Here is a 115,343-nt window from a genome sequence, read left to right on the forward strand (position 1 = left end):
AGAGAAGTAATTTTACTAATGATGAGATTGATTATAATGCTGCTATTAATTTTAAATATTCATTCAATTTTAGCGATTCTTTTACAAACGACATTAAAGCAGGATATTTTGGTACTTATAAAAAAGCAACCAATCAACAGGTATCAGTTAAATTAGAAACCTTTGGTCAAACAACAGACCGCGCCAGTATTTATGGTTCACTAACAGATTTTTTAGACGGTTCTAATTATTACTATGGCGGTTTTGGCTGGTTTGGTGGTTTAAAATATGGAAAACAATATGTTGGAGATGTAAAAGTACATTCGCCATTTTTAATGCTGGACAATAAAATGGGCCGATATGTAAGATTCGTGTGGGGCGCAAGGGCAGAAAGTTATGTTTATACACAAATTGAAAGCCAGTCTATTGCTGCCGGCGATTTTGATCAGGAACAAAAAGATGATAAAGTATGGCAATTTTTACCTTCGGCCAGCTTAATTATTAGCCCAACTAATAAAATGAATGTAAGACTTGGTTATAACAAATCTGTTATGCGTCCTCAATTTGCAGAACGTTTGAATATCCCATATTTTGACCCAATTCGATCTTATTTTATTTATAATTATTCTGGGGGAATTGTTTCGAGTGTAGCCGATAATTATGATTTAAAATTAGAATGGTTCCCTTCAGGCGGCGAGATTTTGTCTTTTGGTGTATACCATAAAGATATAGATAATCCTATTGAAAGTGTTGGAGCTTTAAACACGTCCGGTGAGAGAAATGTTTATAATATCAATTCTTATAATGCTAATCTTTGGGGCTTTGAATTAGAATTTTATAAAAGTCTTTCTTTTTTAGGCGAAGGAGAAATCCTGAAAAATCTATTTGTTTACGGAAACGCGACTGTCAATTCTACAAAGGTAAAATCATATCAAAGACTAGACGGATCAGGTGTTCTTTATGAGGCAAACAGACCCTTATACGGGCAGTCGCCTTATAGCTATAATTTTGGTTTAGACTATGTGGGTGATCGTTTTGGGTTTAGCCTTAGACACAATGCTGTTGGTGATCAATATATACTTGTAGGATTTGATTACGGCGCCGAGGAAATTCGTAAACCTTATGGTATAACAGATGCTCAGGTGAGCTACAAATTTTTTAAAGAAAAGAATCTGGAATTAAAATGCAGCGCAAAAAATTTGTTTGACACAGGTATAGAAACCTATAACAACGTTAACAGTTATAGTACCAGACAGGACGTACCTGTTGGATCTAACCCAAGATCAGCCTTTGGTTTGGGAGCAGGAGCTACCAATAAATACGATCAGGATATTGATCAGGAATTATTTAAAGCAAAAAACGGAAGGACTATAAGTATATCACTTAATTATTCCTTTTAATATATCTGTAATAAAAGCATTCAGAAAAAGAAGAATTAAAACCTAAGGAAAGATATTGCTGCTCTCTCTGAAGGTATTGTGTAATGACAGCAATTTTAGCAATAATTAAATACTATGATTATGAAAAAAATTTTTATGTTCGCAATGGCATCCCTGTTTATGAGTTCTTGCCAAAATGAAGATGCTTCATCTGCAGATTCTTCTTTTTCTATGAAAGCTTCTAAAGCCGATTATCTTGTGTCACTTCCAACAGAAAGCTTTTGTGGCGATATTACAACAAATACAACCTGGACAAACGACAAAGTTTGGGAAATTTGCGGTGTTGTTCGTGTAAAAAATGGCGCTACACTAACGATTCAACCCGGTACTTATATTATAGCTGCACCTATATTAACTCTTGGTGACGCTCAGGGAATACTTGTCATTACAAAAACAGGTAAGATCGACGCGCAGGGAACTTTAACTGCACCAATTATTTTTACAAGCCGTTATTTATTAGACGGAAATGTTAATACTACCGGTTCTCCCGGAGATTTTGGTGGTGTAGTAATTTTAGGAGATGCTCAGGTAAACAATGGTCTTACTACAAACATTGCCGAAGGATTAGGAGATCAGCTTAATGTTGCTGATTTTTATTATGGCGGTACAAATAATGTTCATAACGCTGGTATATTAAATTATGTACGCATTGAATTTGCCGGACGCATCTTAGATGTTAATAATGAAGTCAATTCGCTAAGCTTAGCGGGAGTAGGGAGCGGAACAGTGATAGACCATGTTCAGGCATCTTACGGTTTAGACGATTCATTTGAGTTTTTTGGCGGTACAGTCAATGCAGGCCACTTAGTTTCTTTTGCACCTAAGGATGACAACTTCGATTTTGATTTAGGATATACAGGAACAATTACAAAAGCGATTGCAGTTGCAGATGGTGGTTCACAGCATAGTGATAGTAATGGATTTCCTGATTCTGATGGTATTGAAGTAGACAATGGTTTAATGGCAACTTCAATTATAACGCGTCCTGTTCTTTCACAATTATCTATAATTGGTGTAAGCTCTTCTACAGCTGCTGATGTATACGAAAGTGGTATTCATGTACGCAGATTTGGACAAATAAGATTAATTGATGCAACTGTTACAGGATACAATACAGGAATTAAATGGGATGTTCCTTCGGTGCCAACTAGTTCATCATGGTCAAGAATATCAATTCATGGATTTGATAATGTAGTATTACCGGCAGGAACAACTTTATCAGGATTAGGTAATTCAACTTCAACAGTAGATCCGGCAACTGCTTGGGGTCTTACACAGCCTTTCTTTAATAATGGAGCATTGAATTTTACAGGTGCAACCGGTGCATTTAGAACAGAAGCTCTTTGGACTAACGTCTGGACAAAGTTTACCAATTTTTAATCGCAATATTATGCTAATGGTACAAATATTAAGAAACCGTTAACAACAAAATTAGGGGATGATATTTTGATTTTTCAAACGCTAATGTATTTAGTTGTAAGTATTAGATTTCTTTTTTGTTTAGTGCATGAAACAAAAATGCAAGAAAAGTACTTTAAGATGTTCTTTTAAAATTTAAGAGTAAAATTTAAAAGAATGGAAAGCCAGCCTTTCACTGCGTTAAAAAAAAACCTATGAGTGAAAGATGGAATATAGGTGTAAACCCCGGTGGTAAAGCGGGATCGTTTATTGAAAAGGACTTTACCAAAAACGAGAAAGACCTAAGGAAAGATATTTTGCTGCTCTCTCCAAAGGCCTAGTTTAATGCAGCAAATATAGCAATAATAAAATTATTATGAAAAAAATTTTTCTATGTGCAATGATAGCTCTGGCTGTGAGCTCTTGCCAAAATGATGATTCTTCTGCTGATTCTTCTTTTTCAATGAAAGCTTCAGGTGCTGATTACACTACTTATCCTACAATAACACAACCTGTTAGTGGTGATATTACAACAAACACTACCTGGACTAGCGACAAAGTTTGGGAAATTGAAGGAGTTGTACGTGTAAAAAACGGAGCTACATTAACAATTGAAGCGGGTACATTTATTAAAGCTAAACCTTTAGAGCCAGGAGTTGCTACAGGAGTTCTTGTAATTACTAAAACTGGTAAAATTGATGCACAAGGTACAGTTAATGCACCTGTTATTTTTACAAGTTACAATTTATTAGATGGCAACGCTGCTACAGCTGCTACTCCTGGAGACTTTGGAGGTGTTGTTATGTTAGGTACTGCTCCGGTAAATAACGGATTAGACGATAACATTATCGAAGGATTGGGAGATCAGCCTAATCTTTCTGATTTTTATTATGGAGGTAATGTAAGTGATCACAATGGTGGAGCTTTAAATTATGTTCGTATCGAATTTGCAGGACGTATTATTACTACTTTGGTTGACGTAGAAATCAACGGATTAACTTTGGGTGGAGTTGGTTCTGGTACTACAATTGATCACGTACAAGTATCTTACGGTAGAGATGATTCATTCGAATTTTTTGGAGGAACAGTAAATGCTTCGCATTTAGTTTCTTTTGCTCCGGATGATGATAACTTCGATTTTGATCTTGGATATACTGGTACAGTTACAAAAGCTATCGCAATTGCAGATAGTAATTCTACTCACAGTTTAAGCGGTGGTCTTCCGGATTCTAACGGTATTGAGTTAGATAACAATGCTACTGGTACAGCTAGTGCAACTGGAGTTATTACACGTCCTGTTCTTGATCAATTATCAATTATTGGTGTTAGTTCTTCTACAGTAGCTAATTTATACGAAAATGCTATCCACGTACGTAGATTAGGACAAATAAGATTAGTTGATGCTACTGTTACAGGATATAATACAGGAATCAGATGGGAATCTCCTTCTTTGCCAGCTAATTCTTCATACTCTAGAATATCAGTTCACGGATTTGTAAATGTAGCTTTACCTGTAGGAACAGTTATATCAGGTCTTGGTACAAGTACTTCAACTGCAAATCCTGCAACTGCTTGGGGTCTTACTCAACCTTTCTTTAATAATGGTCCATTGGATTTCGCTGGTATTACCGGTGCATTCAAAAACGAAGCAACTTGGACTAATTCTTGGACAAAGTTTAGTAATTTTTAATTTATACAGAGGTTAGTTTAGTTATTAAAACTTTACATGGGCAGATTTTGTATCTGCCCATGTTTTAAAAAAATAAAATTTTAAAAAATAAAAAAATGAAAAAAAATCTACTTTTATTACTATTTATAATGGTTACTACACTATCATCTGCTCAATTTACAATATGGGAAGATGATTTTGACGATGCTGATGTTTCAGACTGGACTTTATTAGACAGAGATGGAAATGGCAGTAATTGGTATGCACGTAAAAATATTCAGGTTGACGAAAATTTTGCTATTGTAGATGGAACTATTAGTGTTTTAGGAACATATAATATAGATTTTGCAACATTGGGACAATTACCGGCTCCTGAGAATAATTTAGCCATAGCTCCTGTTATAGATGCTTCTTTTTATTCAGGAAAAATATCTCTAATCATAAATGCACAAACAAGCGTTTACGATAGCAGCCAAAATTTATTTGTTTACGGTTCTACTTCGCCAGATCCTGCAACATTTACACTTTTAAGCACAGTTGTTTTGGTAAGAACAGCAGATGAAGGAGAAATGTTTAAAAATTATACAGTAGATATTTCACAATATAAAGGAGAAACTGCAGTATACCTAGCTTTTGGAACTAAAACAAATTCAGGATTTATTGGTTATGAAATTGATAAAATCTCGGTTACTGCCGAATCACTTTTAGGAGTTGATGATGTAGAACAACAATTGAAAGCGTGCAGATTAAACCAAAATCCGGTTCAGGAAAGTTTACAATTGCAATTAGCAGAAGAATTACAAAATGAAGAAACAGCATTAAAAATCTATAATGCAGCCGGAAGTTTGGTTAAAGAATCTCCATACAAACAAGAAGATTTATCTGTTACTGATTTACCACAAGGAATCTATTTTCTGGTAGTTTCTAATAATGAACTTTCGAAAAAAATAAAATTTATCAAAAAATAATTTCGTTAACTCTTTCAGAATTTTCGATAACAAACTCTTACAATAAATAAAATTGAATATGAAGAATATATTGACAAGGATACTAATTTTCTCTGTAATATTGGTTTCTTTCGAATCCTGTACCAATGATAACCTGACTCCGCTTTATGGTACAGAAACCAACCAGCCCGGAAAAGTTGTTATAACTGGCTATAGCGCGTTAAACGATTCCATTCAAATAAACATAAATGGAAAACTCCTTACAATAGGAAAAGAGAAAAAATCAGCCTTTACAAAAAAAATTGAAACAGAATATCAATTTGTTTATTACGGAGACAAAAACGAAACTTTTGAAGTTACCAATAAAGTAACCAAACAAATAGTACATACCTACAATTTTACGGCACAAAAACCAATCGATACACTTTCATTTTTTGCAAAAGAAAACATCTGGATCGAACATGTTTCGGCATTAAAACCGGGCGTATTAACTAAAACAGGCAATTGTGGGTATAAATTTATATTTCCTACCCAAAACCTATATTCAAAAAGCGGATACGAAGGTACGATTGACGGAATCCTGCGCAAAATTAACGGACAAACAATTGGCGTAGTCGAGAATATCAACAAAGATAAATTCAGTTCATTTATTGAATTTCCGTTTAGCTCACCGCCAACTGTTTTAATGGAATTGGTAAAACACGGTACAACAGAATCTTATATTCCGGGGCAAAAAGTGGTCGTTATATTGACAATGACAAATAACAAATCAAAACTAATTGTGCTCGATGAAAAACAAGATACAAACGGAGTTTTTTCAGGCGTAGACGGAACCCTGAATTTAGTTGATTATTTTGTTTTTAAATAATGAGATAGTGTTTAAGAGATATATTCATATTATAGATTTTAAAATGAAAAATAAAGCGTTCAGCTATCTTTTTTATGGTGTTATTCTTTTAATAGAAGTTATCATTCTTTCTTCCTGCTCTACAGATGATCTGGAGCAGGATTACACAGAAGGAACAAATGAATACACAAATGAATGGATGTATCAGCAAATGAAAAAATACTATTTGTGGAATGATGCTATGCCAAATCAGGGAGATTTATCCGTAAATCCCAAAGAATATTTTGCACGATTAGTAAAAAGCGATGATCGGTTTTCGTATGCAATACATCCTAATTTACCGGAAACGGCGCCGATAAATTTGCGTCAAAAATTCGGGTTTGATGTTTCATTTATGCAATATGAAAGCAAAGTTTACGGCGTAATTTTGTATGCATTATACGATTCTCCGGCAAAAAACAACGGTTTAACAAGAGGGCAATTAATAACAAGTGTTGACGGTGTCGAATTAACGGTAAGTAATTACGACAACATTTACAAAAACATGGTGACTGCAACGCAATTAAACTTAAAACTAATTTCGTATTCAGCACAATCAGGATTTTTTAATGCAAAGCAAGTTTCTTTGATGCAGGGATTTTCGTTTTCGCAGCTGCTTTTAAGTCAGGTAATTACAAACGGAAATACTAAAATTGGTTATGTCGAAATTCCGCATTTTGATGTTGGAATGGCAAAATTATTTATGCAGACATTTCAGGAATTAAAAAATAAGGAAATAACAGAAATCATTTTGGATTTGCGTTATAATGGAGGCGGAGATATAGCCTCGGCGACAGCATTAAGTATTATTTTGGCACCAAACATTAAATCAGGCGATTTGTTTATTGAATTTGAAGGAAATAAAAATGGTGGTATTGTAAAACAGTCCTTTCAGCAGGCATTAGAAAGCAATGAAAAAAGTATAACTTTTGACGCTCTTAGAAATGCGCATCCAAATATTCAAAAAGTATATATTTTATGCGGAAAACATACTGCATCTGCCTCAGAAATAATAATAAACAATCTAAGCCCTTTTATGGATGTCGTAACAATAGGCGAAAAAACAATAGGTAAAGATGTAGCAGGATTTCCTATAGAAGATGACAGAATTTCCGGCACACAAGGCTGGGTTTTATATCCATCCATCTATAAATTATTCAATTCAAGACACGAAGGAAGTTATTCGGCAGGAATAAATCCCTCAGTTAATGCAGATGAACTGCAAAATCCTGAAGTTTTTGCTTTAGGAAACCGTTCTGAAATTTTATTAAATACGGCGATAAACAACATATCAGGAAATACAGGTAAAATGAAAATGATAGAATCAAAAGCATTATCACTTTCTAAAATTTATACCGATGCCGATGCATTGCTGGTTAATCCGTAAATAAAAATTTCTATTCAATATCAGAGAATATACTATGCAAGGAATAAGTTCTACAGAGCATCGAATTTTATTGGCCGCATTTCGCAAATTCGAATACATGTCTAAAATTGCCGGCGACCAGATAGAAGAAACAGAAGACGCAAAAACAAGAAAAGCAATGGAAGAACTTGACTTGCTTTATGATAAATTTCAACTATTATTTGGAGAATTAGAAAGATGTACCAAAGATTATGAACTCAAAAAAAAATCTACACGAAGCATAATCAACAGAAGCACCCGAAAATTAATGCAGGTATTGCAAAATGTAGATGATACGATAAATTAGCGCTGTCACATAGCGAAACAAAGATTGTCAGACTGAGCGGAGTCGAAGTCCTAAACCCGACAGGTTTTAAAAACCTGTCGGGTTTTTCGTATGATTTATTTCCAATGTTAAGTTTTTGCCCAAACTAAAAGCTTAACATTGGCGCGTGATTTTTAGCAGTATATTTGTTAATGATTTATTAACATTAAATTAAAGTAACAATAACTTTAATGCAAAAACACTTGAAATCCTAAAATAAATACGTGCCGCATGAAAGAAAATGACATTACAAATGCCCAGGACCAAACTGAAAACAGCAATGTAACTGCTGTAGAAGAAAACCCAACAAACAACACTGCTGAAACAACTGCCAGCGAAACAGATTCGACTAAAAGAGAAACTGAAACAAAAGTTACCAATACAAGAAAGAAACCTGCTGCAAAAGTTGTAAAAACACCAACAGTTTCAACATCAGATAATGTAGAACAAACTGAAGAAGTAGTTTCACCGGAAGTTTCAACAGAAACCGAAGAAACTGTTTCTGAAGACGAAGATAAATCTAATACTAAAAAGAAGAATAAAAAGATGAAAGAAAAAGAGAAAGAAAAAGAGAAAAAGAAAAAACAAGTAGCTAAGAAAAAAGAAAAAGCGAAAGAAGATAAAAAGAAAGATAAAGCGAAAAAAGCAAAGCAAAAAGCGAATGCTAAAAAGAAAGCAAAAGCGAAAAAAGCAAAAGATAAAGCAAAAGCAAAGAAAATTGCTAAAAAGAAAGCTAAAAGAGCAAAGTCTAAATCGAAAAAGAAAAAATAAAAAAAATGCCCTGAAATTTCAGGGCATTTTTTTTATAATTATTTCAGAGCTGTATTTTTTAATTTCACCTGTTTAATAAGATGCAGCGAATCCCGAATAAGTGACTTAATTTCCAGCGAAGGAATTCTGGCTATTTCGGCAGCGTTTTTTGTTAATCCTTCAATTTTCATTTTAGCGAATAATAAGTCATTTTCAAAAGATCTTAAAATTGAATTTTCTAAAATTGAATTTTTCCTGTAGTAATAAATGGCATTATGAAGATCTTCAATTTGTCCCGTAAAATCTAAAATTGCTTTTTTAGAAACTGCCCGACTGTAATAATTTGAAAAGTCCAGAGGATTTGCTTCAATTGCTTTGTCAAAATCTTCGATAGCATTATAATGATAATCGAGTTTTTGCAAACAGTTTCCTTTTAATTTATAAGCTTCGTAATACAAACCAGAAGTAATGGCATTGTCAAAGTGAATGATTGCCTCTTGAAATTGGTTGGCAAAATAAAGTTCCTTTCCTTTTTCAAAATGCACAGATTCTGTGCTGGTATTGGATTTTGAAAATTTCCCTTTAATTTTTTCGATCGTTAAATTGGTGAACCATTTCATATTTTTTCGGTTTTTGGTTGGTCAAAGTTGTAAAAGCCAGGAAACGATTTATAAAATTTGGGGGGATTTAAAGATAACTAAAATTTGGAATATTTTGATTTATTGTTGAAATAAAATTTCGGTTTCAAGAAAAAAATATAATTACAATTGGTTTTTAATCAATGTTTTACTGTGCTAATTACCCGTGTTTACTGAAATAAAAACAACAGATTTAAGTAATTTTCGGTATCATTAATTCGCCATTTTCAGGCAGTATATTTAAGCTGGCATTAATTAATTCAGTTGCTGTATAACCAAATTGTTTCTTGAAAGCATAAGAAAAATGCGAAAGATTTTCGAAGCCAACTTCATAACAAACATCGATTGTTTTTTTCTTGTTTTTTGTAAGTTGATAATGCGCTAATTCCAGCCTTTTTGTCGTAAGCCATTTTTGCGGCGTAGTATTAAAGTACTTTCTAAAATCCCGGTTAAATGTCGATAAACTGCGTCCGGTTAGATATCCAAGACGGTCTAACGGCATATTAAACATAAAATTACGTTCCATAAAATTCACTAAATCAATTTTTCCCGGTTCTTCAAAATTGGCAAGAACATCATCTATTTCCTTGTCAATCCTTCTCAGGATTGTTATTGCTTCGGTAATTTTGAGTGACGCAATATCTTCAGGAAGTTCCTTCATATCAAAATACGGAATTAACGAAGCAAGACAGCTTTCTAATAATGGATGATTATTGTAGTAATTTATTTTTGGAGACAGTAAAGTTTTAGGTTTAACATCGAGTTTTGCATAAAAATCTTTTAATCGTGCTGTCGATAAATGCATGACAACGGTTTTATGCGGCAAACCATCTTTTGGGTAATTAATAATGGTTGCCAGTTGATTTCTCGGAATAAGAAAAATATCACCTTTTTTAAAAATATAAATACCGTCTGCCTGTACAATTTTAGTTTCTCCCGAAATAAACCAAACCAGCATATGCTGATCAAACATTATATCTGACTTAAAAAAGTGATCTTCATAAGAAGAAAGCTTGATATCCGGCGTTATATATTTCGCCTCAAATTCCATAGTTTGTCATAATTTAAAGGTTATAAAATTGCAAGAGGCTGAATACAGATCAAATTTAGTAAAAAACCTGTTGAGTATAATTTTTAACACATAGAAACATAGGTTTTGTACGCTTAAAAAGGCGTTTCACTTGTTTAAACAAACATAGCTATGTATTGAAAAATATGTTTCCATGTGTTAAGATATGTTTTTAGTCAATTTTAAATGCAATTCCTGTCATTTTTTCACTCAGAAGCCACAAACGTTTTGCGTTATTTTCGTCTAACGAATATTCTTTTACACCAGCTGTTATTGAAGATTCTGGAGCTATTACAGCAACTTCGGCATCTTCGCAATAAACACCGCCTAAATCATTAAGCAAAGCACTTGTTGCACACCAGACAGTTGTTGCAGCGCCTTGCGGAATTGTTTTTAAACTTGCCGCAATTTCCGGCAAAATATTGCCTTCAGCATCACAAAGACCCATTTTTTGAAACAATTCTAAAGATGCTTCTCTGGCAAGTTCAGTTCCGTTAATTGAGCCCGGATGCAGCGAATAAGATCGCACGCCAAATGCTTTACCGCGATTATCCAGCTCAAGAGCAAATAAATTACAAGCAGTTTTAGATTGACCGTAAGCCTGTAAAGTTTCATATTCTCTATAAAGAAAATTAGGATCGTCAAAATCAAAACGAGCAAATTGATGTCCTTGTGATGAGACATTGATAACGCGTGCAGAATTCGCTTTTTTTAATGCAGTCCATAATCTCGCGGTAAGCTGAAATTGTGCCAGATAATTTGTTGCCAATTGCGATTCGATACCGCGATTATCCCTGCGAAACGGAACCCACATAATACCGGCATTATTAATAAGCAAATGCAAAGGTCTGTTAGACGAAAGAAATTTTTCTGCAAAAGCATCTATAGAATCAGGATTTATTAAATCCATTTCAGCCAACTCAATATTTGGTATGCCTTGTAAATTCTTTTTTGCTTTTTCGATGTCTCTGGCAGGAACTATAACCGTTGCTCCGGCGTTGGCGAGAATTTTGGCAGTTTCTAAACCAATACCGGTGTTACCGCCCGTTACAATGGCAATTTTTCCCGTAAGGTCAATTCCGTTAATGACATTATTTGCTGTTGATTTTGCATTAAATCCTGAACCAACCGGATTTTGTAATGCTCCCTGATAATTATTCTGTTTCATGTTCTTATAATTTTTTAAGTGATTATTATAAGACAAAATTATCAGGAAAGTAAAGTAGAGCGTTTGTTCAAAATGTCAATTTAGTTTGTTTAAAATGTCATTTTGTCCTACAAGGTTTTCAAAACCTTGTAGGTATGAATTCTATACTTTTAAATTCTACGTGAAAATATAAACCTACAAGGTTTTGAAAACCTTGCAGGAATAGACGTCAATATATTTAAATCCATTCTCCCGAAGTATTATGATCATTTGGTAAATAGGTTAAATACTGCACCATTCTCGGATTTTCTCCTTTATTTGGTGTTGCACAATGCGGTAAAGTATTGTTCCAGATTATAAAATCGCCGGCATCGCCAATTATAGGTTCTGGTTTTAATGTTGTGATGGCTTTCTCTCTTGGGTTTTCATTTGGCAGAAGGTTGTCTAACCAATCATTTATTTTATTATGAAATCCCGGAACGCAATGAAATGCGCCATCATTTGCACCACAATCAGTAAGATAGAGTAGTCCCTGCAATCCAAATTTTATAGGTTGTTTTAAACTCGTATCCCAATGAATCGGACTTCCTAAAAAAGTAAATTCTTCAGTCTCAGGCGGATTAAAACTCACTTTGTCGATGGTTTTATATATGTTTGTTGAATTGTAAAGCTGTTCGTATGCTTTTTTTATTCTAGGCGAAAATCTGTTTTTATTTAATGTTTCGTGATCTGAAAAATTCAGCATTAAACCTTTTTGATTTTCATGTCGTTTATACCAGGTTTCTTTATTATTAGAATCCATTTTTAGGAAATCCCAAATTGCCTGTTGCGTATCTTCGCAATCTTTTTTCGAAATGGCATTTTTTACAATAATATAACCATTCTCATTCCAAAATTCAAGATCTTCTTGTGATAATACGTTAGCTATAAAAGCTTCAGATTCGGTATTTTCGTTTTTTTGTTTGTTTGTAATCCAAAATTTAAAAGACTCGAAATCCGGTTTTTCAAAGTATAAAAACTGCAGTGTTTCCTCCATACTAATACCCAACTTGTATAAAGTTTTTATTTCTTCATCCCAGTTTTTCGTATCATTTTTCGTCGAAAGATCAGCGGGATACAAAGCGCGTTTCCATAGTTTTTCAAGAATAGTTAAATGCATATTTTGGTAAAATTCTATTATCTTAAATTTCTTTTATGGCATTATCCAATTGATCAAAGTGCGATTGCATGATAAAATCTCCTATAATTATGCCATTAGCCAGCAATAAATGACCATCAGGAAGCTTATTCGTTGGGGCATTAGTCACAATAGCATGAATACCACCCTGATAATATCCCATAGAAGCACTGTTTATAGTTACAGGATTTCCTTCTTTATTAACAAGTTCCTGTCCTTTTCCCAGTTTTCCGGCTCTGGCATATTTACCGTTTATAAGTAATAAAGGCTGATCGAGACTGCATATCAAATCGATGCGGGAGTCATCAAAATTCCTCAGGTCAAAATAAACCATTAAAGATCTTTGTCCCTCAACACCGGCACTATAAGAAACAGTTTGATTTGATGCCGTTAATTTGATTTTTCCCGATTCTAATTTTGAAGAAAACGCAAGGACAGTATCACCATTTTCTATACGCTCAATAGGTTTAGTACCATCCGGAGTTGTAATTTTAGTACGATAAGCAACATCTTTACTTTTTAAATCTTCTGAGTGATCTGAATTTGTTTCCATAGTACTTTTAGTTATTGATTGAAAGTTGACCAAAAATAACCTATTTGCTAGTCTCCTTTTAAGGTATAAATACCTGTTTTAGCAGAACACTGCTGATTAACTGGTCTTACTATTTCTTAAAGTATATGTAACAAGGTTCTCTACATTTCCGTGTGTATTATTGTATTTTTCATCTTCGAGTTCGAAATTCAGCTTTTTAAGAATGGCAACAGAATTTACATTATCTGCAGACGGAAATGCGGTAATTATTTTTGCTTTCATTTCTTCAAACACATATTCGATAACCTTTTTTAAAGCTTCGCTCATAATGCCTTTGCCTTGAAATTCAGACAGCATTTCATATCCAATTTCGACAATTTCATTTTCAGGATCAAAATTCCACAAACAAACAGATCCAAGCAAATCATTGTTTTCCTTAAATCGGATAATCCAGTAAAGACCTTCATTTTTGTCCACCAAACTTTGTATATTAAGAATAAATTCCTGTGCTTTTTCTAAAGTCGATGTATTATCTCTGCCAACAAATCTGTTGACCACTTCATCAGAACGTAGTTTATGAATTAACTCATAATCAGTATTTTCAATAGCTCGCAATACTAATCTTTGGGTTGTTAATTTTGGAAAGTTTTTAAAATCTAATACCATTTTGTATTTTTTTAGATAACGAAAGTTAAAAAATAAATAGCATACATTTGTTATACTTCATAATTCATAAAGGTAAAAACACATAAAATGTACGATATAATTTTCAAACATCTTGAAGAAAAAGTTCTATTAACCCAAGCAGAAAAGGAACTTATAAAGACTTTTTTTAAGCCTAAAAAGCTAAAGAAAAAGCAATTCGTAGTTGTTGAAGGTCATGTTTGCAGCTATCTGACGTTTGTTTCAAAAGGACTTTTAAAGTCTTATCATAGTGATGATAAAGGCAATGAACACATCAATCAGTTTTCGCCAGAAGGCTGGTGGACATCGGATATGAGCAGTTTTTTTAGCGGAGGAATTTCTTTTTATAGTATCGATGCAATGGAAGATTCAGAAGTTTTGCTTATTTCCAAAGAAGATTTTGAAAACTTAACGATACAAGTTCCTGTCATGGATCGGTATTTTCGTTTGCTTTTTCAAAATAGCTTAATTACAAAAGAAAGAAGATTAATAAGTTCGCATACTCATACGGCAGAAGAAAAATACAGGCATCTTTTAGAAAACAATCCTGATTTAATAAAACGAATACCGCAAAATTTATTGGCTTCTTATCTCGGACTTTCGCCTGAAACGCTGAGCAGATTAAAGAAAAATGTCATAATTAAGCCGAAATAATTGATCTAAATCAAGCAGATTTCTTGTTTCAGGTCATCGTTACGAAGTGTGTTTTCTAAGTAATTTTGAAAAAAATATAATACTTATGAATTCTCAACAATTACCAATACAACAAACTGCCGGAAATATTGCATTAGTAGTAGGAGCAACTGGAATTGCAGGAAGTAATCTTGCGATAAAACTGCTGGAAAACGGATGGACTGTTTTTGGACTTTCCCGAAATCCGAAAAATGATATTGAAGGTTTACAGCCAATTGCCGCTGATTTACTTAATTCTGAATCATTAGTTTCCGCTTTAAGCGAAATTGCGCCAACGCATGTTTTTTTTACAACATGGATGCGAAATGATACCGAAGAAGAAAATATCAGGGTGAACAGCGCCATGATTCGAAATTTATTAGACGCATTATCGCCTAAAAAATCAATAAAACATGTTTCATTGGTTACGGGTTTAAAACATTATTTAGGACCTTTTGATGCGTATGCGAATTCAGGAACTTTGCCTGAAACACCATTAAGAGAGGAACAGCCGCGATTAAACCTGCCTAATTTTTATTACGCTCAGGAAGATGAAGTTTATAAGGCCGCTGCAAGAGATGGTTTTACATGGAATATACACAGACCGCATACTCTAATTGGTAAAACTATTGGAAATGCCATGAATATGGGCACAACATTAGCCGTTTATGCAAGCATTTGCAAACACGAAGGAACTCCGTTTATTTGGCCGGGTTCTGATGCACAATGGAACGGAATATCTGATGTTACAGATGCTAAAATTCTCGCAGATCAGATTATTTGGTCTGCAATTAATCCTGAAGCTCACAATCAGGCTTTTAATATCACAAATGGAGATGTTTTTAGATGGAAATGGCTTTGGCCGAAAATAGCCGAATGGTTTCAAATTGAATATGAAGGTTATAATGGAACTATAAAACCACTTGAAATCGTATTGAATCAAAAACAGGCTGTTTGGAAAGAAATTAAAGAACAACATCAATTAATTGAAGGCGATTTGTCTCAGTTGGCATCTGCATGGCATACAGATCTTGATTTAGGACGTCCGTTAGAAGTGATGACAGATATGTCAGGAAGTAGAAAACTTGGTTTTGCAGGGTATAAAGACACCAAAGATTCGTTTTTTGAGTTGTTTGCTCAGTTAAGAAATGATCAGATTATACCTTGAAATGTAAATTAGATAATTGGGGTAATTAGAAGATTAGATAATTAGAAAATGAGATAATGAGATAATTTTATATTTGAATTAATATTAAGGGACGGTTTTTACAGCTGTCCTTTTGTTTTTGTAATAATAAATTTGATGTATATGGTTGATAGGTTTGATGTTAACGTTTTATTATTATTTTATATGTTTTTTCTTTCAAAAAAAAGCGGTAACTTGCGCACAATTAAATGCATATATAATAATGACTATTTCAAATTTTTATTTTACGAATAATCACTTGATGCGCCTTATGGGCACGTTGTTATATTTGCATGACGATACTTTCTTAAAAAGTTCGAAAGAGTTTATTAATTAAGCCCTGTCAAAACTCTGGACAGGGATTCCTTCAACCGGGCTGCTCATTTATTTAATCTTCAATTTTCATTGGGATTAGGATATCATTGAATTCAAACTACACAACAGCTATTAGAAATTTAATGATGAGTTATTATCTTACCTATGAATATGGGAGCAAACAAGAAAGTTATGTCACAATCACAAAATATTATTTTAACAACAGGAATATACGATTTAATTAAAGATCACGTAAGAAGAAAAAAAGTAACAATAGAAGAAGAAGTATTATTGCTTCATGAACTTAAAAAAGCCACACAGGTATTAAGAAGAGATTTACCGGAAGATATTGTTTCAGTAAACCGAAGAGTAACTTATAAAGATTGTGCAACCAATGAAGAAAAAACGGTTGTGTTTGTAGGTCCTGAGAAAAACAAAGTAAGTAAAAACAGAATTTCTATTCTTTCTGATGAAGGTATAGCAATGGTAGGATATAAAGAAGGAAACGTTGTAGAATGGCCTGCTAAAAAAGGAAATCTTAAACTGGAAATCTTAAAAGTAGAAGAAGTAGCGTAATGTACTTTTTAAATATAAAAAATCCCAAAAAGAAAAATTTTCTTGATGGGATTTTTTTATGATTTATAGTGACGAAAAATTATTTAAATTTTAATTATCACAAAAAGAGCCAATTTGCTTCAAATGTCTTTCAGTTTGGTATTTATTAAAGTTATCCCATTTTGGCGGAGAACTTGTTTTTTGTCCGCACATAGCATCTAAACAAATGTTGTTGTCTTTGTATTTTTCATGTAAAACAGCCAGGATTTTAAAGAAAAATTCTTCTAATAGTACGATTGCTTCAAATTCAGCTTTTAGCGTGTTGTAATTAGCAGCTGACGGATTTAATAATTGAAGTAAATTCAACACTTCAGCTTTTTCATCTTCATTGATTTCAGTTGCGTAACCCATTTTTAAAGTTTTAAAAACCAGATTATTCCACGCCTTACTATCATGCGCCCATTGCACATCAGGCAGATTTAAAGAATGCTCACAGATTAGAATTATAGAAAAAAGGACATCATTTAAGTATTCCGCCGGAAACTCATCAAAACTTCTGAATTCAAAACCACTTTGGTACATTTTTTCCTGATTAAAATCAAGACCAACTTCCGAAAGCATTTCATATTCCATTTCAGCTTCAATCTGATCGCGCCACCAAATGTTTTCTTCTTTTTCAAATTTTAGTAATTTTCTAAAATCGTCCACATTATAGGTTAAAATTTTGCCTTTTGGCATTGCTTTATTATATGTTCCTACGCCAATGTAACGCGACATTGCATTTCGCATAGAACCCAAAGTAAATTTTTTGTCCAGACTGTATTTATCGCTTATCACGCCCATAATATCCGGGCTTCCAAGAGTTGCTATGAAAAACGGCTCAAACCATTGCAATAAATAAATGGCATTGGCGTGTGTTTTTTCAAAATCATTGTAATCAACAATTCTGCTGTCTTCTGTTAACGACGGCAAAGTAATATGAAAATGATACGTTCCGTTATTAAACAAAACCAGATTTTCTTGGTTTGTCATGAACATATTAAGACCATTGTTATAATCCGGAAAATTCAATTTTCCGTTTAAAACAGAGGATTCATTGATTTTATCAAGAAACAATTTTTTGGTCGCTTTCAATTCCTTGCAGGAATCAGCAATTGTTCTGTTTTCAAAATACTTGGTTACGAATTCGATAGAATCACCATCAAAATGTACAGAACCCATCGTTTTATTTCTTTGGGTAATCATACTCTGAATATTATATGGCTGATCTTCAAGAAAAAGTTCCATGATCGATTTACCAAGATATTCAGGGTTTTCAGTTGGTTCAGCGATTACTTCACCATTTTCGGTATCAATTAATGGTTTTATCGGCGATAAAGTTTTGTGCTGATAGTTTATATCGAGTTTTTCCAGCGAATGACTATTCATCATTCGGCTTACTTTATAGTTTTCAGTCAAACCAAAAGCTTTCTTCAAAATAGGAGCAAGGCTTTCCGGTTTATAACATTTTCTATAATCGATACTATATTTCTCAAAACCAATTTTTTCTTGTATAAACTCACCAGAAACTATTAGGGATTCTTCAAATTGCATATAGGTTTCGTTTTCTAATCCAATTCCCCAATAATATTTTTTTGTCTGATTGTCTTTCATTTATACTAGCTTTCTTTTTTTATGGTTAAATTAAAGTTCTTAAAGTCATTATTTTTATTCGGAAATAGAATCTGTTCAAAATCAGAGGCAAAAAGGCTTTTTAACGGTTAAGCATATTGGTTTGCTTCCATTAAAAGTTTTATTTTACTTTTAAAATTGCAGGAATCTATTTTTAATCTCAGAAATTGTGTACTTGAATCAACTGAAAAACTGATAAAAAAGTAAAATTTTATAATGAGGTTATAAAATTATTAATTGCTTTTATATCAATAATTTAAGAAGATGAATAGTGGAGTTGCAACTTTTACTATTCTTGTTTTTTCCAAGTTGCAAAAGTAGTTTTTTATTATGTCATTTCCAAGTAGTTAAAATACTGAAAATCAATATTTTTTTGAAATGTTTTTAATTGTTTTATTTATTCATGGTAATAAAACACGTGTGACGAATATAACGCATCATTCCACCAATCTTTTCGTACTTCCGAAAAATAATTATAATTCAGTTTTCCTGCTTGAGATTGTAAAGGATATACTACTTTTTCGTTTTCACGATATGCTTTATTCGAATCATTTTCGGGAATAACAGGAACTATATGTCCGGAAAGTCCTTTTATTTTTCTTTTGGCACAAATTATTCCAATTCCGCCATTTGCATTCACTTTATTCTGAATTTCATCAACAGTAAACATTCTTTTCCAGCCAAAACTTGCTCCCCATTCTAAAAACCAATCGTGTATGGCGCTGGAGTAAATACGATCTACGGTTTGTTCAAAAACAGCTTCTATTTCCTGTCCTTGTAAAACTTTTTCTAGAAATTCGGGTTTCCACCAAACTGTTGGAAGATAAACTTTAGAGAAATAGCAGTAATCATAAGAGTACACATTGCAATACGTATCTTCGATGGTTTTTTGATATCGAATACTATTTTCAACATCCAGTTTGTCAATAATTCGGGCAATGCTTTCTTTTTTACTGGCCACATCTGTCAAATCTCTAAACGGAATAGCAGTGTCACCCAGAGGTTTTTCTTTCATTTCCATAGAGTCCAAACGCGATTCCGGATCCGGTAGTAAATCGGCTTTCTTTATTATATTGTTCGGTATCGGATTATCACCCAGAGGTAACGATGTTATTGATACGGTGTGATTTTCCATCTTGACTGCTTAAAATTATTTGGCTTAACGCGATAAGATTCGATATTCTTATGAATTAATTTACCAACTAAAAACGTAAATATATGGATTTATGGAAAAACGAGTACAAAGGAATCGGATTTTATGTTTAATTTTTTAGCTGTGAATTTTTTCAGGTCGCCATGACTATAATGTATTTTCTTTATTTTTGTTAAAGAGATTTCAAAACTATATTCTTAAATAACATCAATATGGAAACTGGAACTGATATTTTTTTAAAATCGGTTAGGAAAATTTGTCCTGATATAACAGATGATGAACTTTTGCAGTTTGCAGCCAGAGTTACCATTGAAAATTTAAATAGAAAGGACTTTTTTCTTCAATTTGGTAAAGTCCAAAAAGCAATTGGTTTTATAGCAAACGGATTAGTGCGGTCTTCTTTTGTAGATAAAGAAGGAAACGAAATCACAGTTGGTTTTTATACCGAAGGTGATTATGCCACGCATTATCCTGCTTTTATCACGCGACAACCCAGTAAATATAATATACAGTGCTTAGAACCAACGACTTTAGTTTGTATCTCATACGAAAACCTGCAATGGATTTATGAAAATTTACCGGGTTTTGAAAAATACGGACGTTTGGTTGCCGAAGAAATTTTAAAAAGGCAGCAGGCACGAATCGAAAGCTTCATATTTCAAACTGCCGAAGAACGTTATCTTGACTTCATAAAAGGACATGCAGCGCTGTTTAACAGAATATCTATTTCTCATCTTTGCAGTTTTCTTGGCATTGAGAGACAATCACTTACAAGAATTCGCCAAAAATTAGCCCATAAGTAATTTTTGACACTTTTGTGTCAGGAACACCTCTCTAATATTTAAAATCTTTGCAGTGTCAAATTAAATGAACTGCAATGAAAACGAATATCTTACTTATACTTGGGCATCCTTCTCAAAATTCTTTTTGTAATGCATTATTAGACGCTTACAGAAAAGGAGTTGAAACTACAGGTGCAAACTGTAAAACGATTTATATCTCTGAACTTGATTTTAATGTAAATCTTGCTGATGGATATAAAAACGGAGAAACATTACAACTCGAAGACGATTTAATCCATTCACAGGAACTTATCCAGTGGGCAGATCATGTTGTTTTGTCTTATCCAAACTGGTGGGGTTTTATGCCTGCCGTTACCAAAGGATTTATAGACAGAATTTTTCTGCCGGACTTCGCATTCAAACATCATTCAGGAAAAATCTTCCCCGAAAAACTTTTAAAAGGCAAAAGTTTAAGACTTCTTGTTACAATGGATACGCCAAAATGGTGGTTTTACATAATCTATCGCGCATCACAATATCAAATCCTTAAAGACATTGTTTTTGGTTACGTAGGATTTGACCCTATCAAATTTTCCACTTTTGGTTTTATAAGAAAATCAACTGAAAGCCAACGAAATAAGTGGTTAAAAAAAGTAGAACAATTAGGAAAACAACTTAAATAAAAATAATTCAAACCATTAAAAATCAACATCATGAGACATTTAGAAAACGAGTACAAAGTTGCTCAAATCAATCCCAAAAAAGGTTTCAGAATTCACTTATTAGTATATGTATTAACCATTCCGATCATTTGGACAATATGGTTTTTTACAGACAAAACATATTTATGGCCTTTATGGCAAACCGCAGCATGGGGAACAGGTTTACTGTTTCATTATTTAGGAGTTTTTGTATTTAGAAATAAAAAAAACAATTAAAAATAAGAAATCATGGAATCACAAAAAACATTTAGACGTATTGTGACAGGTCACGATACAGATGGAAAAGCAATTATTGTATCTGATGCTCCGCCAACATTATCTCAACTTATAGGCGGACCCGGAGGCCCAACGTTTTTTGAAGTTTGGCACACTTTAGAAACTCCGGCATTAATTCATTCTCAGCCAGATGAAACAGATGAAAAAAGTTTAGTGTTACCGCCGCCAAAAAACGGAACACGTATAAGAGTAATTGATTTTCCGCCTGAAGGTGAAGAAATCAGAAATCTTTCAGACGCAGATGCATCGGCTAAATTTAAGGATATGGGAGACGAAAGCGCCTCAACTTCTCATAAAGGAGCGCCGCATCCATTAATGCACAGAACTGAAACGCTTGATTACGGAATTGTACTTGAAGGCGAAATCACCATGATTCTTGATCGAGCAGAAACAGTAGTTAAAGCCGGAGACATAGTGATTCAGGCAGGAACTAATCATGCTTGGGCAAACAGATCAGGCAAAAATTGCCGAATCGCTTTTATTCTTATCGACGGACAATTTACAGGAGATTTTAAAAACATTTAAAAACAGAAACCATGCGAATCAACCCATTACAACCGGAAAAACTTAGCGGAGAATTACGATTTGTACACGATGAAATTGCAAACCTTATTGGCAATAGCCAGAGTCAGGTCAATATGCTCGATGCAAATGGCGCATTGCTCGGACCTTTTATTCCGATGTTGCATTATCCTCAATTTGGTGTGCCGGCTTTAAGCTTTTTAAGAACGCTGGATACTCAGGCAACACTTCCAAAAGCCTTGCGTGAAGTGGTTATTTTAACCGTTGGCGGATTTTATGGCGCTCGTTTCGAATTGTATGCTCATGAAATTATGGCCGAAACATTTGGAATTCCGCAAAATACGATCGCAATACTTGCTGCTGGCGGACATCCAAACGGATTAGATGAAAAGGAAATTATCGCCCACAATATCGCATATGCCTTGGTTAACGGCAAAATTATTCCGGATTCAACGTATAAACATGCCGTGAATCTTCTGGGTCAGGATGGTGTTGCAGAATTATACTTTTTAATTGGCGGTTATAGTCTTATTGCGTTGATTTTAAACGGATTTGATATTCCTGCACCGGATAATTTTCTTTTAAAAGAATAAAAAAAAGATTGTTGAGCATAAATATTTCAACACACTGTTGAGCATAATTGTTTAACACATAGAAACATAGATTTTGTAATTGCTCAAAGACGTTTCACTTGTTTAAACAAACATAGCTATGTTTCTATGTGTTGAATAAGCACAACGATTTAAAAATCAATAATAAAGACAAATAATTTAAGAAATACGGAAAAGCCGAACACCGTCAAAAAAAGTAGGCACAAAAATTTAAAACTTAATACAATGAAAAAAACAATTTCTAAAATACTCACAGGAGTATTTGTGTTTTCAACGTTTTCATTATTTGCATCATGTACGAATAATGAAGAAAACAACAACACTACATCACAAACTTATGTTCTTGTTCACGGTGCGTGGCAGGCGCCTTATGTTTGGAACGAGGTAAAAGCAGATTTAATTAAAAACGGAAATCGCGTGATTGTTATCGAACTTCCGGGACACGGAACGGATAAAACACCTCCGCAAAACCTGTCGATCAATGCGTATCGCGACAAAGTAATCAGCGAACTTTCAAAAGTAGATGGCAAAGTTATTTTGGTAGGTCACAGTATGGGCGGTATGGTTGTAACGGCTGTTGCAGAAAGCGTTCCGTCAAAAATTAGCAAACTGGTTTATATTGGTGCTTTCCTGCCAAAATCAGGACAATCAATTGGCGATCTGGCAATGACGGATCCTGATTCGATTTTAGGGCCTTCACTTATAGAATCTGCAGATCATTTAACGCTTGATGTAAAAGCGACTGATTTAACGAATCTTTTTATCAGTGACGGTAATACAAGCGCAAAGCAAAGTGTAGTTGATAATTATCGTACTGAACCGGCGATTCCTTTTGGTGATAAAGCGGTATTGACAAATGAAAATTTTGGAAGTGTAGAAAAAGTGTATATCAAAACAACAAAAGACAAAGTAATTTCTCCAAAACTTCAGGATCAAATGATAGCGGCTGCCGGAATAAAAACGGTGTTTCAGATAAATACAAGTCATTCTCCGTTTTTGGCACAACCAAAAACTGTATCAGATTTACTTCTAAAAATTGGTAAATAAACTGAAAATGAGTAATTTAGAAAAATAATAATAAATCACTAACTCTATAAAGTGGTCTAAATCACACTTTTTTAGTGATTTGCTTCCTTGCCCTGAGGATGCATTTGGTAATAATTTTGGTACATCTTAAAGCATTACAAACTTAAAAGTAATGTTTTTTCTGAAAAGCAATAAATCACTATTAAAATCAATACGTTATGACAGCAAAAACAAGCTCAGTTTCTCAAATAGCTATGCATTTTTTTACAGCGCTATTTGCATTGTGCAGCACATTTGCAGCAGCACAAAATTCAACTAAATCTTTAAATAAAACTTCTGTTCAAGAACTTAAAAATCAGAAAATGACAGCAGTAATTACACGTTATGAAGTAAAAAAGGAATTTCAGGAGAAATTTCAAAAAGCACTTAGTGGCTATGTTTTAGAATCTCTTTCGAAAGACAGCAATATTATGTCAGAAGCTTATTTCGAACAAGATAATCAGACGGTAATTTGGTTGTTTGAACGTTGGACAAATCAAAATGAGTTCAATAAATTCAAAACCAATTCAAAAGCTAAAGCCATAAATACATTAGAAAAAACGGCATTAGTTAAACCTGAAAAAGTAATCTACGTACAAGATTTAGAGCCGCTTTCAAAACAAGAATGGCGCAAAACCAGTAAAACAGAAGACAAACAGTTAACCATTATGCTTTTTGTAGATGCAAAACCGGGTACCGAAGAAAACTTTAAAAATGTCTATCACACGGCAATGCCTCAGTTTAGAAGCGAACCCGGCGTAGTAACTTATCAATTATCGCAATTAAACGATGATAGTACACAGTTTGTGACTTTCGAGAAATTTAGAAGCAACGATGCATTCCAGTATCATCTGAATTTTCCGCCTATTCAGCCCGTGATTGATTACCTGAATACGAGTATAAAAAAACAGCCGTTTCAGGATGGAATTCACAATCTGATAGAATTTGCACCGCTTACCCGCGAATAACAACATCAAATTTTAACCACAACTATTAATATTAAATCTTAAAAAAAATGAAAACAAGTAAACAAATTATCGCAGCAAGTATTCTAAGTGTATTTGCAATATTAAATGTAGAATCTCAGGTAAAAGTAAAAACGAAAGAAATGAAAACAAATTACAGTAACGAGTTAGAAGTTGTAAATCAATTATCTACTCAATCGGCAGTGGTAAATATGCCCGTAACAAAATTATTAAATGCACCAGGAAACGAAGCTTTAAAAGCGTTCTTTTTTACTCCGGTACAAGACAAAACAGTTCTAAAAGGAAAGAAAATTGCAGTTCTTGTAGCAGACGGTTTTGAAGAAATCGAATTAACAGGTCCGGTTTGGTATTTTAAAAAATTAGGAGCAGAAGTAGAAATCGTTGCGCCTAAATACAATCCGGCTCCGGAAAGATACGGGCTTGCATTTCCTGAAATGGCAAAAACGCACGTAATGGCAATTCAATACTTACAGCCGGTTGGATGGATAAAATTTGACAAAACAGCAGATCAGATAAAAGTGGGTGATTATGATGCCGTATTTATTCCCGGTGGAGCCTGGAATCCTGATAATCTTCGTTATGACAAAGATGTAATTAAATTCATTCAGGACTTTAATAAATCAGGAAAACTGATCGCAGCGATATGTCACGCTCCGGTGGTTTTGGCATCTGCAGATATCTTAAAAGGAAGAAAATTAACAGGATACTGGAACATCCAGTCAGATTTGAAAAATGCCGGAGGAACAGTAATTGAAGACACGGTTGTAACCGATGGAAACATTATTACAAGCAGACACCCAATTGATGTAGCCGATTTTTCAAGAGCCGTTGAAAGCTGGTTGATTAAAAAATAAGTAGTAATCCTTTACAGGAAAACAAAAATAGATTTTGATAGTGAAGAAGATTTTTCTTCACTATCAAATCATAAAAACACCTCAAACACATAGTTCTATGTTTGTTAATACAAGTGAAACGCTTTTTTTAATTAAAAAAAATCTATGTTTCTATGTGTTTAAAATAAGTACAACGATTAAAAAACAATACAATAATTACAAGTTAAAATAGATTATGAAAACAGATATTTTTAAGCCCGCACAAATTGGTTTTTTACAACTAAAAAATCGTATTTCTATGGCACCAATGACAAGAGCACGAAATGAAGACGGGATTCCAAACGAGAATAACGCACAATATTACAAACAGCGAGCAGGTGCAGGCTTAATTATTACAGAAGGAACAGCAATTTCTGCAACAGCAAAAGGAGTACTTTACATTCCCGGATTATATACGCCGGAACAAGTTGAAGGCTGGAAAAAAGTAACAGCTGCCGTACACAAAAAAGACAGCACAATATTTTCTCAATTATGGCACGTAGGAAGAGTTTCTCACACATCAAACCAGCCAAACGGAATTGCTCCGGTTGGTCCGTCAGATATTCAGGCAAACAATACTTCGGCTTGGGGATATAATGAAAACGGAGTTGAAGGTTTTGTTCCGGCATCAAAGCCTAAAGCATTATCTACAAGTGAAGTGAAAGATGTTATAAACGATTTTGTCAATGCAGCTAAAAATGCCATTGAAGCAGGTTTTGACGGCGTAGAAATTCATGGTGCAAATGGTTATTTGGTCGAACAATTTTTAAATCCTTTTGTAAACAATCGTACCGATCAATATGGCGGGAATATTGAAAACCGTTCCAGATTTTTACTGGAAATTGTTGATGCAGTAATTGAAGCTGTCGGTAACGAAAAAACAGGTATTCGATTAACGCCATACGGAGGTTTGGGAGATTTGCCTCATTATCACGAAATAGAAGCAACATATCGATATTTAGCCAAAGAATTAAAGAAAAGAAATATAGTCTATATCCATTTAATGGATCAGCTTTCAAAAGGAAGTCATGCTTTGCCTGATGGTTTTATAGAACGTTTTCGTTCGTGGTATGATGGTGTAATCATTCTTGCAGGCGGTATGGACAAAGAAAAATCAGAACAGCTTATCGATGCCGGAACAATTGATATTGCGGGATTTGGCGAGCCTTTTATTTCTAATCCGGATTTAGTGGAACGTTTGCAAAACAACTGGGATTTGACTCCGCCAAATCGTGATTTGCATTACGGATTAGGTACGCATGGTTATACAGATTGGAAAACTTATAAAGAGCCTGCAACAGTTTAAATTTTTACAAGCGGTCATCGAAATTTTTCTTTTACCGCTTGTTATTATTGAAATTAGCCTCATTTCAGAGCTGTAAATTTAATTTGGATATTGTTATTAATTAATTTTTTATACTTAATATTCTGTATTACTTTTGATTAGAATAGTGTTTTTTTATTTATTATTTCAAATAAATTATGAAAAAGTAGCTTTAAATTCAATCAATATAACCCAATATGGAATTGCCGAAGATACCTTTTTATCAAAAATACAATCTGATTTTTAAAGCAATTATTGCTGGCGCTATAATAGGTTTGTTTTACACTAAAATTAGCAATGCCGGAGCAGATTATGAACATTTAAGGCTTTTACCGGGTACAATTATTGGAGTTTCCATCAGTTTTATTGTGATTACTTTTGAGAAAATACTTATCAGACTAAACACTTATTCCTTTATAGTAAGTACAATCTTAAAAGCACTTATTTATAGTATTTGCATCTTATTATTTTTGCTTTTTTTTGTACTTGTATTTGCCGAAGTTTTAGGACATTTTAGTTATCAGGAAGCTTTAAGTAAGTATATCAGGATTCGTCTTTTTGAGGACTTTGTGTTTTCATTGGCTGCATCTATTTTTTTAATTCTATTTTTAGAAATAAGCAGTCTTTTAAGCAACAGATTTTTTTCCAATTATTTTACCGGACGCTATCATCGTCCTATGCAGGAAGAGCGAATTTTTATGTTTGTCGATGTAAAATCATCCACAACAATGGCAGAAGAATTGGGCGATATATTGTATAGTAAATTATTACAGGATTTATTCAACGATTTTACCGATGCAATTCTGGCTTCACGTGCCGAAGTCTATCAATATGCCGGAGATGAAATTATTCTGACCTGGAAAACGGCAACAGGTTTAAAAGAGCAGCGTTGTCTGTATTGTTTTTATCTTTTGAAGCAATGCATTAACAAAAGACAAGAATATTATTTGAAAACCTACAACAGAATTCCGAAATTTAAAGCCGGAATGCACATCGGAAACGCCGTTACAACCTGGGTAGGAAAAGTAAAAAAGGAAATTGTCTATCACGGCGATCTTCTCAATACAACATCAAGAATTCAATGTAAATGCAATGATTTTAACCATGATTTTGTAGTTTCAGAAGCGATGAAAGAAGTTTTGCCCGAAAATTTGCCTGTAACGTATAAACATCAGGGCGAAATACTTTTAAGAGGAAAAGCGTTGCCTATGAAACTTTATACCGTCGATTTTAATATCGATCCCGTTTATTAATTGGTCTGAAATTTTATTAGAAATTATTATTTAAAAAATTAAAAATATGAAAGCATTAGTTATTGGTGCAACTGGCGCAACGGGAGAACTTCTTGTTGATGAACTTTTAGCAGACAAAGAGTATGAATCTGTAGTGATTTTTGTGAGACGACCAACCGGAAAATCACATCCAAAACTAACAGAGCAAATTGTCGATTTCTCTAAAATAGACAATTACAAAGAGTTAATTGTTGGCGATGTTATTTTCTCTTGTTTAGGAACAACCCTTAAAACAGCAGGTTCGAAAGAAAATCAATGGAAGATCGATTTTGAGATTCCCGCAGGATTTGCCAAAGCAGCCAAAGAAAATGGAGTTTCGTCTTTTGTCCTGTTATCTTCTTATGGTGCTTCTGCAAAAAGCAATGTCTATTATTCTCAAATTAAAGGAAAACTCGAAGATCAAATCGCCGAACTTCATTTTGAGCAATATATTATTTTCAGGCCCGGTTTGCTTTTAAGACCTGATACAGATCGATTTGGTGAAAAAATTTCGGCAAAAATTCTAAATGTCGCCAATGCAATAGGTTTGTTTAAAAAATTCAAACCAATGCCAACATATATTTTGGCTCAGAAATTAGCAAAGTCGCCAAAAGTACTTCTGAAGGGAACTACGATTATTGAGCTTGATAAAATATTTAACTGATAATCATTTTTGTCATCGTTTGTTGCTCACAGTTTAATGAATGTAAAATACTGATTTACATTTAATTGTGTAATAAATAATTAAAATCTTGAAACGGATACGCTGTTAGTATAATTAAATTTGAGAAGTATTATATAAACTTTAAAAAATGTAATTATGAAAACGATATTAAACTCAAAATTGCTGGTAATTGTTATGTTACTGGTATTGTCATTTTCCTGTAAGACCAATTCGGCTACCGGAACTACAGTAAGAACAGATTCTGATGCAATAAAAGCAGGAGACAGCACATCACTAAATTCAGGAACGCGAGGTACAACAAGAGTAAATGAAGGTAATCAGGAAAGTGATCCGGATTCTAAAAGCGATGCTCCAACGCCTAAAAAATAGTTTTGTTTCAGCATTTTATAAATAATAAATCTGATGAAAACAGAGACTGAATAAAATCCCATTTCGCTATGAAATGGGATTTTTTTTTAATCTTTTAAATCCTTTAATCTGTGGCATTGTGCAATCATTTTTAAAGACATTTAGCCATTTTAAACCCAATAGATAAATGTAAATACATGCATTCGCATTTATTTTTATAAAGATAGTTATATATTTGCGCTAGATTTTGGTCTGTTTTTTTCTTAAAATATAAGAGAAAAACAGTTAAAAGGGAATCAGGTGTAAATCCTGAACAGACCCGCTACTGTAAGTTCTATACAAGTCTTTAAACGTTACTAATGCCATTGTCCCGCTGCGGATGAGAAGGCTGTTTAAAGATAGAACAAGTCAGGAGACCTGCCATAATCACATAGTTTAAGACTTTCGTGGAATAAAGTTGAACAACAATAAACGAACCTGCCTCATGGCGGGATTCTCTCTTATTGCTTTTTGATTACATCCCGAAGTTTATTTAATAAATAAGTGATGTATAATACAAAAAAAGCATTTTTCATTTTTATATTGTTTGTTCCGTTTTTGCTTCATTCTCAAGTATCTAATGATAGTTTACGGGTTTTAAAAGAAGTAATTTTAAAAGGAAAACCTTATCAGGAAGTAATTCCCGTACAAAGCCTTTCCGGAGAATTGCTGGAGAATCTCGCCAGCCATAATGTTGCCGATGCGCTTCGTTATTTTGCAGGAACTCAAATTAAAGATTATGGCGGTCTTGGCGGACTTAAAACGGTTGATGTACGTAATATGGGCACGCATCACGTGGGTGTTTTTTACGATGGCATACAATTGGGAAATGCACAAAACGGAGTTACCGATTTAGGCAAATATTCTCTGGACGATATGGAATCTCTTACCCTGTATAACGGACAGAAAAGTGAAATTTTTCAGTCGGCAAAAGATTTTGCGGCGGCTTCAACTATTTATTTAAGAACAAAACGACCTGTTTTTAAAGGTGATAAAAAAACAAATGTATTAGTTCGGTTTAAAACAATGTCAATCAATTATTTTGATCCTTCTTTTAGATGGGAACAAAAATTAAGCGACAAGGTTAGCATGAGCGTAAGTTCTGAATATATTAAATCGAACGGACAATATAAATTCAGATATAAAAGAAACAATTTAGACGGAACAATCGCTTACGATACCACAGCAACAAGACACAATAGCGATATTGAAGCACTGCGAGTAGAATCCGGACTTTACGGAAAAATAAATAACGGTTCCTGGGATGCCAAAGTGTATTATTATGACTCAGAAAGAGGAGCGCCGGGCGCCATTGTCGAAAATAAATTTTCGGACGGTTTTAGGCAATATGACAAGAATTTTTTCTCGCAAGGCACATTCATAAAAGACTTTACAGCTAAATATAAATTTCAGGCAAAAGCAAAATATGCTTACGATTATACGCATTATGTCGCCAGAGATACTACAAATGTACTTGGCGAAACCGTAACCGAAGGCGCACAATCAGACGATAGTTATTACCAGCAGGAATATTATGTATCGGCAGTAAATATGTACAGCATTTTGCCTTCATGGGATATTTCACTTGCTACAGATTTTCAATACAACAGATTAAATGCCACGAGAAAAGGCATACAAACGCTGTTTTCATATCCACAGCGTTATACCGCATTATTTTCGCTGGCAAGTTCGTACAGGCTTGGCGGATTTAAAGTTTTGGGCAGCGTTGTAGGTACGCACGTTCAGGAAGAAGTACGAAATAATGCAAAAGCGCCCGATAAAACAGAATTTACTCCGGCTTTATTTCTGGGTTATACACCGTTTAAAGCCTATGATTTTACACTAAGAGCATTTGCAAAACGTATTTTCAGAATGCCCACTTTTAATGATTTATATTATACAATGGTTGGTTCGAGTACTTTGAAACCCGAATATATGAACCAATATGATATTGGTTTTACCTATAATTTACCTTTTAAAGAAAGCTTTTTTGACAAATTCTCCATTCAGGTTGATGGTTATTATACCAATACCAAAGACAAAATAATTGCCGCTCCAACAGGAAATTTATTTCGCTGGATGATGACCAATATGGGGCAGGTAAAAGGGCAGGGAATAGAATCTGTTATTATTATGGGAATGCATATTGACAAATTAATCCTCGCTGCCAATCTAACCTACACCTATTCTGAAAGCAGGGATTATACAAAATTCGGCGGTCTGGAATTGTCTTCCTACGGCGATCAGATACCGTATACACCGTGGCACAGCGGATCAGGAATTTTAAATGCCAATTATCAAACCTGGAATTTTAACTACAGTTTCATTTACGTAGGAAAAAGATACAACGGCAACGTAAACAACATCAGGATAAACGAAGTACAGCCTTGGTACACGCATGATTTATCCGTACAAAAATCATTTGCCATACATCATTACGCCTTAAAAGGCACGATAGAACTCAACAATGTACTCAATCAGCAATACGAAGTGATATACAATTATCCGATGCCGGGGCGTACGTTAAAATTTATAATCAGTATTGCGCTATGAAAAAGAGAACAACAAAATTAATATTGGGTCTGTTTATAGCCGTTTCTTTTATTTCCTGCAGAGAAGAAGAAACCATTTTTCCGGCTACGGATAAAAGTGTTGCCGCGCCAAGAAGTGACGGCAATATAGAAGGTTTTTATCTTCTAAACGAGGGAAATATGGGAATGAACAGGGCAAGCATTGATGTTTTTAATTACAGAACAGGAAACTATACAACCGATATTTACTCAGAACGCAACCCAACAGTTGTAAAAGAATTAGGCGATGTTGGCAACGATATAAAAATATACGGCAACAAAGTGTATGCAGTAATAAACTGTTCAAACAAGGTTGAAGTTATAGACAAATGGACTGCAAAACGCATCAAAAAAATAGATATTCCAAATTGTCGCTATGTTGCTTTTTATAAAGATAAAGCCTATGTAAGTTCTTATTCAGGTCCCGTTGCCATTGATCCCAATGCAGAAATTGGCTTTGTTGCCGAAATCGATACCACAACATTAGAAATCAAACGAAAAGTAAAAGTGGGTTATCAGCCCGAACAAATGGTGGTGCATAACGGAAAATTGTATGTGGCGAATTCCGGCGGTTACAGAGTTCCTAATTACGACAGAACAGTATCTGTAATTGATCTTGAAACATTTACCGAAACAAAAAAAATAGACGTTGGCATTAATCTTTATAGCATGCAAATTGACAGTCGGGGCGATATTTATGTGAGTTCCAGAGGCGATTATTACACCACGCCATCCAATCTTTTTGTGATCGATACGCAGACCGATGAGAAAAAAATGCAGCTTGATATTCCCGTTTCAGATACTTGTCTGGTCGACGATTTGCTTTATTTCTACAGTGTTTCCTGGAGTTATTTAACCAATAGTAATCAGGTAACTTACGGAATATTAGATACAAAAACCAAAAAGATAATCAATAATAAAATCATTACAGACGGTACAGATAAACAAATCATGATTCCGTACGGACTTCAGGTAAATCCCGAAACGAAAGAGATTTATATCACCGATGCTCAAAATTATGTCGTAACAGGTTACATCTATTGTTTTACACCCGAAGGCAAATTAAAATGGAAAACTACAGCAGGAAATATCCCTGCGCATATCGCTTTTATAACCAAAAACTAGAATATGAAAATAAATTCTTTTAAAATTTTAAAACTCATCATGCTCTTCATTCTTTTCGGATTTATAGCTTGTCAAACGGATAGAGAAGACGAACAGGGAAATGAAAATTCGGCAGAAATACTTCAGGAAACCTACACAATTAACCGATTTAAGGTTCTGAATATCACTACAGATTTACCGGAAAATTCAAAATTTACCTGGAGCATTCATGATTCTGTGATTTCGCAAACTTCACAGTTGGATTTTATCAGCCCGTATTTAAAAAATTATCCGCTCACTTTAAAAGTAGAAACGAATGGCGTCGTAAAAACATACCAATCGATTATTAATGTCACGAAAGAGCCCGGAAATTACAGCAAATACATATCCAATGTATTTGATTTTCGTCCCGCAATTGGTCAGTTTACCAACGGAATTCCGGAATATGTAGCAGGAAATACAGAAACTAATCTCATCAGCGCAGCAAAAAAATCGCTTGTTGGTGCAAATAGCACGTTGATATCCTTAGGTGGTTTTGGCGGTTATGTGGTTTTTGGTTTTGATCATACGATTCCCAATATGGACGGACGTGATTTTAAAGTTATGGGAAATGCATTTTGGGGAACTGAAGCCAATGAAGCCCGCGCCGGATCTTGTGAACCCGGAATTATTTTGGTGGCTTACGACAAAAATAAAAACGGAAAACCCGATGAAGATGAATGGTACGAAATTGCCGGAAGTGAATATTTTAAAAATACAACGGTAAAAAATTACAGCATAACGTATTTCAAACCAGACTCTAATAAATCTCCCATTGCAGGAACAGATTTTTGGCAAATAGATGTAGAATATATCAAATGGCAGGATAATCTTGGAAATTCAGGATACAAAACAAAAAATGGCTTTCACGATCAGAGTTATTATCCCTTATGGATTGCTGATGCGTCATACACACTTAAAGGAACAAGACTTGAAGGAAATTTTTACGATCAAAGCGGTACCGGAAATTATTGGGTAGGCAAATCGCTTGATTTTGGTTATGCAGATAATGCGCCAAATAACGACGAAGCTTCGAATATTGATATCGCCTGGGCGGTAGATAAAAACGGAAATTACGTAAAACTTCCCGGAATAGATTTCGTTAAAATTTATACAGCAACCAATCAGGAAGCAGGCTGGCTGGGAGAAGTTTCTACAGAAGTAGCCGGAGCATACGACTTATACCTTAACTAATAAAAAACTATAGAATTTTAAATTAAATATAATTATGAAAAAAAATTACTTTTTAATATTGATGTTACTTTTTGCATTTTTTACGAATGCACAAGTAAAAGTACAAGGCATTTTTAGGGATGATATTTACCAAAAAACGGCTAAAAATCAGCAGCATAAAAAGGCAAATACCACAACTTTTGATGATATTGAGTATTGGGTTGGTACAGGTTCTAATCAGGCGGCGTTTGCTGTACAATGGAATGACGGCAAAACTTCTGATGCTTTAATCTGGGGTTTTAGATGGGATGGTGTAGCAACCGGCGAAGATATGATGAAAGCAATATTACAAGCAGATCATCGCCTTTTTTCGTTGCTTTATCAAAATGTGCCGGGTGGTTTAGGAACTGCAATTGGCGGATTAGGTTTTGATTTGGATGGTGCAAACACAAACGGACTTTATAAAGATGCAAACGTAACGTATCCGTATTATCCGGTAAATGGTATTGTTAATACAACTGCTTACGATTTTGACAATTACACAGCTATAGATACTGATGATCATTGGCAATCAGGCTGGTTAAATAACGGATATTGGTCGTATTGGGTAAAAGATCCTGCTAATGACGATTTTGGTTATTCGGGCTGGGGAGCAAGCAGCCGTGTTTTAGAAAACGGTTCCTGGGATGTTTGGAATTATAATCTGGCATTTGAAGAATCTCCAATTGTAGAAACATTTACGCCTGTAACGCCTTATGCAGCAGCAACAGTATTTACCAGCGGATTTTTTATGGTAAATGAAGAATGGTTTGGTCACACAAACGGATCTGTGAATTTTGTTAATAATGATGGTACTGTTAATTACAGAGTTTACAGTACTGCAAATAGTAGTCAGGCATTTGGGGCAACTACACAATACGGAACCATTTACGGAGATAAATTTTATTTTATTTCAAAACAGGCAAAAGACGGCGGAGACACCAATTATACTCCCGGTGGAAGATTGGTTGTTGCCAATGCACAAAACATGGAAAAAATTGCCGGATTTGATAATATCGGCGGCGGTGACGGACGTTCTTTTATAGGCGTTAATGAAAACACAGGTTATATTGGTGCTTCAAACGGAGTTTATCTATTTGATATTGCCAATATGAAAGTAGGAAATCTTATAACAGGAACTGGCGGCGGAAGCCAGTATTCCGGACAAATAGGGAATATGATTCGTACGTCTCAATATGTATTTGCCGTAAAACAAACTGCCGGAATTTTGGTAATTGATCCAAATACAAATACGTTGGTAAAAACTATTTCGGGTGCATTTCATTCCGTTGTTCAGGCAAAAGACGGAACTGTTTGGGGAATTCAGAATCAAAAGTTAATTAATATTGACGCCACAACATTTGCTCTTACAGAATATGCAATTCCTACTACCAAATATTTAGGTTCATGGGGCGCTTGGAATGCAGGAAGTTTTAGTGCAAGTAATCAGCAAAATGCTTTATACTGGATTAATTCAATAAATAGTTTTAATTCAGGAATTCAAATTATAAAATTTGATGTTACCACAAAAACATTCAATGAAAATTTTGCAGTAATTCCGGGACAAACAGGAACTTACAAACAAATTCCTTACGGAGCGGGATTACGTATTGATCCCATTTCAGATCAGTTAATTCTAAATACAACAGAAAGCGGATTTGGAGCGCATTATCAAAAAAACTGGATTCATACTTTTAATAATACAGGAACTTTAATCAACACTAAAACGTTAGATGATTATTACTGGTTTCCCGCCATCGCGGTTTTTCCGGATAATGCTTTACCGGTTGTAAATAGTACATTACCATCAGAAGTTTCAGTAAGCGGCGCAACAGCAATCAACTTAAAAAATGTTGTTTCAGATACAGATAATCTATCGTCGGCAATTGTAAAAACGGTAAAATCAAATAGCGATACAGCAGTCGTTTCAGCAATAATAAATACCAATGAAGAACTGATTTTAACGCCTCAAACTTCCGGCGAATCAACCGTTGTAGTAAGTTTTAATTCTAATGGTAAATCAGTCGAAAAAGCTATTACAGTAAAAGCAACTGTTAACCTCGGAATTGGCGATTTCAATAAACTGGAACTTGGAATTTACCCGAATCCGGTATCTGATATTCTGAATATTATAACAGAAGATGAAGTTGTAAATGTAACCGTTTATGATATTTCAGGAAAATCAATCCATACAAAAGTTAGCAATAACCAAGTTGACGTTAGTAATTTCGCAAAAGGAATGTACATCATTAATATCGTGACAGATAAAGCAAAATACACACAAAAATTTATTAAGAAATAAATAATAGATACATAATTTATAATTGAAAACAGGCTGCCCTTTCGGACAGCCTGTTTTGTTTTTCTCTAAATAGTTTTTGCGTATTTAAACCCGACAGGTTTTAAAAACCTGTCGGGTTTGGCGTGGTATGTAATGACAAACTTTGACTGTTTTTCCTATTTAAATCAAAAATAAATAACAAAAATAGATGTTAAAGTTGCATTTTTCAAACTGATTTTGATATATGAAATGGTCTTTTTGACTATATATTTGCGGTTATTATAAAAAATGGGGTTAAATTAGATAAATAACGAGGGGAGATGGTAGTTTTAGGAGATAAAGAATATTACAAAGGAATTGGCAGGATTAATTTTGAAGGAAAAGATTCAGATAATCCATTAGCGTTTCGATACTATAATCCGGAGCAGATTGTAGCAGGAAAAACAATGCAGGAGCATTTTAAATTTGCAGTGGCATATTGGCACAGCTTTGGGGGCAACGGAGCCGATCTTTTTGGTCCGGCAACCCAAAATTTTACCTGGAATGAATTTAAAGAGCCCATTCAGGCGGCGAAAAACAGGGCAGATGCTGCATTTGAATTTATAAGTAAAATGGGATTTGATTATTTCTGTTTTCATGATTATGATCTGGTTCAGGAAGGACAAAATTTTATACAGTCAGAGTTGCGATTGGCGACAATGACCGAATATATAAAAGAAAAAAAAGCTGCTTCGGGAATTAAGGTTTTGTGGGGAAGCGCCAATTGCTTTTCTAATCCGCGTTATATGAACGGAGCCGCAACAAATCCTGATTTTAAAGTATTGGCAAGAGCCGCGGCTCAGGTAAAATTAGCTTTAGATACCACAATTGCTTTAGATGGTGAAAATTATGTTTTTTGGGGAGCACGTGAGGGATATTTAAGTTTACTGAATACAGATATGAAGCGCGAGCTGGATCATATGGGACAATTTTTAGCCAAAGCCAGAGATTATGCCAGAGGACAAGGCTTTAAAGGAAACTTTTTAATTGAGCCAAAACCAATGGAACCGTCCAAACATCAATATGATTTTGATTGTGCTACAACGATTAGCTTTTTGCGTCAATATGGTTTAGAAAAAGATTTTAAAATAAATATCGAAGTAAATCACGCCACATTAGCACAGCACACTTTTGAGCATGAACTTGAAGTAGCCGCCATGTCCGGAATGTTGGGCAGTATTGATGCCAATAGGGGAGATCAGCTTAGTGGCTGGGATACAAGCCAGTTTCCAAACAACATTCAGGATGTTACAGAAGCGATGTTGGTTTTTCTAAAAGCCGGAGGTCTTCAGGGCGGCGGCGTAAATTTTGATGCTAAAATAAGGCGAAATTCTACCGATATCGAGGATCTTTTTCTGGCACATATTGGCGGAGCGGATATCTTTGCAAGAGCTTTATTGACTGCAGATAAAATTATAACATCTTCACCTTATGAAAGTCTGCGAGAACAACGTTACAGCTCTTTTGACAGTGGAAAAGGAAAAGAATTTGAAGAAGGAAAATTAAACTTTAAAGATCTCTATGATATTGCAAAAGAAAATGGCGAGATCGAATTACAAAGCGGAAAACAAGAACTTTTTGAGAATATTATAAACCGATATATATAATTTGAATGTTTCGAAACAACGATAAATCTTTTATCTTTGATTTGGCAAACACAGATTATGGAAAAGCTTAGAAAACATATTGAAGAAATAATACCTATTAATGATGAAGAGTTTGAGTCGATTAAACCCTTTTTCACGATAAGAAAGGTATTAAAAAATCAATATTTAGTTCAGCAAGGAGATGATGCAAAATATGAATACATCATTATGAGCGGTATTTTCAGGGTTTTTTATCTTGATGAAGACGGAAAAGAGCACATCGTACAATTCGCTACCGAAAATTGGTGGATGTCTGATTACATTTCTTATTTCAACCAAAAACCGGCAAATATGTATGTGGTTTGTATGGAAGCAGGAGAAGTTTTGTGCCTTACACTTGAAGGAAGGGAACAACTCTCGGTTGCGCTTCATAAAATGGAACACTTTTTTAGAATAAAACTGACCAAAGGTTTCATTGCACTTCAACAAAGGATTATTTCGTTACTTTCTAATAAACCGCAGCAGCGTTATAAAGAATTTGCAGCTCTTTATCCGGATCTAATGCAAAAAATTCCCAAGAAATATATTGCCGAATATCTGGGCGTTAGCCGCGAAACCCTAAGCAGGCTTTACTCTCACAATAAATAACAAACATTCTAATACTCAAAGTGTGATTTTCGTCACACTTTTTTTGTGACTTCGCTCCTCGTATTGAGGAGGCGTGCTGGTATAAATTTGTCCTGTAAATAATTGTTAACCAATACAATTTACAGTAAACAAAAAATCAACACTTAAAAATGAATCACCATGAAAAAGAGAATCTTAATTATTGTATCCAATGCCAATACAATTGGACCAAACAACAGAAGAACAGGAAATTTTCTTCCTGAAGTAGCGCACCCTTATGCTGAATTTGACAGAGCCAATTACCAAATAGACTTTGCCAGCTTAACCGGAGATACACCTTATTTAGACGCGCTTAATTTGGCAAATGATCCTGATAATCTTGCTTTTTTAATAGGTAAAGGTTGGGAAACTATGCAAAAAGCTGTTAAATTATCAAACGTTGATGTTAGTAATTATGATGCCATTTTTGTTCCCGGCGGATTAGCACCAATGGTTGATATGCCGGAAAATGAACTTTTGAAAAAAGTGATTAAAGAAACCTACGAACGAAATGCAGTTGTTGGAGCTGTTTGTCACGGTCCTGTATCATTATTAAATGTAAAATTAAGCAACGGATCTTATTTGGTAAATGGTAAAAACATCACATCATTTACAGACGAAGAAGAAAGAGGCTACGCTATTGCCGATGTGCCTTTCTTGCTCGAAACTGCACTAACAGAACAAGGCGCAAAATTTCACGCCGCAGCCGTATGGTCAGCGCACAGTATTGCAGATGGTAATTTGGTTACAGGTCAAAATCCTGCTTCCGCAAAAGGTGTAGCCGAGAAAATGATTGCTGTTTTAGAAGCTAAAAAGTAATTGTCATGGAAAATCAAAATCCAATACATGTTTTTGCAACATGGAAAGTAAAAGAAGGTCAGATTGAAAACGTTTTAAACTTGCTAAAAACAGTACATGATGAAAGCATAAAAGAAACGGGAAATCTGTTTTATAAAATTCACCAAAGTAATTCAGATGAAAATACGCTAATATTATTTGAAGGATATACCAATGAAGCGGCAATCGCAGATCATAGAAATTCGCCTCATTTTCAGGATATAGTTTTACAAAAAATTGTTCCTTTATTAGAAAACAGAGAAATTGTTTTAACGACACCTTTAGTGTATTTATAAGACCGGAAATAACCAAATATTGTGTTAATAATACATTGTAGTCATCGATAATTTGATTAAATTTAAAGAACTAAATCATAAAATAGTGCTGTAAAACAAGTAATACAGAACATGATTTTAAGCACATATTAAAAAACATTATGGAAAAGACTGCAAAAATAATATTCCCATACGATCAGAGTATAGTAAAAGAACTGCCGTTAATCAGCAAAAATGATATTGAGAAAATATTAAATACTGCCCAAAATTTATTTGACGATCAATCGAATTGGCTTCCGGCTTATAAAAGAATTGAGATACTCGAAAAAGCAGCTTCAATAATGAATGACAGGAGCGAAGAACTAATACATTTGGCTATAAGCGAAGGCGGAAAACCGTATAAAGATTCAAAAGCAGAAATATTCAGAGCAATAAAAGGAGTAAAGCTTGCTGCGGAACATATCGCACAAATAAAAGGCGAACAAATCCCGATGGGACTTACAGATGCTTCGTTAAACAGGATTGCGTTTACTTCAAAAGAACCTATTGGTGTTGTTGTCGCTGTTAGTGCTTTCAATCATCCGTTAAATTTGGCTGTGCATCAAATTGCTACAGCTATTGCGGCAGGTTGTCCGGTTGTATTTAAACCGTCGAGCAATACGCCATTATCCGGTCTTGCACTTGCAGATATTTTAAAAGAAGCAGGTTTGCCTTCGGGATGGCTTCAGGTTGTACTTTGTGATAATGAAACATCAGAATTACTGGTGACAGATTCAAGAATAAATTTTCTCACTTTTATTGGATCTGCAAAAGTAGGCTGGTATTTAAAAAGCAAATTACCTCCGGGAACAAGATGTGCCTTAGAACATGGCGGAGCTGCACCCGTAATTGTTGAAAGTGATGCTGATTTTAGCGAAATGATTCCTGATTTGGTAAAAGGAGGTTTTTATCACGCGGGTCAGGTTTGTGTTTCGGTTCAGAAAGTGTATGTAAACGAGGAAATTTGTGATCGTTTTGTTGAGGAGTTTTCTGAGGCAACAAAAAAACTAATTGTCGGAAACCCATTTGATGAAACAACAGATGTAGGTTCACTTATTACACCAAAAGAATTGATTCGTGTCGAAGAATGGGTTAATGAAGCGATTAAAAAAGGCGCTAAACTAATTACCGGTGGAAAAAGAATTTCAGAAACTTGTTTTGAACCCACCGTTTTGTTCAATCCATCAGAAGATTCTAAAGTATCAACCAATGAAATTTTTGGACCCGTAGTATGTATTTATTCTTATACAAATAGGGAAGAAGCCATAAAAAGAGCAAACGCCTTAGATGTTCATTTTCAGGCAGCTGTATTTACAAAAAATATAGATATTGCTTTGGAAACTGCAAAAAAATTAAATGCTACGGCTGTAATGATTAATGATCATACGGCGTTTAGAGTCGATTGGATGCCGTTTGGCGGAAGAGATTCTTCGGGAATAGGAATGGGTGGAATCTCATACACGATAAACGAAATGACAAGAGAAAAATTAACCGTTTTTAAAAGCAAGAATATATAATTATGCTGTTTTAGAAGAATTAAAAATCCCTATATAGTAATGTTTAGGGATTTTTTTTGGAATAAAGTGAGATGATAAATACAAAATTTATTCAGAATCTTTTTTCTTTAAATAACGCCCTCTTGGTTCATCGCCTTCACGAAGAACAATTTCAGAATGTAGAAACTGTGCGGCTTCTGCTGAATCTTTTACTTTTACAGCGCTGCGTTTTAGCATTTCTGACTCAAATTCGGTTAATACACGTTCTCTTAATCCGGCTTTTTTCCATTGCGATAAAGGTTTGCATCCTTTTGAAATTCCGCGAGCCAGCGTAAGCGCATCCAAAAGTGCCTGATTTGCACCTTGCCCTTTAAACGGACTCATTGGGTGAGCCGCATCGCCGATAAGCGTTATTTTCCCGCCTTTCTCCAACAAATCAGACTCGAGTAATTCGCGGTCATATACAGGATATCCTGAAATCTGAGTTTCTAAAGTCGCGGCTAATATCTGAGGAATTGGATCGTGCCACTGCGTTCTGCGGCAAGCTTCTTCTTTAAGTGCCTGAGGTCCTTTTGCACTCAACATTTTTGCCTCATTTTCAGGCATCGGAAAACTAAGCTGCCACATGACAGAATCTGATGTAAAAGGCATGATATAGATTCGTTCATTGCCATTTGCAGTTTGAAATACCGTCGCTGAATCTAATAAAGAACTACTAACATCTTCGAGAGCATTTAACGGGCAAATCCCTAATATTACAATACAATCGAGATAACGTAAAGGCGTAACATCTTCACCAATTAATAATTTACGTACAGAACTGCGAATTCCATCAGCGCCAACTACAAGATCTGCTTTAGCGTTTTTAATTTCGCCGTTAACTTCAAAACGTAAATCAATATCTTCATTATCAGATTGCTTAAAATCTACTAATTGATGTCCCCATTGTACAGTATCATGTCTGCCCAGTTGTTCCAGCAAAGCTAAACGCAAAGATTGTCGCGCGATATGAATGTTTGTGCGCCTGGGCGAAGTTTTCAAATCAGACTGCATCCATTTTCTGATTCCCCATTCGCCAATCACTTTTCCTTCGGTAGTATGAACGATATGTTTTGTTGAGATAACACCTTCTTCAAGTGAGAAAATCCCCAATCCTTCAATTGCTTTACTGGCTTGCTGCAAAGTAAGTCCGTAGCCTTGAGATCGGGCGTTAAAGTTATTGTCACGTTCATAAATTGTAAAAGGAATTCCGCGGTGTAAACAAGCCACAGCAAGAGCAACGCCACCTATTCCGGCACCAATAATAGCTACGTGCGGGTAATTTTCGGTATCGGCAATTGGAGGATTATCAGAAGAAAGCAATCCTGATCCTGAACATTTCAAACACGAATTTAAGTGCGCTTTAGGACGAACGGGAGGTGTTCCTTCGTTCTTTATTTGAAATTGATCAAGCGCGATTTGATAGTGAAGCCGTACTTTTTTGCTAAGCCGTTGACTTTTTTTGCCTTGTCCCTGACATTCCGGACAAATAGCCCAGCTTGTTCTTTCATTTTCCACTTTTTCCAATTGCTCTTTGTTTAACTCGTTTTGCCGTGTGCAAATTTAACGTAAAAGATGCCAAGTGCAAAATGGTAATAAATCTGCTATCTTTGATAGGGTAAAGTGAATACTAAAAATGCTTAAAAAAGACTGTAATAATACGTTTGAACCGCTTCTTAATTATTTAGAACTTTTTCAAAAAATACCTGCGGAAGATAAAAAAAGTATTGAACAAAGTTTAGAATACAGAACTGTAAAAGAAGGTGAGGTTTTACTTGAAGAAGGAAAAATTGCAAACGAAATATTTTTTGTTTGCAAAGGTGTATTAAAAATAGCGAGTATTACTGATAAAGGAAATGAAGTTGTTCATTTCTTTTTTGGTGAAGATCAGTTTTGTACTATTTTAAAAAGCTTTACAGAAAATATCCATTCAACAGATCGAATTCAGGCAGCTTGTCATGCAGAAGTAATTGTTTTACAAAGAAATAAACTAGATTCTTTGTATGTTGATTTACCTTATTTTAAAAAAATGTTGGATACTATATTTCAACAGGCTTTGCTTCATAAAGTAGAATTGCGCAATTTTTATCTTGGTGAAGATGCTACTTCACGTTATCAAAAATTTATTGTGCGACAATCCAATATCGCATCGAGAGTTTCACAAACTGATATTGCCTCTTATCTTGGCATCGCAAAACAATCTTTAAGCAGAATTAAAAAAATACGCTCTAATTTGCTTTTTAACAATTGTTAAATCCTTTCGGTATCTCGCTTTCTACTTTTGTTCGACGAAATAGTCAAAACATTAAAAGTAAAAAATGGAAAATCTAAAAGGCAAAAAAGTAGTAATTATTGGCGGAAGTTCAGGAATTGGTCTGGCTACGGCAAAATCTGTTGTTTCAAAAGGCGGCAATGTAATCATTGTTTCAAGTAATCAAAACCGAATAGATAAAGCTTTGGAAAAATTAGGAGCTGAAAATATTGGATATGCGGTTGATGTAACGAATGAAATACAGGTGAAAAACCTATTTGAAAAAATTGGTTCATTTGATCATTTGGTTTTTACAGCCGGAGAAAATCTTATTCTTTCAAATGTTGCGGATATTACTTTAGAAGATGCTAAAAATTATTTTAATATCCGTTATTGGGGCGCTTTTACAGCTGTAAAATATGCTGCGCCATTTATCAAATCTACAGGTTCTATTGTCTTAACGAGTGGTATTGCAAGTAACAGACCTAATAAAGGATGGGCATTAGGAGCAAGTATTTGTGCTGCTATGGAAGGTTTTACAAGAGCAATGGCAATGGAACTTGCGCCAATACGAGTAAATATTGTTTCTCCCGGAGTTGTAAAAACAGAACTTTGGGGCGGTATGTCACAAAGCGACAGAGAAGCAATGTATACCACCATTGGAAATGCATTACCGTTAAAACGTGTAGGTGAAGCAGAAGATATTGCTAAAACATTTGTGTATTTATTAGAACAGGAATATGGAACGGGGCAAACATTAATTATTGATGGCGGTACTTCTTTGGTGTAGTTTGCTGTATATTCAATTTGAAGTTTCTTAAAAATATAAAGGGATGAGTATTGGACTCATCCCTTTAAAAGTGGTTTTATTTAATAAATAATGATACTAATATCCAGGGTTTCGAAAAATGAAAAACATGTTATTAATACATTCTCCAATTATTTTTTCCTTCCTTGGTAACTGCATTTATTTGTATGGGTTACTTGCTGAAATTGTATCAATTAATGTTGAGCCACAGGGCAGTTTGTTGTAGTTGAAATATTGTATTTCTTTAAATTTATCTCTTTTCGTTTTACTTTTTAAACCTTTTTTTATAATTGTTACCCATAATCCAGGTGAATCTACATCTGGCGTTAATGAGCAATAGTGATCTAAACTATCTACAACAATATTATAGCCTGAAGGTTTATCTTTAAAATTAATTATTTGACTCCCTTTTATTGTGTCTTTCAACTCCAAAACATAATATTTTGTTTGATTATTTTTCATCATTACGGATTCAATTATATAATCATCCGATAAAACCCGGATCGTTTTATCTCTATAGTTTATTTCTATTTTTTCTCCATTAAACTGGAAACAGCTTCCAAAATGAAAACATATAATGATGAGAAAAACTATTTTTTTAATATCCATATTTTTTGGTAATTTCATCTTGTTCATCTGTTGCATCTTGTATAATTTTATTATAATAATTAATGTATCGATTGTAGAATTTTTGAACACCTGGCGTCATTTTTACTTTGGTTATTTCTTTCGAAATATTTGAGAGTCTTGAATTAGCATAAGAAATACGATCGTTCAAAATAACATCTCTTCTGAATCTTGCTCCTGTACTCTGTAAAAATTGAGCTTTTTGATTATTTGTCAATCCACCATTTTTAAAAATTTCCATGACCTCACCTTTTTTATAAGCAAGTAGTTTGTCTGCATAATCTATTGCATGATCATCACTTCCGTTTTTAAAAGCTTTTGCTTCTGTATCAATATTTTCATAACCTGTAATGCCTTGCATGGCATATTTAATATAAAATGAAGGTCCTTGATTTTCAAAATCTTCTCTATGGCTTTGCTCATGAGCGATTAATCCAAACCATTCATCATCATTTCGACTGCCTTTGCCATTATTATAGCCTCCGTCATGAGCTACCGCATATCCTTTAGTAGTTGCTGATATATTACTACCCATTAATCTATACCAGGCAACAACTCTTGGATCTGACCATAAAACCCAACTTGTTTCTTCTAAAGATGAGATTGAGTAGCCATATGCAGCATTTAATAATGAGACCATTCCTGAGGTCAATCTACCATTATCAATCATAAATTTAGGTTCCATTCCTTCTAATTCTTTAGAAACAACAACTAAGTTCCCACTAAATACATAAGGCGACCATTGAGGAAAATCGGGAGCCAAGGGATCGACAGACATAAACCTGCCAATAGCCGGGTCATAATTTCTCCACTTTAGATTGTCCCAATTCAATCCCAGTTCGTCTTGTCGTTCCTGACCTTGAAACTTATATTTTTGTGCAGTCGAATTTCCTTTGCCAAGTATTGTTCCATTATTATATCCTTTTTGTTTTAAACCAAATGGGTAATAACTATTTTCTTCAATAATTTCATTAATTGAAATACTTCCATTGTTATCTTTATCACCATAGCTCAATCTAACATTTTCCAAATGATCTCTATATTGGTAAATATAATCATAAGTTTCATTATTATTAGTGATATAACCTTCTGGCTGTGATAGAAACTTTAAGTTATTATTTTCATAAATAAAACCTCCTGCATAATCAGTAGTGATTCCGTTTACTATTTTCTGCTGTTTTACACCGGTGGCATCATATTTATAATCAATAACACCTGTGTTTAAAGTTATTTTTGAAGGTAAATTTAGGTGGTTGTATGTTATATCGGTTATGCCTTTATTGGTATCGCCAATCATATTTCCGTTATTATCGTATTTATAGTCGTTCTCAGTATCTGCAGTCTGGTTTACGGCATCATCTTTAAAGCCATATTGATCAATTGGAGCTGCATCTGCTACTTTCATGAGTTTATTTCCGGAATCATAAGTATAAGTTAAGTCATCCATAACACCAAAATGAGCTGCTACATTAATATTAGGTACTATAGGATCACCAACAACTTCTCCCATACGTTTGAGATAAGTGATATTTCCATTTTTATCATATTTCATGGTTTCACTAAACTTGCCTAAATTATCAGTGGCATCTACTAATCTATTCAGATTATCATAAGAATAATTATAATTTTTTAAGCTTGTATCTTCATTAGCAGTTTTCCAGAATACCTGACTGATATTTCCATTATATAATGCTTTTCCCGAAGAAGGATTGTTATAATTAATCTGAAAACCAAATAAATCTCCGGCACCCATTGTAATGCTTGCATTATTGGTATCTGAATCGTTTATAGCTTTTAGCCAGCCACGAATATTATAGGTAAAATCTATAGTCTGTAAACGCGATTGGCTAATTTTTCCACCAACGCCTTTAGTAATTAATTGTCCTAAATCATCATAAGAATTGGATACTATAATTTCAGGAGTCTGGGTGTTTATTTTTTGTTGTTGTGTAAGTTGTCTTCCTGTATTATCGTATGTAAAGGTATCAACTATTGTAAGAATTGCATTGGTCCCTTTTTGATGTGTACTGGTTGTTTCGAGAACTTTTCCTGTAAAATCAAACTGACTTTTTACGGTACTCTCTATATTGAGAAAATTATTTTTATTATAGTTGTAAATAGTTCTCGATTTATTGTCATAGTAAATGACATTTGTTATCCAGTTAGCAGTTTCTAAAACCCGAATTTTAAAGCAAGTATTTAAACCTTGTGCATTACTAATGGGCGTTACTCCATATGAGACCGCATTTGCTGCAATACCATTTTCTAAATTTATATTCAGATAATCATCATAATAATTGATCGTAAATAAATCAATTCCTGAATTAGGAAAAGCGACATTGGTATAATTTACACTTGTTCCTGAAATTGCTTGTGCTGTAGCTTGTCTGGTTTCGAACAGGGTAGTACCATTAGCCAAACTTTGCACATTGGCTCTGGTTATTTGGCTGTCATTAAAATATTCACCTGTATAAACAGGTCTGTTGAGTGCATCGTATTTGGTGAACAACCATTTTTTCTTGGCTCTTAAATTTGCATCTTGTGTTAAGACGGGCCTGTCAAGGATATCATAAACAATGTATTCCCAGTCTTTACCTGGTAATTTTTTCTCAACCAATCGATTTGCACCATCATATTTATATTGATAGCATAAATTGTCTAATACAGTATTTCCAGAGATAATTTTTGCACTGAAAGTGCTGCCTGCCTGTGCATGAAATCCATCAATTAGACGAATAGAATTGGTAGCTGTTAAATAAAGCGGGGCATTAGCTGAATTTATAACTGCTGTAGATATATCGTCAACAGGAATTTGAGTAATTACATTAGGGGCTTGTGGACTACAGTTTGTTGATAGTGGAAAAGAAAAAGTACCATTGAAACCAGTGGCAGTTCCACCAGTAATATAATTTAATTTAAGTTTACCGCCAATAATTACCACACTATAGTTTCCTGTACAAATAGTTCCCAAATACATATCAGGCAACATACAGGGAGTTGTAGGCAAATCTTGAGGAGTAGTGCTTAGCATTGATGGAGAAAAACCTCCACTAAAGGCTACTGTTAATGTATTGTTAGTAATATCTATATTAACGCCGCCGCCGCCGCTAGCGCCCGAAAAAACATTTTGATAAATATAAGTAGAAAAATTATTATACCCGGTTGTAATGATATTAGGATTAACCTGGCTTTGGGGAGGCAATACATAAGTTAAATTGCCAAAGTCGTCATATACATAATAAGTGTCGTGTTTTATACCGGTTTCATAAGTCCTTTTCAGAACTATCTGGTTTTGCTTATTTCTAAATTCTACTGTCGAACCGTTTATTTCATTCGGAGTTGCGGCTGTGTTTTCATCGTAGTTTATCGTTTTGTACAATTGGTTGGGTTCATAAAAAACAGTGCCATCATTGTTCCCTAAACTGGTGTTGTATATTTTTTTATCTGAATCCCAAGTTGTAATAACGGTGTATAATTTTACTTCTCCTGCGATATTAGATTGATAATCAAATTTTATTTCATGTCCTGAATTTAAGGCCCAATCGCTTAGGCTTCCCGGTGCTGCTTGTTTAAGTGGTCTGTTTAGAGGAGAGGCTTCAAATAATCTTTGGTTAAAGGGATTTTGACCAGCATATTGAGTGTAATTCTTAACATCTGTCAATGCCGTACTAATATAATTCAGCGACCCTGCGGAAGCAGAAACATACGGTAAATATTCTTTTTCCGAACGACCGAAGGCATCATATTCAATAGGTTTAACAATATCTTTTCCAGATCCTGACTGCAAATAGGCAATCTCTTGTAAAGGACGACCAAGACCATCAAAATAGGTTACATTTTGATTGGCTTGTGTAATTGTTGGTGCCGTAATTACAGTTTGGGAAGGAACTTTATAAATTGCACTTTTGATGTAATTCTCGGTTTGAGTCTGACATATGGCTACAATTGGAAATAAAACCAAAAACAGGTTTAATATTTTTCTCATATTCTTTTTTGTTATTGTTTATAGCAGTATTGATTTCGAGAAATCATTTGCATTTATTCTTGTAAATCTTACTGCCTAAATTAGATATCTTATGTATGTATTTTATAGTCTTTTCATAATAAAATAAAATTAAGCAGAAGAGAAAAGTCTTCAATGAAGCCTTATATAGATCGCATTTCTCTTAACCTCTTATTTATTTATATTAGTGACTATTCACATAAGCCTGTCCATTAGCATTAATATCATTTTGTGCCATTTGATTTGCAGCGGCTTGTGTATCTGCAGTATATGTACCTGCATGCACTGTGTAAGCAACTGGGCATGAGCAACTGGCTTTAATGAAATTTTGGCTCATTGTAACATTGCCAAAGGATTCTAAAGAGAAATTCCTACCATCAGATGTTGAATAAACTCCATATTTTGCAGTTACACTAATTGTATAAGTTCTACCTGCTGCAGGCAAAGTAATTACAGGAGAGGTTGTGCTTACCGAAGTTTGTCCACTATATTGATGATACGTTATATCATTCCAACTCACTACAAATTGATTTGAACCTTCAGGCGGAGTAAAACCAATAGTAATTGAAGTGCCTCCATTTTCTTGTATGTAGTTTAAGTACAATTTTGGAACACACACACCTTGGCCGCTTCCTAATGATTGGGCAAGGGCATTAGACTTGCTATCTGCTTCAGCTTGGGAAACTATAGAATAGTGCTCTGCTTCGGGAATTGTGATGGTAACAGGTATTCCAAAAGCATTAGACGCACATTGAGGATAAACGGATGCCACTGCTTTTTTGCTCAAAAAAATGTTGCAAGCACTTCGGGCTCCTGTCAGTCTATATTCATTTTTATTAAGAATGTTCTTGTCTCTATCCTTTGTTATAGAGAGTCTGTTCCATAAATCGTATTCATAGTATTTGATATTATTATTGGCACTGTTTTCTGAAATCATTCCAACAAAAGGTTTAAAGGTATAAGTTGACATCAATGATCCGGTAGGATACAGTCTTACTTCATCAATATTCAATCCGGCTACAGTTACGGTAGATGAGCCAGATACTGTCAGTTCATATTGACTATATGTTCCGGCTACAGCCTTAACCTGTGGTACTTGTCCATTTATTGTTATTGACGTACCTGTTTTACTCCATACAGAAACGATATAACTTTTTGCCGGATTTGTTGAAAAATTGACAGATCCATTTAATGAACGAAGGCCGGTTACGCCATCAGTTAAAATGGTGCCACTTCTTGTCCAGCCACCATCATCATCGGTTTCAAAGCTTGTGTAAGCAATATCTGCTGCGTCTGCGTTTTTAGCCTCAGCAACCGGATACGATTTTTCATAATTCCATAAATAAGCAACCGGTGCACCACCGTTTCTTTTTGCTTCTTTCAAATTCCCCTGATTATCGTATTTGTATGTCGTTTCATTCGTCAGCATTTGCTGTTTATATTCTTTTGTAGTAACAGGCTTAAATATTCCTGCATTAGTAACAGCAACAGAGCCTACTTGTTGAGAGATTGTTTCAAAAGCATTCATTAAAGTACTACCAGTATAATTCTCAACTTTTACCGGCTGGTCAATCTGATTTTGCAAGGTCATTTGCGAATATGTTGTTGCGGGTTGACCAGGAAAATTACCAGGTGTTAAAACAATATCCTGAGGATAAAAATATTTTTCTTGTAATAGCTGTCCTTTACTATTGTTTTTTGTTTTTGCTGACAGCTGATTATCTGCATTATAACTCATGTTGACGGTTTCTGTTATTTGTGCTGCACCTTCAAAACTGGTAGTTATCTGTGTTTTTAATAAATTTACCGACATTGGTACTTTATAAAAGTAGGCCGCACATGAAATATTGTCGCCACCGGGAATATATTGTCTTTCAACTAAACCTTCAACATAACCTTTATCAATTTTTTCATATCCGTACACAGTTTCTGCAATAGGAGATGCAGTGCCCGAAATGGTTTTGTAAATAACCTTTTTTATCAAAGCCCCGTTAGAATAATTGATAACATTGGGTATGTTAGATGTTGAAAAGTTTTTTTGAGAACGATTATATAAATAGTCAGGTCCTGTTATTTGATAAGAAGGCATTGACGGATTATATACCATACATGGAAGTTCGAATGTGCCACATCCGGGTTGTATGGCAAAGTGAAAACCAGAGTGTTGTTTTTCAACTTTATTTTCAAAAAAATCTTCTTCCTGAAGCTGCCCATTGACAAACTCTTTGACATTTGAATATCCAACAGGCGATCCTTGTGCGCTGCTGCCCAAACTGTAAGTACTATTTGAACTAACTCTTGTCACATATTTTTTTGAATTAACGAATCCTCCTTGCCCTCCCTGAGTATAAGTATACGAATAGTTTTCTTCATCGCTTCCATGAAATATCATTTGAAACATTAGTTTTCCGGTACTTATTCCATTATTGCTATAGTCATATCGAGTTTCTTTTACCTTGTCCGAATTACAATCATATGTAAAAATCTTTTTTATTCGTATCCCCCCGCCCTGAATATTTCCATAGTTTAAAGGGTAACTTGGATCAGCTGTATCATAACCTACAGGTGGACCAGTTAAATTTGATAGTCCCTGGACATTACTACTAGTAATTGAAGGCACATTTGAAAAATCGTTAGATTCATAAACAAATTTGGTAATCCCTCCGGTTGGATATGTAATTTGTGATAAGGCCCCAATAGCGGCATATTTTGCATCAACAGATCTGTCTGAAAATTTTGTTGCAATATCAGATGCATAACTTGGGTATAAATTAAACTCCTTTAGGTTAGGTACCAAAAATGGTACGTTGTTGGTTTTACCATTATAATATCCCCAATAATCCTGACTAAAAGCGTCTTTTTCCGGTAGGTTTGTTGTAACACCATCAACTTCAGAATTATAAGAAAAAGTATGTGTTTCAAATTGTCCCTGACTAAATTCACTAAATCGATACAGCCTTAGGCGTTTATTATATAAATCTCCACTGTTGGTACCGGCATCAAAATAATCCTGCCATAACATCAAGGTCTTAAAAATTGCACCATTATAACCAATAGCAATTTGTGATAATCTGCCGGCCTGCTGTGTTTGTGGGTCACAACGAATATCGGTTCGATCATTTATTTTGGTAAAATTTATAAGAAGACTTCCCAGTTTAATAGAACTGATAAGTTTTTGTGTAGTAATAAATTTTGTAATAATAAAAGGAGGTGTATTGGTGAAATATCCCAAAGATTCATTCTGAATATCAGCAGCAGGCTTTTTAACGGCCATAGTAATCGTCTGATTTCTGCTAAACGATACAACATCTTCGCTGGCATAACCAAACTCTATGATTTTCCCATTTGTCAGAACAATTTTTGAAAGATACCATGTAGTAGTATACTGGCGCTTTTTTGATGCGGGGTAATAAAAATAACTCTGATCAAATAGCTTTTTTCCAATAACTTCAGGCCCGTCTGTAGTCATGCTTTGTTGTAAATCCTTAACAGCATACTCATAAAAAACGCCATCTGGTGTAATGATACTGAATGTATTATCAGATGTGTTAAGAGTAACTTTTAATTTACTTTCACTACTTAATAGCTTAAGTGAATATATTTCACCACCCACGGTTGGTCGATCAATAATAAATTTACCTGAATAACTACCTGCTTGAAAATTAAAAATATCAGGCTCTCCATCCGGACCTATCTGACTCCCGAAATCATTCGGTTGTCCAATACCGTAATATGAATCATCTGTCTTGACGTACATTTCGGTTGTTCCATTTACAGCTTTCATAGGCACATATACACCATTGATTACCTGAGTATTAGCGGATAGTGCGCTGACAGCATTAGGATCTTTAAAAGGTTTAGCAGTTCTAAAGAAGCCTTTAACCTCAAAATCGTCCCGCCCTCTGATTACACGGGATATTTGTCCACCATAATTTAAAGACCAGCCTAGTCCTGTCCAGGAAGCTTCTTCTTCAATTTTGATTCCTCCGGCATGATAAGTAAGATTTATAGGCAGATTAAAGTTATTGCTGCTAATAGTATAAACAGGAATAGAAATACCTGGAATACCTGTGTATTTACTTACAGGTTGATCTCCATATTTCAAAAAAGCAGCCGTATTTGGACTATATGATACCAAATTAGGTCGAAAATCAAGAGTCTGATCCTGCGAAAAACCTTGAAAGGAAATAAATAGGAAGAAAAGAAATACACACGTTTTATAATAATTTGTAAATAAATCAATTAAAAAAAATAATTTTTGAGTAGAAGTTTTGTGCATATTTATTAGAAAAGTATTAAATTTTGTGATTTTTTGTAAGAAATCACAAGATTACAGAATAATTTTTTAAGTTTTACTTTGTTAAAGAATTAACTATTAACAATTTGTTTTTATACTGTTAATAAATATTTAACAGTTTAATTACGAAATATAAAAAAGTAAAAACATACTGTAATACAAGCAACAAATTAAATAAACCAATGTTAAGAATCTGGAAGCTCTACTTATAAATTTTAGATTTGAAAGAAGTTTTTTTTGCAATCGAAATCTAAATTAAAAAGGCATAAAAAAAGTTCCATTTCGTAATGAAATGAAACTTTTTTTATGTTTGGCATGAAATTTTTTAAACTAAATTTCAGACACTTTCTCTTTTGTATATTTTTCTTTAAAAATCCATTTGATAAGTAAAATTGAAGCAGAAATTCACGGTTATATTTTTTGTTTAGTATTTTCAAAAAATGAATTTTCTAATTTTTTAATTACCGCTTCGATAAAAGCGAAAAAAGTTGTCCTTGTTTTTTCGTGAGGCAGTAATTCCGGATTTTGCAAATAATTGCTTAGCGTAATAGTGTAATCGTATGCTTCTAAAAATTCAGTACGGTTTTCTTCTAATATAAAAGCGACTTTGCTATTTTTTGAAATGACATTCTCGTACAATTCCTTAAAAGATTTGAATTGTCCGGTGACAGAAAAAATAATGACCAGATTATTTTTACTCAATAAATCGTTTATCGATGTTTCATGAGCAACTGCCCATATCGGGATTTCTAGTAGATTTCTAAGCTTATATTCAAAATACTGACCCGCAATAAACGAAGGACCGTAACCAAATAAAATAATTTTTTCAAATTTCTGAATATAGGCGGTGAATTCATCAATAATTTCAGAATTAAAATTCTCTAAGAATTTATTCAGGCGCTCGCTTTCATTTGTGATTACAGTAGCTGTTTTTCCGCTTATAAAAGCTAAATATTCCTTATAGTTTTTAAATCCCAGCTTATGTACAAATTTTGAAATTTTAGAAGGCGAACAATCACAAATTGAGGCAGCATCCGTAATAGATAATGTATTGTTTCTTTTTATTTCCTGAATTAGAATGGAATAAATATTTTTCTCCAGAGAGTTGAGCAGCTCTTTATTGACGCTATACATTTGTTCTGATTGTTTTTTAGTAAAAGTATTACATTTCTTTTAAAATCGCCATTTTTTCTCTTTTTTATCCATCCATTTAAAAACTATTTATATAAAAGTGTGTCTAAAATCTATTTTATTTTCCATTTAAAACAAAACAGATTTATCTTATACATACCTTTTTTATTCTATTTTAAACTCCATTTTCTGTGAAATCGCCCCATTTTATAGTGTTTTTTTAGTTTTTATATTTTAGAATCGTTTCATTGTGTGATTTATTTTCCATTATTTTTCTTAAAAATAAAATTTATGGAAAATAATTATTCAATTTGAAATATAATTCTTACGTTTGCTATATCGTAATAGTTGTATTACAAAAACGGAATAAGTACAACATAAAATGAAGATGAATTTTAATCAGGAAAACTTAAAAAAGATGAAAGAAAATAAAACGATTTTAAATGATTTAGAAAAGATGCTCAAACAAGATCAAATAAACATCAATTATGATGATTTATATGAAGCATCAGCAGACCGATATAAAAAATATGCTAAAGCAAAGAAAGTTTTGGATGTTCCGGCTCCTCTTGCAATTGTTTATCCTGAATCTGCAGAGCAGGTTTCTGAAATTCTAAGATATTGTAACGCAAACAGTATTAACGTTATTCCAAGAAGTGGAAGAACTGCGACAGAAGGTGGTTTGGAAAACTGGAAAGAGCAGACTTTGATTGTTGATGGAAAAAATCTAAAGAAGATTATAAAAATAGATCCTTATAATCTGCAGGTTACCGCTCAATCGGGTGTTGTTTTACAAGAGCTTGAAGATGAAGTTAGAAAGCATGGTTTAACAATGGGGCATTCTCCTCAATCTAAACCTGTTGCACAAATGGGAGGTTTGGTTTCTACCCGTAGTATTGGACAATTCTCCACTTTATACGGAGGAATAGAAGATATGGTTGTAGGACTGGAATGTGTTTTTCCTGACGGGCATATTTCTCGTATTAAAAATGTACCAAGAAGAGCAGGAGGACCAGATATAAGACATATTGTTATTGGTAACGAAGGCACTTTATGTTATATCACAGAAGTTACAGTAAAATTATTTAGATATTTCCCTGAAAACAATCGCTTTTTTGGATACTTACTTAAAGATGTCGATACAGGAATTCAGGTTTTAAGAGAAGTAATGGCAAACGGATACCGACCTTCTGTAGCCAGAGTATATTCAGAAGAAGATGCGGCGCAGCATTTTAGCCATTTTCATAAAGGGCAGTGTATTTTAATTTTCATGGCAGAAGGAAACCAAAATATGGTAAAAGCAACTGCTGCCGGAATAGAAGAAGCTGTAGAAAAGTATAAAGAAGGGATCAATGAAAAAGTAGATTCTAAATTAATCGAAGGCTGGTTTAATCATCTTAACTGGACACAGCAAAGAATTGAAGATGAAATTAAAGACATGGTGACCAAAAATTCTCATGATGGTTTTACAACCGAAATATCTGCCGATTGGGAAAACGTTACCAAGATTTACTACAATGTAATCGAGAGAATTCGAAAAGAATTTCCAAGAAGTAAAGATATTACGATGCTTGGCGGGCACTCTTCTCATAGTTATATCAACGGAACCAATATGTATTTTGTATACAACTACAATATCAATTGCGAGCCACAAGATGAAATGCGTCTTTATCACCATCCAATACAAACTATAATTGTTGAAGAAACCTTAAAACTTGGCGGTTCTATGTGTCATCATCACGGTATTGGCAAGTATAGAAATGAATGGACAAAAGAAGAACATGGAAGCGCATATTACATGCTTGAGAAATTAAAAGAAGCTTTTGATCCTAACGGAATCATGAATTTCGGAACCATTTTCCCTCAGGTTGAAGGTGAAAAATATCAAAAATAATTCATTTTAAAAACTAAGCGTATGAAAAGGTATATTCAATTTATCCTCATAGTGCTGGCTGCCGGGGCAATTTATCCACTGATTTATTTAAGGACAAATTATCAGGAAACCATTTTATCTGTTTTCAAAATTGGTTTGGATGATCTTAATATTATTTATACCGTACTGGGTTTTATATTCATATTAGGATATTTCCCAAGTGGTATATTAAGTGATAAATTTTCTGCAAAATACCTGTTGGTTTTTTCCTTGTTAGGTACAGCAGTCGGAGGATTTTGGTTTGCTCAAATTCCTGAATATTCTTCAATTATAGGTATATTCTGTTTGTGGGGCGTGTTTTCGGTATTTACTTTCTGGGGAGCACACATGAAGCTGGTCAAGCTATTGTCTACTCCGCAAGAAGAGGGGCGTTTCTTTGGGTTTCTTGATGGAGGCAGAGGCGTTATCGAAGCTATTTTAGCAAGTGTGGCTTTGTTTATTTTCTCTCATGTTTTAGAAAAAGGAGAAACGCTCACAAATAAAACCGAGGCATTACAATATGTAATTTACATGTATTCGTCTGTATTACTTGTTGTTGGAATTCTTATTGCCTTGTTTGTAGAAAAAGAAGTAGCTAAATCAGATAAAAATGAATTAGCAGCAATAAATAGTGGTCACGAAGAAGAAAAAGGTTTTGATTTTAAAGATGTCAATTCCGTTATCAAAAACAAGTTTGTGTATTTGATGGGAGCTATTATCTTTTGTTCTTATGCAGTAACCTGGGTAGTGTATTATTATGGAGGTTTTATGGAAAAAAATCTTAAAATCACTCCCGTTACAGTAAATACCATTATGGTAATTGTGCTATGGATGAGACCTATAGGCGGAATTTTAGGAGGATATCTGGCAGATAAATTTGGTAAGAGCATCACATTGGTTTTCTCTTTATTGGGAGCCGTTCTTACATTGTTTGCAGTTGCATTTCTTCCGGCAGCAACAACAAATTTTAATGTTTACTATATTTTAATAATACTTGGCGGAACGTTTGTTTATGCGATTCGTGGTACGTATTGGTCATTATTGGGAGACAGTAGAATAGACAATAAAATAATGGGTACAGCGGTAGGATTTATTTCCCTTTTGGGATACTTGCCAGACATTTTTATCCCGTATTTCAGTACAGTGGTTTTTAACAAATTTGGTCCCGAAGGAGGATACAATGCTTATTTTATAATAAGTGCAATTCTGGGAATAGCAGCAATTTGTTTCGTTACTATTTTTAAACATCAGACTCAGAAAAAATAAATTAAAACAACCGTTGGATGTAATTGGTAAAATATTATTTAACACATAGAAACATAGTTTATGGATATGAGTAAAGGCGTTTTACTTGCATTAACAAACATAGCTATGTGGGAAACCTATGTTTCTAAGTGTTGAAATTAATTGCGCCCACAACGGACAATAACAATATAAAAAGATATAAAAATGGAAATTAAAAATTTTAACATGGGATATTTTTCTCTTAAAGGGAAAAACGCCATTGTAACAGGTGGAAATACAGGATTAGGACAAGCTTTTTCTTTGGCTTTAGCAAAAGCAGGCGCTAATGTTTTTATGCCAAGTATTATGCCGGATGACGCTGATTTCAATAAATTGATAGAAAACGAAGGCGGAAAAGCGGTGTATATGCAAGCTGATATTACCAAAGACGGAATTCCAAAAAAAATCGTAGAAGAATGTGTAGCAAAATTAGGATCAGTAGATATTCTGGTGAACTGCGCGGGAATTTGCTTAATTGCTGATGTCCTGAATTTTGGAAGAAAAGAATGGGATCCGATGGTAAGCATCAATTTAACAGCTGCTTTTGAAATGTCGGCAGAAGTTACCAAGTTTTTCATTCCTCAAAAAAGCGGAAAAATTATTAATATTTGTTCTCTGTTTTCATTCCTTGGCGGACAATGGTCTCCGGCTTATGCAGCTACAAAACACGGATTGGCTGGCTTAACAAAAGCATATTGTGATGAATTAGCACAATACAACGTGCAGGTTAACGGAATTGCTCCCGGTTATTTTAAAACAAAAGTGGCTCAGGCATCAATAGAAAATCCGGAACGTAATAAATGGATTGTCGATCATACGCCGGAAGGTCGTTGGGGAGATGTTGCCGATTTAATGGGAACAACCGTATTCTTGGCAAGTCAGGCTTCTCATTTCGTAAACGGACATATTCTGGCTGTTGATGGCGGATTCTTAACAAGATAAAAGGAATTGTTATGAAAGAACAATATTTTATTTCAATCGATAACGGGTCTCAAAGCACCAAAGTATATATTATCAACTCAAAAGGTGAGATAATACATTCTGAAATTGAGCCTCTTAAACCTATGTTATTCAGGAAAACCGGATATGTAGAGCATCCTGATGATGATTTGTGGGATAGTATAAAAGTTGCCCTCATTCGGTTAATGAAAAACTTTAAAGGCGATGTAAACCTGATAAAAGGCGTTGGTCTTTGTACGATTCGTTGTTGTAGAGTATTCATGAAAAAAGACGGAAATCTGGCTGCCCCGGTTATGAGCTGGATGGATGTGAGAGCTTATGAAACTTTTGAAGATTCAGAAGAAATAGCTTATACATGTCCTACAACAGGATATATTACGCATCGTCTTACCGGAGAATTAAAAGATACGGCTGCAAATGCTTTTCAATGGCAATTTCCTGTAGATATGGAAACCTGGAATTGGTCTGAGGATAAAGCTGTTTTGGATAGTTTCAAAATTCCAAATGAGAAATTACTAAAACTGCAAATGCCCGGAACTGTTTTAGGAACAGTAACCAAAGCTGCTGCTGAACAAACCGGTTTGCCGGAAGGATTACCTGTAGTCGCTACAGCAAATGATAAAGCAGTAGAAGCTTTAGGAGCAGGATTAATAGATTCATCAAGAGGATTATTTTCTTTAGGAACCTATATCACCTCTATGGTTGTAGGTACTGAAAACAGACCGGCTCATGATAATTATTTCACCAACTTATCCTGTATTCCTAATCGTTATTTATTCGAAAGTGGTGGAGTAAGACGAGGAATGTGGTTAATTTCATGGTTTAGAGATCTTATTGGCGAAGAATTAAACAGCAAAGCAAAAGCAAAAGGAGTTTCACCGGAACAAATTTTAGAAGAAGAAGCTTTGAAAGTTCCCGTAGGATCTGATGGTTTGATGATCGTTCCGGATTGGCTTGCACCAGCTTATCAATCTTATAGAAAAGGTGTCATGATTGGCTTTAATGGTCAACAAGGACGTGGGCATATTTATCGCGCTATTTTAGAAGGAATCGCATTGACATTGAATAATCATTATCAGCTAATGAATAAAACACTGGGTCATAATCCTGAAAAAATAATTATATCAGGAGGCGGGGCAAATAGTGATTTATTCATGCAAATTTTTGCAGACATAAGCGGAACTCCTGTTGTTCGAAATGAAATGAGCGGTTCAGCTGCTTTGGGCGCTGCTATTTGTGCGGCTGTGGCAACAGGATGTTATCCTGATTTTGAAACCGCAGTCAAAAAGATGGTAAAAGAAAAAGATGAGTTTCTCCCAAATTTAGAAACGCATAAAAAGTATAAACGAATCAATGATAAAGTGTATCATAAGTTACCGCTACTTTTAGAAAATGCATTAAAAGAAATGCAGAGTTTAGAAGCAGAATAAAGCTTCGATTTTCTTTCCAATATTTAAAAATAGCTTTCTATTGTCAGATTAGAAAGCTATTCTTTTCCTCAGGCATAAATCAATTTTGTCAACAAAATAAGGCATAGTGTACCATTGTACATTTCATGCTCCCATATTGTATGCCCTTAATTGACGCTTGAATTAATCTGGATTTTATAATTTAATTAATATAAAAATTATGTACTATGCTAATAGGTTATTTTTAATTTTTGTTACACTTTTTATAAGTGATTTTGTTTATTCTCAAGCAGCAGATATTGATGTCAAGGCGGATACTTTGGTTATAGATTCTGAAAAACCACAGTTTACAATAAACGGAGCTTTTAGAGTGCATTATAAAGATGAATTTTATAATGAAACAAGAAAAAAAGAAGGCGGTGAGTTTGGATTTGACTTGTTTGGTCTTGTCGTAAATGCATCGTACAAAAAGTTCAAAGTAATGGCTGATATGCGATTTATGCCGGCTTCATCCGGAGGTACAATGCCAAAGGAAGGCTGGATAGGTTATGATTTTGATAATGGAGATGATATTCAGGTAGGTTTAATACAAGATCCTTTTGGGAACTTAGACTACAATTCATACAGCTGGTTTCTGGGGATTGGCTATGCACTGGGATTCGAAGGAAAATACAGTATGGGAACAAAATATCATCATAAAGGAAAAACCTGGGATTGGCAGGCTGCTTTTATGAAAAATGCTATGGAAAGTTTTACAAACGATCCTGCATTAAGGCAAAATCAATGGTCTGCAAGTGTTGTGGGAGATAATAAAGAGATCAATCAAGTCTCTGGACAGCTGGTGTATAAGCTGAAAACAACTCATTTTTCGCATAAAATTGGAGCTTCCGGACAATTTGGACAATTGTATAATTTTGAAGAAAACAAAATGGGAAGCCGAAATGCATTCGCACTGCATTACCACATGGATTATAAAAACTTAGGAATAAAAGCAGAAGTTTATAAATATCAATTTAATCCTAAAGGCAAGAATTCAGAATATGTAGATATGGCATCTTTTGGTTATACGTATCAAGTAGTTTCAAAAGCAGATGTTTATGCCTTATCAGCAAAATACAGTATTCCGTTTAAAGGTAAATCATTAAATGAAATCGCATTTTACAGTGAATATGGATATTTAGGAAAAAAATATAACCTAAATGCAACTCATATGCTTACAAATGGGGTATTGATCAGAATATTAGACGGAATATATACTTATGTAGAATATGTTGCGGGATATAATCATCCGTTTTTAGGCGGAAGTCAGGCAAGTTTATATAATGAATTTGATAATAAATGGCATGCCCGTTTACAATGTAATATTGGATATTATTTTTAACTAGAATTTCATATTTAAAAAGCATAAAAGAAAGCCCGTTTCGTAAGAAATGGGCTTTTTGGTTAACAGACTTCTGACATACAATTTGCAAACTATTTATGCAGGATTTGAAGAAATTGCATAATTTAGTACAGATAAAGAGAATTCTATTGACATAAAAATGGGTCTTTATGTTGATCTTTATGAAAGTACCGGCAAAATGAAAAAAACTAAAAATAGTGATGATTTAATTAATAAAGATTTACCGTTGCGTGATATAGGGAATCCTTTACAAAATTCTGAAAAGAATTTACTCGAAAATGAAACCACAATTCTATTAGAATTAGGAAAAGATATTACCAAAGTAAGAGAGAAAAAAGACCTGATTTTTCTTTTATCCAAAAGATTAAAAAGCCTTTACTATTTTACTCATACTGTGGTTACCATAATAGATCACAAAGACAAAACGTATAAGGGTTTTTTGCTCGACAAGGCTGCCGATGACATTTTAGAAAAGAATGCTTATGCTAAACTGCAAAAAACACATTTTACCCTTAATGAACCTTTTATAAAAGTAGTTCTTGCCTCAGAAAATCCAATATCTTTTTTGCTAGAAGATGTTAAGGATAAACCTGAGAGTCCTTCCTTTTTGCAGGTTAGTTATGAAGGAGGCATTCGCGATATATTAATGGCAACTTTATGGACAGAAGATAAACCACTTGGTTTTATTCATGTTTATTCTGATAAAACAGACAGCTTTACAAAAGAGTTTCGCAATATCATAAAAGGAATTGCACCACAGCTTTCTACAGCTGTTTCTAACATTATCAAAAATGAAGAGTTAGAGAAAAAAGAAAAGGAAAAATCATTTCTTCTTGATTTCAGCAATGATATTTCAGAAGTGAGAAACAAAGAAGATCTTGCTATTGCGGTTCGTACCGCATTAAAACAAATAAATCCGCTGCAGGGATATGTCATACGTAAATTAAATGATGACGGAACAACGCTGAGTTCGTATATTTATGATGAAAGCATTACTACAAAAGATAATCCTGTTTTGCAGGAACTATTAGCATCAAAATTTCCTATAAACGACGGTTTGCAAAACAGAGTTTTAGAAAGTTATATACCGCTGCTTTTTAATGTAGATATTGAAATAGACCGAGGCATCCAGGCGCCTTATCTTTTCTTTTGGAAAAATTTGGGTTATAAAAGAATGGTGGGTATTGCACTTCGCAATGGCGATATTGTGTTAGGAATGTTATGGCTGGCCATTGAAGAAATTAATATTTCGCTGTTACAGGGTATTTGCTCGCAAATTTCTACAGCAATGTCAAATATTATTGCCAATGAACAATTAGAAAGCAAAAATAAGGAACAAGCCGTTTTGCTGCAATTTAGCAATGAAATAGCCGGAATTAGAACGAAAAACGATTTAGAAAAGGCAATAATTAATGTGCTTCGCGATTTGCTGAATACAAAACTGGCAATGCTCAACATTTTTGATGATGACGCAATAGGTTTGAGTTCGTATATGTTTGACAAAACTTTGTTTGAAAAAGCCGAAATAGATTTTGATAAAATGGCGGCAATAAAACTCGATATTCATGAGCCATATACCGCTCAGGTAATTAAAAGCGGCAGTACTGTTGTTTTTAATGTCGAAGAAGAATTGAGACTTACAAATTCAGGTTTTGCACAACTTTGGAAAAAGGTTGGTTTTGAAAATGCTTACGGAGCGTTATTAAAAGTAGGAACTTCAAATGTTGGTACCATGTGGCTTTTGGCCGATCAGTTAAATCCTTCCATATTAAAAGGAATATGCTCGCAGATTTCAGTTGCTATTGCCAACATACAAGTCAATGAAAAACTGCTTTTGTACAGACAGCAGCTTGAGCACGAAAATGTGTATTTGAAAGAACAAATCAAAAATATTTACAATTTTAGCGAAATTATAGGAAGCGGAGAGCAAATGCAAAAAGTATATCACTTAATGTCATTGGTTGCTGAATCTAATTCGACGGTTTTAATTCTTGGAGAAACAGGAACGGGTAAAGAATTGATTGCGCGCGCGATACATAACGCATCCCACCGAAAAGATAAATTAATGATTAAAGTAAACTGCGCAGCAATGCCGGCGAATTTAATTGAAAGTGAATTATTTGGTCATGAAAAAGGAGCTTTTACCGGAGCAACAGACAGACGAATAGGAAAGTTTGAACTGGCGAATAACAGCACTTTATTTCTCGATGAAATAGGTGAGATGCCGCTTGAAGCACAAGTAAAATTATTACGTGTTATTCAGGAACGGGAACTCGAACGGGTAGGAGGAAAAGAGACTATAAAAGTAGATGTGAGAATTATTGCAGCCACAAACCGTAATTTAGAAGAAGAAGTAGCCGCAGGTCGTTTTCGATCAGATCTTTTTTATCGATTGAATGTTTTTCCTATTTATTTGCCTTCACTGCGGGAAAGAATGGAAGATGTTGAAGCACTGGCTAATTTTTTTGTTGCGAAATACAATAAAAACAACGGCAAAAATATCAACCGAATTGCTCCAAAAGCATTGCAGCAACTGCATAGTTATTTATGGCCGGGAAATGTACGTGAACTGGAACATCTTATTGAGCGAAGCGTACTTATGACAACAGACAATGTGCTGCGCGAAGTGTATCTTCCTAAAAAAACAGAAAAAAATGATGCAGAAGAAAACATATTTAGTAAATCGCTTGAAGAAATGGAACGTCTTTTTATAATCAGCGCCCTAAAAAGATGTAACGGAAAAATCTCCGGCGTTGGCGGAGCTGCAGAAGTTCTGGATATTCCGGGGAATACACTGCATTCTAAAATGAAAAAACTCGCTATCACTAAATCAGAATATTTTTAGTTAACAGAGTTGTTAGATGTAATTTGTAAAAAGTGAAACACATAGAAAGATGATTTTATCCGTAAAAAAGTCAAACACATAGAAACATGTTTCTTCCACACATAGTCCCGAAGCGTCGGGATTTGTTTTAAATAAGTGAAACGTCTTTTTTAAGCAACAAAATCTATGTTTCTATGTGTTAAAATAATCATACCAAACATTTAAATGCCTGTCTCTAAAAAGTGACAGGCATTTTTTTATTCTTTCTTAAAAATAAATTCAATATCAAATCTTGGATTTTCACTATATAAAGTGAAAACCAAAATGATTTCCCTTTATAAAATGAAATTCGAAACATGTATTTTGTTGTAACTAATTGATTATTAGTGATTTAATTCAATGGCACGCAAATTGGCTATTACTAAAGTGAAAATCATTTATAACAATTTAAAAACAGAAATCATGAAAATTTTAGTAATTGGCGGAACAGGATTAATTGGAACAAAAGTAGTAAACAAATTACGCGATCAGGGACACAACGTAATATCGGCAGCACCATCGACAGGCATTAACACGATTACAGGCGAAGGACTTGCAGAAGCAGTAACCAATACCGATATCGTAATTGATTTGGCAAACTCTCCATCATTTGCAGATAAAGAAGTGTTAGAATTTTTTGAAACTTCAGGAAGAAACTTATTAGCAGCAGAAATCAACGCAGGAGTAAAACATCATATTGCACTTTCGGTAGTAGGAACAGACCGTTTGCAGGAAAGCGGTTATTTCAGAGCCAAACAAGCACAGGAAAACTTAATTAGAAAAGCAGGAGTACCATTTACTATTATTCATTCTACACAATTTATGGAGTTTCTTGGCGGAATTGTAGCATCTGCACATGAAGGCGAAAGTGTTACTATTTCTCCGGCAAAAATTCAGCCTATTGCTTCAGAAGATGTTGCTTCTATGGTTGTAGATCTTGCACTTGGAAATCCATCAAACGGAATTGTTGAAATTGGTGGACCGGAACGTTTTAAACTTTCTGAGCTTTTACAAACTTATTTAACAAAAACAGGTAATCCGCTTCAGGTTATTTCAGATGAAAAAGCGTTGTATTTTGGAGCGCCTCTTGAAGAACTTACACTTGTTCCTGCCGAAACTGCAAAATTAGGAACAATCACTTTTGAAGAATGGTTTCCTAACCGTCCGCAAAGAGCATAATCAAAAATATAAATGGCTTCGATGCCCGTTGAAACGAAGACGACGGGTAGGCAGTTTGTCGAGGCGGTTGTAATGGGCGTGCACTTTCCACCCGTTCGTGCACATTAAAATCCCTACGTCAGCGCATTAGCGAAATTCTGATCAACAACACGGCAACTCAATGGGCGGCGATGCAATTTTAAACCTTTAAATAAAACAGCATGAACAAGTTAGTATTATCAACAGTAATCACGCCCGAAGTTCAGGGAGATGAACAGTTTTTTGCCAGAAAAGCCAGAGCAAAAGATTTTGACGGACTTATGGATCCTATTATCGGGTTCGATCATTTTGAGTTAAAAAAGGATATTTTCGGACCACATCCTCATGCCGGAATGTCCGCTATCAGTTATGTTTTCGAAAATTCAGCTCCTTACCATAGTATAGATTCCCGCGGCAATAATATTGTAATTACTCCAGGAAGTCTGCTTTGGACATACGCCGGAAAAGGTGTTGTACATTCAGAATTTCCGGTTCCGGATGGGGCAACTGTTGAAGGATTACAGCTGTTCGTAAATATTCCTGCCCATAAAAAACAAGAAGACCCGAAAAGTGTTTTTATTGACAAAGCTAAAATTCCCGAAATAAAAGAAGAAGGCGTTCGGGTAAGAGTCGTTTGCGGTGAAACGGGAAACGTAACCAATAAGGTTGAAACTCCGGATGAACTCACATTACTGCATATTTTTATAGAAGCAGGAAAAGAATTTTCGCACCAGCTTCCGGCACAATGGTCAGGAACTGTATTTGCAATCGAAGGTTATTTTGATTTTATCACCAGCCAGACTACGACAGAAATTGAAGAAGGAATGGTCATGGCAATGGCAGAATCTAATTTTGATGAGCCTCTAAAATTCATCGGAATTACAAATTGTCAGTTATTGCTGATTTCGGGTAAACCGTTACATGAACAATTATTTTCTAAAGGAGCAATGGTCATGGATTCTGAAGAAGCATTGGCAAATGCCGATGAAAATTACAAAAAAGGAAAAATGGGTTTTATAGAAATTGAAGGCAAAACCAGAAAAGTAATTAAACCCGTTTAAACAATCAATAATTAACAATCAACAATTAAAAATAGAAATCATGAAAATTATCAATTTTTTACAATTATTGGGCTTGTCAAAACCGACAGCTTACACTAATGAAATGAATGGCGAAGAAATTTTTCATCATCACGATACAACTGACGGATGCGAATTATTAGACGAAACAATTCATATGCAGGATCAGCCTTTTGAGGACGACGAAGACGAAAATTACGATGCTATATCTTAAACAAAAAACAATTAAAATCCAGTCAAAATTCTAAAAATGTATCATACTAATTCTAATAAAAATGTACACAGGAAAATCATATAAGCTTTTAGAATTCATTGTCTGGACAAGAAAAAGTCTCTACGTATTAATCATAATAAGTGTTATACCAACTGTTTTATACGAATGTTTAGATTTGAAATGGCTTGGTATTTCCTGGACAGCAATAGCATTATTAGGAACTGCAACGGCTTTTATTGTGGGTTTTAAAAATACGCAAACGTATAACAGAACTGTTGAAGCACAGCAAATCTGGACGACTATTTTGGGATCAAGCAGATCCTGGGGAATCATGAGCAGGGATTTTCTAAATAATCCTGAAAAATCAAAATTGCTTATTTACAGGCATATTGCATGGCTTACGGCATTGCGTTATGAAATGCGATCATTTCGGGTTTGGGAGACAACGCATAAAAAGCATAATGAAGAATATCAGCAGTATTATTCGATTCCGGAGAAAGAAACAGATTTAGAGAAAGAATTATCTAAATTTCTTTCCGCAAATGAATTAGAATATATTCTGAAAACTAAAAACAAAGCTTCGCAAATTATGTCGCTTCAAAGTAAGACGTTAAAAGAGTTATATGAAAATCAGGAAATTATCGTGCTTCAATTTGTTGATTTTCAAAGAACAATTAAAGATTTTTATTTGCAGCAGGGCAGAAGCGAGCAATTAAAAGATTCACCATATCCCAGACAATACGCTATTATTAATACCTTATTGGTTCGTCTTTTTTGTTTTCTTCTTCCATTTGGTTTATTAAAAGAATTTGACAAACTGAACGAAACAGTAAGCGGCGTTATGAACGGAAATATGGTTTGGTTTGTTATTCCGTTTAGCGTAATTATTTCGTGGATGTACATTTCTTTGGTACAAGTGGGCGAGAGTACCGAAAATCCTTTTGAAGGAAGCCCCAATGATGTTCCGATTTCTAAAATTTCTAAAATAATAGAAATCGATCTTAAAGAAATGTTGGGAGAAAATAATTTACCGGAAATACCGCAGCCACAGCATAATATCATTTTATAAAGTAATTTCAGTCTGGAAATCGATATAATTTTTAATAAAAGTTAAGAAGAAAAAAAAACTATGACTTGATTTTTATAGATTTGTAAAATCTATATTTCCAAAAATATTCTCAAAAATAAATTTGGAAAGCAATTATAAAAGCCAAAGACAATGAAATCTATTAGTTCAATATTTTTATTTTTCATATTTGTTTATTCCAATTCGTACTCACAATTGAGTTCAGATAAAATATTTGACAGCTTTAAACAAGGAGAACGAACAAATTGTTCGTCGATCGCTTTAATTAAAGCTGCTTTAAACGTTTATGGATTAGACAATCTTTTTATAACTGAAAAAGTAAACGATAGTTTATACAAAATCACCTTAAAAAATAATGCAACATTTAATCTGAATAATGCTGAAATAGAAAAAGCCACATTTTCTGCCGGTTTTGTCTATATTAAAGACAATTGCGAGAGCGAAGAAATAACAGATTATGCGATACTGGCGTACGCCGTAATGGCAAAATACAAACAAATTATCGACAAAGAGTCTACTTTTGATAAAGCACTAGAAGATTTAGAAGATGGTACGGTATATACGCCAACCATTTATAAATATCTGGGATTTGAAAAAGGCAAACAAGTGCAAAAGTTAAAACGACAATCCGGAAATGAATTTTGTGGCGTTGTTGCGTGGTCAACAGCACATGCCGTTTTTGTTTGTGAAGAATTTATGGACTATTATGGCAACAAAAAAAGCATTTGGATAAAATATCCGGGGCGTTTTAGAATAATTAGGTCACCTGAATCAATAAAAAACAACTATAAAATTCCTGAGATTCCCCAAGAAACAACGACTTCTGAGGGCGTTATAGAATGATAGAATGCGGATAGTTAATTTTTTTTGACAAAAAGAAATCAATAAAGTTGTAATTTAAGTTAATTTGTATATTTTTGTCCTAACCAAGAACCAATTAGATCTACGAAAATGAAAAGCAAAATTTTTATACTAAGCGTCCTTTTCTTCTTAACGACTGCTGCAGTTTCAGCACAAGCAAAAAATGCTCCAAGAAGTATTATCAGTACAACAGCCCTAATCCGCAAATACCATGATCAAAAAGAATTGAGTGGTATGCAAAAAGGAGAACTTTTAGAATTATACATTGAACGTATCAAGGTTTTAGTGAAAACTTTACCTTATATCGCTTTGGTTACTAAACCAGGTGTAACAATGGCTGACTTAGGTATTCCGGACGATGGTGAGCACAAAAAAATATTAGATTTACAAGCAGAAGGAACAACAACTTTTCTTGATACTACGGTAGATTTTCAAAGAAAAATGATGCCTTATTCTGATAAAGGAAATCTTATTGCTGCAATTTTATTCTACGAAAGCACATTGAAATCATTACATGAGTTCAACGACTTAAACGAGTAACAGAGCACATCAAAAAAATATAAACCTCCAGAGTCATTTGATTTTGGAGGTTTTTTTTGTAAAAATTTTATTTTTAATTGGGTTAATTTTAAAACCTTTAGAAATAGAAAAAATTACCACAGAGAACACAAAGATTTTATCCAAGAATACTTTCGAAAAACACAAAGTTCGCAAAGCTAAATTAATGCAAAGCTTTGTGAACTTTGTGTTTTTTATAAAGCTAAGAGTGAAAAAACTTAGCGTTCTCTGTGGTAAAAAAATAAGTAGTAATTATAAATTTTTTAAATGTTTCTCCACAACATTTAGCGTTGATTCTTTTAATTCCTAAAATAATTCCAGTTGATTGTTGGGATTTTCAGGTCTTTTTTTAGGAGGTTTAGCATCGTCAAAAATAGTTCTTCCGCCGTATTTGTGCGATTCATCCCGTTCTCTTTGAATCAATGCATCAAAGTTAGTGTTGGGCGTAAAACTTTCTTCGGCTTTTCTTGATATTTCAGATAATTTCTGAATCGCCTGTATTTTATCACTATTCCCAATTTTGGCACGATTTATTGCCCTTTGCAAAGTATCAATTGTCTCGTCATATATTTTTACCGGAACAGGAAACGGATGTCCGTCTTTTCCTCCGTGAGCGAAAGAAAATCGTGCAGGATCTTCAAATCGGGTTGGAGTGCCGTAAATGATTTCACTAACCAGCGCTAATGATTGCAAAGCTCTTGGTCCCATTCCTTTTAAAAGCAATAATTCTTCAAAATCTTCCGGTTTATTTTCATGCGTTGTCCAGAGCATCGCGCCAAGTCTTTTCATATTCACATCTTCCATTCTAACATCATGATGCGCAGGCATAGAAAGATACTGCATTTCTTTCATGATTTTTGTTGGAGATTCCTTCGATAATTCTAAAATTCCTTCTCGGGATTTTGTAGCTGCCTGAGCGGTAAGATTTAAAATAGTACCTTGATTTTCGCCATAAATAAAAGTGTGAGGCTCGTTTATAAAAGACTTTAAATCTTGTGAATGCCAATGATATCGTCGTGCCGTTTTAGAATTCGGGTTCATTCCTTGCTGAATAACAGCCCATTGTCCTTTATTATCAACAATAAAATTATGCTGGTACAATTGAAATCCGTCCTGAATGGCTGTATTGTCAACTTTTGCGGTAAGCCTGCTGCAATTAGCAAGATTATTACCGTCAAGCCCCGTTTTTTCGCCCACAAATAAAAGTTCCTGTGGCGTTAACATCGAATGTTTTCCTTTGCCACCGCAAATATAAATTCCAAGTTCTTTTGAGTGCGGGTTTACAGATTTTTTTAGTGCGCCAAGTACAGAAGTTGTAATTCCTGAAGAATGCCAGTCCATGCCCATCACGGCGCCAAAACTTTGAAACCAAAAAGGATTGCTTAATTTGCTGATTACTTCGGCAGTCGAAAATTCCATTGCAATCGTTTCTACAATTGCAAAACCAAGTTTCGACATTCGTTCGGCAAGCCATAATGGAACATGGCCATAATGTAAAGGAAGATCTGCTGTGCCGGAACGTTTCATTTGATTGTTTTGTGAGTATACAAAAATAAGCAAAAATAAGTGCAGAGATTACAATAATAGAAGTGGTATTTTATAACTTTTACATCTGATTGTATAAGCATTTACGTGCAGTATTCGATTAACTTTATTTGAAATTTAAAACGTAGAAATTATGAACACAAATAATCAAAATCAGAATGACACTAAAAAAGGTGGCGCTGATAATCGAAGTGATATGAGAAAACATCAATATAAAGATCATGATGAAGTTTTAACAAACGATGAAAATTATGATGTTGACACGCACAAATTTAAAGGTGAACAACCTGATTTGGATGACAAGTTGAATAATGAAGAAAAAAAATAAAAAACAAAAAGGTCTCAGATGCAACATTTGGGACCTTTTTATTAGATTCAACTTTTCTGATAATTTGCCGTAAAGTTTCTGGTTTATGCAGTTGTTGTAGTTTTTAATTTCTGAATAATTTCCAAAACTCTGTTTTCGAAAACAGGCTGATCGACAGGCACAACAACAGATTGAAATAATTGCATCAATTCATCAGAATGATTGGCGGCTTTTTTCGTTTGAATATTATACTGAATAAACTTTATCCATAAAATCGCTTTTAACTCCGTTTCTTCTTCATTCCACATTTTCATTTCAACAAGCAAAAGATTATTTGTGTATTGTATTAATTGTGATTCAATTAATACGGTTTCCATTGTAAAAGCCGGTTTTACATAACTTATTTGATTTGAGGCAACAACCCAGCTCAATCCGGTCGTTTTTAAGTATTTAAATACATCAAGATCGTAATGTTCTGCAATTTGATCTTCGCGTACATTGATAAAGTATTCCAGATACTTTGAGTTGTTTAAGTGATTAAAAGGATCGCAATCCTGAAACCTGATTTTTCTTTTTGATTTTAATACTTTTTCCATTTTGTCTGTATATTATATCAGATACCGATCGGTATGTGACGGATTAAAAAATTTTTATTTCTTAATGCTTTCAATTAAGCTGTTATCTATAAACTCCATTGCGTTAGTGATATAACTTTGATCATTATGTGTAAAGGCGAGAAGTGAACTTCCTTCAATTAATGATAAAATTATTTTTGCATACTTAACCGGATCAATGTTTTGCTGAATTTCATTTTTAGCAATTCCATCGCTAATGATGTGGGTTAAACCGCTGGTAAATTTTTGAGATAATTTTTGTGCTGCTTTAAATAATGGCGGATTGATGAATTTTGTGTCAACTCCCGCGCGTAACATTGGGCATCCGCCTCTGTCTTTGACTAAATCATAATAGCTGCGCTGGTACTTTGTTATGGCATACAGCTTATTCAAACTGCCTTCTGTAGCGGCAACTAATTGAAATAAAGGTGTTATCGCCAAATTTATATTGTGTTGAAATGATTGTAAGGCTAAATCTTCTTTATTCGAAAAGTTGCAATAAATAGCCCCTTTTGTCATGCCGGTTGCATTTGTCATGTCCGTTAAACTAGTTCCAATATATCCTTGTTTGTTAAATATAGGCGCCACTTTATCAAGTATAAATTCAGAAGTATTCATTGTATATAGAATTAAATTCAAACAAATATAACACAAATACCGATCGGTATGTCAAAAGTTTTTAATTATTTTAAAATAGATTTCATCTTTTACGACAGAAATGAATTTTATACTTCATCAATCAAATAAGATATAAACTTTATTATCATTTTGAAAAAATTAGGTATGAAAAAATATGAATGTATTTGCAAACAATGTTAATTTTTTTCACATTCTCATTTCATTTGCCTTAAATTGCAAAATTCGTATCTATATTTCTTCTTGATTTTTTATTTTATCAAAATATCTAATATATTGATTATTAATTAATTATACTGTCGAAATCGTTGTATTAATCTTGATTTTTCTCGCATCTTTTTTTAAACGTCTTTTTTAAGTATAGTTTCGTTATGTCCTTTTTGTAGGAAACAAACTAATTTAAAAAAACCGAAATTATGAGAAACAAATTACATGCTATTTTTTTTAAAAGAGACAATTATTGCCACCTTATATTGGTGTTTTTTGTGCTCTTAACTTCAAATTTATATGCGCAGCGTGGTTATTATGATGCGCCATATAAAAGGTATGAAGCAAACACAGGACAACTGTCTAATGGTGCTGCGGTTACTTCAAAATCATATGTTCAGTCTGATCTTCAGTCTGAAGCGTCAGATCAGCAATGTGTTAATTTGTCCGCTACGAACGCTACAGTTCAATGGACGCTTACTGAAGCCGCTGACGGACTTGTAATTCGATACAGTGTTCCTGACGGACAATCTGGAACTGTAGGCGTGTATAACGGCAACACAAAGTTGACAACGCTGACTTTGACTTCGACCTGGTCGTGGGAATATTTGTGGAGTAACGGAAATCCAAATAATAACGGAATCACGAATCAAAACCCAAGAATGCGATTTGACGAAGTACGCTACAAACTTCCTGCTAAAATAGCGGTATCGGGAACTTTAAAACTGGTGAGAGAATCAGGAAATATTCACTTGGATTTTGCTGAGATGGAACCAGTTCCAACGGCCGTTACTGCACCAGCCGGTTCTGTAACGTATACCGGAAACGGAAGTGATCTTCAAACTTTTATTGATGCAAACGGCGGTAAAAAAATATTTGTTCCGAGTGGAGTTTATAACGTGAATCGCGAATTGTATTTTGGTTCTGCCAATACTTCTTTAATAGGTGCGGGAATGTGGTATACGCAAATTAATTTTACTAACACAAGCAGTTTAAATGGTGGATTACGTGCCAATGCAAGTAACATTTCGTTTACGGATCTTTATTTAACGACAAATTCAGCTTCAAGAAGTAATTCTTATAAAGCTATAAATGGCGTTTTTACAAGTGGTTCTACGGTAAGAAATATTTGGGCAGAACATTTTGAATGTGGCGCCTGGATTGCACAATATAATACGGGAGGTCCGGCAATTGCTGATGGATTTACTTTATCGCATTGCCGTTTTAGAAATAATTATGCCGATGGGATTAACCTTTGCAAAGGAACTGCAAATTCAGTTGTAGAGCATTGTAATTTTAGAAACAATGGCGATGACGATCAGGCGATTTGGTCTGCTGACGGACTGGAATGTATCAATAATACGTTTAGATACAATACGTCAGAAAACTGCTGGCGTGCTTGTGGTTTGGCTATTTACGGCGGAAAAAATAACAAAGGCTACAATTTAATTATAAAAGACAATCTTGAAGCGGGTATCAGAGTTAGTAATAATTTTCCGGGAGCGCCATTTAATAATGACGGAATGCATGAAATTCACGATATTACGGTAACAGCATGCGGAACTTTTAATGATACGTATAATAATCCGGTTGCGGCTGTGGATATTTTTAGCGCGACTAATGCGGGATCTCAGGTTAAAAACGTTCAGCTTTATAATATCGATATTTTAGATTCAAGAAATGATGCTATTTCGATCAGTAAAAGATCGGGAGATGGTATTTATAATCTTAGTTTTAAAGATATTACAGTTAACGGAACAGGCAAGGAATATCCAAATAATAATGCGCTTAACAGAAATTGGGGCAGAGGTTTTTTTGTACTTATAGCAGGCTCTCCTGCCGGAAATGGTACGTATTGCAATATGAATTATTCTAACAGAGGCGGTAATGCTACGGCAAATGAAGAAATTAGCGCCATTGGCACATTTTCATGGACAGCAGGAAGTAATTGTTCAAGTACTCCAATTGCGGTTACAGGAATTACGGTTACGCCAACCACAGCTACTTTGGGCGTTGGCGCAACTCAGCAACTAACACCAACTGTTGCTCCGGCAAATGCCACGAACAAAACAGTAACTTATAGTTCTAATAATACGGGTGTGGCAACTGTAAATGGTTCAGGTTTAGTTACTGCAATTGCTTCGGGATCTGCAACGATAACGGTTACAACGCAGGATGGTAACAAAACGGCAACTGCTGTAATTACCGTAAATTCATCAAACGTAGCGGTAACAAGCGTGAGTCTTAGCCCAGCATCGGCAACATTGGCTGTGGGCGCAACACAACAATTAACTCCAACAGTTTTACCATCGAATGCGACGAATAAAGCGGTTAGTTATGCATCAAACAATACGGGCGTGGCAACGGTTAATTCTTCAGGTTTGGTGACGGCAATTGCCAACGGAACCGCAACAATTACAGTAACAACGGCTGATGGAAATAAAACAAGCACGGCAGCAATTACGGTTAACACGGCGACAGGAAATTACTTTACTATTAAAAACAGATGGACAGGTAATTATTTATACGATGCCGGAGCCAATGTAGGATATGGCGCAACTGTTGCCAACAATAACTACAAATGGGAGAAAGTTGCCATTGATGCCACATATTATATTTTAAAAAATGTAGGTACGGGAGATATAATGCATATCGAAAACCTGACTGGCGCGGTGCAATGTACTGCAGGATCAACAGGTTGGTATAGTGCGCAATGGTCGACAGAAAATGTTGATGTTACGTGGGTGAGAATTAAAAACAGATGGCAGACAGGAAGTATGATTCATATTGAAAACCTGAATGGTTCTGCTCAATATGTTGGAGGTCAGAACAATTGGGAAAGTGCGCAATGGCAATTTCAAACTACCTCAACATCAAAAAGAGTGAATGAAACAGAGGTAGCGGCAGAGAATAATACGTTTGTTAGTATTTATCCAAACCCTTCAATCAATAAGGAATTTAATATTGTTTTGCCGGAATTAAAAGCAGATGAGATGGCAACAATAACCGTTACTGATATTAGCGGAAGAAAGGTTTTGGTAAGAAAACTAAACACATCTTCAAAAATTAATCATGATTTAGCCGCAGGAATTTATGTGGTTACAATTAGTTCCAACGATTTTAATGTTTCTAAAAAATTGATTGTTAAATAATTTGATTAAACTATAGTTTCAAAGGCATTTGAGCGGCTTTATTTATGCGTTCAAATTGTTTAAACAGAATAAAAAAATCCCATTTCGAAAGAAATGGGATTTTTGTTTTTAGGGACTTTCCCGAAAGAGTTGTGCAAGTTAGCTGCATGAATTGTGAATCTGAAAAATATAATAAAGCCATTTTCTGCTTATAACAATAAATGAATCCGTCATACCCAAAAAAAGTCCATTCGTAACAATTAATAGAATGTCAGTTTCAATTCAGTTTACATTTATCCTAAATAAAAATAGTGGAGCAGAACCCACTTAAAAAAAACGAGGCAATATCCGAAAGGCCAAGAAGTAGGAAAACTAAAATTAAATTATTATGGCATACGCACAATGGATTGAAGTAAAGCTTGTATCAGAGAACATGACCTTAAAAGTACAAAACGCATCATTAAGTTGGGGCAAATTTTACGAATCAGGGAATAAAGACAAAGAAATTAGTTCTGATGAAATCAATAAAATAACAGTGGCTTCGGGTAAAACTGCCTCGGTTAATTCTTGTGGAAGATCAGATGCTTCGTCTGGAACAGAAGGTAGTTTTGACCTGTATGACGGAGATACCAAAATTGGAAGATTTAATTGGGATTGTCCATGGGGGAAAAAGGATAATAATTTTGGCTGGACTCAGGTTGAAGCCACTAAAACCGCTTATAGTACAAGCCGCGATGGTGGTAATACAAGTTCAGGAGCGATAGGTAACGTTACAATTACTTGTATCAAATTATAATCATCACGAGATTATATAAAAACCTATTTCTACACAATAACTAATTTACAAATAGTATGGAAAATACAAAGGAAACCACAAAGGAAACCCTAAAGGAAACCCTAAAGGAAGCTACTGGCGCAGGCGCAATTAATCCTTTTTACGGGGTTGAAGTAGGAAGTATTATCAGAGGCAATTCAGGACTATTTCAGGCAACTGTAATAAAAGCACCTATTACCAGAATGATTCCTGATAAAGAGGTGAAACAAACCATGACCGGAGGCAGTTCGTATGCTTATACAGACAGTTTAAATCAGGGTTCAGTGGGTGTTTCGGGATCATACGGAATATCCGGACTTGCAAGTGTTAATGCCGGATTATCTGTTTATGCAGGTAATTCTGTTGCAGAACTGACCAAGAAAGTGGCTGTTAATTATAATGTACAAATGCTGTCTGGCGTAGAGTATGTAAATTTTAACGAGCTAAAAGCAGAGGATTTTATCAATGCTTTGCAGGAAAGTCCGAAAGAAATGGCAATGGAAGCATTAGACAAATATAATGCGTTGATGAAAAAAGTAGGAACCGGTAACTTATTACTCCTTATGCAGGAACCGGCAAAACATCCTGAAATTGTTAAACTTGTTGAAGAATGGGTAAAATCTGTTCAGCTTTTTTTTAAGGAACATGGCGACGGAATTGTCGTTGGTGTTGTTTGGGGAGGTATGGGAACGGTTTCTTTAGAAATGAGCTCTTCATCTGGCGAAAGCAGCTGGAAATATGGCAGCAAAGGAAACTTCACTTATTCCGGCGTTGGTAAAGCCATAACGGTAGAAGCCGCTTATGATGGAAGCAATTCTAAAAGAGAATCGAAAGTTGATGTAAAAACAGGTTCATGGTCAAGTGGAGGCTGTGTTCAGGCACAAGTTACTAAATGGAGTGAAATTGTAGAAGGCAAGGCTTTTAGCGAAATTAGCTCGATCAGCCTGCTTGAAAAAGCGCCTCAGGTTAGTACAGTGAAAGATCCGCCAAAAGTACCGGAATTTAAAACACCTGCAAAAGACCCAAAGGTTACGGATAAAATAAAAGAAATCACGAGTTTAGATAGTTTAGAAGCTTTTGCAAAGGCATCTGCTTATGAAAAAGCCAAACAAACAGAAAGCGGTTTAACATTAGACGAATTTTTAAGACGTTCTGCACAAAGGGCAAATCCGGAGGCTGTTGTTGAACTTAGAAATGACGTTGCCGCCAATAATTTGGATGTGCTCGAAGATGATCTTTTACAATTAAGAGCAAGTGTTAACGAAAGTTTTAAAGCAATCGGACAGTTGGAAACCAAGGATGTTAAAAAACCTGATTCACAAAAAAAAGATGATAGTTTTACCGTACTTGGCACATGGATTAGTAATTGGCCGGATATATTTCCGTGGATGGCGACCGGTTATTTAAACGCCATAGACGATACAAGTTCGACACAGGGAATTATTAAAAAGCAATGTATACTTCAGGATTTTCTAACTTTAGGAAAAACGTATTATATGCTTGACGCCAGCGGAATTTCAAATACCGATTTTAAAATGTCTCCTTTTTCGCAAATTGCAGCTTCATTCAGCCATCAGGCAGGATTTATCAGAGATAATTTTGATAACGCAGATGTTATAAAATTGGCTTATGATGATTTGAGCAACGATGCAAAAAAGATTTACACAAAATGGAACGAAATTAAATTTTTGCGCAGCGCAGAGTTAGGATTGGGAGTAATGTATGATGGTAAAACGTCTATTACGAGTACAATTACCAAAACAGATCACGTTGGATATACGAGAGTATGGTATAAAATGGAAGACTGTTCTTTTTTACCTAAAAATTACAGTGCTTTTAGTTCCTTTTTAAAAGTGATTCCATTTATTACACCTGCCGGAGATGTGTATGGTTTTGGACCTTCTCAAATGTTGTTAAATCAAGTGACAAGTGATGGAGCCATATTTTCTAAAAATCCGTTGGTTGCCGCTAAACTTACGGTAGATATGGACAAGCGCGTATTGAAAAAAGGCGATATGATACTTTATCCTGTTCGATTTGATGCCGCAAAAGATATTTCATCTTCATGGCAAGGTCAAAGTATTAGTACGAATGTTGCCTCTATAAAAAACATCAACGAACATCTTGATCATGCCATAAAAGCCATGAAAGATTTAAACGTTTATAGTTTTAGCAGCAGCAACTGGAAACCAAACTGGAAACCGGAAAATTATTATAGCATTAACAGCATTAAAAAACAATATATTGGAATTGTAGAGGAGTTACATAACGTTTTTGGTAACTAACATTCAATTTAAATATTCGTTTTAATATAAAATATCCAGTCAAAATAGGCATATAAACTATTTAGGCTGGATATTTTTAATTTTAGATTATAGATTATAGATTATAGATTATAGACATTAGACACGAAGCTTCGGGATTAGATTTTTCCCCCGAAACTCACAATTCACATTTAACATTTAACAATTCACATTTAACATTTCACAATTAACAATTCACAATTCTCGCCACATCTGCTTTAAGCATTTCTGTTATTTTTTGCATTGCATTTGGTTCTTGTTGTTCGTAATTTTTATTAAGTACGAGATATGAACTTTGTTCTTGGGAATAGGAATGCGTAAAATTTTCAGGATGAAAAAAGGATTCTGTAAAGTGTTTATAAACCAAAAGACGTTTGGTTGCATTAAATCCCGTTTTACCTAATTCTTCGGTCGTTGGACTTGCAATAAAACCAAATGAAGCAAGGGGATTTTGCTCATAAATTGACATTCCAATTTTTACGCAGGTTAAGAGAACCTTTCTTGCTTTAGCATGTCCAATATTAATAAGTACATTAAATTTATCGTGATTGTCACGGTGATTTTCAAGACAAAATTTAAGCACATAAAAATGATGCTGGTATTCCTCAACCGTTACCATATACCGATTTTCGTCTACATTAAATTTATAAACATGTACGGCTTTAAAATAATGATCTGGATTATTTGCTTTCTCTACGTTGTAATAGTCAAAATTATAAGCTTGTAATACGGACAGCTCCATACAAATTAGATAGTGTTTTTTGAAAAATATTTATTCATGTCAGCATTTGACTCGTGATTGTAAATATACAATAATTCCGCAGGAACAAAATATAGTGTAAAGATGTCCCGAAGCTTCGGGATTAATCCATCATTGGCAAGTTTTACACATTAATTCGTTCCAAATTACAATCTGCAACATGATTTTACTTTTAATTACAGCTATAAAATACACTAATAATTAATTTTAATCTACTATTTAAAGCTTCATTATCAGTTGTTAAAAGGATCTATGTAACCTTAAACTATACAATCATGAAAATTTTAAAGATTCTCATTTTATTATACTGTACAACAGTTATGGCACAAAAGCCGGGAGAAAAGAAATTTGGCGGAGATATTAAATTAGATATTCGGGATTCAAAACCTGACTGGCCTGCATTTCTAGAGCCAAAAGCGCCAAAAGACGCTCCAAATGTTCTTATCATTTTATATGATGATACTGGTTTTGCAGCGTGGTCGCCTTATGGAGGGCGAATTAATATGCCTGTTATGGACGATTTGGCAAAAAACGGACTTACGTATACGCAATGGCATACGACATCGGTATGTTCGCCAACGCGCTCTACATTATTAACAGGACGTAATCATCATCAAAACGGATTTGGTTCTATTTCAGAATCTGCTGTCGGATTTCCGGGTTACAGCGGGCATATTCCAAAAGAAAATGCTACGCTCGCCACAGTGCTTCGTCAGGCGGGATGGTCTACATTCTGGATCGGTAAAAACCATAACGTTCCGGTTGATGCGCTGGATATGGCTTCATCAAAAGAGCGCTGGCCGCTTGGGCTTGGTTTCGACCGATTTTACGGTTTTATAGGAGGAGAAACCAATCAGTGGTATCCAAGTCTTATAGAAGACAACCATTTTATAGATCAGCCAAAACAGCCGGAAGAAGGCTACCATTTAAGTAAAGATCTTGCCGATAAAGCCATTGCTTATATTCAGGATTCAAAACAATCAAAACCAGATAAACCTTGGTTTATGTGGTATAATCCGGGAGCCAATCACGCACCGCATCACGCGCCTGCTGATTATATCGCCAAGTACAAAGGTAAATTTGACGATGGCTACGAAGCGTACAGAGACTGGGTTTTAAAACGCATGATCGACAAAGGCATTCTTCCAAAAGAAACAAAACTTACGCCTTTAAACCCTATGCCAAAAGGTAAATTTGCAGAAAGCGATATTGTAAGACCGTGGAACAGCCTTTCGGCAGATGAAAAGAAATTATTTAGCCGAATGGCAGAAGTTTATGCCGCTTATTCTGAATTTACGGATGCCGAAGTTGGGCGTGTCATAACATACCTGAAAAATTCAGGACAATTTGATAATACTTTAATTATGTATTGTGCTGATAATGGCGCTTCGGGAGAAGGATCTCCAAACGGATCTGTAAATGAAAATAATTTTTTTAATGCCTATCCGGATGATATAAAGGTTAATTTAAGCATGATTGATAAACTAGGTTCAGAGGATACGTATAATCATTATCCAACAGGATGGGCGGCAGCATTTTCTACACCATTTAAAATGTTTAAAAGATATTCAGGATACAGCGGTGGTACAGCAGATCCACTTGTAATCTCATGGCCAAAAGGCATTAAAGCAAAAGGAGAAATTAGAAGCCAATATTATCACTGTACAGATATTGTGCCTACCATATTAGATGCCTGCGGTGTAACGATGCCAGGCGTTGTAGACGGTGTGAAGCAAACGCCTCTTGCGGGTGTTTCTATGAGAAGCAGTTTTGATAATGCAAAAGCGCCAACAGCCAAGAAAGTTCAATACTATGAAATGGTGGGTACAAGAGGTATTTGGAAAGAGGGCTGGAAAGCAACAGCAATTCATGGCGCATTGCCCGTAAATATTGGAAATTTTGATAAAGACCAATGGGAATTGTACCATGTAGATGCTGACCGATCAGAATCGACAGATCTTGCGGCAAAATATCCTGATAAACTAAAAGAGCTGCAACAGGTTTGGATGGATGAAGCAAAAAAATATAATGTACTGCCATTAAGTGATCTATCGATTCCTGAATTTCACAAATTAGAATATCACAAAGAAGTTCCTGCTGATGGTCGTTTTATTTATTATCCGGGAACTACAGAAGTACCGGAAGCTTCTGCAGCGCCAACTTTGGGACGTTCTTTTAAATTTTTGGCAGAATTAGAATTAACAAAAAACACAAAAGGCGTTATCGTTTCTCAGGGATCGCGTTTTGGAGGTTACAGCTTATTTGCTAAAGATGGAAAACTTACTTATGTATATAATTTCCTTGGTCTTGCACCAGAGCAGGTTTTAACGGCTTCATTGCCTGCAAGTGGAAAACATATCGTAGGAGTTGAATTTGTAAAAGAAAAAATGAGCGAAAAAAATGAGACATTAGGAAAAATGAAGCTTTATATAGACGGAAAAGTGGCAGATGAAAAACCATTCCGTACGCAGGCGGGGCATTATGCATTATCAGGTGAAGGTTTATGTATAGGTCGTGACAGCGGTGATCCGGTAAGCAAACAATATAAAGCAAAATTCGATTTTGCAGACGGTACAATTGATAAAGTAGTTTACGATGTCAGTAACGACGCTTATCAGAATGTTGAAAATGAATTTAAAGTAAAGATGGCGAAAGAGTAAGCTAATAAACCTGATAGGTTTTCAAAACCTGTCAGGTTTCGATATGTTTCCTGCAAGGTTTTTAAAACCTTACAGGTATAAAATCCGAACCTTAATTTCACAATTCAAAGAACTTATAACCTGTAAAATCCTATAATAAATTTTTACTATATTTGGCGTGGATATTGATTTGTTTAACGAATTCAAGATGTTTAAATTCAGAATATTGAATCAATTTTTTATCAACCCCAAATTTTAAAAATGAAAAAAAATCTAATAACTCTTTTATTTGTATTTACTGTTATAAATATATTTGGGCAAGCGCCAACCACAGATTTAATCGTTAATGACAAAGTCGTTCATAAAGTTATAAAACCAATTACAAAAGTTCCGTTAGACGAAGCGTCAATCCTGATTTATGATTACGACGGTACTCTTTTTTCATTTGATTTAGAATCTGAATCTATTGTATGGACTGTAAAAGCGACGGATGCCTTTACAGAAATGTGCGCAAATGCAATAACATTGCAGGATGGCGTTATATACGTTCCGTTTATTAACGGTGAAATTTTCGCAATTGACAACCAAACAGGTGCTATTTTTTGGAAATCAAGATTAGGAAATGTTACAGATCAAATTATCTTAAAAGATCAGGCTCCTGTTATAAATAATGGAAAACTGTATATAACGGCTAAAAATCCAAATAATAACATTTATGCCCTCGATATAAAAAACGGAAGTTTAATATGGAATTATAAACTTGATGCTGGAGATAGCCATACGCCGGTTCTTGTTTTTGATAATAAAGTTTTTACTCAAAGTGCGAACAGCTTTTATAGTTTTGAAGCCAATACCGGAAAACTTGTGTACCAAAAAACCTTCGAAGAACCTATTACCGGAAAACCTGTAACAGATGGTGAAAATGTATTTGTAGCAAATGAAAAAGATGTGGTTTATGCTTTAAGTCCGAATAAACCGGATATTTTATGGGAATTTAAATTAGCTGAAAATCAACATACAATCAAAGAGCGTATATTTTGCAAAGACAATAAAGTATATTTTGCAGCACAAGGCCCGGAAGTTTCTTCTATATACGCTGTAGATTCAAAAACAGGAACTCAAATTTGGAAAAGAGATTTTATAGGAGACAACATCGATTATATCCTTGAGGAAAGTGATAATATTTGGGGATATACGCATAAAGCAAGACTTTTTCAATTAGACATAACGAATGGTGAAATAGCATTTGAAGTAAAATTGACAACCAAACCAATTTCAAATCTTGAATTTGCAGATGATGATTCCCTGTTTTATTATTCTGACGCTGCTTTAATTCAATTTGAATTTAAATCAAAAGACGAAAACGAAGTGTATCTTCGAACTTCTATAAAAGACGACGTTTATAGCGCATATGTAAAGAAAATTAGATAATAAAAAAGCTGAGCTATAAATAAAAACAATGCTATCTATGAAGAAAATAGGATTTTTATCGTTTGGGCACTGGGCCAATCATCCTTCCTATCAGGCTCGTACGGCAAGCGATACACTACTGCAATCCATTGATTTGGCTGTTGCTGCAGAAGAAATCGGTTTGGATGGTGCTTACTTTCGTGTACATCATTTTGCAAAACAGCTGGCGTCGCCTTTTCCATTGCTTGCGGCAATAGGCGCCAAAACAAGCAAAATAGAAATAGGAACAGGAGTTATTGATATGCGGTATGAAAATCCTCTATATATGGTGGAAGATGCCGGTGCAGCAGACTTAATTTCAGAAGGACGTTTACAATTAGGAATTAGCAGGGGATCACCGGAACAGGTTATTGATGGCTGGCGTTCTTTTGGTTATGAACCTCAGGAAGGTGAAACGGATGCTGATATGGGACGTAAAAAAGCTTTGGAATTTTTAGAGCGACTTAACGGTGTGGGATTTGCTGAGCCAAACCCGTTTCCGATGTTTCCAAATCCGCCTGGTTTATTGCGTCTTGAACCGTATTCTGAAGGATTACGTAACCGAATCTGGTGGGGAGCCGCGTCTAACGCTACTGCTATTTGGGCGGCTGAGAACGGAATGCATCTGCAAAGTTCTACGCTCAAGTATGACGAAAATGGCAAACCTTTTCATGTACAACAAGCAGAACAGATCAGGTTATATAAAGAAGCATGGAAAAAAGCCGGACATCAACATGAAGCACGCGTTTCGGTAAGCCGTTCTATTTTTGCATTAATGACAGATCAGGATAGAGCTTACTTTGGAGATCAGGGCAGAGGGTCGGATAGTTTTGGTAATATAGAAAGTGACAAACGGGCAATCTTTGGAAAGAGTTATGCTGCTGAGCCGGAAAAACTCATCGCAGAGCTGGCTCAGGACGAAGCTATTCAGGAAGCAGATACGCTGTTGCTCACAATTCCCAACACATTGGGGGTTGATTATAATGTACATATACTATCGTCTATATTAGAACATATTGCCCCGGAATTGGGCTGGCGATAAAATTTATTAAAAAACAAATGCAGCGAATTGCTGCATTTGTTTTTAATATATTATTATTATCGGCATTCCATCCAGTTTAAAAAATGAGTTGCCTTGTCTTTACCTACAAATAATTTCTCGTCTGTAGAAACGCTGAGTTTTACCAACAGCTTGCGCGCAAAATAATGTTCGACTTCTTTAATTGCATTAAAATTGACCAAATATTGCCTGTTAATCCTATAAAACAGCGTAGGCGAAAGCAGTTTGTATATATCCTCAAGTGATGGTGCAAGCGGATACTCTTTTCTTTCAAAAGTTACAACAGAAGTCATTTCCTTTTTAATACAGAAATAGGCAATATTCTCTGTTTGAATGGTCACATATTTGTTGTTTTTAAAAAGAAGAAAACTGCGTTTACCGGTTTGCTCTCCGCTTAAAGTAAGCAGATATTCCAGATCCGGAAGGTCTTTTTTATTTCTTTGGAAAAAGTTTTTCAGTTCTGCCACTTTTTTCATCGCCTGCGCAATACTTTCTCGTGAAAAAGGTTTCAGTACATAATCAATGCCATTGGACTTAAAAGCATCAATGGCATAGTTATCATAAGCCGTACAGAAGATAACAGGAGACATAATCTTTACCTTTTTGAAAATTTCAAAACATAACCCGTCAGATAAATGTATATCCATAAATATAACATCAGGCGGATCATTTTCATTAAGATAATTTACCGCATCTGTAATATTTTGAATATACGACAGGATTTGTATGTCGGGCCGAATGCTTGTAATAAGCTGTCCCAGAGCCTTAAATACCTTAACTTCGTCTTCAATTATTATTGCAGTCATGTTCATTAGTTTTGATAGCAATGACTTTTTGTTTACAGCGCTTTTTACAAGAAAGTGTCAAATCGTTCAAAATGACAAGTGTAGCCATTTGGATTTTTTACCAGATAGTCCTGATGGTATTCTTCGGCAGGCCAGAATTTTGTATATGGTTCCAGAGTAGTTACTACTTTACCGGACCAGCGCCCTGAATCATCTACAATATTGATCACTTCTTTGGCGCTCTCTTCTTCCTCTTTATCCTGAATAAATAGGGCAGATCTGTAACTTGATCCCATATCATTTCCCTGTTGATTCATTGTTGTTGGATCATGAACCCTGAAAAAATAATCAAGAAGTTCGCTGTATGATGTTTCATTTGGATCGTATGTAATTTCTAATCCTTCTGCGTGACCCGGATGGTTATGGTAAGTAGGATTTTCATTGCTTCCGCCCAAATAACCTACTTGTGTATCTTTTATGCCGGGACGTACTCTAAACAAATCTTCCATTCCCCAAAAACAGCCTCCCGCGATGTAAGCTTTTTTTAAATTTTCCATATTCTATAAATTAATCAAGTGTTTTGTGTGTGTATTTATTTCTCTTTATAATTAAAACTAAAGATAAACCAATAAATCCAAATAAAGTTAATAAGCAACGATACTAAAATTGGAAACCAGAAAGCCAAACCGGTAGAAAGCAGGTATAGAAAAAAAGTAAATTTAACTTTTACCGACAATGACCGTATTGCTGTTTCTGCCATTTCATCTTTTGCAAGTGAATGCGGACGAAGTGCTTTGTGTATTAAAATATTCCAGCTAAGACTGCAAAGTAAAATTATGAAGGTATAAAGCACAACTGCCGGAGCAGCCGCTTTTGTAAAGCCAAATTTAGCCAAAAAAGATGTCGCGAATGGTATCATAACTATTGTTAACAGTAAAAAGACATTTGCATAAACAAATCCGGTACTGGATTTACTGAGCCAGTTCATTGTTTTGTGATGGATAACCCATTGTATGGCAATAATAGAGAAGCTTAAAAGAAAAGCATACGTGGATGACATCAGGGTTGTTAACGAGTTCCACAAATCATCGGGGCTGTGAATTGTTTCTGCTTCCGGCACTTTAAGATCTAAAATTAAAAGGGTTAATGCAATGGCAAAAACGGCATCACAGAAAGCTTCTAATCGATTATTTGCTGATTCATGTGACATAATTACTTTTTTTAAATTAGGCTAATTATCCTTTAAATGACCCAATTGCGTAAAATGAAAAGATATTTCATTATCGTCGACTTTTTTGGTTCCGTGATCCCATTGTATGGAAGGCGTAAATTGCTGAGGAATTTTTCCTTTGGACAGATCATCGGTTATCAGCCAATATTCGTGTTGCTTAATATCATTTTTTAAAAGCTGATGTGCTATTATAATATCTTTGCCAATGAGTTTAAGAAAGTCTTTTATTTTATATTCCGTAAATTCTCCGTAATGCGAAATCACTTTCAAAGAGAGATTAATGGCAGTAACACAGGCTTTGCATTCGCATGTACGTATATTTTCATAGCGCTGCAGCTGTTTATGAAACGATAAAAACATTCTTTCGACCTGTTTATAGGTAACATCTAAATTTGGGCTTGCGCCGAGTTTGTAAAAAAGAATGGCATCGCCTTCAACCTCAGAAACATTAAGTCCCATTTGGTTTGCATCAAGAAGTATTTCGAGCAGTTCTGCGATAATATGCTGACTGTGTTTAAGTTCAACACTGTTTACAAATTGTGTAAATCCGCTGATGTCGGGAATAAATATTAATCCTTTCTGTTTCATTTCAAACTTTATTAATGTCTTTTTCCGTATTTAAATTTACTAAACCGATAAAATAATTTTTGGTTTTTGCCTGATTTTGTAATCAGATAATAAAGGACGACGCGCAAACGCCGTCCTTATTTTTTTAATCAGCGTAATGATCTGAAACCTTCACGAAGATCACCTACAAGAAGTTCCGGCTGTTCCCAGGCAGCAAAGTGTCCTCCTTTATCATGTTTTTTATAATGAATTAAATTAGGATACGCTTTTTCGGCCCAGCTTTTTGGAGCCTGATAAAGTTCGTCAGGAAAAGCACTCACAACCACAGGAACCGTAACTCCGAATGGGGCAACAAATGGATATTTATTTTCCCAATAAAGGCGATATCCGGAAACCGCACTGTTGGTTAACCAGATAAGGGTAACATTATCCAGTACATCATCTTTAGTAAGCCCTTCGGTTTTTCCTTCAAATACGCGTATAATCAGTGCAAGGCTTTTTTGATCGTGGTCTATAAACATTGTTGCCAAACCTACAGGCGAATCTGAAGTTGCGAGCAGCGTTTGTGGGCGTGATCCCATTATAAAGGCATAAGAAACATGTTTGTATGCAAAGCCCAATTGGTCATAAGCTTCTTTTTCTTCATCTGTAAGGCTGTCCGGAGCAGGAAGTCCGCCAAAAGCAGCATTGTTAATTTCAGGCTGTACCGTGCAGGGAAAGTTCGTAGCCATTCCCAATAAATGTTCCGGAAATTTAGATGCCATTACATCAGTAATTAGACCTCCCCAGTCGCCACCCTGCGCTAAAAATTTGTCGTATCCAAGACGTCCCATAAGTTCTACCCACGCTTTTGCGATACGGTCAGGACCCCAGCCGGTTTCGTCAGGTTTTCCGGAGAATCCGTAACCCGGAATTGAAGGGATTACGACATCAAAAGCGTCTTCTGCTTTTCCGCCATAAGCTGTAGGATCTGCAAGCGGATCAATAATTTTTAATTGTTCGATAGTCGAGCCCGGCCATCCATGAGTAACAATAATAGGCAGTGCATTTGGATGTTTGGATTTAACATGGATGAAATGAATGTCGAGACCGTCAATTTCTGTAATAAACTGTGGATATGAATTTAATTTTGCTTCAACCTTGCGCCAGTCATAGTCATTTGCCCAATATTCGGCAAGTGCTTTCATGGTAGCAAGGGGCACACCTTGTGTAAGATCGTTTACAGGCTCTTTTTCTGGCCATCTTGTTGCTGCAATGCGGCGTTTTAAATCATCTAGTTCAGCTTGTGGTGCATGAAATTCGAAAGGACGAATTGCTGTTTTTGTATCTGCTGCCGAAGCAGCTGTAGTTGTATTTCCCATTGTTAAAAATATTAAATTAATAAATTAGTTACGAAGCAATATAATCTTCATAAATAATAGGTTAACAGGGCAGGAGAGGGCTATTCGTAATTGGTTTTTGTATTTATATTCGCAATGATTTAAAAGCTGTTCTGAGCTCGCGGGTAAAAAGCTGTGGCTGTTCCCAAGCAGGGAAATGACCGCCTTTTTCAACAAGGCTGTAATGAATCAAATTAGGATATGCTTTTTCTGCCCACATTCTTGGCAACGGAAAATGCTCATCAGGGAAAACACTCACGGCTACCGGTATTGTAATTCCTTTAGGTGCGAAAAATGAGAATTTATTTTCCCAATAAATACGTGCCGAGGAAACTGCCGTATTGGTCAGCCAAAAAAGAGTGTAATTATCGAGAAGGTCATCTTTTGTCAATCCTTCCGGAATACCAGACAGGATACGCTGAATAAGCTGAAGTCCACGCGGATCAAAATCAATCATAAAACTTAACATTCCCACAGGCGAATCGGTGAGAGAAACTAATGTTTGAGGGCGCGCTCCCATATAAAAGGCATAGTTTACATTTTTATAAGTAAAACTCAATCTCTCAAAAGCTTCTTTTTCTTCAATTGTAAGATCTAAATCAGGCGGCGAACTTGTAAAGGCGGCAGCATCAATTTCGGGTGGAACGGCATTTGGCATGTTGGTATGTATTCCCAAAATATTTTCAGGAAAATCCGCAGCCATTATCTCGGTAATAATTGCGCCCCAATCGCCTCCTTGTGCAAGAAACTTTTGATATCCAAGTCGTTTCATTAACGTTATCCATGCTCGTCCGATACGGTCAGGTCCCCATCCCTGAGAATCTGGTTTTGCTGAAAAACCAAAACCCGGAAGCGACGGAATAACCAGATCAAAAGCATCCTGAGCGGTGCCTCCATAAGCGGTGGGATCAGTAAGCGGACCAATTATTTCGAGATTATGCATTATTGTGGCGGGCCATCCATGCGTAATTAATAAAGGCAATGCGTTTTCATGTTTTGATTTAACGTGGATATAGTGAATATCAAGCCCGTCAATTTCTGTTAAAAATTGCGGATGTGAATTCAGTTTTGTTTCAGCCTTACGCCAATCATACTCATTTTGCCAATAATCAGCCAGCATTTTAATGGTTTGCAGCGGCACTCCCTGAGAGTTATCAGAGACTGTTTCCTTTTCCGGAAATCTTGTTGCAGAAATTCGGCGTTTCAAATCTTCAAGGTCTGCCTGAAATGCCTGAAACCGAAAAGGGCGGATTGCACTATTTTCCATTGTAATAAAGTATTAGATGAATGGAATAGAAAAAGGTCCGTATCAGCCGACATATTGCCGGCTGACTGGACTTTATTCTGTTATTTGCGCAGTGATTTAAAGGCTGCTCTCATTTCTTCAGTGAAAATTTTTGGCTGTTCCCAAGCGGCAAAGTGACCTCCTTTTTCGGCTTTATTGTAATAAATAAGTGCCGGATATGCTTTCTCTGCCCATGATTTTGGTGCCGGATATAATTCGTCCGGGAAAGTACTTACGGCAACCGGTATTTTTACACCTTTAACAGTAAAATAGCCTTTTCCCCAATATTCCCAATAAAGACGTGCTCCAGAAATTCCTGTATTAGTTAACCATGTAAGGGTGATATTATCAAGAATATCATCTTTGGTAAGACCTTCTGTTTGTCCCTGAAAAACACGTGAGATTAAGGCGTAGCTGCGTGCATCGTGATCAAGAAAATAAGCTGCAAGACCTACAGGCGAGTCAGCAATTCCGTACATAGTCTGAGGACGAAGCCCTAATTGAAATCCGTATGCAATTCCTTTTTGATATACGGTTTGTACACGGTCGTAAGTAATTTTTTCTTCGGCAGAAAGACTAGCCGGTGCCGGTGCGCCTGAAAATGCCAAACCATTAATATCTTCAGGAATTACGCCAGCCATATTGGTATGGATAGCCATAAGCCCTTGTGGTGTTTGTAAACCTTGCTGATCAACTACGATCGCTCCCCAATCTCCGCCTTGTGCAACATAATTGGTATAACCAAGTCGTTTCATTAAAATATCCCAGGCTTTTGCAATATGTTCCGGTCCCCATCCTTTTTCTGTTGGTTTTCCGGAAAAGCCGTATCCTGGCATTGATGGAATTATAACATCAAAAGCATCTTCTGCTTTTCCGCCATAAGCAGTTGGGTTGGTAAGCGGGTCAATAATTTTCATTTGTTCAATGATTGATCCTGGCCATCCGTGAGTGATTATAAGTGGCAGTGCATTTTTGTGTTTTGATTTTACCTGAATAAAATGAATATCAAGACCGTCAATGTTTGTGATAAAGTTTGGATAAGCATTTATTTTTTTCTCAATCTTACGCCAATCATAAGTGTTTGCCCAATATTTTGCGAGTGCTTTCATTGTTTCGAGCTGAACACCTTGTGATGCGTCCTGAACGGTTTCTTTCTCCGGCCAGTTTGTAGCAGCTATACGCTGTTTCAGGTTATCCAGCTGTGCCTGAGTAGCATGGTATTCGAATGGACGAATTGCTTCCGGATTTTTGTCTGTTGTTTGTTTTTTTTGTGCAAAACCTGTAGCGGTTGTCACAATTAATGCTCCTACTGCGAAGATCGTGGTAAGACTGCGTTTGCCTAGTTTAATTGTTTTCATTTTTTTTAGTTTTTAATGAATATTTATCTTGATTTCGGAGCAAAGGTATTTTCATGATATAGAATTTTTATACCGATAATCAGTGAAACAGGCAAATAGAATGGTGAAACGGACAATGAAACCGTTAAATGGTTTTTAAACAGATTGAATTCTAATGAAGGGATATACAAAATTTATGGCGCGCAAAATCTGTACAGATAGATGCAGGGGAGTTCTGTAAAATAGTTTCCAGCCCGATTGGTCAGGAAATAGGTTTAAATGCGAAGTGAGGTTCTGAAAACAGACAATCCCAAACCCGAAATATTCTCGGTTTGAACCATTCATAAAAAAAAGACAGGAAGAATAAATGTAGATTTGAATGGGCAGATCTATATAGATTCAATGCAGAATTTACTGTTTAGGAGTAAATGAGTTGAATAGTAAATGTAGTAAATAAATATATTAATGGTTTTGTTTTAACACTAAACACTACCATAAAACTGCGTTTTAGGTGTATTATAAAATATTTAGTATTAATTATTCGGTGGTTGTAAATTACTTTTTACAGATAATTTTTATTGTACAGGGGAATTTTAAGTAACACTATATTTAAAATAAGAGTTTACTTATAAAGAAAATTATCCCCTGAAAAATAAATGCGGTAATTAATAAAATTATTGATAAAAGCAGATGAAAATTTTTATTTCACGTAGTTTGGAGATACGCACTTTAACCAATATTCGACTATTACATGTATAGTAGATTTAATTTCTTCATAATCAGATGGTTTTACAAAAAATCCCTGAATAGATTTTGAATAAGCATCAATTATATAAGATTGTTCTGCACTTGTTGAGAAAAATAAATATGGAATTGATTTAATTCTAAGATCTTCATTTTCATGGATTTTATTTCTCAATTCCATGCCGCTAAGGCGTGGCATATTTATATCAGAGAATATTATAAAAGGCTCAATAAGAGTATCTGTCAGATATTGCAGCGCTTGTTCTCCATCTGAAAAAAAGACTATTTCATTAGAATAATTCAGTGATAAAAACACATCATTTAAAAGTTCCTGATCATCCAGGTCGTCTTCTATTATAATTATTGGGCCGGTTTTGTTCATTTTTTTTTATAAATATAGCTAATTAATCTGCGCTGGCACTATATAGTTTTATATAGTATCTACTGCTTGTTTTAAAGGAAGCGTAACTGTAAATTCTGCCCCATTGTCTTTTTCTCCTTTTGCCGTGATTTTTCCATTATGTCTTTTTGCTATTTTTCGGCATAGCGCAAGCCCAAGTCCATTGCCTTCGTATTCATCTTTAGAATGGAGCCTTTCAAAGGCAGTGAATATTTTTTCGGCAAATTCGGCATCGAGTCCAATACCATTATCCTTGATGGTAATTTGCACCCAATCGTAACCATCAACTTTTGTAAGAGCGCTGGTTATAATAACTCTTGGCGGCTGGTTTGCTTTTGAGAATTTAAGGGCGTTTTGTATGAGGTTATAGAAAAGCTGGCTGATTAAAATTGGTGCGCCTTCTATTTCCGGAAGATCACAGGTAACTAAAATGGCATTTTTTTCTTTTATGATCAGTTCCAGATCTATTTTTATATTTTCGATAACTTCATTGAGATCTATGATTTCTGTATGCTGAGACGTTTTATCTAATGTCGAATAACTCAAAATTCCTTCTATAATATTTTCCATTCTTTGAGCGGACTGACTGACTTTGTTAAGGTATTTTTTAGATTTTTCGTCTACATGACTTTCTATATCATTTCTTAAAAGGCTATTAAAAATTTTCACTTTTCGTAATGGTTCTCTAAGGTCATGACTTACGACACTGGCAAAATGCATAAGATCATTGTTAGAGCGTGTTAAATCGTCTGTACGGCTGGCAACTTGTTTTTTTAATTCTTCTTCAAATTCTCTCTGTTCATGAATATCCTGAATAATTCCTATTATAGTTTTTGGATTTCCATCTTTATCATTGATAATCTTGCCGCTAATTCTGGTCCATCGCGCTACCTGGTCATCATTTATAATTCGTGCCTCATAACATATTTTTCCGCTTGTTTCGGCTTCAAGGTGTGCTTTTTCACGTGCAGGCATATCATCAGGATGAAGTTTTGCAATTAAACCTTCATTGGTTACTTCGCTCGCAATCGAGCAGATTGTATTGAAATTTCCCGAAGTTTTGATCTTTTTTGTCGCAAGGTCTATTTCATAACTGCCTATATCAGAATTATCGATAGCCATGTTTAGTCTTTCGTTCGCGTTTTGTACTTCTTCTTTTGCCAATTGCAGATCGGTTATATCTGTGCCGGTATTAAGTACGCCATATACATTTCCATCGTCATCAAAAAGAGGGATAAAGCAATAATTAAAATAATGTTCTGTCATGATTTCTTCTATTACCAAATCTACTTTTCTGGCTTTGGCATGATAGGCAATTCCGGTTTTAAGCACAGTTAATGCCTGATCTAAAATTTGCTGTTTTTCAATTTCAGGAACAATCTCAAGATAAGTTTTTCCAATTACATCATCTCCCTTTCCCCAGGCTTTGATCATGGCAGCGTTGGCTAATTCAATTTTAAGATTATTTCCTACATAGACCCCAACAGGTATGGGAATTGTGTCAATTATGTTTTGTAAAAGCCTTGGATTTCGGTGCATAGCGTTTTTCGGTTTAACAGTATAGTTTTGATGGCGAAGCTATTGGTTTTTAAATGTAACATGTTACATTAATTCAATATAGTGTATCAGAATTCCAATTATTTTGAGCTGAAAGCTGTACAAATGCCTCTGATGAAGTACTAAAAATAAAATAGCTTAAAAAACGGCAATTTTTCCTGTTTGAATTTCGCCTGAGCTGGTAATTATCTTATAGATATAAATTCCTGAGGAAGTATTTTTTAAATTGATGTTATTGGTTTTAGAAAGTAACGGAGAAGTAATCGTATTTTGCCCGTTAATATTGTACAAATAGAAAGTAGCACTTTGCTCTTTTTGCGTTTCAATATTTAATTCTTCATTTTTACCTAATAATGTTGGGTGCACAAAATACAAAACATCGCCCAAGTAATGTGTGTCAAGAATGGAGGAACTGACTACATTATTGTTTTCTAAAATTATATTTATTTTATATCTATTGCTGCCTTTTATTGGGGAAGTATCTAAAAAAGAGAATGTTTTTGAATCGATCTCATTTATGGTGCTAATAACACTTTCATTAGTATCAATTATTTTTACCAACTCAATTGTTTTGATGTTGTATAAGCTAAAAAGGCTGGCATCAATCTTTATTTTATTTTCTTCATACACTTCTGCGAAAGCAAGCTCAAAATAACAATTTGAGTTTTGGGCATATTGTAATGTCGATTCACTTTTTATTCCTTCGCTATTGTCAAATACAGGAATTACGGTATAAATTTTTCCATCAGTGTAAACATAAGTAGCGTTTGTTGTTTGTTCTTTAAATTCTAAATGATCTCCTGAAAGTTGATAAATATTAAATGAAGCAACATCGGCAGGTTTGTCCCAATTAATTTCTGTTGTGCCATCACAAACTAAACTTGTATTGATATTTAAATCGTACGAAATCGTAAAACTGTCAGAGATATAATCAGTATTATCAATCGTCATTTTTAATTTTGCTTTCGAAAATTTTTGTTCTGAAGGCGTATATGTAAATTGTTCATTATCGAGATTTATATTATTTGCGATAATTTCCCAGGTTTGCCCATTATTGTAACTAATAGACAATTGTCCGGAAGTGTCGGAAAATGTAGCATTCCATTTAAAAGGAGAAATAGTTTTACCATCATAAGGGAAATTATCATTGCTAACAGGATAATTCCATTCAAATTGATTTTGCAATTCATATTCGTAAACAATGCTGTATTCCTGAGACGCATTTGAAACGTATGAACCTATAATATTGATCGTATAAGATCCTGATGCCGGATTTTCGACAGTAACCTGCTCTATAGTATTAATTTTATCTTTTCCTCTTACAGCTTGCTGCTCAGGCGCATCAGGATTAAGAATCCAGGGTAAAAAAGTGGTGTTGTCAGTTGAAATAACTTCCAGATCTAAATCGTTTACCAAACTTATATTACTGTTGATTGCAGCGGGCAAATCGTTCCAGACTAATGTAATTTTTACCTTTTTTGCATTTACAGGAAGTATAATGTTGTGCGAATTTGTCTGACCAGATGTCACATTACCGGATATAAATCTGTTTTCGCTGATCGTTTTCAGGCATTTATTGGCATTGATATTTCCATAACCATAGGTAAAATCAGGACCTGTATTACCCAAATCTTTGGCACTATTAATTAAAATTGCTTTTGTCAGCGCATTATTTAATAAACTATTGTTTATGGTTTTATAATGTTGTTTCATGAGTGTAATAATTCCTGTGGCTAATGCTGTAGAATTTGATGTTCCTTGCGTGCTAAAAGCTACCAACTCCGGTTTTATTCGTCCGTCGTAAGCCGGACCTTTTGACGAAAAAGGCATAATTACTTCGTTTTGGTCAATACAGCCCACTGCGATACTATTTTTAGATTGCTTGAAATTTCCGGTAATAGTTTTATAACCTAAAAGTCCACTATTGCCTGAGGAAAAACAGTGTGTTAAATCAGGATTTGAGAATAATTGAGCGTCATAAGCATTGGCGAGCGAACCGTAAAAATTCTCAATCTCTGTGCCGTAAGAATGATTTTGAGTAACGGCACCTTGTAAAGTTGCTGTTTCATCAGGATAAATACTCAAAAAATCCGACGATTGTATTTTAGCTTTTGGAACAACTCCTTTTCCTAATGCAGAACTATTTCCTAATCCGGAAACGATTGTCGCCATAGCGGTTGCGTGGGTTGAAACAATTGCCGATTCTTTTTGAGAAGGAATGTGTTTATTTAATAAATCAATATCATTGACATCAAAAAAATCATCTTTGATCGATATAACTTGGTTTTCGCCTGTTAAAAGTGGAAAATTAGCATTGGCTTTATTGATAGCATTGATGCTAAAATTTTGATCTGTTATTTTAGATTCACCTTTTGGCTGCATCGATTCCTGCGAAACAGAAGTTACACTGCTCAAAGCTATAATTTCAATAATTTTTTTGGAGTCAGTTTTTATCATTACAAGATGATTATCCAGTATTTTAATATAAGAAATGCTGATTGATTTTAAGTCAGTAAGTAGTATTTTGAGGCTGTCAGTTGCGATTATATACGGTTTGTCTTCGGTATGATTTGAAAAATTAGATGGTAATTTCCATAAATCATTAACGGAAATATTTTGTTGCGAAGATTTATTAAATTTTACGCTTGCATTTTCGACAATACAAAAAGTACTGTCCAGTTTTTTTACAACTTTATATTTGTTGCGATGTGCGTTTTCTAAAGAGGTAAGATAGTATTTCTCAAATTTTCTTTCGTTTTCTTTTTGTATGTATTGGTTCCATTTTTCAGCGCTTTGTGAGAAACTGATTGTGGTTATCATAAAAAAGAGAAAAGTAATTTGTTTCTTCATTTACGGTTGATGTTAGGGCAATTGCAGCTGTTTATCACTTCTTATTTCAGATAAAATCAAAAATGAATTTTATACTTAATGATTTCTGTTTGAAATATTTATCGCTTGTAGGTAATCAAAGTTATTAAATTATTTGTAAAAATTTTATGATTTTTTATTTGAGCCGAAATCTTCCATTTCTGTAGGACTAATTATGTCTTTTGCAGCTCTTTTTATGTTTTAAATGATGAACGAAATTGTAAAATCATTTTTTAACACAGGCGAAACAAAATAAAATTTCGAAATATTATTTTATTCCTAACAAGCTCATTTTTATTCAATTATTGATTTTACTGGGCTTGCCGTAATAATCAGATAAGTATTACGAAAAATTGCGAATAAAATAATTTAACAAAAAGTGTTAATTTTGTTAAATTATAATTTTATAAGTATTTTAAGATTAAAATTTATATAAATTTGATAACAAATATTACAATATTTTGTGAAAGAACCCCTATTTATCAACTTATTTAACAAACCAAAGAATTTATTATGAAAAAAATTAAATCAATCTTAGCCTTGTCATTTATAGCGCTAACGCTTTTTTCTTGTAACAAAGATGAGGCAGTACAAACAAGTCAGGAATCTCTTAAAGTAACACCAGAGGTGTTAAATAAACTTAGATCACTTTCATTAAATACTAATGATGTTCAGGTGATTAAGAATACTAATTTAGATGGTACGACAGAGGATGCGTTCCTGATAGAAGGTGATATTATCGTGACTCAGGATCAATTAAACAAAATGGATCTTCACGGTGGTATTACTACAGAACAATATCGTACTACTAATTTAGTATCTGCTCCAAGAACAATTAAAGTTGTTGGATTATCAGGAACTGGTACAACTGCTCTAAGTACAAATATGCGTGCAGGATTGCAGGCGGCAATTAATAGATATAACAATTTAGGATTGTCTATTAATTTTACACTAACTTTTAGTTCCAGTACTTCTGGCGCAAATATTGTTGTCCGGAGACAAACCGGATCTGCGGGTGGAGTAGCAGGTTTTCCTTCTGGAGGGGCGCCTTATAATTCAGTTACTTTATACTCAGGATTAGATACTTATTCAACAGGTGTAAATGCGCACGTATCTGCACACGAAATAGGTCACTGTATTGGTTTACGCCATACAGACTGGTTTAGCCGTCAAAGCTGTGGACAAAATTCAAATGAAGGAACTGCTGGCGTAGGAGCAATCCTAATTCCGGGAACACCTTCAGGATATGACTCAACTTCGTACATGAGAGCATGTTTCAGTTCAAGCGAAACAGGAGCTTTTAATGCTAACGATGTTACAGCACTGAATTATTTATATTAGAACGTTAACTATTTATATATAGGTTGAATTAGAGCGTTCTTTACAAAATATAAGAGGCTGCTTCGCAATTGTGAAGCAGCCTCTGTTTTTATTGAAATCTTAACTGTAAGCTTTCAGGTTTCTTTATTCCTTAATTACTTTGTTGACATACACTTTTCCTTCAGAAAATATTTTTAATAAATAAACGCCTGTTTTATAATTGGTTAAATCGATATTGATTTCATTTGACAGAAAACTATTTTCAAAAATCTTTTGTCCGATTAAATTATATAATTCAATTTTTTCGATGTTTGCTGTGTTTGATACCGTTATTTTATCTTTTATCGGATTTGGATATATTTTTATTGTATTCAATGCTACTTCATCTACGCCTAAAGTAGACGTGTTAACGGTTATTGGTAATCTGTAATTGCTTTCTATGCCATTAATGGTTTGTGATGCATAATAGGTTGCTCCGTCAATTAGTAAAGTATTGCCCGTTAAAGTGTCTGGTAAAGCAACGGTAATTTTACTGGTAATACCGCTATTTACACATGCATTTTGAGAACTGTACCATATAATGTTTTGACCATTTACTGCTAAATCAGCCAGAGTTTTGCCCGTAGAAAATGGCTGATTTTGTTGCCCTGTTGGCGCAGGAACGGTTATTAATCCCAGAACGGATACTCTGCAGATATTATTTTTATTGGTTTCGTTAATCGTGTTAAACAATCCCCAAATCAAAATATTTTCACAGCTTTGCGCGGCATAAGCTTTGCCTGTTGACGGAATTGTAAAACTGCCTGTTTTAACGCCGTTGTAATCAATAACGTTAAAAATTGATCCGTTGAAGTTATTTTTATCAGTTTGCCCGCTATTATAAACTATTCTGTCATTTGAAAGAAATATATAATTACCTAATGGCAAAAGAAATGGTTTGAAATTGGAGTCCATTGTACCATTCGTAATATCATATTTAAATAAATAATTTTCATTGGAGGTCAATAATGCTTTTCCGCCTTTTAAGATTTTTAATTTTGATATAGGAAATGGTGTCTCAAATTCGTAATTAATAGAACCATCTGTATTTAATATAACTATTTTGCCGATATTATAACTGCCCGTATTATTTGGAAATGCAAAACTGATCGCTATTTTATTATCATCCAGTATTTTGAGATCTGATGGAGTTTTAATAAAAGAGGGAGATATAAAAGTAGGATCAACAGTGCCATCAGCATTAAACTGAACTACTTTATATTTAGTTCCGTCTTTATAAACATCAGAGTCACCAAAACTAATAATTTTGCGATCCTCTTTAACCTTAAAACCAAAAGTGTTGGCTGTAAAATTAAAATTTTTATCCATTGAGCCGTCAGCATTTAATCGTACGATATAATTTCCTTTTAAATTGCTTTTTAGTCTTAAATATATCTTCCCGTCAAAATTCTTTTTTGTTTCTAATGAATTTTTATAAATCATCGAACTATTAAGTAACGGATCAATTGTAAAGCTGTTATCGAGCTCTCCGTTTTCGGTTAATCTGATAATACTTTTAACAGGTTTGTCGTTGTATGTTGTAAAAAGATAAGAACTGTTATCATAGAACAAGATTTTACTATCGGGTAAAATATCTAAAGTAAGATCATCATTTGCAGAGCTGTGATATAAAACATTAGGACCGTAACTTGGATTAAAAGTTACATCTATGCCACCATTCGCATTTAACCTGTGGTAACCGGACCTTGTTATTCCTGAAGCATTTTTGTAATTTCCTGCAACAATCATTTTATTATTTTGCAGGTTTATGTCGCCATCTACATCACCATTTATATTTTGATCAATAAACGTTGTACTGATTTTACCGGTATTGTCACATTTTTTGATCTTTCCTTCAACACGAAAATAAATACTTCCATCGGTATCATATATCATTTTAACAGGGTAATAATCAGTGTTGTAAGTCAATAGAAAAGTAGGATCTGTAGTTCCGTCAGCATTGAACCTTACAATAGATTTTCTGCTTACATTTCCATTTAGATACAAACTCCCACCTGCTATTAATATTTTTTTATCAGGCTGTACCGCAATATCGTTAATAGGACCGGAGTTTACAAAACCTGTTATGTTGCCCGAAGCGCTATAAACGGTTTTGATATTAAAACTTATGTCTAACGAACCATCAGGATTTAATCGTGCCATTTTTTCTTTTGAAACGCCATTGTAAGAAGAGTAATTTCCGCCAACAATATATTTGCCATCAGGTTGTAAGGCAAAAGCAGTTGTTTCTGAAGAAAACCCTGTACCGATATTAAAAGTAGTGTCTACTGAACCATTTGTATTAAGCCTGACGATATTTGAAGATGATATACCGTTGACAGTATTAAAGGCACCAAAGACCAAAATTTTTCCGTCACTTAAAAAGTAAATTTTGTTTAATCTGGCATAACCACTATTATATATAAACACCGGAGGAATAAATGTGGCGTTTAAACTGCCATTTGAATTATAACTTTTTAAAATGGTGCTGCTGGAAGGAGCATCAACATTTATTGGTAGAATATAATTTCCGTTTGTTTTATTGGCAAAAAATAGTTTGGCACTCGACAACGGTCCCGGAGTTTTAGTAAAAGAGTTGTCTGTACTGCCATCGCTGTTTAGCCTGTAAACACCTTCGGTATCATCTTTTGAAGTAAGTATTTTTCCATTATCTAAAATGATACCCCACTTTCCAATATTCTGACTATAAACTCCTAAATCAGAAGGGTTAAAAGTATTATCAACAGTAAATGTTTGTGCTTGGGCAATTGAGGCAATCAAAATAAAGACAATGGTAATTTTTTTCATATTTCTATTTAGGGATTAAATTGTGGTATTTATGTTGTCATGCAATTTATTTTTTCTCCTGTAAAAAGAAATAAATGCTGTGCTAAAATAAACTTTTTTTGTTAAGAATAATCAGCAGAAATTTTTATTTGCATGATTTTTTATGCATTAAGATTATTGTGGTTTTATTTATAAAAAGGCATAAAAAAATCCCATTTCAATTCGAAATGGGATTTTATATTTTATGTTCATTTTCTATCTATTATAAAATATCAGATAGATTTTTACAGTAAATGCAAATACTATTTTGCATCCCAGGATGCACTAGGATAATAAATAGAACTTGTTACCGGAGCTTTCCAATATTCCTGACTGCCACCACGGAAGGTATGAAGACTTACAGCATTTACATTTCGTTTAGCATCGTTTGTCACCCAGCGAATTGTTTGATTTAATAACTCGGTTCCGTTTACATAATATTTTACATAACCGTTTGTGCTTGATCCGGTATTTAACTTAACAGATATTTGACAGTTGTATGTCACGCCTTCTTGTATGTAATATTTTTTTCCAAAATCATTACCAAATTGTCCCGGCTGATCTCTATAATAAACGTAAGGCTGCAGATAAGCGCCGCTTCCTTTGGCAGAGTTTGATCCATTTGGGCAATACCACATAAATCTGGCACTTCCGCCGTTACCATCCCATCCCGGATCGCCACCAGTATTTTGATCTCCAATTAATATACCGTAGCCGCATTTACCGCCTCTGCTCCAGTAAAATCCTGAATTAAATTTCATCTGAAACCAAACCGTGTAAACACCCTCAGACCAAACACCATACGATGTACACAAACCACCGGGGCATGATAGTGTATTTGTTTGCAATGTGATGGTTCTGGCTCCGGCACTGCCTAACGCGGCAGCTGCTGCGGTGGCTTTGTTCGTGTTTTGCGGCACGTCTTTGTCTGCGTTTTCTAACGCTTCTTTGTTAACGGCTTGTGGCTCGTTTAAATCTTGTTCCTTTTCGCAGGAATTAAACACTAAAGCTGCAATAAATAGCAAGCTTGTTAATTTTAGGAATTTTTTCATTTGTAAAATTTTAAGGTTAATAATTAATAATGGTTAGTAAAATAATAGATAGTCTTTATCTCATTTGATACTGAAAGAGAGAACTTTATCAAATTCTAAAAATCGATATCAAGAGATACTGCAAAGTTGATTAATAAGAATTTACATAAGGATAAAAAAAGTACGATTTTGGGTACACAATAATCTTGTAGATGTATTTTGTCTATATTTTTTGCACTTTAAAGATGGTATTGATAAAAAATATGAAAAAAAAATTATACAGAATTTAAACAATTAAGACTTTAATATTTTAGAGATGAACGGGTTGGTTTAATCTGTTTTCATTAAATTGATGTTAAAAATGCGCATACATCTTAAAAATAGTTTGAAATTAGTAGTACTGTTTAACTAATAAAAAGATGATTATGGAAACGCAAATTATTGAACTGGAAAAAAAATATTGGCAGGGAATGGAAAATCATGATTATGAAGCGGTAAAAAATCTCACCCATTTTCCTTGTATCGTTGCCGGAAAAAACGGTGTACAAAGTGTAGATGAAGCCAATTTTAAAAAGATGTTTGAATCCGGAGGTGGCGATAAAATAAAAGTTTTGAATTTTTCTGATATTGAAACGCAATTACTTGCCGAAAATTCTGCCGTAATAGCATACACGATAGAATTAGGAATAATAGACGATAAACAAAAAGCTCCTGTGAAATGCGCCTGCACTTCTACATGGATAAAAGAAAACAACAATTGGATTTGTGCACTGCATACCGAAACTGAATTGGCTAAGCAATAGCAGTCCAAAAGTAGCGTCATGGATAGTGAAATTAAAATATAATATATACTTTTATTACCTGATACTAACTAATAAACCAACAATATGGATTCTCAAAACCAAAACCGACGCAGATTTTTAAAAGGCAGTGCCGCCGCCGGAATTTACTTAGGGCTGTTTGGTATGCCCAACTTATTTGGCAATACAATAATCAATACTGATGCTGCAGAAATTACAAATGTTAAGCTAAATAACGGTATAAAAATGCCCATGCTTGGGTTTGGAACTTACGGACTTAACGGTGAAGTATGTCAAAAATCTGTAGCCGATGCAATATCAGTAGGCTACCGCCTTATTGACACCGCAAAAGTGTACGGAAATGAAGAAGCGGTTGGCAGAGGAATAAAACAAAGCGGAGTGAACAGAAAAGAACTTTTTGTTACTTCAAAATTATGGGTTGATGATGCCGGTTATGAAAATGCCAAAAAAGGTTTTGAAGAGACACTAACAAAATTGGGACTTGAATATCTTGATTTGTATTTAATACACCGTCCAAGAGGTGATGTAAAAGGATCGTGGAAAGCAATGGAAGAACTTTACAAGGCAGGAAAAATCAGAGCTATAGGCATAAGCAACTTCGATCCGGACCAGATGGCTGAACTTTTGTCTTATGCGCAGGTAAAACCTGCTGTAAACCAGATTGAAACACATGCTTATTTTCAGCAAAACAATGCTTATAATGTGCTAAAACAGCATAATATCCAAATGGAAGCGTGGGCTCCTTTTGCAGAAGGCCGCAACGGACTTTTTACAAATGAAGTATTTGTTGCGATTGCCAAAAAGTACGGCAAGACCACTGCTCAGGTAAATTTGAGATGGCATTATCAGCGTGGTATTGTTGCCATTCCAAGATCTTCCCAAAAAGCACACATTGTAGAAAACCTGAATATATTTGATTTCAAACTCGATCATGCAGATATGAGCGCGATTGAAAAATTGGATTTAAATAAAACCCAGTTTCCGGAATGGAGCTAAAGCATAATTAATCAAAAAAACAGCAGTTATAGATAGCTTTTAATAGCAATTTCCAGTTCTGAGCATAAGTTCTTAAACGAGCTCTGTTTGGTCATAATTTTATCTGCCTTTTTAAGAATGGGTGATTTCTCTACCTGAGGCGCTGTAGAGTAAATAATAACGGGAATGTTTTTAAATTTAGCATTGTTTTTAACCTCTGTCAAAAACTCTTCACCAGTCATAATTGGCATATTTAAATCAAGAAAAATAAGATCAGGTATTTGTCGCAGTTCAAGAGCATTAAGCTTTTCAAGTGCATCGACTCCATTTTTTGCCTCCATATAAGTAAGTTCCAAATCAAGTGATTCTATGCCTTCCTGAAAAAGTTCTCTATCATCCTTATCGTCATCAATTATAAATATTGTCATATTCTTGTTTAAATATTTACAAAGGTATATTAATTATTTTGCTAATTCACGTTACATTCTTTATATTTATAGTAATTTGGTAATCATATTGAATTATTATACAGGATCCTCAGGTATCGAAATATATGGAAGAATTATTAAAAAAAGCAGCGGCTATTGCGCGTGATGTGACTATTAAGGAGGGACCGATTGCTGATAAAGAAGGACGCTGGGTAAGTGATACTATGCAGGCTTTAAAAGATTCTAAACTTACAGGTCTTTTGGTGCCTAAAGAAAGCGGGGATATGGATTAGGTATGTATGCAATGGTTAAAATCAGTGAAGAACTTGGTCGTGCCTATTCTTCTGCCGGACTTTGCTTTGGAATGCACTGTGTTGGTTCAGCGGTTATTGCTGCTAAAGCTACCACCTGGCAGAAAAAAAATTATCTGGAACCTATCGCAAATGGCGAGCACATTACAACACTTGCCCTAAGTGAACCCGGTACTGGTTCTCATTTCTATTTTCCTCAAACGGCATTAAGCATTTCAGGCGATGAAATAACGATTAACGGTGCTAAAACTTTTGTTACAAATGGCTCTCATGCCGATTCTTACGTAATATCTACTCTTGCCAGCGGAACACATAATGCGGATCAATTCTCCTGTATATTGCTTGATGAAGGCACTCAGGGAATGGAATGGGGAAAAGAATGGGACGGCATGGGAATGCGCGGAAATTCTTCGCGTCCGGTTAATCTTGAAAATATAAAACTCAACAGACAGCATATTCTTGGCGAAGAAGGAGATCAGTTATGGTATGTGTTTAATGTTGTAGCTCCATATTTTTTAATGGCAATGGCGGGGACTTACCTGGGCGTTGCTGATGCCGCTTTCAGGGAAGCAAAAAATTCGATAGCCAAAAGAACTTACTCACACAGCGGTGCCAATTTATCTCATTTATCAATAATTCAGCATAAACTTGGTGGCATGTGGCAAAAGCTTGAAAGCACCAGAGCACTTATTTATAATGCGGCTTTACTTGGTGATAAAAATGATCCATCATCGCTTCCTTACATACTTTCAGCAAAAGTGGCGGCTGCCACATGCGCGGTCGATCTTGCAAACGAAGCCATGACAATAGCTGGTGGTATAGGGTATAGTAATAACTCTGCTTTAGCAATGCTATTGAGGGATGCAAGAGCAGCACACGTAATGGCTCCTACTACAGATATTTTACAAACCTGGATAGGAAGAGCTTTATTAGATCAACCCCTTTTATCTGATTAAAAATGGGAGTAGTCTATCATATTGGCTTTAATCCATCACAATTACAACATGTAGCGGCTGAATTAAGCGGCAGTACTTTTGTTGGTCTGGATCAAACCAAATTAGCATCATGGGAAGTGAATGATATTGAAGCAGTACTCATTGGACCTGCTGAGCAATCTAACTTGTCGATATTGCAAAAAGTATTTATAAAAGACTCCTTGTTGCCAACCATATTACTGGTAGAGCCACAAGACCTTTTTTCGACAAAGCAGGCAGTACAGTTTGCACCATTCATTAGTAAATATTCCTACTATTATAGTCTTTATCCTTTTCCTGCAGAAGAATTAGAAAATATAATGGCACAGAGCCGGCAAAGAAAGACATATGCCAAAATACAATCATCGGTAGTACTGGAAATGCAGGCGAAACGTCCTGTTTTACAAATTCAACAGCTTGGTACCTTTTTAGAGCAGGCTCCAATTGGCGCAGTGCTGCTGAATAAGGATTTTAGTATTACAGCAATGAACAAGGTTGCGCAGTCATTGTTTGATATAACTTACGACCAAGATAAGAAAGAACCTAATCTTTCTGATCTTTTTGAGAAAAACGAAGAGCAGCATATTCGTTATTTTCTTGCAAATGCTCCATCAGGAGAAAGACAGACAGAAGTTTATACGCGTCACAAGTTTTTACAAATTAATGTGTCAGAAGTAATTAATGAGTTAGGCAACTCGTTCTTAATTTTACTTATAAATGATATAACGGAGCGCAAGGTACAAGAAAACCGCCTGCAGACAATATTAAATGCAATGCCCCAAATGGGCTGGATGGTAGATTTTAAAGGCGCTGTTACACACCTCACAGAAGGCTGGTATACGTACACAGGTATGCCAAAAGAAGAAACAGGGGAGAACTGGCTGGAGTACATTTATAAAGATGACCAGGAATCTGTACAGAGAGAATGGCAGCAAAATATGACTAAAGGTTTATTTTTTGAAATAGAAGCCCGATATAAAAAATATGATGGTCAGTACCGCTGGCATCTTATTCGCACTGTACCAATTTATAACTCAAAAAAAGAAATTGATTACTGGTTAGGTATTGCCACAGATATTGATCAGCAAAAGAAAGTTGAAAAAGATTTGGAAGATCAGGTAACTGCCCGTACAACAGAACTTAGCAATGCTAACAATGACCTTATAAAATCAAATAGCGATCTTAAAGATTTTGCTCACATAACATCACACGATCTTCAGGAACCACTGCGAAAAGTAAAAATATTTTCAGAACGTTTACGCGATAATATAAATGATCACGAAAAAGTATTCAATTATCTTTCAAAGATTGATGGAGCTGTAATCAGGATGACCGATCTTATTACGGGGATTTTAAGTTATAGTAATTTATCAAAAGAAGATAACAAACTGATAGTGATAGATTTAAATGAAATACTAAAAGCCTCACAATTTGAATTTGAAGTACTGCTCGAAGATAAAGGAGGAGAAATTCATCAGAGCGATCTTCCTAAAATAAAAGGAAACGCTCTGCAAATACAGCAGTTATTTAATAACCTGATAAGCAATTCATTAAAGTATAGCAAAGCGGCACCCAGAATAAATGTAACTTCAAGTATAGTAAATAGTGATACATCTTTTTTTAAAGAGATACCGTCAGGACATAACTTTAACGAAATTATATTTGCAGATAACGGTATTGGATTTGATGAAAAGTATGCAGATCGTATTTTTGCAATTTTTAGCCGTTTGCATGACAGAAGTGAATATTCGGGAACAGGAATTGGACTTGCTCTTTGTAAAAAAATAGTTGATAACCATAATGGCTACATAACAGTAAGCTCAGAACTGAATAAAGGCACGCGATTTTACATTTATCTTCCTGTTATTGCATAATTTTGTAATGCATGAAGAACTGGCTTTTTACTATTATACTATGAACAAAATATTTTCTGACAGCAGCCAAATTAAAACGGTATCTACTTTTTCTGAGCTTGTACATACCAATTTTAAGGGAGAAATAAATGCACTGTGCTGGTACAGAAATTTAGATGGCGATTTTAACGAGATTGTAGCCAAATTATCTTTAGAAAAAAATATAACCGAAGTTTATCCCGAAGATCTAATCGCACTCCAACTCTCAGAAAAGGGGAATATAGCAAGGCAAATAATCTTAAATGATTTACAATTATTAGCTGATTTTGGCGCTTCGCCGGCTCTTAATTTACTAAAGTGTTATGAACGTGACGATGAATTTGATTTTATCTCGACAGATGTGTATTCGTTTCATGTTGATCGTTCGCCCATTGCAACCGATACTTTTTTATGTACCTATCACGGAGCCGCAAGTGATATTATTGCTAATTCGCAGGCAGAACAAAAAATTCTAATTCCGGAAATTCGAACAAAGCTAAAAGAACTGTTTGACGGATCAGAGGAAGAATTCGAAGACTTTTTGAAAGAAAATTATTTTGATTTGCATTATCAAATGCATGCAAATGCAGAACCTATGAATTTAGGATTAGGACATCTTTGGCGTCTGGCTGTAGATCATCCAAAACAACAAGTGCTGCCTTGTATTCACAGAGCACCAATAGAAAATGAAGGAGAATACAGGTTGTTGCTGATTTGTTAGGTGTGAATTTTGATCGCTCGGATTTGCGCAACAATCGTGAAAATTTAATAGCTATACATTAGGCAAATCTTTTTTAAATTCGGCTAACATTTCTTCTCTGGTTTGTTTTTTTGCAAAACCGCTTTTTTCTCCCTTATCTATTTTAGCTCTCACAAATTCATAATATTCTTCTTGTGAACGAGCTTGCTTAATCAAATAGTTAATAGCTTCACTTTTACTGCTAAACTCTTCTGTATTAACCTGATTTCGCAACCACTCTTCATTACGGGCAGTTAATGATATACTTTGTCGTGTCATAAAATAAAGTTTTTAGATTGGTGTAAATTTACACCAAAATTTCGAAATCAAAAACATATTTCTTGCACATAGATAAGGGAGGTTTCGGGATCGAACTATGTGTGAGAAACAAGTTTCTTTTTAATTTACTTTTTCAAACACATAAAATCTATGTTTCTATGTGTTTAATTTTTTTATGTATTACAATAATATCTATTTGTACTTACTCAAATCGAGATTAAGGATAGTGCCAACTCTGCTAAACTCTTCATTAATTTTTGCATTCATGATAAGTTGCTTATTGCTTATTGGATGATTAAAAATTAACTGATGTGCATGAAGCATCATTCCTTTCAGATCAAAATTCTCCAGCCATAATTTATTTTGTTTGTTGCAGCCATGTGGGCGGCTTCCTAAAATGGGATGAAAAATATGTTTAAAATGTTTTCGTAATTGATGCATACGCCCAGTTTCAGGAATCGCTTCTACCAAACAATATCGTGACGTTGGTTTATTGTTAAATTCTAAGTCAACTTCGGCATTTTGCAAACGATGAAAGTATGTTATTGCATTTTGTGTAATGTCATCATCATTAGTTAAATCATAATCAATTGTTAGTTCCTGAGGAGACCAGCCACGTAAAATGGCTAAATATTTTTTTTCGACTTCGCGTGTAGCAAAACGATCATTCATAGTTTTCAAAACCTCTTTATCCAGCGCAAATAACAAAACACCAGATGTTTTGCGGTCTAACCGATGAATAGGATAAACGTGTTGACCTATTTGATTTCTTAATTCCTGAATGGCATACACTTTTGCATCGCGCGCATAAAATGATTTGTGAACCAACAACCCGCTTGGTTTATTAATGGCAACAATATATTCGTCCTGGTAAAGAATTTCTAACATTCGGCAAAAGTAGAAGAGATTTCGATTGAAATGGCTTTTATGGGTTATTTATTTAATTAAAAATAATAATCCTCTGAGAGAAAAATAAAAACGCTTACGTTTTTAAACAATAATATTTAACAAACAAGTATTGAATAGGGTATAATTATTATGTTTGTATAAGATTTAATTTTACTAATGAGAAAATTTTACTTTTTAGCATTTCTATTATTAGGCATTTTTCTGATGTCGGATACTACTTTTGCGTGCGGAAGTAAATCTAAAAGAGATCATTTTGCCATAGAAATGTCATCTGCTAAAAGTAAAAAAGATTGTTGTGATGCTGTTGCTGGTCATAAAGATAAAAAACATCATTGCTGTAATAATAATTGTAAAGATTCTAAATGCACTTGCGCTCCATCTGCCAGTGTTTTTTTAGTATTTAATGTACCCGCTTTACAAACTGTAGATTCTGATTTTTATAATAAAAATCAAAAATTTAACCATCCCGAGACTTCTGTTTCATCGGGTTTTTCTTCTCTTTATTTAATACCAAAAATAGGTTAAATTCAAAAATTGACAGCCAAAGATATGTCAAATTAGCAGTATACAATCTGCTTTCAATCTATTCAATAAAAGATATTGCCGGATTTTTTTTGAAATTACAACACATTTAATAATGATATGAGAATAACATTTGACGTTAATCTCAATTACTAAAACATGTTATTGTATTGAAAGAATGTCGGGCAGGAACTAAATTTAAATAAAGTTTAAAAATGAAATTAACAACCATATTATCTTTCGTGTTACTAATGCTAAGTATCACGAGATCTCAGGCAAAAGTAAAATTCAATGTAGATTATCAAAATAACAAGATAGAAACAGATACCATAAGAGATGAATTTAATTTAAAAAAGAAAAATACAGCAAAGCTTATCAGCGGTAAAAAACCGGATATTTTATTGAAATTTTACGAATACTATTTGCAGGAAAACGACATAAGCAGAGCTGATTCATTAATCTCAAACATTTTAAAATCAACAAATGATATTGCTTATAAGTATCAAATGAGCTTAATTTCTTATCGTTATACTTTAGATACCAGGTCGCAAATGCTATTTACCTCAGATACTGATCGTATTGAAGAGTATCGTAACTATTTTTTAAAGTCCGGTATTTCATCATTAAAGTCAAATAACGATATACGGGCTCATTATCTTGATTTGGTAGCTTTAGACTCTGCTTATTATAAAATTGTTCCCAATAGCGTTGTAAAAAAACAAATGGGGCGCCATTATAATAGCCTGGCTTGGTATAGCATCGTAACGCAACAGCTAAATGATGTTGCGTATTATTTAGATCAAAGTATAAAGTATGATCCCGAATCAAAATATCCGGTTTCTAACAGACCACTGCTGCTTTTATTACAAGGGAATTATAGGGAAGCAGAGGCTCTTTATATAAAACTAAAAGATCTGCCGTTTGAAGAACCCAACTCCACTTTTAAAGATGAGTTTTTAGAAGATTTAAAGCTAGTAGAAGCAGAGGGAATCAAGATCAATAACGAAAAAAAAATCAGAAGGATATTAAATTCAAAAAAATAGAAATCTTATATTCGTGAAGATTTCTACTCAGGAAATTTCCAAAAACCTTCAAAGTTAATCTTTGGAGGTTTTTTTTATGAATTTGGTAGTTTTTATGAATTGGATTTTCTTTTTTAAATTTGGTAAGATATACTTTGCGGACACGGATTACAAATCCGCGCGATCTGGTTCAACAAATTAAAAGTCCTTTTGATAAATTATAAAGAATTATGAATATATTTGATTTAAATAAAGTATGACGTTTGTTATTCTTATCAACTTAAATTTTGGAGCTTTGTGTGGTTTTTGTTACACATATAAATTAAGTTACCAGCAATTTTACCACAGAGTCAGGAATCTAAATCAATCCAAAACTAATGAAAAACTCAGATTTTATTTTAAATGTCAATAAATTGCAAAATGATAATATTCTCAGGGATAGTGTTTTTACTTTAAAAATACCTGCAGAAAAGTTTGAAATAACATATGATATAATAGGATTACATAATTTCGTTGAAGAACAAATAGATTCGTGGAAAAATTTAATTTTCGCAAAAAACCCTTTTTTTAATCACTCATTAACATTTTTTTCAAAATTATTAATTACAATCGAAAATTCAGTTAATAACACAAAACCTCAATTGGATGTAAATAGAGAAATACAAAGAGTAATTTCAAAAATTCCGAACACAGTCCTATTAAGTAATTCTCCCAAAACTCAATTTTTAGAAAAATTATATTTAAAAGATCCCGAATTTATTGATGGTGCATATGCTAATTTTGTAAATAACATTCAAAATGTTAATTTCATTAATCAAAACTACCTAAAGGGAATTGTTCTAGCTATTAATTTTGAAATGCAAGATATTAATCTGATCTCCTTAGGTCAAAGTGAAGAAATATATTTTTCAGAAATAAGAAATAGGTTTTTAGCCGAAAATAACGATACTATAGACAAATTTGGCGAAATATTAAAAAATACAAAAGAATCAACTTCTCAAGAAATTGAAAACTTAAAAAATCTTAAAGAAAAATGGGATGAACAGTTTTTCGAAATTTATGAGGAATGGGTATCAAAGGCTGATAAAGAAATGAAAAAAAGCAATGCTAATGCTATTAAACTTTTAAAAAAATCAATACAATCTAAAATAGATTTAGAACAAACATATAAAGAGCAAATGAAGTTTCAAGTCCCTGCCGTGTACTGGAAACAAAGAGCTAATGAATTAAATATTGAAGGACATAAATTTATGAAATGGTTAATATTTCTTGTTATTCTTGGAACTTCTTTACTTTTTTCAATATTATGGTTAAGTCCGGAAGATATGCTAGAAAGCATTTTCTCAAAAGAACCAGTAAGAGCAATTAGGTGGTCAATAATTTTTATAACCTTTATATCGTTCCTTTTCTTTGGTATACAAGCAGTAAAAAAAGCAATGTTTTCCAGCTTTCATTTAGCTCGAGATGCAGAAGAAAGAGAAAAACTTACAGTCTTTTATCTTTCACTAATTAAAGACACCACAATAACTCAAGAAGATAGAAGCTTAATTTTACAATCATTATTTAGTAGAGCAGAAACAGGTATGCTAAAAGAGGATGGAAATCCGACAATGCCAAGTTTATTTGATAAAATTAGAGCATAACTAAAAATCGCCCTTTGCTGGCGCGAGCGTCCCGCTCGTGAATATTGAATTTCTTTAAAAAGATTGTGCTCACGAGCGGACGCTCGCGCCAGCAGGGGGATATTACGAAATTTATATTTTACATTTCTTTACCTTTATTTATTCTATTCATCTATAAACAAGACCAAAAAATAACTAGCTATGAATGATAAATACAAGCTTATTGAGTATTTTTATACCGAAGCATTGAAGCACGAAGTTAACTCAGAAGAGTTTTTAAAAAACAGTAAACAAATTACAAAGTTATACAGGGAACACTTTGGATTGAGTCCGTTTTGGCTTGAATATCATAAATATGTTGAAAATGACAATAAAGAAAGTGTTCTTCGTTATCTTGAAATGATGATAATAGAGTTACGTAAAATTTACGAATTTTAAGTTTCAAGTAAATTAGCAACTATTTCCAGTTGCCCAAAGTGTGTTGCTGCGCAAATATCTCTGACTTTGCGCAATTTTTTTGTTCCTTAGAAATTATAAACCAGATAAAAGTCTCCCGACTTTTTACTGTTTGTTCTTATTATTGTCTTGGATATTTTTACATTTAGGAAAAATATTCTAAGAAAATTAGTTTTAAAGTCAGAGACTTTATGAAGTCTTTGTTTTTCTATTATATTTGTTTAAAATGACGCAAAGTCAGAGACATTTGCGCAGCGTAAAGAGAAACACTTCGTAGAGCGGGGGTTTTTTATTTTAATACTAGAAAGTTGGTATATTTAACCTCGCTGTAGTAACAATACCTTAACTGCAATTTGCAATTGTATCGTAGCAAGAAACATTGTCCTAAATAGAAAAATTAATATCTATTTTTTAGATTTTTCATAAAGATATTCCGCAATTTTATCGATTATCTTTTTAAGAGATGCCTTTAAGTTATCGTTTTCAGCCATATATTTAAATGTTTCATTTTCAAACACTGCAATCAATACGGCTTTTCCAGCGTCAGATGACAATTGTACTTCAATAGAAATTTCAAAATCAAAATGATAGCCATATTCTGCAAAGTTTTCATTAGTCAACTTGTACATATTTACTTGATTAAAAAGAGTATTCTCGAGTTTGATTTTAGATGTACTTAGTTCTTTTCCAACAACTTTTGGGACGATTATATTCAAATATTCAATCTCTTCATCTTTTTCTTCTTCCATTACTTTTTTCAAAGGAGTTGGAGATAATTTATTAATAATACTTTCTTTTTTGATAACAATTTCTTTATATCGAGCAACATCCGAATCTTTATATTCAAAAGTATAATCTGAATCCTGTGAAATTTTAAGAATCGGCTTGAATATACTATCAATTTCTTTTTGGGTGTAAGCTTCTCTCTCTATTAATATATCAACTTCTTCTTCATTAGAATAATCTAATTCTAAAACAGATTTTTTAAATTTATCTTCGACTTCATCAACCCAATTTTTTATTGCTTTATCCCCAATATTATTTTTCATAGTATGATCAATAGCCACACCTACTTCAAAACTTCCAAATTTATACTGAACTGTTCTCGGGTCTATATAAGATAAAATTGAATTGTATAATCTAGTTAATTTTCTACTATCAGCTATTTGATTTCCGAAATGTTTAAAAAAGTCAATCTTTGTGAAATTCTTATAAGATGTAGTTACAAGATTTAAAAGTTTACTTAATTCGATAATTCCCAGAGAACCATCATAAGTTGATGCAGTAGGTTCAAACTTTAAATAGAAAGCATTTTCTATTAATTTTTCTAGATAAGCCGTTTCAAAAAATTTATTGACCAAATTTTCATATTGTGGTAATTTAATAAATCTATTATCTACATAGGAATTTTCACCAGGTATATACAATGGATTTAATTCATCAACCGTTATTTGAAATGTCTGAATATTATTCCCAGAAATCATTTCAACATCTGATAAATATAAAAAGGTATAAAAATTAGCAGAATCAAATAATATTTGATGTAGATTATCAATTCCGGAAATCAACCTATAAAGATTGTATTCATCAATTTGAAAATTCAAATATCTTAATCTATCATCATCAAAGTCAACAAGGTACTTTAAGAAATTAATATTTTTAAATTTGTAGTGCGAAAGTATTGGCTCGTCATAATATAATAAGTCAGATACCATTTGAGCATTTTCAAAAGGGAATCTGGATAAAATATTTGTGTTTGGATCGTTCATGGTAATTTTTCCACTACTGTAAATTTATCTAATATTTTATCGTCCTCCATTGGGAAAAGTGTAAAATGAGATTTATCATCTAGCGTTTTATATTTTATTCCAAAATCGGATGTCACATTTACTTTTGCAACATGACTAAATCTAGATCTTAATTTTTCAGGCATTAATAAAAAATTGCTAACAGCAGATTTTAGATTGTCATATGTAGATAATCCCCAACTTTCACATTCGTGTTGTGTGGCTTTATAGCGTGGATTTGCAGATTTTGGTAATAAATCATCATGTTCCATGGAACTTGATTTAATTAAGCGAAATAAAACTAAATCGCCTTCATGATTTGATAAAGGGCAATTTTCAACTTTATCAATATTTTTCTGATAATATAGACCCATACAACTATAATATGATTTTTTATTTTGGCTAATGTAGGAATTTTAAGTTGATCAAATAACAAAAATTGCAGTTTTGGTAATTAAACTTAAATATATATTAAAAATAACTGCAGTTAATAACGGTTTCAAGTAATTGGAGCTTTAATGCAAAATTTAAAGTTAGTTTTGCATT

98 protein-coding genes and 1 riboswitch (1 of these 99 cut by a window edge) are annotated in these 115,343 nt (G+C 34.3%); of the genes, 64 read left to right on the plus strand and 34 right to left on the minus strand.

Annotated elements, in window-relative coordinates:
• From OLM54_RS04770 to OLM54_RS04805, 8 genes are all read left to right on the plus strand, one after another.
• Nucleotides 1-1,379 carry the 3' end of a TonB-dependent receptor gene (locus OLM54_RS04770; protein WP_264537456.1) on the plus strand. It extends 1,855 nt beyond the left edge of the window, so 1,379 of the gene's 3,234 nt are visible here — the last part of the coding sequence; its start codon lies beyond the left edge, outside the window; its stop codon occupies nucleotides 1,377-1,379.
• Between the two features lie 120 nt (nucleotides 1,380-1,499).
• On the plus strand, nucleotides 1,500-2,798 hold the full coding sequence (locus tag OLM54_RS04775; RefSeq protein WP_264537457.1) for a hypothetical protein: 1,299 nt from the start codon (nucleotides 1,500-1,502) through the stop codon (nucleotides 2,796-2,798).
• Between the two features lie 394 nt (nucleotides 2,799-3,192).
• On the plus strand, nucleotides 3,193-4,506 hold the full coding sequence (locus OLM54_RS04780) for a hypothetical protein (RefSeq protein ID WP_264537458.1): 1,314 nt from the start codon (nucleotides 3,193-3,195) through the stop codon (nucleotides 4,504-4,506).
• A gap of 95 nt (nucleotides 4,507-4,601) precedes the next feature.
• The gene (locus OLM54_RS04785) at nucleotides 4,602-5,453 is read left to right on the plus strand and encodes a T9SS type A sorting domain-containing protein (protein WP_264537459.1); all 852 of its coding nucleotides are present in this window, start codon (nucleotides 4,602-4,604) and stop codon (nucleotides 5,451-5,453) included.
• A gap of 58 nt (nucleotides 5,454-5,511) precedes the next feature.
• Entirely contained in the window at nucleotides 5,512-6,300 is a 789-nt protein-coding gene (locus OLM54_RS04790; RefSeq protein ID WP_264537460.1) for a hypothetical protein, read from the plus strand.
• 43 nt (nucleotides 6,301-6,343) lie between these two features.
• Complete coding sequence (locus tag OLM54_RS04795) at nucleotides 6,344-7,705, plus strand: S41 family peptidase (RefSeq protein WP_264537461.1); 1,362 nt, start codon at nucleotides 6,344-6,346, stop codon at nucleotides 7,703-7,705.
• A gap of 34 nt (nucleotides 7,706-7,739) precedes the next feature.
• On the plus strand, nucleotides 7,740-8,030 hold the full coding sequence (locus OLM54_RS04800; RefSeq protein WP_264537462.1) for a hypothetical protein: 291 nt from the start codon (nucleotides 7,740-7,742) through the stop codon (nucleotides 8,028-8,030).
• 249 nt (nucleotides 8,031-8,279) lie between these two features.
• Complete coding sequence (locus OLM54_RS04805) at nucleotides 8,280-8,819, plus strand: hypothetical protein (RefSeq protein ID WP_264537463.1); 540 nt, start codon at nucleotides 8,280-8,282, stop codon at nucleotides 8,817-8,819.
• Nucleotides 8,820-8,857: 38 nt separating this feature from the next.
• On the opposite strand, the gene OLM54_RS04810 is transcribed toward OLM54_RS04805, so the two are convergent.
• The 6 genes from OLM54_RS04810 to OLM54_RS04835 form a co-directional block, all read right to left on the minus strand.
• Nucleotides 8,858-9,418 (minus strand): tetratricopeptide repeat protein, encoded by a 561-nt coding sequence (locus tag OLM54_RS04810; protein ID WP_264537464.1) that lies wholly within the window; start codon nucleotides 9,416-9,418, stop codon nucleotides 8,858-8,860.
• 211 nt (nucleotides 9,419-9,629) lie between these two features.
• A complete protein-coding gene (locus tag OLM54_RS04815) occupies nucleotides 9,630-10,487 on the minus strand; it encodes a helix-turn-helix domain-containing protein (RefSeq protein WP_264537465.1) in 858 nt (285 codons plus the stop codon).
• Between the two features lie 190 nt (nucleotides 10,488-10,677).
• The gene (locus OLM54_RS04820; RefSeq protein ID WP_264537466.1) at nucleotides 10,678-11,673 is read right to left on the minus strand and encodes an SDR family NAD(P)-dependent oxidoreductase; all 996 of its coding nucleotides are present in this window, start codon (nucleotides 11,671-11,673) and stop codon (nucleotides 10,678-10,680) included.
• Nucleotides 11,674-11,890: 217 nt separating this feature from the next.
• On the minus strand, nucleotides 11,891-12,811 hold the full coding sequence (locus OLM54_RS04825) for a phytanoyl-CoA dioxygenase family protein (RefSeq protein WP_264537467.1): 921 nt from the start codon (nucleotides 12,809-12,811) through the stop codon (nucleotides 11,891-11,893).
• A gap of 22 nt (nucleotides 12,812-12,833) precedes the next feature.
• A complete protein-coding gene (locus OLM54_RS04830; protein WP_264537468.1) occupies nucleotides 12,834-13,382 on the minus strand; it encodes a hypothetical protein in 549 nt (182 codons plus the stop codon).
• Nucleotides 13,383-13,478: 96 nt separating this feature from the next.
• Entirely contained in the window at nucleotides 13,479-14,027 is a 549-nt protein-coding gene (locus OLM54_RS04835; RefSeq protein WP_264537469.1) for a GNAT family N-acetyltransferase, read from the minus strand.
• A gap of 87 nt (nucleotides 14,028-14,114) precedes the next feature.
• On the opposite strand from OLM54_RS04835, the gene OLM54_RS04840 reads away from it, so the two are divergent.
• From OLM54_RS04840 to OLM54_RS04850, 3 genes are all read left to right on the plus strand, one after another.
• Nucleotides 14,115-14,699, plus strand: a complete 585-nt coding sequence (locus tag OLM54_RS04840) for a Crp/Fnr family transcriptional regulator (RefSeq protein WP_264537470.1) — start codon at nucleotides 14,115-14,117, stop codon at nucleotides 14,697-14,699.
• 85 nt (nucleotides 14,700-14,784) lie between these two features.
• Complete coding sequence (locus OLM54_RS04845) at nucleotides 14,785-15,885, plus strand: SDR family oxidoreductase (RefSeq protein WP_264537471.1); 1,101 nt, start codon at nucleotides 14,785-14,787, stop codon at nucleotides 15,883-15,885.
• A gap of 525 nt (nucleotides 15,886-16,410) precedes the next feature.
• Complete coding sequence (locus OLM54_RS04850) at nucleotides 16,411-16,794, plus strand: GreA/GreB family elongation factor (RefSeq protein WP_264537472.1); 384 nt, start codon at nucleotides 16,411-16,413, stop codon at nucleotides 16,792-16,794.
• A 90-nt stretch (nucleotides 16,795-16,884) separates the two neighbouring features.
• Here the strand turns inward: OLM54_RS04850 and OLM54_RS04855 are convergent, their stop codons facing one another.
• Nucleotides 16,885-18,426 carry a hypothetical protein gene (locus OLM54_RS04855; RefSeq protein ID WP_264537473.1) on the minus strand — a complete coding sequence of 514 codons (1,542 nt, stop codon included), beginning with the start codon at nucleotides 18,424-18,426 and terminating at the stop codon, nucleotides 16,885-16,887.
• Nucleotides 18,427-18,841: 415 nt separating this feature from the next.
• A complete protein-coding gene (locus OLM54_RS04860) occupies nucleotides 18,842-19,579 on the minus strand; it encodes a hypothetical protein (protein WP_264537474.1) in 738 nt (245 codons plus the stop codon).
• Nucleotides 19,580-19,809: 230 nt separating this feature from the next.
• Here OLM54_RS04860 and OLM54_RS04865 point away from each other — a divergent pair, with 230 nt between their 5' ends.
• The 21 genes from OLM54_RS04865 to OLM54_RS04965 all read left to right on the plus strand — a co-directional run bounded on the left by OLM54_RS04865 (nucleotide 19,810) and on the right by OLM54_RS04965 (nucleotide 41,265).
• Nucleotides 19,810-20,400 (plus strand): Crp/Fnr family transcriptional regulator, encoded by a 591-nt coding sequence (locus OLM54_RS04865; RefSeq protein WP_264537475.1) that lies wholly within the window; start codon nucleotides 19,810-19,812, stop codon nucleotides 20,398-20,400.
• A gap of 74 nt (nucleotides 20,401-20,474) precedes the next feature.
• Nucleotides 20,475-21,062: an NAD(P)H-dependent oxidoreductase gene (locus OLM54_RS04870; protein ID WP_264537476.1), complete on the plus strand. Its 588-nt coding sequence runs from the start codon at nucleotides 20,475-20,477 to the stop codon at nucleotides 21,060-21,062.
• Between the two features lie 30 nt (nucleotides 21,063-21,092).
• Nucleotides 21,093-21,317 carry a 2TM domain-containing protein gene (locus tag OLM54_RS04875; RefSeq protein WP_264537477.1) on the plus strand — a complete coding sequence of 75 codons (225 nt, stop codon included), beginning with the start codon at nucleotides 21,093-21,095 and terminating at the stop codon, nucleotides 21,315-21,317.
• Between the two features lie 12 nt (nucleotides 21,318-21,329).
• The gene (locus tag OLM54_RS04880) at nucleotides 21,330-21,902 is read left to right on the plus strand and encodes a cupin domain-containing protein (RefSeq protein WP_264537478.1); all 573 of its coding nucleotides are present in this window, start codon (nucleotides 21,330-21,332) and stop codon (nucleotides 21,900-21,902) included.
• An 11-nt stretch (nucleotides 21,903-21,913) separates the two neighbouring features.
• Complete coding sequence (locus tag OLM54_RS04885) at nucleotides 21,914-22,492, plus strand: carboxymuconolactone decarboxylase family protein (RefSeq protein WP_264537479.1); 579 nt, start codon at nucleotides 21,914-21,916, stop codon at nucleotides 22,490-22,492.
• A gap of 243 nt (nucleotides 22,493-22,735) precedes the next feature.
• Complete coding sequence (locus tag OLM54_RS04890; protein ID WP_264537480.1) at nucleotides 22,736-23,557, plus strand: alpha/beta fold hydrolase; 822 nt, start codon at nucleotides 22,736-22,738, stop codon at nucleotides 23,555-23,557.
• A 197-nt stretch (nucleotides 23,558-23,754) separates the two neighbouring features.
• Complete coding sequence (locus tag OLM54_RS04895) at nucleotides 23,755-24,543, plus strand: putative quinol monooxygenase (protein ID WP_264537481.1); 789 nt, start codon at nucleotides 23,755-23,757, stop codon at nucleotides 24,541-24,543.
• Between the two features lie 47 nt (nucleotides 24,544-24,590).
• Complete coding sequence (locus OLM54_RS04900; protein WP_264537482.1) at nucleotides 24,591-25,415, plus strand: DJ-1/PfpI/YhbO family deglycase/protease; 825 nt, start codon at nucleotides 24,591-24,593, stop codon at nucleotides 25,413-25,415.
• Nucleotides 25,416-25,629: 214 nt separating this feature from the next.
• Nucleotides 25,630-26,739 (plus strand): alkene reductase, encoded by a 1,110-nt coding sequence (locus OLM54_RS04905; protein ID WP_264537483.1) that lies wholly within the window; start codon nucleotides 25,630-25,632, stop codon nucleotides 26,737-26,739.
• Between the two features lie 215 nt (nucleotides 26,740-26,954).
• On the plus strand, nucleotides 26,955-28,010 hold the full coding sequence (locus OLM54_RS04910; RefSeq protein ID WP_264537484.1) for an adenylate/guanylate cyclase domain-containing protein: 1,056 nt from the start codon (nucleotides 26,955-26,957) through the stop codon (nucleotides 28,008-28,010).
• Between the two features lie 46 nt (nucleotides 28,011-28,056).
• The gene (locus OLM54_RS04915; protein WP_264537485.1) at nucleotides 28,057-28,692 is read left to right on the plus strand and encodes an NAD(P)H-binding protein; all 636 of its coding nucleotides are present in this window, start codon (nucleotides 28,057-28,059) and stop codon (nucleotides 28,690-28,692) included.
• Between the two features lie 156 nt (nucleotides 28,693-28,848).
• Nucleotides 28,849-29,082, plus strand: coding sequence for a hypothetical protein (locus OLM54_RS04920; RefSeq protein ID WP_264537486.1), 234 nt, complete (start codon nucleotides 28,849-28,851; stop codon nucleotides 29,080-29,082).
• A gap of 210 nt (nucleotides 29,083-29,292) precedes the next feature.
• A riboswitch (cobalamin riboswitch) is annotated at nucleotides 29,293-29,501 on the plus strand.
• Between the two features lie 106 nt (nucleotides 29,502-29,607).
• The gene (locus tag OLM54_RS04925) at nucleotides 29,608-31,653 is read left to right on the plus strand and encodes a TonB-dependent receptor (RefSeq protein WP_264537487.1); all 2,046 of its coding nucleotides are present in this window, start codon (nucleotides 29,608-29,610) and stop codon (nucleotides 31,651-31,653) included.
• Nucleotides 31,650-32,795, plus strand: coding sequence for a DUF5074 domain-containing protein (locus OLM54_RS04930; RefSeq protein ID WP_264537488.1), 1,146 nt, complete (start codon nucleotides 31,650-31,652; stop codon nucleotides 32,793-32,795). The genes OLM54_RS04925 and OLM54_RS04930 overlap by 4 nt, the downstream gene beginning before the upstream one ends.
• Nucleotides 32,796-32,798: 3 nt before the next feature.
• The gene (locus tag OLM54_RS04935) at nucleotides 32,799-34,007 is read left to right on the plus strand and encodes a cell surface protein (RefSeq protein WP_264537489.1); all 1,209 of its coding nucleotides are present in this window, start codon (nucleotides 32,799-32,801) and stop codon (nucleotides 34,005-34,007) included.
• Nucleotides 34,008-34,041: 34 nt separating this feature from the next.
• Nucleotides 34,042-36,327, plus strand: a complete 2,286-nt coding sequence (locus OLM54_RS04940; protein ID WP_264537490.1) for a DUF5074 domain-containing protein — start codon at nucleotides 34,042-34,044, stop codon at nucleotides 36,325-36,327.
• Nucleotides 36,328-36,626: 299 nt separating this feature from the next.
• Nucleotides 36,627-37,952: a xylose isomerase gene (gene xylA, locus OLM54_RS04945; RefSeq protein WP_264537491.1), complete on the plus strand. Its 1,326-nt coding sequence runs from the start codon at nucleotides 36,627-36,629 to the stop codon at nucleotides 37,950-37,952.
• 57 nt (nucleotides 37,953-38,009) lie between these two features.
• On the plus strand, nucleotides 38,010-38,579 hold the full coding sequence (locus OLM54_RS04950) for a Crp/Fnr family transcriptional regulator (protein ID WP_264537492.1): 570 nt from the start codon (nucleotides 38,010-38,012) through the stop codon (nucleotides 38,577-38,579).
• Between the two features lie 159 nt (nucleotides 38,580-38,738).
• A complete protein-coding gene (locus OLM54_RS04955; RefSeq protein ID WP_264537493.1) occupies nucleotides 38,739-39,416 on the plus strand; it encodes a type 1 glutamine amidotransferase domain-containing protein in 678 nt (225 codons plus the stop codon).
• Between the two features lie 5 nt (nucleotides 39,417-39,421).
• Nucleotides 39,422-39,730: a putative quinol monooxygenase gene (locus tag OLM54_RS04960; protein ID WP_264537494.1), complete on the plus strand. Its 309-nt coding sequence runs from the start codon at nucleotides 39,422-39,424 to the stop codon at nucleotides 39,728-39,730.
• Between the two features lie 140 nt (nucleotides 39,731-39,870).
• Entirely contained in the window at nucleotides 39,871-41,265 is a 1,395-nt protein-coding gene (locus OLM54_RS04965; protein WP_264537495.1) for an aldehyde dehydrogenase family protein, read from the plus strand.
• Nucleotides 41,266-41,352: 87 nt separating this feature from the next.
• On the opposite strand, the gene OLM54_RS04970 is transcribed toward OLM54_RS04965, so the two are convergent.
• Complete coding sequence (locus OLM54_RS04970; protein WP_264537496.1) at nucleotides 41,353-42,810, minus strand: FAD-dependent oxidoreductase; 1,458 nt, start codon at nucleotides 42,808-42,810, stop codon at nucleotides 41,353-41,355.
• A gap of 109 nt (nucleotides 42,811-42,919) precedes the next feature.
• Between OLM54_RS04970 and OLM54_RS04975 the strand changes: the two genes are divergently transcribed.
• Nucleotides 42,920-43,537: a Crp/Fnr family transcriptional regulator gene (locus OLM54_RS04975; protein ID WP_264537497.1), complete on the plus strand. Its 618-nt coding sequence runs from the start codon at nucleotides 42,920-42,922 to the stop codon at nucleotides 43,535-43,537.
• A gap of 64 nt (nucleotides 43,538-43,601) precedes the next feature.
• On the plus strand, nucleotides 43,602-44,324 hold the full coding sequence (locus OLM54_RS04980) for an SDR family oxidoreductase (RefSeq protein WP_264537498.1): 723 nt from the start codon (nucleotides 43,602-43,604) through the stop codon (nucleotides 44,322-44,324).
• 177 nt (nucleotides 44,325-44,501) lie between these two features.
• On the opposite strand, the gene OLM54_RS04985 is transcribed toward OLM54_RS04980, so the two are convergent.
• From OLM54_RS04985 to OLM54_RS05000, 4 genes are all read right to left on the minus strand, one after another.
• On the minus strand, nucleotides 44,502-44,969 hold the full coding sequence (locus tag OLM54_RS04985; RefSeq protein ID WP_264537499.1) for a hypothetical protein: 468 nt from the start codon (nucleotides 44,967-44,969) through the stop codon (nucleotides 44,502-44,504).
• Nucleotides 44,941-48,954: a DUF6443 domain-containing protein gene (locus tag OLM54_RS04990; RefSeq protein ID WP_264537500.1), complete on the minus strand. Its 4,014-nt coding sequence runs from the start codon at nucleotides 48,952-48,954 to the stop codon at nucleotides 44,941-44,943. The genes OLM54_RS04985 and OLM54_RS04990 overlap by 29 nt, the downstream gene beginning before the upstream one ends.
• A 202-nt stretch (nucleotides 48,955-49,156) precedes the next feature.
• Entirely contained in the window at nucleotides 49,157-53,110 is a 3,954-nt protein-coding gene (locus OLM54_RS04995; RefSeq protein ID WP_264537501.1) for a DUF5977 domain-containing protein, read from the minus strand.
• Between the two features lie 570 nt (nucleotides 53,111-53,680).
• Nucleotides 53,681-54,403 (minus strand): MurR/RpiR family transcriptional regulator, encoded by a 723-nt coding sequence (locus OLM54_RS05000; protein WP_264537502.1) that lies wholly within the window; start codon nucleotides 54,401-54,403, stop codon nucleotides 53,681-53,683.
• A 415-nt stretch (nucleotides 54,404-54,818) separates the two neighbouring features.
• Here OLM54_RS05000 and OLM54_RS05005 point away from each other — a divergent pair, with 415 nt between their 5' ends.
• The 12 genes from OLM54_RS05005 to OLM54_RS05060 all read left to right on the plus strand — a co-directional run bounded on the left by OLM54_RS05005 (nucleotide 54,819) and on the right by OLM54_RS05060 (nucleotide 69,208).
• On the plus strand, nucleotides 54,819-56,294 hold the full coding sequence (locus OLM54_RS05005) for an FAD-binding oxidoreductase (RefSeq protein ID WP_264537503.1): 1,476 nt from the start codon (nucleotides 54,819-54,821) through the stop codon (nucleotides 56,292-56,294).
• 21 nt (nucleotides 56,295-56,315) lie between these two features.
• Nucleotides 56,316-57,578 carry an MFS transporter gene (locus OLM54_RS05010; RefSeq protein WP_264537504.1) on the plus strand — a complete coding sequence of 421 codons (1,263 nt, stop codon included), beginning with the start codon at nucleotides 56,316-56,318 and terminating at the stop codon, nucleotides 57,576-57,578.
• 183 nt (nucleotides 57,579-57,761) lie between these two features.
• Entirely contained in the window at nucleotides 57,762-58,538 is a 777-nt protein-coding gene (locus tag OLM54_RS05015; RefSeq protein WP_264537505.1) for an SDR family oxidoreductase, read from the plus strand.
• 11 nt (nucleotides 58,539-58,549) lie between these two features.
• Nucleotides 58,550-59,986 carry an FGGY-family carbohydrate kinase gene (locus OLM54_RS05020; RefSeq protein ID WP_264537506.1) on the plus strand — a complete coding sequence of 479 codons (1,437 nt, stop codon included), beginning with the start codon at nucleotides 58,550-58,552 and terminating at the stop codon, nucleotides 59,984-59,986.
• Nucleotides 59,987-60,185: 199 nt separating this feature from the next.
• Nucleotides 60,186-61,346, plus strand: a complete 1,161-nt coding sequence (locus OLM54_RS05025; protein WP_264537507.1) for a hypothetical protein — start codon at nucleotides 60,186-60,188, stop codon at nucleotides 61,344-61,346.
• A gap of 199 nt (nucleotides 61,347-61,545) precedes the next feature.
• Entirely contained in the window at nucleotides 61,546-64,212 is a 2,667-nt protein-coding gene (locus OLM54_RS05030) for a sigma 54-interacting transcriptional regulator (protein WP_264537508.1), read from the plus strand.
• Between the two features lie 441 nt (nucleotides 64,213-64,653).
• Entirely contained in the window at nucleotides 64,654-65,409 is a 756-nt protein-coding gene (locus OLM54_RS05035; RefSeq protein ID WP_264537509.1) for an SDR family oxidoreductase, read from the plus strand.
• A gap of 200 nt (nucleotides 65,410-65,609) precedes the next feature.
• Complete coding sequence (locus tag OLM54_RS05040; protein WP_264537510.1) at nucleotides 65,610-66,488, plus strand: pirin family protein; 879 nt, start codon at nucleotides 65,610-65,612, stop codon at nucleotides 66,486-66,488.
• Nucleotides 66,489-66,528: 40 nt separating this feature from the next.
• Nucleotides 66,529-66,720 carry a hypothetical protein gene (locus OLM54_RS05045; protein ID WP_264537511.1) on the plus strand — a complete coding sequence of 64 codons (192 nt, stop codon included), beginning with the start codon at nucleotides 66,529-66,531 and terminating at the stop codon, nucleotides 66,718-66,720.
• A gap of 61 nt (nucleotides 66,721-66,781) precedes the next feature.
• On the plus strand, nucleotides 66,782-67,789 hold the full coding sequence (locus tag OLM54_RS05050; protein ID WP_264537512.1) for a bestrophin family protein: 1,008 nt from the start codon (nucleotides 66,782-66,784) through the stop codon (nucleotides 67,787-67,789).
• Nucleotides 67,790-67,939: 150 nt separating this feature from the next.
• Nucleotides 67,940-68,650 carry a hypothetical protein gene (locus OLM54_RS05055; RefSeq protein WP_264537513.1) on the plus strand — a complete coding sequence of 237 codons (711 nt, stop codon included), beginning with the start codon at nucleotides 67,940-67,942 and terminating at the stop codon, nucleotides 68,648-68,650.
• A gap of 108 nt (nucleotides 68,651-68,758) precedes the next feature.
• The gene (locus OLM54_RS05060; protein ID WP_264537514.1) at nucleotides 68,759-69,208 is read left to right on the plus strand and encodes a hypothetical protein; all 450 of its coding nucleotides are present in this window, start codon (nucleotides 68,759-68,761) and stop codon (nucleotides 69,206-69,208) included.
• 324 nt (nucleotides 69,209-69,532) lie between these two features.
• On the opposite strand, the gene OLM54_RS05065 is transcribed toward OLM54_RS05060, so the two are convergent.
• Complete coding sequence (locus OLM54_RS05065; RefSeq protein WP_264537515.1) at nucleotides 69,533-70,753, minus strand: DUF763 domain-containing protein; 1,221 nt, start codon at nucleotides 70,751-70,753, stop codon at nucleotides 69,533-69,535.
• Nucleotides 70,754-70,904: 151 nt separating this feature from the next.
• Between OLM54_RS05065 and OLM54_RS05070 the strand changes: the two genes are divergently transcribed.
• Nucleotides 70,905-71,099: a hypothetical protein gene (locus OLM54_RS05070; RefSeq protein ID WP_264537516.1), complete on the plus strand. Its 195-nt coding sequence runs from the start codon at nucleotides 70,905-70,907 to the stop codon at nucleotides 71,097-71,099.
• 83 nt (nucleotides 71,100-71,182) lie between these two features.
• On the opposite strand, the gene OLM54_RS05075 is transcribed toward OLM54_RS05070, so the two are convergent.
• Together OLM54_RS05075 and OLM54_RS05080 are read right to left on the minus strand one after the other, a co-directional pair.
• On the minus strand, nucleotides 71,183-71,674 hold the full coding sequence (locus OLM54_RS05075; RefSeq protein ID WP_264537517.1) for an acyl-CoA thioesterase: 492 nt from the start codon (nucleotides 71,672-71,674) through the stop codon (nucleotides 71,183-71,185).
• A gap of 54 nt (nucleotides 71,675-71,728) precedes the next feature.
• Nucleotides 71,729-72,310, minus strand: coding sequence for a TetR/AcrR family transcriptional regulator (locus tag OLM54_RS05080; protein WP_264537518.1), 582 nt, complete (start codon nucleotides 72,308-72,310; stop codon nucleotides 71,729-71,731).
• A 434-nt stretch (nucleotides 72,311-72,744) separates the two neighbouring features.
• Here OLM54_RS05080 and OLM54_RS05085 point away from each other — a divergent pair, with 434 nt between their 5' ends.
• From OLM54_RS05085 to OLM54_RS05095, 3 genes are all read left to right on the plus strand, one after another.
• Complete coding sequence (locus OLM54_RS05085; RefSeq protein ID WP_264537519.1) at nucleotides 72,745-75,687, plus strand: Ig-like domain-containing protein; 2,943 nt, start codon at nucleotides 72,745-72,747, stop codon at nucleotides 75,685-75,687.
• A 367-nt stretch (nucleotides 75,688-76,054) separates the two neighbouring features.
• The gene (locus tag OLM54_RS05090) at nucleotides 76,055-76,462 is read left to right on the plus strand and encodes an aegerolysin family protein (RefSeq protein ID WP_264537520.1); all 408 of its coding nucleotides are present in this window, start codon (nucleotides 76,055-76,057) and stop codon (nucleotides 76,460-76,462) included.
• Nucleotides 76,463-76,518: 56 nt separating this feature from the next.
• The gene (locus OLM54_RS05095; RefSeq protein ID WP_264537521.1) at nucleotides 76,519-78,765 is read left to right on the plus strand and encodes a hypothetical protein; all 2,247 of its coding nucleotides are present in this window, start codon (nucleotides 76,519-76,521) and stop codon (nucleotides 78,763-78,765) included.
• 205 nt (nucleotides 78,766-78,970) lie between these two features.
• On the opposite strand, the gene OLM54_RS05100 is transcribed toward OLM54_RS05095, so the two are convergent.
• Complete coding sequence (locus OLM54_RS05100; protein ID WP_264537522.1) at nucleotides 78,971-79,525, minus strand: hypothetical protein; 555 nt, start codon at nucleotides 79,523-79,525, stop codon at nucleotides 78,971-78,973.
• A 293-nt stretch (nucleotides 79,526-79,818) separates the two neighbouring features.
• Between OLM54_RS05100 and OLM54_RS05105 the strand changes: the two genes are divergently transcribed.
• From OLM54_RS05105 to OLM54_RS05115, 3 genes are all read left to right on the plus strand, one after another.
• The gene (locus tag OLM54_RS05105) at nucleotides 79,819-82,203 is read left to right on the plus strand and encodes an arylsulfatase (RefSeq protein WP_264537523.1); all 2,385 of its coding nucleotides are present in this window, start codon (nucleotides 79,819-79,821) and stop codon (nucleotides 82,201-82,203) included.
• 240 nt (nucleotides 82,204-82,443) lie between these two features.
• Nucleotides 82,444-83,613 (plus strand): PQQ-binding-like beta-propeller repeat protein, encoded by a 1,170-nt coding sequence (locus tag OLM54_RS05110; protein ID WP_264537524.1) that lies wholly within the window; start codon nucleotides 82,444-82,446, stop codon nucleotides 83,611-83,613.
• A gap of 37 nt (nucleotides 83,614-83,650) precedes the next feature.
• On the plus strand, nucleotides 83,651-84,673 hold the full coding sequence (locus OLM54_RS05115; protein ID WP_264537525.1) for an LLM class flavin-dependent oxidoreductase: 1,023 nt from the start codon (nucleotides 83,651-83,653) through the stop codon (nucleotides 84,671-84,673).
• Between the two features lie 56 nt (nucleotides 84,674-84,729).
• Here the strand turns inward: OLM54_RS05115 and OLM54_RS05120 are convergent, their stop codons facing one another.
• From OLM54_RS05120 to OLM54_RS05165, 10 genes are all read right to left on the minus strand, one after another.
• Nucleotides 84,730-85,497 carry a LytR/AlgR family response regulator transcription factor gene (locus tag OLM54_RS05120; RefSeq protein WP_264537526.1) on the minus strand — a complete coding sequence of 256 codons (768 nt, stop codon included), beginning with the start codon at nucleotides 85,495-85,497 and terminating at the stop codon, nucleotides 84,730-84,732.
• A 44-nt stretch (nucleotides 85,498-85,541) separates the two neighbouring features.
• The gene (msrA, locus tag OLM54_RS05125; RefSeq protein ID WP_264537527.1) at nucleotides 85,542-86,033 is read right to left on the minus strand and encodes a peptide-methionine (S)-S-oxide reductase MsrA; all 492 of its coding nucleotides are present in this window, start codon (nucleotides 86,031-86,033) and stop codon (nucleotides 85,542-85,544) included.
• 35 nt (nucleotides 86,034-86,068) lie between these two features.
• A complete protein-coding gene (locus OLM54_RS05130; protein WP_264537528.1) occupies nucleotides 86,069-86,686 on the minus strand; it encodes a TMEM175 family protein in 618 nt (205 codons plus the stop codon).
• 21 nt (nucleotides 86,687-86,707) lie between these two features.
• Nucleotides 86,708-87,295, minus strand: coding sequence for a DUF2652 domain-containing protein (locus OLM54_RS05135; protein ID WP_264537529.1), 588 nt, complete (start codon nucleotides 87,293-87,295; stop codon nucleotides 86,708-86,710).
• Nucleotides 87,296-87,423: 128 nt separating this feature from the next.
• Nucleotides 87,424-88,635, minus strand: coding sequence for an epoxide hydrolase family protein (locus OLM54_RS05140; protein WP_264537530.1), 1,212 nt, complete (start codon nucleotides 88,633-88,635; stop codon nucleotides 87,424-87,426).
• A 103-nt stretch (nucleotides 88,636-88,738) separates the two neighbouring features.
• Nucleotides 88,739-89,920 carry an epoxide hydrolase family protein gene (locus tag OLM54_RS05145; RefSeq protein WP_264537531.1) on the minus strand — a complete coding sequence of 394 codons (1,182 nt, stop codon included), beginning with the start codon at nucleotides 89,918-89,920 and terminating at the stop codon, nucleotides 88,739-88,741.
• Nucleotides 89,921-90,000: 80 nt separating this feature from the next.
• Entirely contained in the window at nucleotides 90,001-91,296 is a 1,296-nt protein-coding gene (locus OLM54_RS05150; RefSeq protein WP_264537532.1) for an epoxide hydrolase family protein, read from the minus strand.
• A 679-nt stretch (nucleotides 91,297-91,975) separates the two neighbouring features.
• Nucleotides 91,976-92,401, minus strand: a complete 426-nt coding sequence (locus OLM54_RS05155; RefSeq protein ID WP_264537533.1) for a response regulator — start codon at nucleotides 92,399-92,401, stop codon at nucleotides 91,976-91,978.
• A 48-nt stretch (nucleotides 92,402-92,449) separates the two neighbouring features.
• The gene (locus tag OLM54_RS05160; RefSeq protein WP_264537534.1) at nucleotides 92,450-93,958 is read right to left on the minus strand and encodes a PAS domain-containing sensor histidine kinase; all 1,509 of its coding nucleotides are present in this window, start codon (nucleotides 93,956-93,958) and stop codon (nucleotides 92,450-92,452) included.
• A 156-nt stretch (nucleotides 93,959-94,114) separates the two neighbouring features.
• Nucleotides 94,115-96,826, minus strand: a complete 2,712-nt coding sequence (locus OLM54_RS05165) for a S8 family serine peptidase (protein WP_264537535.1) — start codon at nucleotides 96,824-96,826, stop codon at nucleotides 94,115-94,117.
• Nucleotides 96,827-97,357: 531 nt separating this feature from the next.
• Here OLM54_RS05165 and OLM54_RS05170 point away from each other — a divergent pair.
• The gene (locus OLM54_RS05170) at nucleotides 97,358-98,185 is read left to right on the plus strand and encodes a zinc-dependent metalloprotease (protein ID WP_264537536.1); all 828 of its coding nucleotides are present in this window, start codon (nucleotides 97,358-97,360) and stop codon (nucleotides 98,183-98,185) included.
• 123 nt (nucleotides 98,186-98,308) lie between these two features.
• Here OLM54_RS05170 and OLM54_RS05175 read toward each other — a convergent pair whose 3' ends face one another.
• Both OLM54_RS05175 and OLM54_RS05180 read right to left on the minus strand, forming a co-directional pair.
• Nucleotides 98,309-101,011, minus strand: a complete 2,703-nt coding sequence (locus OLM54_RS05175) for a delta-60 repeat domain-containing protein (RefSeq protein ID WP_264537537.1) — start codon at nucleotides 101,009-101,011, stop codon at nucleotides 98,309-98,311.
• Nucleotides 101,012-101,292: 281 nt separating this feature from the next.
• The gene (locus OLM54_RS05180) at nucleotides 101,293-102,081 is read right to left on the minus strand and encodes a polysaccharide lyase (protein ID WP_264537538.1); all 789 of its coding nucleotides are present in this window, start codon (nucleotides 102,079-102,081) and stop codon (nucleotides 101,293-101,295) included.
• 404 nt (nucleotides 102,082-102,485) lie between these two features.
• On the opposite strand from OLM54_RS05180, the gene OLM54_RS05185 reads away from it, so the two are divergent.
• Nucleotides 102,486-102,863 (plus strand): nuclear transport factor 2 family protein, encoded by a 378-nt coding sequence (locus OLM54_RS05185; protein ID WP_264537539.1) that lies wholly within the window; start codon nucleotides 102,486-102,488, stop codon nucleotides 102,861-102,863.
• Nucleotides 102,864-102,947: 84 nt separating this feature from the next.
• On the plus strand, nucleotides 102,948-103,877 hold the full coding sequence (locus tag OLM54_RS05190; protein WP_264537540.1) for an aldo/keto reductase: 930 nt from the start codon (nucleotides 102,948-102,950) through the stop codon (nucleotides 103,875-103,877).
• A 26-nt stretch (nucleotides 103,878-103,903) separates the two neighbouring features.
• Here the strand turns inward: OLM54_RS05190 and OLM54_RS05195 are convergent, their stop codons facing one another.
• On the minus strand, nucleotides 103,904-104,284 hold the full coding sequence (locus OLM54_RS05195) for a response regulator (RefSeq protein WP_264537541.1): 381 nt from the start codon (nucleotides 104,282-104,284) through the stop codon (nucleotides 103,904-103,906).
• Nucleotides 104,285-104,409: 125 nt separating this feature from the next.
• Between OLM54_RS05195 and OLM54_RS05200 the strand changes: the two genes are divergently transcribed.
• From OLM54_RS05200 to OLM54_RS05215, 4 genes are read left to right on the plus strand one after another with little or no spacing between them, the layout of a single operon-like run.
• Nucleotides 104,410-104,577, plus strand: a complete 168-nt coding sequence (locus OLM54_RS05200) for a hypothetical protein (RefSeq protein WP_264537542.1) — start codon at nucleotides 104,410-104,412, stop codon at nucleotides 104,575-104,577.
• Between the two features lie 11 nt (nucleotides 104,578-104,588).
• Nucleotides 104,589-105,551, plus strand: a complete 963-nt coding sequence (locus OLM54_RS05205; RefSeq protein ID WP_264537543.1) for an acyl-CoA dehydrogenase family protein — start codon at nucleotides 104,589-104,591, stop codon at nucleotides 105,549-105,551.
• Between the two features lie 2 nt (nucleotides 105,552-105,553).
• Nucleotides 105,554-107,443 carry a sensor histidine kinase gene (locus OLM54_RS05210; protein ID WP_264537544.1) on the plus strand — a complete coding sequence of 630 codons (1,890 nt, stop codon included), beginning with the start codon at nucleotides 105,554-105,556 and terminating at the stop codon, nucleotides 107,441-107,443.
• A 40-nt stretch (nucleotides 107,444-107,483) separates the two neighbouring features.
• The gene (locus OLM54_RS05215) at nucleotides 107,484-108,182 is read left to right on the plus strand and encodes a DUF1826 domain-containing protein (RefSeq protein ID WP_264537545.1); all 699 of its coding nucleotides are present in this window, start codon (nucleotides 107,484-107,486) and stop codon (nucleotides 108,180-108,182) included.
• A 51-nt stretch (nucleotides 108,183-108,233) separates the two neighbouring features.
• Here OLM54_RS05215 and OLM54_RS05220 read toward each other — a convergent pair whose 3' ends face one another.
• Entirely contained in the window at nucleotides 108,234-108,479 is a 246-nt protein-coding gene (locus OLM54_RS05220; protein ID WP_264537546.1) for a type II toxin-antitoxin system ParD family antitoxin, read from the minus strand.
• Between the two features lie 192 nt (nucleotides 108,480-108,671).
• Nucleotides 108,672-109,367: a pseudouridine synthase gene (locus tag OLM54_RS05225; RefSeq protein ID WP_264537547.1), complete on the minus strand. Its 696-nt coding sequence runs from the start codon at nucleotides 109,365-109,367 to the stop codon at nucleotides 108,672-108,674.
• Nucleotides 109,368-109,544: 177 nt separating this feature from the next.
• On the opposite strand from OLM54_RS05225, the gene OLM54_RS05230 reads away from it, so the two are divergent.
• The 4 genes from OLM54_RS05230 to OLM54_RS05245 all read left to right on the plus strand — a co-directional run bounded on the left by OLM54_RS05230 (nucleotide 109,545) and on the right by OLM54_RS05245 (nucleotide 112,992).
• A complete protein-coding gene (locus OLM54_RS05230; protein ID WP_264537548.1) occupies nucleotides 109,545-109,913 on the plus strand; it encodes a hypothetical protein in 369 nt (122 codons plus the stop codon).
• Between the two features lie 212 nt (nucleotides 109,914-110,125).
• Entirely contained in the window at nucleotides 110,126-110,953 is an 828-nt protein-coding gene (locus OLM54_RS05235; RefSeq protein WP_264537549.1) for a hypothetical protein, read from the plus strand.
• Between the two features lie 356 nt (nucleotides 110,954-111,309).
• A complete protein-coding gene (locus tag OLM54_RS05240; protein ID WP_264537550.1) occupies nucleotides 111,310-112,575 on the plus strand; it encodes a DUF6161 domain-containing protein in 1,266 nt (421 codons plus the stop codon).
• A 180-nt stretch (nucleotides 112,576-112,755) separates the two neighbouring features.
• Nucleotides 112,756-112,992 (plus strand): hypothetical protein, encoded by a 237-nt coding sequence (locus tag OLM54_RS05245; RefSeq protein ID WP_264537551.1) that lies wholly within the window; start codon nucleotides 112,756-112,758, stop codon nucleotides 112,990-112,992.
• 422 nt (nucleotides 112,993-113,414) lie between these two features.
• Here the strand turns inward: OLM54_RS05245 and OLM54_RS05250 are convergent, their stop codons facing one another.
• Both OLM54_RS05250 and OLM54_RS05255 read right to left on the minus strand, forming a co-directional pair.
• On the minus strand, nucleotides 113,415-114,779 hold the full coding sequence (locus tag OLM54_RS05250; RefSeq protein WP_264537552.1) for a hypothetical protein: 1,365 nt from the start codon (nucleotides 114,777-114,779) through the stop codon (nucleotides 113,415-113,417).
• The gene (locus OLM54_RS05255) at nucleotides 114,776-115,171 is read right to left on the minus strand and encodes a hypothetical protein (protein WP_264537553.1); all 396 of its coding nucleotides are present in this window, start codon (nucleotides 115,169-115,171) and stop codon (nucleotides 114,776-114,778) included. Before OLM54_RS05255 ends, OLM54_RS05250 begins: the two co-directional genes overlap by 4 nt.
• Between the last annotated feature and the right edge of the window lie 172 nt (nucleotides 115,172-115,343).

The sequence above is a fragment of the Flavobacterium sp. N1736 genome (genome assembly GCF_025947065.1).
Classification (GTDB): Bacteria; Bacteroidota; Bacteroidia; order Flavobacteriales; family Flavobacteriaceae; genus Flavobacterium.

What these genes read in the sequence shown, in the direction of transcription:
- OLM54_RS05045 (WP_264537511.1), top strand. Translation starts at nt 66,529, where the DNA reads ATGAAAATTATCAATTTTTTACAATTATTGGGCTTGTCAAAACCGACA.
- OLM54_RS05080 (WP_264537518.1), bottom strand. Translation starts at nt 72,310, where the DNA reads ATGAATACTTCTGAATTTATACTTGATAAAGTGGCGCCTATATTTAAC.
- OLM54_RS04810 (WP_264537464.1), bottom strand. Translation starts at nt 9,418, where the DNA reads ATGAAATGGTTCACCAATTTAACGATCGAAAAAATTAAAGGGAAATTT.
- OLM54_RS05155 (WP_264537533.1), bottom strand. Translation starts at nt 92,401, where the DNA reads ATGAACAAAACCGGCCCAATAATTATAATAGAAGACGACCTGGATGAT.
- OLM54_RS04975 (WP_264537497.1), top strand. Translation starts at nt 42,920, where the DNA reads ATGCTTAAAAAAGACTGTAATAATACGTTTGAACCGCTTCTTAATTAT.
- OLM54_RS05100 (WP_264537522.1), bottom strand. Translation starts at nt 79,525, where the DNA reads ATGGAGCTGTCCGTATTACAAGCTTATAATTTTGACTATTACAACGTA.
- xylA (WP_264537491.1), top strand. Translation starts at nt 36,627, where the DNA reads ATGGTAGTTTTAGGAGATAAAGAATATTACAAAGGAATTGGCAGGATT.
- OLM54_RS04820 (WP_264537466.1), bottom strand. Translation starts at nt 11,673, where the DNA reads ATGAAACAGAATAATTATCAGGGAGCATTACAAAATCCGGTTGGTTCA.
- OLM54_RS04780 (WP_264537458.1), top strand. Translation starts at nt 3,193, where the DNA reads ATGAAAAAAATTTTTCTATGTGCAATGATAGCTCTGGCTGTGAGCTCT.
- OLM54_RS04775 (WP_264537457.1), top strand. Translation starts at nt 1,500, where the DNA reads ATGAAAAAAATTTTTATGTTCGCAATGGCATCCCTGTTTATGAGTTCT.
- OLM54_RS04850 (WP_264537472.1), top strand. Translation starts at nt 16,411, where the DNA reads ATGTCACAATCACAAAATATTATTTTAACAACAGGAATATACGATTTA.
- OLM54_RS04930 (WP_264537488.1), top strand. Translation starts at nt 31,650, where the DNA reads ATGAAAAAGAGAACAACAAAATTAATATTGGGTCTGTTTATAGCCGTT.
- msrA (WP_264537527.1), bottom strand. Translation starts at nt 86,033, where the DNA reads ATGGAAAATTTAAAAAAAGCTTACATCGCGGGAGGCTGTTTTTGGGGA.
- OLM54_RS04830 (WP_264537468.1), bottom strand. Translation starts at nt 13,382, where the DNA reads ATGGAAACAAATTCAGATCACTCAGAAGATTTAAAAAGTAAAGATGTT.
- OLM54_RS05140 (WP_264537530.1), bottom strand. Translation starts at nt 88,635, where the DNA reads ATGGGAAATACAACTACAGCTGCTTCGGCAGCAGATACAAAAACAGCA.
- OLM54_RS05030 (WP_264537508.1), top strand. Translation starts at nt 61,546, where the DNA reads ATGAAAAAAACTAAAAATAGTGATGATTTAATTAATAAAGATTTACCG.
- OLM54_RS04800 (WP_264537462.1), top strand. Translation starts at nt 7,740, where the DNA reads ATGCAAGGAATAAGTTCTACAGAGCATCGAATTTTATTGGCCGCATTT.
- OLM54_RS05245 (WP_264537551.1), top strand. Translation starts at nt 112,756, where the DNA reads ATGAATGATAAATACAAGCTTATTGAGTATTTTTATACCGAAGCATTG.
- OLM54_RS04845 (WP_264537471.1), top strand. Translation starts at nt 14,785, where the DNA reads ATGAATTCTCAACAATTACCAATACAACAAACTGCCGGAAATATTGCA.
- OLM54_RS04935 (WP_264537489.1), top strand. Translation starts at nt 32,799, where the DNA reads ATGAAAATAAATTCTTTTAAAATTTTAAAACTCATCATGCTCTTCATT.
- OLM54_RS05195 (WP_264537541.1), bottom strand. Translation starts at nt 104,284, where the DNA reads ATGACAATATTTATAATTGATGACGATAAGGATGATAGAGAACTTTTT.
- OLM54_RS05210 (WP_264537544.1), top strand. Translation starts at nt 105,554, where the DNA reads ATGGGAGTAGTCTATCATATTGGCTTTAATCCATCACAATTACAACAT.
- OLM54_RS04985 (WP_264537499.1), bottom strand. Translation starts at nt 44,969, where the DNA reads ATGAAATTACCAAAAAATATGGATATTAAAAAAATAGTTTTTCTCATC.
- OLM54_RS04940 (WP_264537490.1), top strand. Translation starts at nt 34,042, where the DNA reads ATGAAAAAAAATTACTTTTTAATATTGATGTTACTTTTTGCATTTTTT.
- OLM54_RS04955 (WP_264537493.1), top strand. Translation starts at nt 38,739, where the DNA reads ATGAAAAAGAGAATCTTAATTATTGTATCCAATGCCAATACAATTGGA.
- OLM54_RS05230 (WP_264537548.1), top strand. Translation starts at nt 109,545, where the DNA reads ATGAGAAAATTTTACTTTTTAGCATTTCTATTATTAGGCATTTTTCTG.
- OLM54_RS05020 (WP_264537506.1), top strand. Translation starts at nt 58,550, where the DNA reads ATGAAAGAACAATATTTTATTTCAATCGATAACGGGTCTCAAAGCACC.
- OLM54_RS05135 (WP_264537529.1), bottom strand. Translation starts at nt 87,295, where the DNA reads ATGAAACAGAAAGGATTAATATTTATTCCCGACATCAGCGGATTTACA.
- OLM54_RS05255 (WP_264537553.1), bottom strand. Translation starts at nt 115,171, where the DNA reads ATGGGTCTATATTATCAGAAAAATATTGATAAAGTTGAAAATTGCCCT.
- OLM54_RS05050 (WP_264537512.1), top strand. Translation starts at nt 66,782, where the DNA reads ATGTACACAGGAAAATCATATAAGCTTTTAGAATTCATTGTCTGGACA.
- OLM54_RS05170 (WP_264537536.1), top strand. Translation starts at nt 97,358, where the DNA reads ATGAAAAAAATTAAATCAATCTTAGCCTTGTCATTTATAGCGCTAACG.
- OLM54_RS05025 (WP_264537507.1), top strand. Translation starts at nt 60,186, where the DNA reads ATGTACTATGCTAATAGGTTATTTTTAATTTTTGTTACACTTTTTATA.
- OLM54_RS04925 (WP_264537487.1), top strand. Translation starts at nt 29,608, where the DNA reads ATGTATAATACAAAAAAAGCATTTTTCATTTTTATATTGTTTGTTCCG.
- OLM54_RS05060 (WP_264537514.1), top strand. Translation starts at nt 68,759, where the DNA reads ATGAAAAGCAAAATTTTTATACTAAGCGTCCTTTTCTTCTTAACGACT.
- OLM54_RS05115 (WP_264537525.1), top strand. Translation starts at nt 83,651, where the DNA reads ATGAAGAAAATAGGATTTTTATCGTTTGGGCACTGGGCCAATCATCCT.
- OLM54_RS05235 (WP_264537549.1), top strand. Translation starts at nt 110,126, where the DNA reads ATGAAATTAACAACCATATTATCTTTCGTGTTACTAATGCTAAGTATC.
- OLM54_RS05110 (WP_264537524.1), top strand. Translation starts at nt 82,444, where the DNA reads ATGAAAAAAAATCTAATAACTCTTTTATTTGTATTTACTGTTATAAAT.
- OLM54_RS05145 (WP_264537531.1), bottom strand. Translation starts at nt 89,920, where the DNA reads ATGGAAAATAGTGCAATCCGCCCTTTTCGGTTTCAGGCATTTCAGGCA.
- OLM54_RS04805 (WP_264537463.1), top strand. Translation starts at nt 8,280, where the DNA reads ATGAAAGAAAATGACATTACAAATGCCCAGGACCAAACTGAAAACAGC.
- OLM54_RS05095 (WP_264537521.1), top strand. Translation starts at nt 76,519, where the DNA reads ATGGAAAATACAAAGGAAACCACAAAGGAAACCCTAAAGGAAACCCTA.
- OLM54_RS05185 (WP_264537539.1), top strand. Translation starts at nt 102,486, where the DNA reads ATGGAAACGCAAATTATTGAACTGGAAAAAAAATATTGGCAGGGAATG.
- OLM54_RS05065 (WP_264537515.1), bottom strand. Translation starts at nt 70,753, where the DNA reads ATGAAACGTTCCGGCACAGCAGATCTTCCTTTACATTATGGCCATGTT.
- OLM54_RS05200 (WP_264537542.1), top strand. Translation starts at nt 104,410, where the DNA reads ATGGAAGAATTATTAAAAAAAGCAGCGGCTATTGCGCGTGATGTGACT.
- OLM54_RS04960 (WP_264537494.1), top strand. Translation starts at nt 39,422, where the DNA reads ATGGAAAATCAAAATCCAATACATGTTTTTGCAACATGGAAAGTAAAA.
- OLM54_RS05075 (WP_264537517.1), bottom strand. Translation starts at nt 71,674, where the DNA reads ATGGAAAAAGTATTAAAATCAAAAAGAAAAATCAGGTTTCAGGATTGC.
- OLM54_RS05085 (WP_264537519.1), top strand. Translation starts at nt 72,745, where the DNA reads ATGAGAAACAAATTACATGCTATTTTTTTTAAAAGAGACAATTATTGC.
- OLM54_RS04825 (WP_264537467.1), bottom strand. Translation starts at nt 12,811, where the DNA reads ATGCATTTAACTATTCTTGAAAAACTATGGAAACGCGCTTTGTATCCC.
- OLM54_RS04950 (WP_264537492.1), top strand. Translation starts at nt 38,010, where the DNA reads ATGGAAAAGCTTAGAAAACATATTGAAGAAATAATACCTATTAATGAT.
- OLM54_RS04815 (WP_264537465.1), bottom strand. Translation starts at nt 10,487, where the DNA reads ATGGAATTTGAGGCGAAATATATAACGCCGGATATCAAGCTTTCTTCT.
- OLM54_RS04905 (WP_264537483.1), top strand. Translation starts at nt 25,630, where the DNA reads ATGAAAACAGATATTTTTAAGCCCGCACAAATTGGTTTTTTACAACTA.
- OLM54_RS04980 (WP_264537498.1), top strand. Translation starts at nt 43,602, where the DNA reads ATGGAAAATCTAAAAGGCAAAAAAGTAGTAATTATTGGCGGAAGTTCA.
- OLM54_RS04840 (WP_264537470.1), top strand. Translation starts at nt 14,115, where the DNA reads ATGTACGATATAATTTTCAAACATCTTGAAGAAAAAGTTCTATTAACC.
- OLM54_RS04965 (WP_264537495.1), top strand. Translation starts at nt 39,871, where the DNA reads ATGGAAAAGACTGCAAAAATAATATTCCCATACGATCAGAGTATAGTA.
- OLM54_RS05215 (WP_264537545.1), top strand. Translation starts at nt 107,484, where the DNA reads ATGAACAAAATATTTTCTGACAGCAGCCAAATTAAAACGGTATCTACT.
- OLM54_RS04880 (WP_264537478.1), top strand. Translation starts at nt 21,330, where the DNA reads ATGGAATCACAAAAAACATTTAGACGTATTGTGACAGGTCACGATACA.
- OLM54_RS05035 (WP_264537509.1), top strand. Translation starts at nt 64,654, where the DNA reads ATGAAAATTTTAGTAATTGGCGGAACAGGATTAATTGGAACAAAAGTA.
- OLM54_RS04900 (WP_264537482.1), top strand. Translation starts at nt 24,591, where the DNA reads ATGAAAACAAGTAAACAAATTATCGCAGCAAGTATTCTAAGTGTATTT.
- OLM54_RS04860 (WP_264537474.1), bottom strand. Translation starts at nt 19,579, where the DNA reads ATGGAAAATCACACCGTATCAATAACATCGTTACCTCTGGGTGATAAT.
- OLM54_RS05055 (WP_264537513.1), top strand. Translation starts at nt 67,940, where the DNA reads ATGAAATCTATTAGTTCAATATTTTTATTTTTCATATTTGTTTATTCC.
- OLM54_RS05190 (WP_264537540.1), top strand. Translation starts at nt 102,948, where the DNA reads ATGGATTCTCAAAACCAAAACCGACGCAGATTTTTAAAAGGCAGTGCC.
- OLM54_RS05205 (WP_264537543.1), top strand. Translation starts at nt 104,589, where the DNA reads ATGGTTAAAATCAGTGAAGAACTTGGTCGTGCCTATTCTTCTGCCGGA.
- OLM54_RS05070 (WP_264537516.1), top strand. Translation starts at nt 70,905, where the DNA reads ATGAACACAAATAATCAAAATCAGAATGACACTAAAAAAGGTGGCGCT.
- OLM54_RS04890 (WP_264537480.1), top strand. Translation starts at nt 22,736, where the DNA reads ATGAAAAAAACAATTTCTAAAATACTCACAGGAGTATTTGTGTTTTCA.
- OLM54_RS05120 (WP_264537526.1), bottom strand. Translation starts at nt 85,497, where the DNA reads ATGACTGCAATAATAATTGAAGACGAAGTTAAGGTATTTAAGGCTCTG.
- OLM54_RS04915 (WP_264537485.1), top strand. Translation starts at nt 28,057, where the DNA reads ATGAAAGCATTAGTTATTGGTGCAACTGGCGCAACGGGAGAACTTCTT.
- OLM54_RS05090 (WP_264537520.1), top strand. Translation starts at nt 76,055, where the DNA reads ATGGCATACGCACAATGGATTGAAGTAAAGCTTGTATCAGAGAACATG.
- OLM54_RS04870 (WP_264537476.1), top strand. Translation starts at nt 20,475, where the DNA reads ATGAAAACGAATATCTTACTTATACTTGGGCATCCTTCTCAAAATTCT.
- OLM54_RS04785 (WP_264537459.1), top strand. Translation starts at nt 4,602, where the DNA reads ATGAAAAAAAATCTACTTTTATTACTATTTATAATGGTTACTACACTA.
- OLM54_RS05160 (WP_264537534.1), bottom strand. Translation starts at nt 93,958, where the DNA reads ATGCACCGAAATCCAAGGCTTTTACAAAACATAATTGACACAATTCCC.
- OLM54_RS05010 (WP_264537504.1), top strand. Translation starts at nt 56,316, where the DNA reads ATGAAAAGGTATATTCAATTTATCCTCATAGTGCTGGCTGCCGGGGCA.
- OLM54_RS05225 (WP_264537547.1), bottom strand. Translation starts at nt 109,367, where the DNA reads ATGTTAGAAATTCTTTACCAGGACGAATATATTGTTGCCATTAATAAA.
- OLM54_RS05005 (WP_264537503.1), top strand. Translation starts at nt 54,819, where the DNA reads ATGAAAGAAAATAAAACGATTTTAAATGATTTAGAAAAGATGCTCAAA.
- OLM54_RS05105 (WP_264537523.1), top strand. Translation starts at nt 79,819, where the DNA reads ATGAAAATTTTAAAGATTCTCATTTTATTATACTGTACAACAGTTATG.
- OLM54_RS05220 (WP_264537546.1), bottom strand. Translation starts at nt 108,479, where the DNA reads ATGACACGACAAAGTATATCATTAACTGCCCGTAATGAAGAGTGGTTG.
- OLM54_RS05150 (WP_264537532.1), bottom strand. Translation starts at nt 91,296, where the DNA reads ATGAAAACAATTAAACTAGGCAAACGCAGTCTTACCACGATCTTCGCA.
- OLM54_RS05180 (WP_264537538.1), bottom strand. Translation starts at nt 102,081, where the DNA reads ATGAAAAAATTCCTAAAATTAACAAGCTTGCTATTTATTGCAGCTTTA.
- OLM54_RS05250 (WP_264537552.1), bottom strand. Translation starts at nt 114,779, where the DNA reads ATGAACGATCCAAACACAAATATTTTATCCAGATTCCCTTTTGAAAAT.
- OLM54_RS04875 (WP_264537477.1), top strand. Translation starts at nt 21,093, where the DNA reads ATGAGACATTTAGAAAACGAGTACAAAGTTGCTCAAATCAATCCCAAA.
- OLM54_RS05040 (WP_264537510.1), top strand. Translation starts at nt 65,610, where the DNA reads ATGAACAAGTTAGTATTATCAACAGTAATCACGCCCGAAGTTCAGGGA.
- OLM54_RS04865 (WP_264537475.1), top strand. Translation starts at nt 19,810, where the DNA reads ATGGAAACTGGAACTGATATTTTTTTAAAATCGGTTAGGAAAATTTGT.
- OLM54_RS05240 (WP_264537550.1), top strand. Translation starts at nt 111,310, where the DNA reads ATGAAAAACTCAGATTTTATTTTAAATGTCAATAAATTGCAAAATGAT.
- OLM54_RS05015 (WP_264537505.1), top strand. Translation starts at nt 57,762, where the DNA reads ATGGAAATTAAAAATTTTAACATGGGATATTTTTCTCTTAAAGGGAAA.
- OLM54_RS04855 (WP_264537473.1), bottom strand. Translation starts at nt 18,426, where the DNA reads ATGAAAGACAATCAGACAAAAAAATATTATTGGGGAATTGGATTAGAA.
- OLM54_RS05175 (WP_264537537.1), bottom strand. Translation starts at nt 101,011, where the DNA reads ATGAAAAAAATTACCATTGTCTTTATTTTGATTGCCTCAATTGCCCAA.
- OLM54_RS04790 (WP_264537460.1), top strand. Translation starts at nt 5,512, where the DNA reads ATGAAGAATATATTGACAAGGATACTAATTTTCTCTGTAATATTGGTT.
- OLM54_RS04835 (WP_264537469.1), bottom strand. Translation starts at nt 14,027, where the DNA reads ATGGTATTAGATTTTAAAAACTTTCCAAAATTAACAACCCAAAGATTA.
- OLM54_RS04795 (WP_264537461.1), top strand. Translation starts at nt 6,344, where the DNA reads ATGAAAAATAAAGCGTTCAGCTATCTTTTTTATGGTGTTATTCTTTTA.
- OLM54_RS04885 (WP_264537479.1), top strand. Translation starts at nt 21,914, where the DNA reads ATGCGAATCAACCCATTACAACCGGAAAAACTTAGCGGAGAATTACGA.
- OLM54_RS04895 (WP_264537481.1), top strand. Translation starts at nt 23,755, where the DNA reads ATGACAGCAAAAACAAGCTCAGTTTCTCAAATAGCTATGCATTTTTTT.
- OLM54_RS04990 (WP_264537500.1), bottom strand. Translation starts at nt 48,954, where the DNA reads ATGAGAAAAATATTAAACCTGTTTTTGGTTTTATTTCCAATTGTAGCC.
- OLM54_RS04910 (WP_264537484.1), top strand. Translation starts at nt 26,955, where the DNA reads ATGGAATTGCCGAAGATACCTTTTTATCAAAAATACAATCTGATTTTT.
- OLM54_RS04920 (WP_264537486.1), top strand. Translation starts at nt 28,849, where the DNA reads ATGAAAACGATATTAAACTCAAAATTGCTGGTAATTGTTATGTTACTG.
- OLM54_RS05165 (WP_264537535.1), bottom strand. Translation starts at nt 96,826, where the DNA reads ATGAAGAAACAAATTACTTTTCTCTTTTTTATGATAACCACAATCAGT.
- OLM54_RS05000 (WP_264537502.1), bottom strand. Translation starts at nt 54,403, where the DNA reads ATGTATAGCGTCAATAAAGAGCTGCTCAACTCTCTGGAGAAAAATATT.
- OLM54_RS05130 (WP_264537528.1), bottom strand. Translation starts at nt 86,686, where the DNA reads ATGTCACATGAATCAGCAAATAATCGATTAGAAGCTTTCTGTGATGCC.